At 71.4% G+C, this 113,197-nt stretch carries 100 protein-coding genes and 1 pseudogene (1 of these 101 cut by a window edge); 50 read left to right on the forward strand and 51 right to left on the reverse strand.

What is annotated here, in order from left to right; all coding sequences use genetic code 11:
• From K318_RS20990 to hutU, 5 genes are all read left to right on the forward strand, one after another.
• Positions 1-204 (forward strand): aldehyde dehydrogenase family protein (locus K318_RS20990; RefSeq protein WP_035281557.1); only part of this gene is annotated, 204 nt, incomplete at its 5' end.
• Positions 205-214: 10 nt separating this feature from the next.
• Positions 215-1,273, forward strand: coding sequence for an alcohol dehydrogenase (locus K318_RS0110360; protein ID WP_029089440.1), 1,059 nt, complete (start codon positions 215-217; stop codon positions 1,271-1,273).
• A 149-nt stretch (positions 1,274-1,422) separates the two neighbouring features.
• Positions 1,423-1,665, forward strand: a complete 243-nt coding sequence (locus tag K318_RS0110365; protein ID WP_029089441.1) for a hypothetical protein — start codon at positions 1,423-1,425, stop codon at positions 1,663-1,665.
• Between the two features lie 5 nt (positions 1,666-1,670).
• Positions 1,671-1,988 (forward strand): type II toxin-antitoxin system PemK/MazF family toxin, encoded by a 318-nt coding sequence (locus tag K318_RS0110370; RefSeq protein ID WP_211233322.1) that lies wholly within the window; start codon positions 1,671-1,673, stop codon positions 1,986-1,988.
• 178 nt (positions 1,989-2,166) lie between these two features.
• Positions 2,167-3,864: a urocanate hydratase gene (gene hutU / locus K318_RS0110375; RefSeq protein WP_029089443.1), complete on the forward strand. Its 1,698-nt coding sequence runs from the start codon at positions 2,167-2,169 to the stop codon at positions 3,862-3,864.
• Between the two features lie 141 nt (positions 3,865-4,005).
• On the opposite strand, the gene K318_RS20995 is transcribed toward hutU, so the two are convergent.
• From K318_RS20995 to K318_RS21005, 4 genes are read right to left on the reverse strand one after another with little or no spacing between them, the layout of a single operon-like run.
• Positions 4,006-4,848: a fumarylacetoacetate hydrolase family protein gene (locus tag K318_RS20995; RefSeq protein ID WP_051297846.1), complete on the reverse strand. Its 843-nt coding sequence runs from the start codon at positions 4,846-4,848 to the stop codon at positions 4,006-4,008.
• An 11-nt stretch (positions 4,849-4,859) separates the two neighbouring features.
• Positions 4,860-5,708 carry an ABC transporter permease gene (locus tag K318_RS21000; protein WP_035281560.1) on the reverse strand — a complete coding sequence of 283 codons (849 nt, stop codon included), beginning with the start codon at positions 5,706-5,708 and terminating at the stop codon, positions 4,860-4,862.
• Positions 5,709-5,724: 16 nt separating this feature from the next.
• Positions 5,725-6,498 carry an ABC transporter ATP-binding protein gene (locus tag K318_RS0110390; RefSeq protein WP_245579856.1) on the reverse strand — a complete coding sequence of 258 codons (774 nt, stop codon included), beginning with the start codon at positions 6,496-6,498 and terminating at the stop codon, positions 5,725-5,727.
• Between the two features lie 19 nt (positions 6,499-6,517).
• Positions 6,518-7,540, reverse strand: a complete 1,023-nt coding sequence (locus tag K318_RS21005) for an ABC transporter substrate-binding protein (RefSeq protein ID WP_051297847.1) — start codon at positions 7,538-7,540, stop codon at positions 6,518-6,520.
• A gap of 130 nt (positions 7,541-7,670) precedes the next feature.
• Here K318_RS21005 and K318_RS0110400 point away from each other — a divergent pair, with 130 nt between their 5' ends.
• On the forward strand, positions 7,671-8,366 hold the full coding sequence (locus tag K318_RS0110400) for a FadR/GntR family transcriptional regulator (RefSeq protein ID WP_029089445.1): 696 nt from the start codon (positions 7,671-7,673) through the stop codon (positions 8,364-8,366).
• 82 nt (positions 8,367-8,448) lie between these two features.
• Here K318_RS0110400 and K318_RS0110405 read toward each other — a convergent pair whose 3' ends face one another.
• Complete coding sequence (locus K318_RS0110405) at positions 8,449-8,697, reverse strand: hypothetical protein (protein ID WP_029089446.1); 249 nt, start codon at positions 8,695-8,697, stop codon at positions 8,449-8,451.
• 56 nt (positions 8,698-8,753) lie between these two features.
• Positions 8,754-10,646 carry an immunoglobulin-like domain-containing protein gene (locus tag K318_RS23735; protein ID WP_051297849.1) on the reverse strand — a complete coding sequence of 631 codons (1,893 nt, stop codon included), beginning with the start codon at positions 10,644-10,646 and terminating at the stop codon, positions 8,754-8,756.
• 231 nt (positions 10,647-10,877) lie between these two features.
• Here K318_RS23735 and K318_RS0110415 point away from each other — a divergent pair, with 231 nt between their 5' ends.
• The 11 genes from K318_RS0110415 (at position 10,878) to K318_RS21040 (ending at position 23,727) form a co-directional block, all read left to right on the forward strand.
• On the forward strand, positions 10,878-11,108 hold the full coding sequence (locus K318_RS0110415) for a ribbon-helix-helix domain-containing protein (protein ID WP_029089447.1): 231 nt from the start codon (positions 10,878-10,880) through the stop codon (positions 11,106-11,108).
• 5 nt (positions 11,109-11,113) lie between these two features.
• Positions 11,114-11,518, forward strand: coding sequence for a PIN domain-containing protein (locus K318_RS0110420; protein ID WP_211233323.1), 405 nt, complete (start codon positions 11,114-11,116; stop codon positions 11,516-11,518).
• A gap of 211 nt (positions 11,519-11,729) precedes the next feature.
• On the forward strand, positions 11,730-12,917 hold the full coding sequence (hutI, locus tag K318_RS0110425) for an imidazolonepropionase (RefSeq protein ID WP_029089449.1): 1,188 nt from the start codon (positions 11,730-11,732) through the stop codon (positions 12,915-12,917).
• The gene (locus K318_RS21015; RefSeq protein ID WP_245579858.1) at positions 12,914-14,392 is read left to right on the forward strand and encodes a YjiH family protein; all 1,479 of its coding nucleotides are present in this window, start codon (positions 12,914-12,916) and stop codon (positions 14,390-14,392) included. The genes hutI and K318_RS21015 overlap by 4 nt, the downstream gene beginning before the upstream one ends.
• Before the next feature lie 100 nt (positions 14,393-14,492).
• Positions 14,493-16,100, forward strand: a complete 1,608-nt coding sequence (hutH, locus tag K318_RS21020; protein WP_051297850.1) for a histidine ammonia-lyase — start codon at positions 14,493-14,495, stop codon at positions 16,098-16,100.
• 84 nt (positions 16,101-16,184) lie between these two features.
• Complete coding sequence (locus K318_RS0110440; RefSeq protein WP_029089450.1) at positions 16,185-17,411, forward strand: allantoate amidohydrolase; 1,227 nt, start codon at positions 16,185-16,187, stop codon at positions 17,409-17,411.
• Positions 17,408-18,919 carry an amidohydrolase family protein gene (locus K318_RS21025; protein WP_245579859.1) on the forward strand — a complete coding sequence of 504 codons (1,512 nt, stop codon included), beginning with the start codon at positions 17,408-17,410 and terminating at the stop codon, positions 18,917-18,919. Before K318_RS0110440 ends, K318_RS21025 begins: the two co-directional genes overlap by 4 nt.
• A gap of 194 nt (positions 18,920-19,113) precedes the next feature.
• Positions 19,114-19,959, forward strand: a complete 846-nt coding sequence (locus K318_RS21030; protein WP_051297851.1) for an IclR family transcriptional regulator — start codon at positions 19,114-19,116, stop codon at positions 19,957-19,959.
• Between the two features lie 422 nt (positions 19,960-20,381).
• Complete coding sequence (locus K318_RS0110455) at positions 20,382-21,653, forward strand: acyl-CoA dehydrogenase family protein (RefSeq protein ID WP_029089451.1); 1,272 nt, start codon at positions 20,382-20,384, stop codon at positions 21,651-21,653.
• Complete coding sequence (locus K318_RS21035) at positions 21,653-22,840, forward strand: phosphotransferase family protein (RefSeq protein ID WP_051297852.1); 1,188 nt, start codon at positions 21,653-21,655, stop codon at positions 22,838-22,840. Before K318_RS0110455 ends, K318_RS21035 begins: the two co-directional genes overlap by 1 nt.
• Positions 22,837-23,727, forward strand: a complete 891-nt coding sequence (locus tag K318_RS21040; RefSeq protein WP_051297853.1) for an SDR family NAD(P)-dependent oxidoreductase — start codon at positions 22,837-22,839, stop codon at positions 23,725-23,727. Before K318_RS21035 ends, K318_RS21040 begins: the two co-directional genes overlap by 4 nt.
• Positions 23,728-23,902: 175 nt before the next feature.
• Here K318_RS21040 and K318_RS0110470 read toward each other — a convergent pair whose 3' ends face one another.
• The 3 genes from K318_RS0110470 to K318_RS25740 form a co-directional block, all read right to left on the reverse strand.
• A complete protein-coding gene (locus tag K318_RS0110470; protein WP_029089452.1) occupies positions 23,903-24,478 on the reverse strand; it encodes an HdeD family acid-resistance protein in 576 nt (191 codons plus the stop codon).
• A 169-nt stretch (positions 24,479-24,647) separates the two neighbouring features.
• Positions 24,648-25,466, reverse strand: a complete 819-nt coding sequence (locus tag K318_RS0110475; RefSeq protein WP_029089453.1) for a DUF308 domain-containing protein — start codon at positions 25,464-25,466, stop codon at positions 24,648-24,650.
• A 34-nt stretch (positions 25,467-25,500) separates the two neighbouring features.
• Positions 25,501-27,258, reverse strand: a complete 1,758-nt coding sequence (locus tag K318_RS25740) for an aspartate/glutamate racemase family protein (protein WP_281170691.1) — start codon at positions 27,256-27,258, stop codon at positions 25,501-25,503.
• A gap of 69 nt (positions 27,259-27,327) precedes the next feature.
• On the opposite strand from K318_RS25740, the gene K318_RS0110490 reads away from it, so the two are divergent.
• The gene (locus K318_RS0110490) at positions 27,328-28,788 is read left to right on the forward strand and encodes an amidase (protein ID WP_029089454.1); all 1,461 of its coding nucleotides are present in this window, start codon (positions 27,328-27,330) and stop codon (positions 28,786-28,788) included.
• A 121-nt stretch (positions 28,789-28,909) separates the two neighbouring features.
• Here K318_RS0110490 and K318_RS21055 read toward each other — a convergent pair whose 3' ends face one another.
• Positions 28,910-29,344, reverse strand: coding sequence for an acyl-CoA thioesterase (locus K318_RS21055; protein WP_051297854.1), 435 nt, complete (start codon positions 29,342-29,344; stop codon positions 28,910-28,912).
• A gap of 193 nt (positions 29,345-29,537) precedes the next feature.
• Here K318_RS21055 and K318_RS21060 point away from each other — a divergent pair, with 193 nt between their 5' ends.
• Positions 29,538-30,947 carry a CaiB/BaiF CoA transferase family protein gene (locus K318_RS21060; RefSeq protein WP_051297855.1) on the forward strand — a complete coding sequence of 470 codons (1,410 nt, stop codon included), beginning with the start codon at positions 29,538-29,540 and terminating at the stop codon, positions 30,945-30,947.
• A 149-nt stretch (positions 30,948-31,096) separates the two neighbouring features.
• Here the strand turns inward: K318_RS21060 and K318_RS0110505 are convergent, their stop codons facing one another.
• Both K318_RS0110505 and K318_RS0110510 read right to left on the reverse strand, forming a co-directional pair.
• Positions 31,097-31,666, reverse strand: coding sequence for an isochorismatase family protein (locus K318_RS0110505; protein ID WP_029089455.1), 570 nt, complete (start codon positions 31,664-31,666; stop codon positions 31,097-31,099).
• Positions 31,667-31,823: 157 nt separating this feature from the next.
• The gene (locus K318_RS0110510; protein ID WP_051297856.1) at positions 31,824-32,615 is read right to left on the reverse strand and encodes a GH25 family lysozyme; all 792 of its coding nucleotides are present in this window, start codon (positions 32,613-32,615) and stop codon (positions 31,824-31,826) included.
• A 395-nt stretch (positions 32,616-33,010) separates the two neighbouring features.
• Between K318_RS0110510 and K318_RS21065 the strand changes: the two genes are divergently transcribed.
• Complete coding sequence (locus K318_RS21065; RefSeq protein WP_051297857.1) at positions 33,011-34,579, forward strand: AMP-binding protein; 1,569 nt, start codon at positions 33,011-33,013, stop codon at positions 34,577-34,579.
• Positions 34,580-34,604: 25 nt separating this feature from the next.
• On the opposite strand, the gene K318_RS0110520 is transcribed toward K318_RS21065, so the two are convergent.
• From K318_RS0110520 to K318_RS0110545, 6 genes are all read right to left on the reverse strand, one after another.
• Entirely contained in the window at positions 34,605-35,312 is a 708-nt protein-coding gene (locus K318_RS0110520) for a response regulator (protein WP_029089457.1), read from the reverse strand.
• A gap of 41 nt (positions 35,313-35,353) precedes the next feature.
• On the reverse strand, positions 35,354-37,768 hold the full coding sequence (locus K318_RS25590) for a sensor histidine kinase (RefSeq protein ID WP_051297858.1): 2,415 nt from the start codon (positions 37,766-37,768) through the stop codon (positions 35,354-35,356).
• 100 nt (positions 37,769-37,868) lie between these two features.
• Positions 37,869-38,588: a hypothetical protein gene (locus tag K318_RS21075; RefSeq protein ID WP_051297859.1), complete on the reverse strand. Its 720-nt coding sequence runs from the start codon at positions 38,586-38,588 to the stop codon at positions 37,869-37,871.
• A gap of 212 nt (positions 38,589-38,800) precedes the next feature.
• Entirely contained in the window at positions 38,801-39,634 is an 834-nt protein-coding gene (panC, locus tag K318_RS0110535; RefSeq protein WP_029089458.1) for a pantoate--beta-alanine ligase, read from the reverse strand.
• A complete protein-coding gene (panB, locus tag K318_RS0110540) occupies positions 39,634-40,581 on the reverse strand; it encodes a 3-methyl-2-oxobutanoate hydroxymethyltransferase (RefSeq protein WP_029089459.1) in 948 nt (315 codons plus the stop codon). Before panB ends, panC begins: the two co-directional genes overlap by 1 nt.
• A 141-nt stretch (positions 40,582-40,722) precedes the next feature.
• Positions 40,723-41,745: a zinc-dependent alcohol dehydrogenase family protein gene (locus K318_RS0110545; RefSeq protein ID WP_035281562.1), complete on the reverse strand. Its 1,023-nt coding sequence runs from the start codon at positions 41,743-41,745 to the stop codon at positions 40,723-40,725.
• Between the two features lie 145 nt (positions 41,746-41,890).
• Between K318_RS0110545 and K318_RS0110550 the strand changes: the two genes are divergently transcribed.
• The gene (locus K318_RS0110550) at positions 41,891-42,796 is read left to right on the forward strand and encodes a helix-turn-helix transcriptional regulator (RefSeq protein ID WP_029089461.1); all 906 of its coding nucleotides are present in this window, start codon (positions 41,891-41,893) and stop codon (positions 42,794-42,796) included.
• Positions 42,797-42,944: 148 nt separating this feature from the next.
• On the opposite strand, the gene K318_RS21080 is transcribed toward K318_RS0110550, so the two are convergent.
• Positions 42,945-44,162, reverse strand: coding sequence for an MFS transporter (locus K318_RS21080; RefSeq protein WP_245579860.1), 1,218 nt, complete (start codon positions 44,160-44,162; stop codon positions 42,945-42,947).
• 187 nt (positions 44,163-44,349) lie between these two features.
• Here K318_RS21080 and K318_RS21085 point away from each other — a divergent pair, with 187 nt between their 5' ends.
• From K318_RS21085 to K318_RS21090, 3 genes and pseudogenes are all read left to right on the forward strand, one after another.
• On the forward strand, positions 44,350-45,537 hold the full coding sequence (locus K318_RS21085; RefSeq protein WP_051297861.1) for a PQQ-dependent sugar dehydrogenase: 1,188 nt from the start codon (positions 44,350-44,352) through the stop codon (positions 45,535-45,537).
• Positions 45,538-45,623: 86 nt separating this feature from the next.
• Positions 45,624-45,818 carry a hypothetical protein gene (locus K318_RS0110565; protein WP_029089462.1) on the forward strand — a complete coding sequence of 65 codons (195 nt, stop codon included), beginning with the start codon at positions 45,624-45,626 and terminating at the stop codon, positions 45,816-45,818.
• Positions 45,815-46,764, forward strand: a pseudogene (locus K318_RS21090) (aldo/keto reductase). Before K318_RS0110565 ends, K318_RS21090 begins: the two are co-directional and overlap by 4 nt.
• Before the next feature lie 180 nt (positions 46,765-46,944).
• On the opposite strand, the gene K318_RS0110575 reads toward K318_RS21090, so the two are convergent.
• The 3 genes from K318_RS0110575 to K318_RS0110585 form a co-directional block, all read right to left on the reverse strand.
• A complete protein-coding gene (locus tag K318_RS0110575) occupies positions 46,945-48,405 on the reverse strand; it encodes an APC family permease (protein ID WP_035281564.1) in 1,461 nt (486 codons plus the stop codon).
• Positions 48,406-48,547: 142 nt separating this feature from the next.
• Complete coding sequence (locus tag K318_RS21095) at positions 48,548-49,924, reverse strand: site-specific DNA-methyltransferase (protein WP_169721461.1); 1,377 nt, start codon at positions 49,922-49,924, stop codon at positions 48,548-48,550.
• An 87-nt stretch (positions 49,925-50,011) separates the two neighbouring features.
• A complete protein-coding gene (locus K318_RS0110585) occupies positions 50,012-50,443 on the reverse strand; it encodes a hypothetical protein (RefSeq protein WP_029089464.1) in 432 nt (143 codons plus the stop codon).
• A gap of 239 nt (positions 50,444-50,682) precedes the next feature.
• Between K318_RS0110585 and lhgO the strand changes: the two genes are divergently transcribed.
• Positions 50,683-51,936, forward strand: a complete 1,254-nt coding sequence (gene lhgO / locus K318_RS0110590) for an L-2-hydroxyglutarate oxidase (RefSeq protein WP_029089465.1) — start codon at positions 50,683-50,685, stop codon at positions 51,934-51,936.
• Positions 51,937-52,034: 98 nt separating this feature from the next.
• On the opposite strand, the gene K318_RS0110595 is transcribed toward lhgO, so the two are convergent.
• On the reverse strand, positions 52,035-53,081 hold the full coding sequence (locus K318_RS0110595) for a FecCD family ABC transporter permease (protein ID WP_029089466.1): 1,047 nt from the start codon (positions 53,079-53,081) through the stop codon (positions 52,035-52,037).
• Positions 53,078-54,205, reverse strand: coding sequence for a FecCD family ABC transporter permease (locus K318_RS21100; protein ID WP_084500041.1), 1,128 nt, complete (start codon positions 54,203-54,205; stop codon positions 53,078-53,080). Before K318_RS21100 ends, K318_RS0110595 begins: the two co-directional genes overlap by 4 nt.
• Before the next feature lie 66 nt (positions 54,206-54,271).
• On the opposite strand from K318_RS21100, the gene K318_RS0110605 reads away from it, so the two are divergent.
• On the forward strand, positions 54,272-55,234 hold the full coding sequence (locus K318_RS0110605; protein WP_245579862.1) for an ABC transporter substrate-binding protein: 963 nt from the start codon (positions 54,272-54,274) through the stop codon (positions 55,232-55,234).
• Positions 55,235-55,336: 102 nt separating this feature from the next.
• Here K318_RS0110605 and K318_RS25005 read toward each other — a convergent pair whose 3' ends face one another.
• Positions 55,337-56,164 carry a GAP family protein gene (locus K318_RS25005; protein WP_051297863.1) on the reverse strand — a complete coding sequence of 276 codons (828 nt, stop codon included), beginning with the start codon at positions 56,162-56,164 and terminating at the stop codon, positions 55,337-55,339.
• 126 nt (positions 56,165-56,290) lie between these two features.
• Here K318_RS25005 and K318_RS24710 point away from each other — a divergent pair, with 126 nt between their 5' ends.
• Together K318_RS24710 and K318_RS0110620 are read left to right on the forward strand one after the other, a co-directional pair.
• Positions 56,291-57,673 (forward strand): sensor histidine kinase, encoded by a 1,383-nt coding sequence (locus K318_RS24710; RefSeq protein ID WP_035281567.1) that lies wholly within the window; start codon positions 56,291-56,293, stop codon positions 57,671-57,673.
• On the forward strand, positions 57,666-58,574 hold the full coding sequence (locus tag K318_RS0110620) for a response regulator transcription factor (RefSeq protein WP_084500045.1): 909 nt from the start codon (positions 57,666-57,668) through the stop codon (positions 58,572-58,574). The genes K318_RS24710 and K318_RS0110620 overlap by 8 nt, the downstream gene beginning before the upstream one ends.
• An 88-nt stretch (positions 58,575-58,662) precedes the next feature.
• Here the strand turns inward: K318_RS0110620 and K318_RS0110625 are convergent, their stop codons facing one another.
• Entirely contained in the window at positions 58,663-59,265 is a 603-nt protein-coding gene (locus tag K318_RS0110625; RefSeq protein ID WP_029089471.1) for a TetR/AcrR family transcriptional regulator, read from the reverse strand.
• Between the two features lie 316 nt (positions 59,266-59,581).
• Here K318_RS0110625 and K318_RS21105 point away from each other — a divergent pair, with 316 nt between their 5' ends.
• Positions 59,582-60,109: a fatty acid desaturase gene (locus tag K318_RS21105; RefSeq protein WP_084500083.1), complete on the forward strand. Its 528-nt coding sequence runs from the start codon at positions 59,582-59,584 to the stop codon at positions 60,107-60,109.
• Positions 60,110-60,354: 245 nt separating this feature from the next.
• The gene (locus K318_RS0110635; RefSeq protein WP_029089472.1) at positions 60,355-61,875 is read left to right on the forward strand and encodes an MFS transporter; all 1,521 of its coding nucleotides are present in this window, start codon (positions 60,355-60,357) and stop codon (positions 61,873-61,875) included.
• Positions 61,876-61,971: 96 nt separating this feature from the next.
• Here the strand turns inward: K318_RS0110635 and K318_RS0110640 are convergent, their stop codons facing one another.
• Both K318_RS0110640 and K318_RS0110645 read right to left on the reverse strand, forming a co-directional pair.
• A complete protein-coding gene (locus tag K318_RS0110640; protein WP_029089473.1) occupies positions 61,972-62,925 on the reverse strand; it encodes a nucleotidyl transferase AbiEii/AbiGii toxin family protein in 954 nt (317 codons plus the stop codon).
• Positions 62,915-63,484 (reverse strand): type IV toxin-antitoxin system AbiEi family antitoxin domain-containing protein, encoded by a 570-nt coding sequence (locus K318_RS0110645; protein ID WP_029089474.1) that lies wholly within the window; start codon positions 63,482-63,484, stop codon positions 62,915-62,917. Before K318_RS0110645 ends, K318_RS0110640 begins: the two co-directional genes overlap by 11 nt.
• 180 nt (positions 63,485-63,664) lie before the next feature.
• On the opposite strand from K318_RS0110645, the gene K318_RS0110650 reads away from it, so the two are divergent.
• Positions 63,665-64,204, forward strand: a complete 540-nt coding sequence (locus K318_RS0110650; protein WP_029089475.1) for a DinB family protein — start codon at positions 63,665-63,667, stop codon at positions 64,202-64,204.
• Between the two features lie 60 nt (positions 64,205-64,264).
• Here the strand turns inward: K318_RS0110650 and K318_RS0110655 are convergent, their stop codons facing one another.
• Entirely contained in the window at positions 64,265-64,801 is a 537-nt protein-coding gene (locus K318_RS0110655) for a VOC family protein (protein ID WP_029089476.1), read from the reverse strand.
• A gap of 160 nt (positions 64,802-64,961) precedes the next feature.
• Between K318_RS0110655 and K318_RS0110660 the strand changes: the two genes are divergently transcribed.
• A complete protein-coding gene (locus tag K318_RS0110660) occupies positions 64,962-65,912 on the forward strand; it encodes a helix-turn-helix domain-containing protein (RefSeq protein WP_051297866.1) in 951 nt (316 codons plus the stop codon).
• A gap of 95 nt (positions 65,913-66,007) precedes the next feature.
• A complete protein-coding gene (locus K318_RS0110665) occupies positions 66,008-66,637 on the forward strand; it encodes an SRPBCC domain-containing protein (RefSeq protein WP_029089478.1) in 630 nt (209 codons plus the stop codon).
• A 22-nt stretch (positions 66,638-66,659) separates the two neighbouring features.
• Here the strand turns inward: K318_RS0110665 and K318_RS21110 are convergent, their stop codons facing one another.
• The 3 genes from K318_RS21110 to K318_RS0110680 all read right to left on the reverse strand — a co-directional run bounded on the left by K318_RS21110 (position 66,660) and on the right by K318_RS0110680 (position 68,067).
• Positions 66,660-67,082: a hypothetical protein gene (locus K318_RS21110; RefSeq protein ID WP_035281570.1), complete on the reverse strand. Its 423-nt coding sequence runs from the start codon at positions 67,080-67,082 to the stop codon at positions 66,660-66,662.
• Between the two features lie 76 nt (positions 67,083-67,158).
• The gene (locus K318_RS0110675) at positions 67,159-67,581 is read right to left on the reverse strand and encodes a VOC family protein (RefSeq protein WP_029089479.1); all 423 of its coding nucleotides are present in this window, start codon (positions 67,579-67,581) and stop codon (positions 67,159-67,161) included.
• Positions 67,582-67,629: 48 nt separating this feature from the next.
• Positions 67,630-68,067, reverse strand: a complete 438-nt coding sequence (locus tag K318_RS0110680) for a helix-turn-helix transcriptional regulator (protein WP_029089480.1) — start codon at positions 68,065-68,067, stop codon at positions 67,630-67,632.
• Between the two features lie 293 nt (positions 68,068-68,360).
• Here K318_RS0110680 and K318_RS0110685 point away from each other — a divergent pair, with 293 nt between their 5' ends.
• On the forward strand, positions 68,361-70,280 hold the full coding sequence (locus K318_RS0110685; RefSeq protein WP_035281572.1) for an ABC-ATPase domain-containing protein: 1,920 nt from the start codon (positions 68,361-68,363) through the stop codon (positions 70,278-70,280).
• Positions 70,281-70,334: 54 nt separating this feature from the next.
• Here the strand turns inward: K318_RS0110685 and K318_RS0110690 are convergent, their stop codons facing one another.
• The 3 genes from K318_RS0110690 to K318_RS0110700 all read right to left on the reverse strand — a co-directional run bounded on the left by K318_RS0110690 (position 70,335) and on the right by K318_RS0110700 (position 72,581).
• The gene (locus K318_RS0110690; RefSeq protein ID WP_029089482.1) at positions 70,335-70,892 is read right to left on the reverse strand and encodes a hypothetical protein; all 558 of its coding nucleotides are present in this window, start codon (positions 70,890-70,892) and stop codon (positions 70,335-70,337) included.
• 153 nt (positions 70,893-71,045) lie between these two features.
• On the reverse strand, positions 71,046-71,981 hold the full coding sequence (locus tag K318_RS0110695) for a siderophore-interacting protein (protein WP_029089483.1): 936 nt from the start codon (positions 71,979-71,981) through the stop codon (positions 71,046-71,048).
• A gap of 87 nt (positions 71,982-72,068) precedes the next feature.
• Positions 72,069-72,581, reverse strand: a complete 513-nt coding sequence (locus K318_RS0110700; protein WP_029089484.1) for a mycothiol transferase — start codon at positions 72,579-72,581, stop codon at positions 72,069-72,071.
• Between the two features lie 201 nt (positions 72,582-72,782).
• Between K318_RS0110700 and K318_RS0110705 the strand changes: the two genes are divergently transcribed.
• From K318_RS0110705 to K318_RS0110725, 5 genes are all read left to right on the forward strand, one after another.
• Positions 72,783-73,622 (forward strand): ABC transporter ATP-binding protein, encoded by an 840-nt coding sequence (locus K318_RS0110705; protein ID WP_029089485.1) that lies wholly within the window; start codon positions 72,783-72,785, stop codon positions 73,620-73,622.
• 4 nt (positions 73,623-73,626) lie between these two features.
• Complete coding sequence (locus K318_RS0110710; protein WP_029089486.1) at positions 73,627-74,277, forward strand: ABC transporter permease; 651 nt, start codon at positions 73,627-73,629, stop codon at positions 74,275-74,277.
• The gene (locus K318_RS0110715) at positions 74,274-74,936 is read left to right on the forward strand and encodes an ABC transporter permease (RefSeq protein WP_029089487.1); all 663 of its coding nucleotides are present in this window, start codon (positions 74,274-74,276) and stop codon (positions 74,934-74,936) included. Before K318_RS0110710 ends, K318_RS0110715 begins: the two co-directional genes overlap by 4 nt.
• Before the next feature lie 60 nt (positions 74,937-74,996).
• Positions 74,997-75,950, forward strand: a complete 954-nt coding sequence (locus tag K318_RS0110720) for an ABC transporter substrate-binding protein (protein WP_084500048.1) — start codon at positions 74,997-74,999, stop codon at positions 75,948-75,950.
• Between the two features lie 170 nt (positions 75,951-76,120).
• Positions 76,121-77,551, forward strand: coding sequence for an MFS transporter (locus K318_RS0110725; RefSeq protein ID WP_029089489.1), 1,431 nt, complete (start codon positions 76,121-76,123; stop codon positions 77,549-77,551).
• Positions 77,552-77,694: 143 nt separating this feature from the next.
• On the opposite strand, the gene K318_RS0110730 is transcribed toward K318_RS0110725, so the two are convergent.
• Genes K318_RS0110730 through K318_RS0110755 form a run of 6 tightly spaced genes read right to left on the reverse strand, consistent with a single transcriptional unit; the run spans position 77,695 to position 83,713 of the window.
• Complete coding sequence (locus tag K318_RS0110730; RefSeq protein ID WP_029089490.1) at positions 77,695-78,633, reverse strand: endonuclease/exonuclease/phosphatase family protein; 939 nt, start codon at positions 78,631-78,633, stop codon at positions 77,695-77,697.
• Between the two features lie 11 nt (positions 78,634-78,644).
• The gene (locus tag K318_RS23745) at positions 78,645-79,559 is read right to left on the reverse strand and encodes an HAD family hydrolase (RefSeq protein ID WP_051297868.1); all 915 of its coding nucleotides are present in this window, start codon (positions 79,557-79,559) and stop codon (positions 78,645-78,647) included.
• Positions 79,556-80,662, reverse strand: coding sequence for an ABC transporter ATP-binding protein (locus K318_RS0110740; RefSeq protein WP_029089491.1), 1,107 nt, complete (start codon positions 80,660-80,662; stop codon positions 79,556-79,558). The genes K318_RS23745 and K318_RS0110740 overlap by 4 nt, the downstream gene beginning before the upstream one ends.
• A complete protein-coding gene (locus K318_RS21120) occupies positions 80,659-81,654 on the reverse strand; it encodes an ABC transporter permease (RefSeq protein WP_051297869.1) in 996 nt (331 codons plus the stop codon). Before K318_RS21120 ends, K318_RS0110740 begins: the two co-directional genes overlap by 4 nt.
• Complete coding sequence (locus K318_RS0110750; RefSeq protein ID WP_029089492.1) at positions 81,639-82,577, reverse strand: ABC transporter permease; 939 nt, start codon at positions 82,575-82,577, stop codon at positions 81,639-81,641. Before K318_RS0110750 ends, K318_RS21120 begins: the two co-directional genes overlap by 16 nt.
• A complete protein-coding gene (locus K318_RS0110755) occupies positions 82,574-83,713 on the reverse strand; it encodes an extracellular solute-binding protein (RefSeq protein WP_029089493.1) in 1,140 nt (379 codons plus the stop codon). Before K318_RS0110755 ends, K318_RS0110750 begins: the two co-directional genes overlap by 4 nt.
• A 560-nt stretch (positions 83,714-84,273) precedes the next feature.
• On the opposite strand from K318_RS0110755, the gene K318_RS21125 reads away from it, so the two are divergent.
• On the forward strand, positions 84,274-85,092 hold the full coding sequence (locus K318_RS21125) for a GntR family transcriptional regulator (protein ID WP_051297870.1): 819 nt from the start codon (positions 84,274-84,276) through the stop codon (positions 85,090-85,092).
• Positions 85,093-85,310: 218 nt separating this feature from the next.
• On the opposite strand, the gene K318_RS21130 is transcribed toward K318_RS21125, so the two are convergent.
• On the reverse strand, positions 85,311-86,840 hold the full coding sequence (locus tag K318_RS21130; RefSeq protein WP_084500049.1) for an XRE family transcriptional regulator: 1,530 nt from the start codon (positions 86,838-86,840) through the stop codon (positions 85,311-85,313).
• A gap of 223 nt (positions 86,841-87,063) precedes the next feature.
• Here K318_RS21130 and aceA point away from each other — a divergent pair, with 223 nt between their 5' ends.
• The 3 genes from aceA (at position 87,064) to K318_RS0110780 (ending at position 91,317) form a co-directional block, all read left to right on the forward strand.
• Entirely contained in the window at positions 87,064-88,347 is a 1,284-nt protein-coding gene (aceA, locus tag K318_RS0110770; RefSeq protein ID WP_029089494.1) for an isocitrate lyase, read from the forward strand.
• 480 nt (positions 88,348-88,827) lie between these two features.
• Positions 88,828-90,576 (forward strand): malate synthase, encoded by a 1,749-nt coding sequence (locus K318_RS21135; RefSeq protein ID WP_051297872.1) that lies wholly within the window; start codon positions 88,828-88,830, stop codon positions 90,574-90,576.
• 255 nt (positions 90,577-90,831) lie between these two features.
• Positions 90,832-91,317, forward strand: coding sequence for a cupin domain-containing protein (locus K318_RS0110780; protein ID WP_029089495.1), 486 nt, complete (start codon positions 90,832-90,834; stop codon positions 91,315-91,317).
• Between the two features lie 27 nt (positions 91,318-91,344).
• Here K318_RS0110780 and K318_RS0110785 read toward each other — a convergent pair whose 3' ends face one another.
• Positions 91,345-92,946: an acetolactate synthase large subunit gene (locus tag K318_RS0110785; RefSeq protein ID WP_245579863.1), complete on the reverse strand. Its 1,602-nt coding sequence runs from the start codon at positions 92,944-92,946 to the stop codon at positions 91,345-91,347.
• An 85-nt stretch (positions 92,947-93,031) separates the two neighbouring features.
• Between K318_RS0110785 and K318_RS0110790 the strand changes: the two genes are divergently transcribed.
• From K318_RS0110790 to K318_RS21145, 3 genes are all read left to right on the forward strand, one after another.
• Entirely contained in the window at positions 93,032-93,733 is a 702-nt protein-coding gene (locus K318_RS0110790; RefSeq protein ID WP_245579864.1) for an MOSC domain-containing protein, read from the forward strand.
• Positions 93,734-94,058: 325 nt separating this feature from the next.
• Positions 94,059-94,373: a hypothetical protein gene (locus K318_RS21140; protein ID WP_156913929.1), complete on the forward strand. Its 315-nt coding sequence runs from the start codon at positions 94,059-94,061 to the stop codon at positions 94,371-94,373.
• Positions 94,374-94,660: 287 nt separating this feature from the next.
• A complete protein-coding gene (locus tag K318_RS21145; protein WP_051297873.1) occupies positions 94,661-95,896 on the forward strand; it encodes an inositol monophosphatase family protein in 1,236 nt (411 codons plus the stop codon).
• 120 nt (positions 95,897-96,016) lie between these two features.
• Here the strand turns inward: K318_RS21145 and K318_RS0110805 are convergent, their stop codons facing one another.
• From K318_RS0110805 to K318_RS0110820, 4 genes are all read right to left on the reverse strand, one after another.
• A complete protein-coding gene (locus K318_RS0110805) occupies positions 96,017-96,772 on the reverse strand; it encodes an iron ABC transporter ATP-binding protein (RefSeq protein WP_029089498.1) in 756 nt (251 codons plus the stop codon).
• Entirely contained in the window at positions 96,769-98,061 is a 1,293-nt protein-coding gene (locus K318_RS0110810; protein ID WP_425393441.1) for an iron chelate uptake ABC transporter family permease subunit, read from the reverse strand. Before K318_RS0110810 ends, K318_RS0110805 begins: the two co-directional genes overlap by 4 nt.
• A complete protein-coding gene (locus tag K318_RS0110815) occupies positions 98,062-99,066 on the reverse strand; it encodes an ABC transporter permease (protein ID WP_084500051.1) in 1,005 nt (334 codons plus the stop codon).
• A gap of 138 nt (positions 99,067-99,204) precedes the next feature.
• Complete coding sequence (locus K318_RS0110820; RefSeq protein ID WP_029089501.1) at positions 99,205-100,212, reverse strand: siderophore ABC transporter substrate-binding protein; 1,008 nt, start codon at positions 100,210-100,212, stop codon at positions 99,205-99,207.
• Between the two features lie 220 nt (positions 100,213-100,432).
• On the opposite strand from K318_RS0110820, the gene K318_RS0110825 reads away from it, so the two are divergent.
• Complete coding sequence (locus K318_RS0110825; RefSeq protein WP_029089502.1) at positions 100,433-102,223, forward strand: amidohydrolase; 1,791 nt, start codon at positions 100,433-100,435, stop codon at positions 102,221-102,223.
• Positions 102,224-102,443: 220 nt separating this feature from the next.
• A complete protein-coding gene (locus K318_RS0110830; RefSeq protein WP_084500052.1) occupies positions 102,444-103,316 on the forward strand; it encodes an SDR family NAD(P)-dependent oxidoreductase in 873 nt (290 codons plus the stop codon).
• Between the two features lie 120 nt (positions 103,317-103,436).
• Here the strand turns inward: K318_RS0110830 and K318_RS0110835 are convergent, their stop codons facing one another.
• From K318_RS0110835 to K318_RS0110850, 4 genes are all read right to left on the reverse strand, one after another.
• A complete protein-coding gene (locus K318_RS0110835) occupies positions 103,437-104,411 on the reverse strand; it encodes a glycine betaine ABC transporter substrate-binding protein (protein ID WP_245579865.1) in 975 nt (324 codons plus the stop codon).
• A 165-nt stretch (positions 104,412-104,576) separates the two neighbouring features.
• Positions 104,577-105,986 (reverse strand): short-chain fatty acid transporter, encoded by a 1,410-nt coding sequence (locus K318_RS0110840; protein WP_029089505.1) that lies wholly within the window; start codon positions 105,984-105,986, stop codon positions 104,577-104,579.
• Positions 105,983-107,761 carry a helix-turn-helix domain-containing protein gene (locus K318_RS0110845; protein WP_029089506.1) on the reverse strand — a complete coding sequence of 593 codons (1,779 nt, stop codon included), beginning with the start codon at positions 107,759-107,761 and terminating at the stop codon, positions 105,983-105,985. The genes K318_RS0110840 and K318_RS0110845 overlap by 4 nt, the downstream gene beginning before the upstream one ends.
• Positions 107,758-109,320, reverse strand: a complete 1,563-nt coding sequence (locus K318_RS0110850; protein ID WP_051297874.1) for a class I adenylate-forming enzyme family protein — start codon at positions 109,318-109,320, stop codon at positions 107,758-107,760. Before K318_RS0110850 ends, K318_RS0110845 begins: the two co-directional genes overlap by 4 nt.
• A 421-nt stretch (positions 109,321-109,741) precedes the next feature.
• Here K318_RS0110850 and K318_RS23750 point away from each other — a divergent pair, with 421 nt between their 5' ends.
• Both K318_RS23750 and K318_RS21150 read left to right on the forward strand, forming a co-directional pair.
• The gene (locus K318_RS23750) at positions 109,742-112,390 is read left to right on the forward strand and encodes a helix-turn-helix transcriptional regulator (protein ID WP_156913931.1); all 2,649 of its coding nucleotides are present in this window, start codon (positions 109,742-109,744) and stop codon (positions 112,388-112,390) included.
• Positions 112,387-113,197 carry the 5' end (the start) of a LuxR C-terminal-related transcriptional regulator gene (locus tag K318_RS21150; RefSeq protein WP_051297876.1) on the forward strand. 2,204 nt of this gene lie beyond the right edge of the window, so only the first 811 of its 3,015 coding nucleotides appear in the window; it begins with the start codon at positions 112,387-112,389; its stop codon lies off the right edge, out of view. The genes K318_RS23750 and K318_RS21150 overlap by 4 nt, the downstream gene beginning before the upstream one ends.

The raw sequence follows: 113,197 nt of genomic DNA on the forward strand, positions 1-113,197 counted from the left end.
TCGGCGGTGTTCTCGGAGGATGTGGAGCGGGCCGAGCGTGTGGGTTCCCGGATCGATGCGGGGATGGTGTTTCTGAATACTCCGGAGGGGTCGCGGGAGTTCCTGCCCTTCGGTGGGGTGAAGCGTTCGGGTGTGGGTCGGGAGCTGGGCCCGCTGGCGATGGACGAGTTCGTGAACAAGCAGCTCGTCTACAAGAAGGGCTGAGGGCGCGCAGATGAGGGCATTCGCAGTCGCCGGCCCCGGTGAGCCCGTGCGGGAGACGGAGGTGGCCAGCCCCGTTCCGCACGGACGCCAGGTGCTGCTGAGGGTCACGCACGTGGGCGTGTGCCACACGGACGTCCACACTCAGGAGGGCGGATACGATCTGGGCCGCCAGGGGCATCTGTCCATCGCGGATCGCGGGCTCGAATACCCGGCCGTGTTCGGGCACGAGATCGTGGGCGAGGTGATCGCGGTGGGCGAGGACGCCGAGGGGGTTCGCCTCGGCGAACGGCGCCTCGTCCACCCCTGGATCGGGTGCGGCGAATGCGCACTCTGCCGCGGCGGGGACTCCCATGTGTGCCGGTCGAGCCGGGCGCTGGGGGTCTTCCGCTGGGGCGGGTTCGCGAGCGAGGTCCTCGTCCCGGACTCCGAGCACCTCGTCGACATCGGCGAGCTCGATCCGGCCTGGGCCGCGACTCTCGCATGCAGCGGCCTGACCGCCTACTCCGCGGTGCAGCGGGCACTGCCGCTCGGGGCGAGTGATCGGGTGATGGTGATCGGCACCGGTGGGGTGGGGCTCGCCGCCGTCGCGTTCCTCGCACGGCTCACGGAGTCCGAGGTGATCGCCGTGGACGTCTCGGAGGCGAACCTCGCCTCCGCCGCACGGCTGGGAGCGGCCCGGACCGTGAACTCCCGTGCGCTCGACGGGGCCGCGGTGGCCTCGGTCCTGGAGGCGCCGGTGCAGGCGGTCATCGACTTCGTCAACACCGGTGCCACGTTCCAGACGGCCTTCGAATGCCTGGACAAGGCCGGTGTGCTCGTTCCCGTGGGGCTGTTCGGCGGGGAGGCCGTGGTGCCCACCGCGCTGCTGCCGCTCAAGAGCCTCCGCATCCAGGGCAGCTATGTGGGCAGCCTCGACGACCTCCGGGACCTCGTCGGCATGGCGCAGGACGCGGACCTGCCCGGGGTGCCCGTCACGGAGCGGCCGCTCGACGCGGAGACGCTGCGGGACTCGCTCGCCGCCGTCGCGGAGGGAACGGTCGCCGGCCGGACGGTGCTCGTCGCGTCCTGAGACGGCGGTGTACGGCTGCTCCGCGCGGTCGCGGAGGAGGCCTGTGCCCGCTCATCCATGCAGCAACCCGCAAGCGGGTCGCCCCGACGGGGGTGATCCGCATGCGGGATGGGCTGGTGGCAGTGGCATGATCATGGCATGATTGTGGCATGAAGACGCGGGAGAGGATCAGCACGACTGTGGACCGGGCTCTTCTCGCGCAGGTGCGTGCACTGCATCCGCACGAGACGATGGCGTCAGTGGTGGAGGCCGCGCTGGCTGCGCTGCTGCGTGAGCACAGGGCGGCGCAGATCGACGCGGACTACGCCGCGGCCTATGCGGAGCAGCCGATGGACACTCCCGATGAGTGGGGCGACCTCGCCGCCTTCGTCGATGCTGCGGCGCGCTCATGAGGCGGATGCCGCTGCGCGGGGAGGTGTGGTGGGCGGATTTGCGTGAGGCCGGCACGCGGCCGGTGGTGGTCATCGCCCGGCAGATCGCGATCGAGTCCCGTGGGCGGACCATGATTGCGCCGTGCAGCACGGTGATCCGCGGTCTGGTGAGCGAGGTGGTGCTGGACCCGGAGGACGGCGACCCTCTCGGTCGGCGCTGTGCGGTGCAGCTCGATGCGGTGGTCGATGTGGACGTCCGCGTGCTGACGGAGCGGGCCGGGAGGCTGAGTGCCGGGCGGATGAGGGAGGTCTGTGAGTCCCTGACGGCGGCGACGGGGTGCTGACGCCGAGGCGCCGGCGGGCCCGTGCCTGCCACCGCCTCGGCCGCGCGTGACCCTGTCCGAGATATCGGACGCAAAGTGGCCTGGCTCGCTCCGGCCGGGGACCGCCTCGGCGCATGATGGAGGAAAGCCCTTCACCGCTGTGCCCCATCACGCGCAGCCCGCGACCGAGGAGGACCCCATGGCCCAGACCCACACGACGCACGATCCCTCGCGTGTCATCCGCGCCCCCCGCGGTGCGGAGATCACCGCGAAGTCCTGGCAGACCGAGGCGCCGAAGCGCATGCTCATGAACAACCTCGACCCCGAGGTCGCCGAGCGCCCCGAGGACCTCGTGGTCTACGGCGGCACCGGCCGCGCGGCCCGCTCCTGGGAGGCGTACGACGCGATCGTCCGCACGCTCGACGAGCTCGAGTCCGATGAGACCCTGCTCGTGCAGTCGGGCAAGCCGGTGGGCGTGCTCCGCACCCACGAATGGGCGCCGCGCGTGCTCATCGCGAACTCCAACCTCGTGGGCGACTGGGCGAACTGGGAGCACTTCCGCAAGCTCGAGGCCGAAGGCCTCATGATGTACGGCCAGATGACGGCGGGCTCGTGGATCTACATCGCCACGCAGGGCATCCTCCAGGGCACCTACGAGACCTTCGCCGCCGTGGCGAAGAAGCGGTTCGGCGGCACCCTGGCGGGCACGCTCACCGTCACCGCCGGCTGCGGCGGCATGGGCGGGGCGCAGCCGCTGTCCGTCACGCTCAACGGCGGCGCGTGCCTCATCATCGACGTGGATGAGACGCGCCTGAAGCGCCGTCAGGCGAAGCGCTACCTCGACGAGGTGGAGACGGACCTCGACGCCGCTCTCGCCAAGGTCATCGCTGCCAAGCAGGAGAAGCGCGCGCTCTCGGTGGGCCTCGTCGGCAATGCCGCGGAGATCCTGCCGCTGCTGCTCGACCGGCCCGAGGCCGCCGAGGTCGACATCGTCACCGACCAGACCTCCGCGCACGACCCGCTGTCCTACCTGCCGCTGGGCGTCTCCCTCGACGACTGGCACGACGAGGCCGAGGAGGACCCGGAGAAATTCACGCTGCGTGCACAGGAGTCCATGGCCGCACACGTGAAGGCGATGGTCGAGTTCCAGGACCGCGGCGCTGAGGTGTTCGACTACGGCAACTCGATCCGCGACGAGGCGCGCAAGGCCGGCTACGACCGCGCCTTCGAGTTCCCCGGCTTCGTCCCCGCCTACATCCGGCCCCTGTTCTGCGAGGGCCTCGGGCCGTTCCGCTGGGTGGCGCTCTCCGGCGACCCGCAGGACATCGCGGTGACGGACGCGGCGCTCAAGGAGCTCTTCCCGGAGAACGAGCACCTGCACACCTGGCTGGACGCCGCGAACGAGTACGTCGAGTTCGAGGGTCTGCCCGCGCGCATCTGCTGGCTGGGCTACAAGGAGCGGCACCAGGCCGGCCTCCTCTTCAACCGCCTCGTGGCCGAGGGCAAGGTGTCCGCGCCCATCGTGATCGGCCGCGACCACCTGGACTCCGGCTCCGTCGCCTCGCCCTACCGCGAGACCGAGGGCATGGCCGACGGCACGGACGCGGTGGCGGACTGGCCGCTGCTCAACGCGCTCGTCAACACCTCCTCCGGTGCCACCTGGGTCTCGCTGCACCACGGCGGCGGCGTGGGCATGGGCCGCTCCATCCACGCCGGGCAGGTCTCCGTGGCCGACGGGACCGAGCTCGCGGCCCAGAAGCTCGAGCGCCTGCTCACGAACGATCCGGGCATGGGCGTGCTGCGCCACGTGGACGCCGGCTACGACCGTGCGCACGAGGTCGCGAAGGAGCGCGGCATCTGGGTGCCCACCGACGAGGAGCTCGACCACCGCGCCTGAGGCGCGGCGGGGGCGCGAGGAGAACGCGCGTGCGCACCACGTGAAGCGCAGAGCACCACCGCAGGGAGCGTCCCTGCGGTGGTGCTCTGCGCATGTGCTGGTGCATGGCGGCGTCTGGCGGAGTGCGCCGCGTCTCCTGCCTCAGCGGATGACGACGGTGTTCCGCAGCTCTCCGAGGCCCTCGATCTCGCAGCGCACGACATCGCCGTCCGAGAGGAACGCCGGCTGCTCCATGCCGAGGGCGACGCCTGCGGGCGTGCCGGTCCAGATGAGGTCTCCGGGCCTGAGCGTGATGACCCGGGAGAGGTGTTCGATGAGCACGTCGATGGGGAAGATCATGAGGCTCGTGCTCGCGCTCTGCCGCGTCTCGCCGTTGACGGAGCTGGAGATCGCGAGGTCCGTGACGTCGGGGATCTCATCCGTCGAGGTGATCCACGGTCCGATGGGCCCGAACGTGTCCATGCCCTTCGCGTAGTCGAACTGCCCGTCTCGGCGCTGGCAGTCGCGGGCGGAGACGTCGTTGCCCACGGTGTAGCCGGCGATCACGCTCGCGGCGTCCTCCCTGCTGATGCCCTTCGCCTCCCGTCCGATCACGACGACGAGCTCGACCTCGTAGTCGACGGTGGACGTCACGCCGGAGTCCACCACGATGTCGCCCGCCGCGCCCACGAAGGAGCTCGGGTACTTGGAGAAGGCGACGGGGTGGCTGGGGATGTCGCTGCCCGTCTCCTCGACGTGGGCGACGTAGTTCTTGCCGATCGCGATCGACTTCTCCAGGGCGCCCACGGGCGGCAGGAGCTCCGCCGGGGCGACCTCGGGTGCGGTGAGCAGGTCCTCCGGAGAGATCCCGGCGGTGAGGCGCCCGATGAGAGCGGTGTAGTCCGTCTCCCCGCCGAGCGCATCGGCGGCTCTCACCCAGCGCTCTCCGTCCTCGCTGAGGATGAAGGCGGGAGCCGAGTCGATGAGTGTGCGAGCCAGTTTCATGGGGTTTCCTTTCAGCGGTCCTTCTTGAGATCCCAGAACGCGAACCTGCGCTGGGCGAGTGAGACGAGTCCGAACAGTGCGAGGCCCAGCATGCTGAGCACGAGGATGAGGGCGAAGACGCGGTCGAGGGCGATGCGGGAGGCGGCCACCCGGACCTGCTCGCCGAAGCCCACGCCGCCGCCGATGAACTCCGCGGCCACGGCGCCCGTCACCGCGGAGACGATGGCGATCTTGAGGCCGGCGAAGATGAACGGCAGCGCCCGGGGGAACTTGAGCTTCCAGAAGATCTCCCAGGAGCTGGCGCGCATCGAGCGGAAGAGCCGGATCTCCTCTGCCCCCGCGGCGTTCATGCCGGCGGCGGTGTTGATGATGACGGGGAAGATCGACATGAACGCCGCCATGAGGAACTTGGAGCTGATCCCGAAGCCGAACCAGGCGATGAAGACCGGGGTGAAGGCGATCTTGGGGCTCGCCTCGACGACGACGAAGAGCGGCATGACCGCCTTCCTCCCGAACTCCGTCTGCCCGATCCACAGGCCGATCAGGAACCCCGCGAGCGAGGCGATGAGGAAGCCGAGCACGATCTCCTGCACCGTGATCCAGAGCTGTCCGAGGAGGAAGTCCCCCATCACCAGCTGCCGGACGACCTCGACGATCTGCTCTCCGACGCTCAGGGGCGAGGGCAGGATGATCTCCGAGACCCCGCCGAACGAGACGAGCGCCTGCCAGAGGCCGAGGACGACCACGACGACGAGTGAGACCGCCACCGGCTGCGGGAGCCTGTCCATCCAGGCCGAGGCCGCGGCGAATCGCGTCGTGCGCGCCCGGGCGGGCGCGGCGGCATCGGATCTGCGGTTCATGGCTGCCTTCCTCTCCTCATGCCGCGGCGTCATGGCCGCGGTCGAGCGCATCGCGGACGCGGGCGGTGTAGCGGGCGAAGGCCGGTTCGGCCATGACGTCGAGGCCGCGGGGACGCGGCAGGTCGATGTCGATCCGTTCGCTGATCCGTCCGGGCCGCGCGGACATCGCGTACACCGTGTCCGACAGGAGGACGGCCTCGGGGATGGAGTGCGTGACGACCACGACCGTCGCCTCCTGGGCGGCGGCGATCCGCTGGATCTCCAGGTCCATCTTCTCCCTCGTCATCTCGTCGAGGGCGCCGAACGGCTCGTCCAGGAGGAGCACCCGGGGCTCCGTGATGAGCATGCGGCAGATCGCCGCACGCTGGGCCATCCCGCCCGAGAGCTCGTCGGGATAGCGATCCTCGAAGCCGGAGAGCCCCACCATCTCGAGCAGTGCGGCAGCGCGAGCACGCGCAGCTCTCGCAGCCTTCCGCCCGCCCTGGATCTCGATGGGCAGCAGGATGTTCTCGACGACGGAGCGCCAGGGGAGCAGCGTCGCCCGCTGGAACATGATCCCCACCTCGTGCGGCGGCCCGTCGACCGGCGTGCCGAACAGCTCTACCGTCCCGGACGACTGCGCGAGCAGGCCTGCCATGATGCTGAGCAGCGTGGACTTGCCGCAGCCGCTGGGCCCGATGAGCGAGATGATCGAGCCGCGCGGCACGTCCAGGGAGACGTCCTCCAGTGCGACGACCCCTGCCCGGTCGAAGGTCTTGTGCAGACCGCGGATGCTGTAGCTCGTGTTCACTGCGTGTGGTCCTTCCGGATCACTCGTTGAGTTCGGCCACGAGGTCATTGGTGTAGGCGCCCTCGAGGCTGAGCGAGTCGTCGGTGACCGTGCCCGCCTCGACGGCATCGGCGAGGATCGCCTCCCAGTGCTCCGGGTGCATGTGCCCGAACTCGTCATCGGGGCTGACCGGCTGACGGGACTCCGCGAGGAGCTCGAGGATCGACAGTGCGTACTCCTCGTCCTCGACCTCCTGCGGCTGGTAGTCGGCGCAGATCTCGATGACCTTCTGAGGATCCTCGGCACCGAGCTGGGAGGCCCGGTGCCATGCGCGTCCGAAGCCCACGAGTGCCTCGCGCTGCTCCTCGATGAGCGCGGCGGGTGCGGCATAGCCGTTGCCGAACATGTAGTCGACCGAGTCGGTGGTGATGTCCTCGAGCGGGATGCCGGCGTGCTCGATGGTGGCATAGCCGTCCGCGGATGCCGCATAGGCGTCGATCTCCCCGCGCTCGAAGGCCGCCACCGCGGTGCCGCCCTCGCCGACGGTGATCTTCTCGTAGCCGTCCGCCTCGACGCCGTCGTTCGACATGATCGCATCGACGAAGCCGACCTCGTTGCCGTCCGCGGTTGCGACGCCGATCCGCTTCCCCTCGAGCTCGGCCGCGGAGCCGATGCCGGAATCCGAGGGGGTGACGAGCCAGAAGGAGCCGCCCGGGCTCGAGTTGAGGAAGTACTTCACGTCCTCCCCGCGCTCCAGCGCCGCGAGGACGGGAGTGGCCCCGGGGCCGCCGAAGTCCGCCTGACCGGCGGCGATCGCCTGCAGCACTCCTGCGGAGCCGTTCACCGCCTCGATCGCGATGTCGACGCCCTCGTCGGCGAAGAAGCCCTCGGACTCCGCGACGTAGTTCTCGAACGAGACGAGGCAGCTGGTGGTCGGCAGGGCGACGGTGAGGGCGGTCGCATCTCCCTCCGCGCCGCCGGACTCCGCCTGCTCGGCGGCCGGTCCGCCGCAGGCTGCGAGGAGGAGGGGTGCGGCCGCCAGCGCCCAGATCTTCTTGTGCATGTCGACTCCTTCGTCGAGATCCTCGGCCTCACCGATCTCCCAAATGGTGATAACCGTTAGGTGGAACGTAGTGTGACCCATGACATAAGTCAATGGGGTGTTCCGCGCGCAGTTTGAGTACGGTGCAGTCATGCAGAACTTGGGCGTCTTCGGCGATCGCCGCACCCGCGGTGACCTGCTCGCGGAGCGCATCGACGCGCTCATCGAGGAGCGCGGGCTCAGGCCGGGCGAGCTCATCGGCACCAAGGACGAGCTGCGGGTGTGGTCCGGCAATGCGCGTGCAACCGTGAACGAGGCCGTGCGGATCCTCAGCGACCGGGGCCGGGTGGTGGCCCGCCCCGGACCGGGCGGCGGGCTGTTCGTGGCGCAGGGGAGCTCTCTCGTCGCCCTGGGGCGCTCGCTGCTGGACGTGGGCGGCAAGGCCGGGTACATCCGGGACGTCATGGCTGTGCGCGACCATCTGGAGGAGCTGGTGATCCGCGAGGCCGTCCGCCATCGCACCGCGGCGGACATCACCGAGCTCCGGCGCATCGTGGGGGCGCTCGAGGAGCTGTCCGACCGGCCGGCGGAGTTCATCGCGCAGATCTGGGAGCTGCACGCGCGCATCGCGGAGATCACGCCGAACGCAGTGCTCTCGGACCTCTACGGATGGCTGCTGGGCAGCATGCGCTCCACCGTCATGGGGGTCAGGCGCCCGGCAGACCAGACGGAGGAATACCTGCAGGTGCGGATCCGGGCGCACACCACGCTGGTCGATGTGATCGAGTCCGGGGACGAGGAGCGGGTGCCCGAGGCGCTGCGGATCCACTCACTCGCACACAGGTGAGGCCGGGCCGGATGCCGCTGAGGGCGTCCCTTGGCCCCGGAGTCGACGAGGGCGCGGACCCAGACGCCTGCGTCGAGGACGATCACGGAAACTCGCCGCGGTCGATCTCGAATCCGCCCTCGCGTCCCTCGCGGATGATCTTCTCCGGCAGGGCTTCGTCCGGCAGCTCGACGCGGAACGTCGCGACACCGGTGTTCCCGATCATGCGCGCTTCCCGGGTGACCAGCCCCAGCAGGTATGCCTGAAGGGTCTGGCCGTTCCTCGAGGCCGCTTCCGCGAGCGCCTCGCGAACATCCTCGGGGACGTCATGGATCTGCAGTGCAACTCCCATGCATGCATTGTGCGCGCAGGGGAGTTGCACTGCGCCTAGCACGGGCCGGACAGTGCTCAGCCCCGGCGGCGACGTGCGGCGAGGAGGAGGGCGGCTCCGCCTCCGACGAGCGCCAGCGCAGCCGCGATCGCACCGGTCATGGTCGCACCCGTGCGCGGCAGGGTGCCGCGGTCGTCGTCCGAGCCGGGACCGACCTCGGCGGGATCGTCGCTCGGATCGGGGGAGGGAGCTTCCGTGGGGCCCTGGGTCGGTTCGCCGCTCGGCTTGTCCGTCGGTCCATCAGTCGGCTCGCCGCTCGGGCCTTCCGTGGGCTCCTCGGAAGGCGACTGCGAGGGCTCCGGCGAGGCGGCCTCGGCGACGGTGACGGTGCGCTCTGCGGTCCCCGTGTTGCCCGCGGAGTCCTCGACGCTGTAGCTGAGCGCGTACTCCCCGGGAACCGCCGTGTCGACGGAGCCGGAGACCCGCACGTCCTCCAGCGCGACCTCACCGCAGGAGTCGGAGACCTCCACGCCGTCCAGCGGATCGAACTCGCCGCCCACCTCGACGGACGCATCGCCGGGCGTGGTGATCTCCGGGGCGATGCGGTCGCGGACCAGTTCGACCCGGTCGACCTCCTCGCCGCCGTCGACCTTCTTCGTCGTGGTGGTCAGCGAGCACTCGGTGACCACGACGTTCGCGACCGTGATCGCGTTCTGCTGGTCGCGGACCGCGGCCCACGGTGTGAGCTCCTCCGGTGCCAGCGGGTAGTACTTGCTGCCCGAGGAGGAGTTGGCAGTGATGTAGAGGACTTCGTCCTCGCCGGGGAACAGCTGATCGTGCCCCTCCGGTGCGGTGACCGTCTCCTCGCTCGCGACCTCCGTGCCGTTCATGAGGTGCGAGCGCGTGTAGGAGTGATCGTGCCCGGCGAGCACCATGTCGATGTCCAGTTCGCTGATGAGGGGAGCGAGGCCCTCGCGGATGGCCCGAGTGGTGCCCGACTGCGAATGCGTGGCGCCCGAGCTGTAGATGGAGCGGTGGAAGGTGAGGATCGTCCACATCGCCTCATCGCCGCGCTCCTCGATGACCTGCGTGAGGAACTGCCGGTGGGACTCGTAGTCGCGGTTCTCCGTCGAGATGTTGAGGTGCAGCACCCCGTTCTGCTCGAACCAGTACGTGCCGCCCGTGGGGTCGCCCTCCCACTGGTTGGGCAGGACGAAGTGCTGGCCGAACAGCGGCTGCGGCGCGCTGCGGCTGTAGTCGTGGTTCCCCAGAGTCTGCGCGAATGCTTGGGTGCGCAGCTGCTCGGGCGCAAGATAGGCGCGGTACTCCTCCGGATCGCCGGCATAGGCATTCACCTGGTCGCCGGCGGAGAGCACGAAGTGGGAGTCGGGGAAGAAGCCGTCGGCGGCGTCGAGGGCGCTCTGCCAGCCCGCACCGTCCGCGGCGATGTCGCCGGAGGAGCCGATCTGCGGATCGCCCACGAAGGTGAACGAATGCTCCAGCTCCTCGTCGTGCGTACGGAAGCGCTGCACCTCGGACCAGCCGCTCTCCTCGCTGCCCACGCGGTAGGAGTACGCGGTCTCCGGCTCCAGGCCCGTCACCGTCGCATGTACGTAGTCGCTGGTGCCTTCCGCGGACCCCCCGCGGGCGAAGGACTCGACGGTCCGGGCGCCCGCGGGCATGGCGTCGTGCTCGCCCGCGGCGATCTGCACGACTTCGTCCGCCTCGCCGTCCGTGAACCACGAGAGGCTGCGCTCGCTCGCGTTCGCGCCCACGCCGAGGAGGAGGGAGGCGGGGCCGGCTGGCTCCGGGCCGGGTCCGGGCGTCGCCGTGGGCTCCGGGCTCTCCTCGGACGCGGCTCCGAGGGGCGCGTCTGCGCCGTGCGGGGCGGGTGCGGCATGGGCCGCCACCGCGGGTGACAGGAGGACCAGCGCCGCCGAGGCGGCCAGCAGTCGTGACAGGCGGGTCATGGAGAGTGCCCTTCAGGTTCGCGGAAACGTCACCGCGAACCTAGAGCTGAGAAATGGCTGAAAAGAAGCTCCGAAGTGAACGAGCAGTAACGTGAGGCGGTGGCGCACGCGCATCACGAGGGGTGCGTGGTTTGCGTGCGGCACTCGGTGAGAATGCTGCCGTTTCGGTCCGGCGTCGGCTCGGTGCTGTGAACCCTTGTGATGCAGGGGTGATGCGCCTACGATGCGGATATGAGGACCACCGTGAATCTGCCCGATGACGTCGATGCCCGGGTGCGGGCGCTCGCGGCCGAGCGCGGCCAGTCGGTCTCCGCTGTGCTCGTGGATCTCGCAGTGCGGGGGCTCGATCAGCTGTCCAAGCCCATCGAGATCCGATACAGCGAGGTGTCCGGCACCCCGTGCATGGATCTCGGCCGGAGGTTCACCTCGGAAGAGGTTGCCGAACTCATCGAGGAGGACTGATCGCAGTGGCGATTTCGCCGCTCCTCCTCGATGCGAATGTGCTCATTGCGCTGACCCAGGTCGGCCATATCCACCACCGGGCAGCGGATCTGTGGAGCGCGGAGCGACGTTCCCTCGCGGTCTCCCCGGTGACGGAAGGCGCCCTGATGCGTTTCGTGGTGCGGTCCGGCGGCAGTGCGGCGGCGGTGCAGTCCCTGCTCGATTCTCTGTACCGGCAGGAGCGCTATGTCTTCTGGCCGGACTCCCTCTCCTATGCGGATGCCGCCCTGGACAGTGTGCGCGGGTACAAGCAGGTGACGGACTCCTACCTCGTCTCGCTGGCGGCCTCGCGGGGGACGGTGCTCGCCACCTTCGATCACGCGCTCAGCCACAGGTACCCCGGGCACACGGAGCTCGTGCCGAGAGGCTGAGGGCGCCCGACACTCGCGCTCAGTCCGAGATTTCGGACGGATTCACGGGCGAGGCGTGTGCCGTGTCCGTGACGCTGGCCATACTGGAGGGGAACCTGTGCGGAGCCCTGCGGCAGCGGCCCCGCACCCACCGTCCCACCCGCCCCGACCGGGCGCGCAGACAGCGCACCCCGTGCCGGCCGGCGATCTCAGCGCGAGGAGGCCACCGCCCATGAAGACTCTCGTCACCGGCATCGGGGAGCTGGTCACCAACGACCCGGCACAGGCGCACCACGCGGACCCGGGCGACCGCCTCGGCGTCCTCCGCGATGCCGCGCTCCTCGTGGAGGACGGGCGCATCGCATGGGCGGGGTCCGGGTCCGAGGCCCCCGCGGCGGACGCGGAGACCGAGGTCGTCGACGCCGGCGGCCGGGCGGTCATCCCGGGCTTCGTCGACAGCCACAACCATCTCGTGTTCGCAGGCGACCGCACCGAGGAGTTCGCCGCGCGCATGTCCGGTCAGGCCTATTCCGCAGGCGGCATCCGCACCACCATGAACGCCACCCGCGCGGCCTCGGAGGCCGAGCTCGAGGCCAACCTCGTCATGCTCGTCGACCAGGCCCGCCGCCAGGGCACCACGACCGTCGAGATCAAGACCGGCTACGGTCTCACGAAGGAGGACGAGCTCCGCGCGCTGGACATCATCGCCCGTCACACGGATGAGGTCACCCTGCTCGCCGCCCACGTGGTGCCGCCGGAGTACGCCGGGGACCCGGACGCCTATGTGGACCTCGTCATCAACGAGATCATCCCCGCCGCGGGCCAGGCGAAGTGGATCGACGTGTTCTGCGACCGCGGGGCCTTCACCCCGGAGCAGACCGAGCGCATCCTGGCCGCAGGCAAGGCGGCCGGTCTCCTGCCGCGCCTGCACGCCAATCAGCTGCAGCACGGCGAGGGCATGGCGCTTGCCGCCCGCACCGGCTGCTACTCCGCCGACCACGCCACCCACGCAACGGACGAGGACCTCGCGGCGCTCGCGGCCTCGGGCACTGTCGCGACCCTGCTGCCGGGAGCCGAGTTCTCCACCCGCGCCGTCTACCCGGACGCCCGCCGCTTCGTGGCCGCCGGTGTGGAGCTGGCGCTCGCCACCGACTGCAACCCCGGCTCCAGCTTCACCAACTCCATGCCGTTCTGCCTCGCCGTGGCCGTCCGGGACATGCACTTCACCCCCGCACAGGCCCTCCACGCCGCGACCGCGGGCGGCGCCCGGGCGCTGGGACGCACCGATGTGGGGCATCTGAGCGCCGGTGCGCGCGCGGACTTCGCGATCCTCGCCGCACCCTCCTACGTCCAGCTCATGTACCGCCCCGGCGTGCCGCTCGTGGATCGCGTGTTCCGCGGCGGCGAGGAGGTGCGGTGACGGCGGGGGACCGCTCCGGTCGGCACGATCCGGCGGGTGCTGCGGGGGCCTCGGCCGCAGGTGCCTCCGCCGCCGAGGCCCCAGTCGAGGCGAGCGCGGCTCCCGCCACGGTGGGCACGCCCAGCGCCCCGGGGGACCAGGGGCCCGGAGACCAGAGCCCCAGGGGCCAGCGCGCCCGCGGCGCCCTCCGGGACGCCCTCACCCTCGTCCTCTGCTCGGCGGTCGGCGTCTTCATGTTCTTCGTCCCCGTGACGATGGACGGGAAGAGCTCGATCCCGCTCGACCACCTCGTCACCCTCGTCCGCACGGGCCTGGGGCCTGCGGTGTCGTACGTGCTGCTCGCGATCATCCTGTTCGGCACCATCCGCCCCTTCGCGATCGGCACCTGGCGGGCCTCGCCCACGCGCACGGTGTTCTCCTTCCTCAACATCGCGGGCCTGGCCGCGGCGTCCGCACTCGTGTTCATGCCGACGCCTCCGGGCTGGCTCGCGGCCGAGGACATCGGTCCCTTCCTGTGGGACTCACTGGTCACGCCGGTGGGCCTGCTCATCCCGATCGGCGGCATCTTCCTCGCCTTCCTCGTGAGCTTCGGCCTCATGGAGTTCGTGGGCGTCTTCGTCCGCCCCGTCATGCGGCCGGTGTGGAAGACGCCGGGGCGGTCGGCCATCGACGCGGTCGCGAGCTTCGTGGGCTCCTACTCGCTGGGCCTGCTCATCACCAACCGCGTGTACCGGAGCGGCGGCTACACCGCCAAGGAGTCCGCGATCATCGCGGTGGGCTTCTCCACCGTCTCCGTCACCTTCATGATCGTGGTCGCGAACGCCACGGGGATCATGGACCGCTGGCTCACCTACTTCTTCGTCTCACTGCTCGTGACCTTCCTCGTCACCGCGATCTCCGTCCGCATCCCGCCCCTGTCGCGGATCCCGGACGAGTACTTCCCCGGCGCCACGCCCAATCCGGAGGAGGAGGTGCGGGGCAGCCGCTTCGCCGCGGCCTGGACACAGGCCAGGGGGACCCTCGCCGGCCTCCCCGGTATCCCCGTGGTGGTCTGGCAGGGCCTGCGCGACGGCGTCGTGATGGTCTCCTCCGTGCTGCCCTCGATCATGTCCGTGGGCCTGGGCGGCCTGCTGCTGGCCAAGCACACGCCGCTCTTCGACTGGGCTGCCTGGCTCTTCTACCCGGTCACGTGGCTCACCCGCCTCGAGGACCCGCTCGCGGCGGGCAAGGCGCTGTCGCTCGGTCTCGTCGAGATGTTCCTGCCGGCGGCGGAGATCGGCGCCGAAGGGGATCTCGTCACCCGCTTCACGGTGGCGGTGGTCTGCGTCTCCGCGATCATCTTCTTCTCCGCCATGGTCCCCTCCGTCCTCGCCACGGACATCCCGATCAAGCTGTGGCACATGATCGTGATCTGGTTCGAACGCGTCGTGCTCAGCGTCCTCATCACGGCCCCGCTCGCCCACCTGATCCTCTAGCTGCTCCACCGAGTCCGGCCGAGGCCTCAGGCGCCCGCCGCAAGCCGGCCCCGCAGAGCCCCGCACTCACCTCCGTCCACGAACCCCCAAGGAGTCCCACATGACCGCAGCACAGCAGACCGTCGCCCTCGACCCGGAGGCGCTCAGCTTCGCCGATGTCGTCGCCGTGGCCCGCCACGGCGCCCGGCTCACCGTTCCGGAGCACGTCGCCGCCGCCGTCGCGGCCTCACGCGAGGCCGTCGATGCGCTCGCCAACGCGGAGAAGCCCGTCTACGGCGTGTCCACCGGCTTCGGCGCGCTCGCCCAGCGGCACATCCCGCACGATCTGCGCGCCCAGCTGCAGAAGTCGCTCATCCGCTCGCACGCCGCGGGCGTGGGCGAGCCCGTCGAGCGCGAAGTCGTCCGCGCCCTCATGCTCCTGCGCGCCCGCACGCTGGCCACCGGCCGCACGGGCGTGCGCCCCGAGACCTTCGAGACCTATGTGGCGCTGCTCAACGCGGGCATCACCCCCGTGGTCCGCGAGTACGGCTCGCTGGGCTGCTCCGGCGATCTCGCGCCGCTGAGCGCCTGCGCCCTCGTGCTCATGGGCGAGGGCGAGGTCCACGGCCCCGTATCCGCCGACGGCACCCCCTCCGCGCCCGTCCCGGCCGCCCAGGCGCTCGAGGCGGCAGGCATCGCCCCCGTCGAGCTCCGGGAGAAGGAGGGCCTGGCCCTCGTCAACGGCACCGACGGCATGCTCGGCATGCTCATCCTCGCCCTCCACGACATCGACGTGCTCCTCACGACCGCGGACCTCTCCGCCGCCATGAGCGTCGAGGGGCAGCTGGGCACGGACCGCGTCTTCCAGCCGGACCTGCACCACCCGCTCCGCCCGCACCCGGGCCAGGCCGAGGCCGCGGCGAACATGCTTTCCGCCCTCGCGGACTCCGCGATCGTCGCGAGCCACCGCGATTCCACCCACCTCGTCCAGGACGCCTATTCGCTGCGCTGCGCCCCGCAGGTCAATGGCGCGGCGCGCGATGCCGTGTCCTTCGCCGCGCAGACCGCCTCCCGCGAACTGCGTGCGGCGATCGACAACCCCGTCGTCCTGCCCGACGGCACCGTCTCCTCGAACGGCAACTTCCACGGCGCGCCGCTGGCGCACGCGCTGGACTTCCTCGCGATCGTGCTCGCGGACGTCGCCTCGATGGCCGAGCGCCGCACCGACCGCTTCCTCGACAGGGCGCGCAACCAGGACCTGCCGCCCTTCCTCGCCGACGACGCGGGTGTGGACTCCGGCCTCATGATCGCCCACTACACGCAGGCCGGCCTCGTCTCCGAGATGAAGCGCCTGGCCGCTCCCTCGAGCGTCGACTCGATCCCCTCCTCGGCCATGCAGGAGGACCACGTCTCGATGGGCTGGGGCGCTGCCCGCAAGCTGCGGACGGCCGTGGAGAACTTCGGCCGGGTCGTCGCGATCGAGCTCTACACCGCGGCCCGCGGCATCGACCTCCGCGAGGACGCGCCCGCTCCCGTCACCGGCGCGGTCATCGCCCGGCTCCGGCAGACGGTGCCCGGCCCCGGCCCGGACCGCTTCCTCACCCCCGAGCTGGAGGAGACGATCGGCCTCGTGTCCTCGGGCACCGTGCTCGCGGCCGCCGAGGCCGTGAGCCATCTCGTGCGCGTCCTGCCGGAGTTCTCCGGGGAGCAGTCCGCCGCCGAGGCCTGATCCGCCGCGGCCTGATCCCCGCCCATTCCTACCACCCCGCCCCGCGGTCCCCGACCGCGGCCCGCTCCGGAAAGGACGCACCCCATGAGCGATGTCGTCTCCCTCCTCGGCCAGATCGAGGACATCGGCCGCGACCCCCGCGGCCCCGGCTACCTCCGCCCCGGCTTCTCCGCGGAGGAGCGCACCCTCCGCGAGTGGTTCCTCGCGGAGGCGGACGCCCGCGGACTCGACACCGAGGTGGACGGCAACGGCATCACCTGGGCGTGGGTGACGGAACCGGGTGAGAACGCCGTCGTCACGGGCTCCCACCTGGACTCGGTGCCCGGCGGCGGTGCCTTCGACGGTCCGCTGGGGGTCGCCTCGGCGCTCGCGGCGGTGGACGAGCTGCGCTCCAGCGGCCGGCTCGACGCGACCGGGCGCCCGCTCGCGCTCGCGGTGTTCCCGGAGGAGGAGGGCTCGCGGTTCGGGCTCGCCTGCCTGGGTTCGCGCCTCCTCACCGGTGCGGTCGCCGCGGAGAAGGCGCTCGCGCTCACGGACGCCGAGGGCACCACGCTCGCGGACGCGCTCACCGCCTACGGCCTCGACCCCGCGCGAGCGGGCCGGGATGAGGAGCGGCTGGGCCGCATCGGCTCCTTCCTCGAACTGCACGTGGAGCAGGGCGTGGGGCTTGCGGGCACGGAGCACGCGGTCGCGATCGGCTCCTCGATCATCGGCCACGGCCGCTGGCACTTCCGGTTCACCGGCCAGGGCAACCACGCCGGCACCACCCCGCTCACGCACCGTGCGGACCCGGTGGTGGCGGCCTCGCGCCTCATCGGGGACATCCCGGACATCGCTGCAGCCCACGCCGGTGCGGTCGCGACGGTGGGGCGCACCCTCATCCACCCCGGAGGGACCAATGTCATCGCCTCGGCGATGGACTTCTGGCTCGACATCCGCCACCCGGACGACGATGTGGTGGCCGCCGTGCTCGCGGACATCACCCGGCGAGCGCACGAGCGTGCCGCCGAGGCCGGGTACGCCGGGCGCGAGGTCGCCGCCACCGTCGACCAGGAGTCCTACTCCGCCACGACCGAGTTCCACTCGGCGCTCAACGGGCGGCTGTCCGGGCTGCTGCCGGGCGCGCCGCTGCTGCCCTCGGGTGCGGGCCACGACGCCGGCATCCTCGCTGCGCACGTGCCCTCGGCCATGCTCTACGTCCGCAATCCCACGGGCGTCTCGCATGCGCCGGAGGAGGCCTGCGAGGACGAGGACGCCCGCGCGGGCGTGAAGGCGCTCGCGGATGCGCTCGCGATGGAGCTCGCACGATGAGCGCCCGGACGTCCGGCATGGCGGGGGAAGCGGGCGGCACCGCGGAGGCGGGCGCTTCCGCAGCGTCCGTCTTCTGGTGCGAGCGCGCCTGGGTCGATGGGGCGGTGCGCGAGGGGGTGCTCCTGCGCGCGGATGCCGCGGGCGTGCTCACGGAGGTGCGTGCGGGGGTGCCCGCCGCCGAGGCGTCCGCCGGTGCCCAGCACCTGCCCGGCCTCGTGCTCCCCGGCGGCGTGAACGCGCACTCCCATGCCTTCCACCGCCTGCTGCGCGGGCGCACGCACGGCGATGGCGGCACCTTCTGGACGTGGCGCGAGGTGATGTACCGGATCGCGGGCCGTCTCACGCCGGAGAACTACCGGATCGCGGCCCGCGCCGTCTTCGCGGAGATGCTGCTGGGCGGCTGGACCAGCGTGGGCGAGTTCCACTACGTCCACCATGCTCCCGGCGGTGCGCCGTACGGCACGGAGCAGGCGGCGGGCGCCGAGGACGGGTCCGGAGGCGGCCTCGGCGACGCCCATGCCATGGAGCTCGCGCTCGCGGCCGCGGCCGAGGACGCGGGCATCCGCATGCGCCTGCTCGACACCTGCTATCTGACCGGGAGCATCGGCGAGCCGCTGAGCGAGGAGCAGGTGCGGTTCGGCGACGGCGACATCGACGGCTACCTGCGCCGTCACGCGGACCTCGCGCGCGTGCTGGCCGGCGGTCCCTTCGCCGGCGACGCGGAGGGCGCTGCCGTTGCTGCCTCCTCCGAGGGCATCGCCGCCTCCTCGGCCGCCGGCCTCGTGACGCTGGGAGCTGCGATCCACTCCGTGCGCGCCGTGCCCGCCTCCGACATCCCCCGTTTCGCGGAGCTCGACGGCCCGGTGCACGTGCACCTCTCCGAGCAGCCCGCCGAGAACGCCGCGAGCCTGGCCGCCTACGGCCGCACGCCCACGGGGGTGCTCGCGGATGCAGGGATCCTCGCGGCGAACCTCTCGCCCGTGCACGCCACGCACCTCACGCGCGAGGACATCGAGCGGCTGGGCGCGGCGCGGACCAGCATCGTCATGTGCCCGTGCACGGAGGCGGACCTCGCCGACGGGATCGGTCCCGCCAACGAGCTCGCCGAGGCCGGTGCGACCATCGCCCTGGGCTCCGACCAGCACGTGGTCCTCGACGCCCTGCGCGAACTGCAGGCGCTCGAGGCCGGGGAGCGCCTGCGCTCGGGTGAGCGCGGCCGGTTCTCGCCGGAGCAGCTGCTGGAGGCGATGACCGCGGGAGGGGCTCGCAGCCTCGGGCTCCCGGCCGGTGCGTTCGCGGTGGGGCGCGTGTGCGACCTCATCGAGGTGGACCCGCGCTCGCCCCGGACGTACGGTTCGGTGGACGAGCAGATCGTGCTGACCGGCACCTCGGCGGACATACGGACGGTCGTGACTGCGGGACAGGTGCGCGTGCGCGACGGTGTGCACGCACAGCTGGGGGACATCGGCGAGCTGTACCGCGAGGCATATGCGGCGCTGGGGCTCTGAGCCGCAACTCCCTCCGGCCGGGTGCGCGCCGTCCGTGCGGGAGCTCGTGAGCGCGCCATCTCTGCACGTGAGTGGCAGCGTGCGGCCCGGGGGCGTGAGTTCCACCGGTGCGCACGTGCGGCGGAGTGCGGACCACAGCGCGGGTGCGGAGAATGGGGCAGACGGTGTGACGACGACGGGAAGGGGCGGAGCGGATGGCTGAGGTGCCGGCGCTGCGGCGCGGGGTGGCGATACTCCGCCATCTCTCCGGCTCGAACCGGCCGGTGAGCGCGGGTGCGCTCGTGCGGACCCTGGGTCTGCCGCGCTCCACCGTGTACGACCTGCTCGGGGTCCTCGAGGAGCTGGGCATGGTCTACCACGCGGATTCCGGGTACGTGCTGGGCGCGGGCGTGCAGGAGCTCAGCGCCTCCTACCTGCGGACCAACCCGCTGCAGCGGCTGGCCGCGCCCCTCGTGCGCTCGCTCGCGGAGCAGACGGGGGCCACCGCCCAGCTCGCGGTGCTGCGCGGCTGGGAGACGGTGTACCTGCTCAAGGAGCAGGCGGTGGAATCGGTGGCCGTCATCACCGCCTCGGGCATCACGATGCCGGGCTACCTCACCGCGACGGGCAGGGCGATCATGGCGCACCTGCCCAAGCGCGACCTGCTCGCGATCCTGCAGGGGGAGACGACGTTCGTGAACAGGACGGGGCTCGGCCCGCGCACGTACTCGCAGCTGAGCGCCGAGCTCTCCCTCACGCGCAGGAGGGGCTGGGCGGAGGAGACCGGCGAGATCACGCCGGGCGTGCGGACGGTCGCCGCTCCCGTCCTCGACGTGATGGAACGCCCCATCGCCGCTCTCGGCGTGAGCATGCCGACCGGTGAGGCGGGCGGTGCAGGCGGCGCGGGCTGCGGCGCGGACATTGCCGAGGGCGCTGGAGAAGACGCTCCGGCCGCCGGTCCCGGAATCGAGGCCGCTCCCGAGGTCGGTTCCGCCGGGGCGTCGCAGATCGCCGCTGCCGTCCGCCGGGCGGCGGAGAAGCTCAGCGCTCAGCTGGCATAGGCAGGCGTACCCACGCAGCAGCGTGCTGATCCGGGGGCGTGCGCGAAGCTGTCGGCAGGCCTGCCGGTGCCTCCGTGTTCGCACCTCGCCTCCGCGCTGCGGGTCCGGCTCCGCTTCGCCGCATCGAATCTCCGCCTTGCGGCGCTGAAGCGTGATGTTCCGGAGGCGCGCGCGAAGCTGTCGGCAGGCAGGCCCCATCCGCGGCGCGCAGGCCCTGCCGGTGGCGCACCGGGGGAGCGCGGCGGCTTCCTCCTGCGCTCACCTGCGTGCTACCGTCGAACGAACGATTGCTCAAGTGGTGTCGCTCACACATTGCGAGGTGCATCCGCCGTGGAGGGCACCCTGCACAGCTGCCGATTCCGCCCGTATGCACGCGGCAGGACGGCACGTGCGAGCGCACCTGATTCTCGAAGGGGAGAACGATGGCCTGGGACTTCAGCACGGAACCGGATTTCGAGGCGAAGCTGCAGTGGATGCGCGATTTCGTCCGCGAGGAGATCCTGCCGCTGGAGGTGGCGGACCTCGATCCCGAGACCTTCGCCGCCGTCACCTCAGGGCTCAAGGAGCGGGTGAAGGAGCAGGGGCTGTGGGCCGCGCACCTCCCGCCCGAGCTGGGCGGCGGGGGCTTCGGCCAGCTGAAGCTGGGCCTCATGCACGAGATCCTCGGCCGTTCCCGCCTCGCCCCGCCGATCTTCGGGAACAACGCCCCGGACTCCGGCAACGCCGAGCTGCTGGCGATCGGCGGGAACGACTTCCAGCAGGAGCGCTGGATGAAGCCCCTGCTCGCGGGCGAGCTGCGCAGCTGCTTCTCCATGACGGAGCCGGGTGCGGGCGCGGATCCCACGCGGCTCACGACCCGGGCTGTGCGCGAGGGCGATGAGTACGTCATCAACGGCCACAAGTGGTTCTCCTCGAACGGCTCGCACGCGGACTTCTTCATCGTCATGGTCGTCACCGACCCCGAGGCGGAGCCGCACAGGCGGGCGTCCATGATCCTCGTCGACCGGGACACGCCCGGGGTGAACGTGCTCCGCGACATCCCGGTCATGGGCGGGGCGCACTCGGCGGGGGACAAGGGACACGCGGAGATCCTGTACGAGGACGTGCGCGTGCCGGCAAGCCACCTCATCGGGGCCGAGGGCGATGGGTTCCTGCTCGCACAGCAGCGCCTCGGGCCCGGCCGCATCCACCACGCGATGCGGTGGCTGGGTCAGGCACAGCGGGCCTTCGACATCATGTGCGAGCGCGTGGTCTCCCGCCACGTGAAGGACGGTGTGCTCGCGGACAAGCAGATGATGCAGGACCTCGTCGCCACCTCGAAGGCGGAGATGGAGGCCGCGCGCCTCCTCACGCTGCAGGCGGCCTGGAAGATGGACCAGGGCGGGACGAAGGCGGCGCTCACGGACATCGCGCTCATCAAGTTCTGGGGCGCCCAGGTGCTCTACAACGTCATCGACCGCGCGATCCAGGTGCACGGCTCGCTCGGGATCACCGGCGACCTTCCGCTCGAGGAGATGTACCGGGATGCCCGCGCCGCACGTATCTACGACGGTCCTGACGAGGTCCACAAGGTCACGGTCGCCCGCCGCACGCTGCGCGACTACACGCCGGTCGAGGTGCCCACCGAGCACATCCCCACCCGCCGAGAGGCCGCAGCTCGCAAGTTCGCCTCCCTCCTCGAGGCCGCCTCCTGATGGGTGCGGGCGAGACCGCAGCGACGGGGCGCGGGACCGGTGAGGCGGTGGCCGCAGCAGACGGTGACGCCGAGGCGACTGCGGGAGGAAGCGCCGGCCCGACCGCCGCTGATGCCCGCGGCGCGCAGACAGCCGGCGACGCCGAGGCCGCGGCGGCACACGCCCGTGCCGCGGGGCTCGACACCGCGGCGCTCGAGGGCTGGCTGCGCGGACGCCTCGGCGACGGAGCGATTCGCGACCCGCAGTTCCTCACAGGCGGGACGCAGAACGTGCTGCTCGGCTTCACCTGGGAGCCGGCGGCGGCTCCCGGCAGGCGCCTCATCTACCGCGGCCCGCCCGTGAACAAGCGGGAGAACTCGGACGCCGTGATGCTGCGCGAGGCGCGGGTGCTCGCCGCACTCGCCGGTTCCGACGTGCCGCACCCCGCCTTCGTCGCGGCGTGCGAGGACCTCGATGTGCTCGGCAATGCGTTCTTCGTCATGGAGGCCGTCGACGGGTTCAACGGCGTCTCGGAGGTGCCGGCTTCGGTGGCCCAGGACGAGGCCTGGCAGCACGCGATGGGTCTCTCTCACGCGCGTGCGGTCGCTGCGCTCGGCAATGTGGACCCGTTCGCGGTGGGCCTCGAGGGCTTCGGGAAGCCCGCGGGATGGCTCGCACGGCAGCCCGGGCGCTGGACCGGCCAGCTCGAGAGCTACCGCTCCTTCGAGTCCTGGCCGGGTCTCGACCACCCGGGGACGGAGACGATCCCCCGGTGGCTCGCGGAGCGCCTGCCGGAGACCGAGCGAGCGGGCATCATCCACGGCGACTGCCATGCGGGCAATGTGCTGTTCTCCCGGGAGGAACCGGCCGTCGCCGCGCTCGTGGATTGGGAGCTGAGCACGCTCGGGGACCCGCTGCTGGACCTCGGCCACCTGCTCGCCTCACGCGACGGGCTCACACTGCCCGGCGCGCCCACGAACGCCGAGGTGGTCGAGGCCTATGCCGGCGCCAGCCGCCACGACACGGGCGATGTCGACTACTTCCACGTGCTCGCGTGCTTCCGGTTCGGGGCGATCCTCGAGGGTTCGCAGGCGCGCGCCAGTGCGGGGCTCGTCCCGGAGTCGGTGGGCAGGCGCCTGCACGAGCGGACGGTGTCGCTGTTCGACCAGGCGATGCGCGTCATCGACGGCGAGGGCGTGGGCGGATGAGCGGCGCGGCGGGATCCGGTGTCGACGCGGCGGACCCGGGCCAGGCCTGGGCGTTCGACTTCTCCGGCCGCACGGTCGTGGTCACGGGCGGCTCCCGCGGCCTCGGCCACCGGATGGCGCGTGCGTTCTCCACGCTGGGAGCGCGGGTCGTGATCGCCTCGCGGAAGCTCGACGCCTGTGAGGCGACCGCAGCGGCCATCACCGCGGAGACCGGGGGCGAGGTGCATGCGCGCGCTCTGCAGGTCGCGGACTGGGATGCGTGCACGGCCTTCGCGCATGAGGTGTGGGAGACGTTCGGGGGCATCGACGTCCTCGTGAACAACGCGGGCTCCTCACCGCCGTACGGGAGGCTCAGCGAGATCTCAGAGGCGCTCTACGACAGGGTGATCGGCCTCAACCTCAAGGGTCCGTTCCGGCTCGCCGCGATCCTGGGCGAGCGCATGTGGGAGCGGGCCGAGGCGGCAGCCGGAGGCGCGGTGAGTGCCGGGACCGCGGCCGGTGGGCCGGGCGCCTCCGGCACAGTGCCGGAACCAGCCTCCCGGCGCGGAGGTGCGATCCTCAACATCTCCTCGACCGCCGCGGTCCACCCGCGTCCGCACACCGTTCCCTACGGCGCGGCGAAGGCGGGGCTCAACGCGACCACGCAGGCGCTCGCCGCGGCCTACGGTCCGCACGTGCGGGTCAATGCGATCGTCCCGGGGACGTTCCTCACGGACGTCTCGGCGCACTGGGACGCGGAGGAGTTCGCGCGCAGGGCGCAGACGTTCGCCGCGCGGCGGGGCGGGGACCCGGAGGAGATCGTGGGTGCGGCCCTCTACCTCTGCTCCGATATGGCCGGCTACACGACGGGCTCGCTGCTCACCGTCGACGGCGGCGCGCCTGCGTGAACACGGCTCCTGCGTGAGGAGCGTTCCCGCCTGAGCGGTGCCTTTCCGCGAGGCTGCGCCCGCGTGTGAGCCGGTGGCCTTCCGCCTGCTCGTCAGCCCCCCGTTGTGCCGCTGGACGCCCTGATAGAGCAGGGCGTCCAGCGGCACAACGGGGGGCTGTTCGAAGGACGCGCCCTCAGGCCCGGTTCTTCCTCATGCGCACGCCGAGCACGATCTCCGTGATCCCGTCGACGATCGCATAGGCACCGATCACCCAGACCACGACGAGGACCGCCGCGCCCGGATTCATGAGCATGATGACGCCGAGGACCACCGCAAGGATGCCGGTGATGAGGGCGGCCCACCATCCGGCGGCTCCGAGGCGCCGGAGCTCGAACGAGTTCACGGCGTACAGCGCGCCCAGGGCGATCGCCCAGAAGGCCATGATGTACACGGTGGCGACAGCGGCGGTTCCCGGCAGGACCAGGACGAGGATGCCCGCGATGACGGAGAGGATCGCAGAGACGAGGGCCCAGCCGCTGCGGTGCTCGCGGTCCCTGGCGATCCAGCCGATGATCGACATGACGCCGATGGTCAGGATCCAGGCGCCGAACACGACGCCGAGGACCCAGATCGAGGCGAAGGGCAGGAAGAGGAAGACGAGCCCCATCAGCAGGCTCAGCACACCCTGGACGATCAGGGCGATTCGCGCGCCCTTCCGCAGGCGGTCCCAGTCGAGGCGCGGTGCTGCGGGATTCTCAGTGGATGACATATTCACTCCTCGGTGGCGGCGGGAGCACGGTGATCCGGTTGCGGGATGCTCCCGCTCTCAGGTTACTCCTCCGTCACGACCCGCATATTCCTTTCGACATCACACCGTGGCGGGGCGTCAGAACGAATATGCGGGCCCTGGCGGGAATGTGCGGGCCCTGGTGGGCCGGCTACGCTTCCTCGCCGGGGATGACGTCGTCGTCATCGCCGCGGCGCTGGTCCCGATGCGGGCGCTCGCCTCCGCCGGTGGTGCCGCCGCCCGCGCCTCGACCGCCTGCCTCTCCGCGGGGGAATCCCTCTCCGCCGAAGCCCCGGCCGGGAGCTCCGAAGCCGCCCGGGCCGAAGCCCGCGCCCGGCGGGCCCGCGCCGAACGCGGTGGACCGCACCTTGAGCTTCCCGACCTTCCAGCCCAGCACCAGGAGTGCGGCGCCGATCACCACGAGGACGAGGCCGAGCACCCACAGGAGCCCGGTGAGCCCGGCCGTGGGGTTGAGCAGCAGCAGGAAGCCGTACACGGCCGCGGCGGCACCGGCGAGCAGTCCTGCCCACCACGCGGAGACCCCGGCCCGGCGCAGGCCGAACGACGCCGCGATCGAGGTGCTGCCCACCAGGAGCGCGAGGAACGCGAAGACGAACACCGCGACGGCGCCGGCCGCCTCGGGTACGAGCAGGAGGGCCAGGCCCAGCAGCGCAGGGAGCAGCGTGCCGGCGAGGCCCCCGCGCCTGCGCTTGACCGCGAGCACCGCCGAGACCGCGGCGCTGAGCAGCAGCCACGCCGCGAACACGCGGATGAGCATGACGGCGCTGTCGATGGGCCACAGGAGGAACAGCAGACCCGCGAGGACCGCGAGCGCGCCCTGGACCATGAGGCCCGTCCGCATGCGGGAACGCAGGACCTCGAAGGGGTTGGGCACGACGTGCGCGTCATCGCCGGTGGACCCGCCGTGGTCATCAGGGCCGGAGGGGCGGTGAGCGGGCGTGGAGTTCATGCCCCCATTCTCCCGCACTCGGCTGATCGCCGTCTCAGCCGGGTGCGCCGGCGCGGACGTCCTCCGCCGGCAGCTCCCGCTCCAGCAGGCGGCGTCCGGCAGGATAGGTCGCGAGCACGCCGGGGAGGCGGCCTCGGCGTCCCGAGAGGTACGTGGCGAGGATGCGCCCGCCGCCCCGTGCCTGCGTGTCTGCCCCGGCCTCGGGCGCCTCGGCCTCGATCGCCCCTGCCTCGGCAGCCCGGGTCTCGGCCGCCCCGCGCCTGTGCGCCGCGACCCGTCTCAGCGTCTGCGCAGCGACGGCGTGCGGGGAGTCGAAGAGCCTGATCTCGCGGCCCAGCGCCTCGTGCAGCGCCTGCTCGATGCGGGGAGCCACGAGCCCGTAGTGCGTGCACCCGAGGACCACCGAGGCGGCCTCGTCCGGTGTCTGCGCGGCGGCCTCGGCGACGGCGGCGGTGATCCGCTCCTGGTCACCTGACTCGATCGCCCGGGCCAGGCCGACGGCCGCGACCTGCGCGACTTCCAGTCCGCCGGCGAAGGCCTCGATGAGGCGGCGCTGGTACTCGCTGCCGGTGGTCGCGGTGGTGGCCCACACCGCGAAAGGCGCGTCGAGCGCCGCGGCGGTCTTGATCGCGGGGACCGTGCCGATGACGGGGATCGCGGGTTCGAAGACGCTGCGGAGGTGGTCGAGGGCGTGGACGCTCGCGGTGTTGCAGGCGACGACGAGGGCATCGGGCTCCCAGTCGGCCAGCCGGCGCGCCGAGGTCTCCGTCACCTCCCGCAGCCGGGCCGAGTCCAGTCTGCCGTAGGGCATGTTGTCCGGGTCCATCGCGAGGACGAGCTCGGCCTCGGGCGCCTGTGCGAGGAGGGCGTCCGCGAACCCCACGAGGCCGAGACCGGAGTCGAGCAGGCCGATGCGCGGGGGCGGCTGGTCCTTGGACGTCTGCTCCCCGGGCGACTGGTCCGCGAGGGGCCGGTCCTCGCGGAGGGAGACGCCGGGCGCGCGCAGGTCCGGCCGAGGCACGGTGCGGGCGGCGGGGGATGTGGGGACAGCCCCGGAGAGTTCCGAACCGGAGGCACTCGCGCCGGAGGGGGCTGAGCCGGGCGGCGCTGAGCCAGCGGGCTCCGGGAGGCGGGAGGCCTCGGCGGTCTGAGGGGCAGTCTCGGCGGTCCGGGGCGAGGCTTCGGCGGTGGTGGGCGTGTCGGTGAGCAGTGCGGTCCTGCCTTTGCGTCGGCGGCGCTCGGCGCGCCGCAGGGGTGAGAGGAAGCGCCGGATGGCCTTGAGATGGGAGCCGGTGAGCCCGTGCGAGAACGCCGGGGCGACCATGAGGAGGCGGTCCGGGTAGTGCTCCGCGAAGTGGGCGTGGGTCCGAGGTGAGGCGAGGTCGTCGTCGACCCACACCGCCCGGCGCCGCGGATCGCCGTCGAGCCACGCGGAGACGTGGAGGGCCTTCCACCACACGTGGGGGTCGCCGGCGTAGCGGTTGTAGGAATCGTCGGGCATGGGTACGACAGCGTGGGTCTCGCGGAACCCCAGCGCGGGTTCGAGCTCCTCGGTGCAGCGGTGCGACCACGTGGAGAGCCAGACGAGATCGGCGGCGTGCGTGCGGAGGAGGCGCTCGAGCGCGCGGACGACGGCCGGCCGATAGTGGAGGCGGAACCGCCAGGCGCGCGCGGTGCGGCGCCGCTCCCGGTAGTAGCGCAGGCCCCGGACAGGGTATGAGTTGAGGACGCCGTCCACGTCGAGGAACACCGTCGCGTGGCGGTCGAGCTCCCTGTCCTCTGCCTCGTCCACGCCTCCAGAGTAGCGATCCCGTCTCGGGGAGGGCTCAACAAGACCGTGCGAACGTGACAGACTGACCGCATGAGTGACCTGACTCACCTCTCCGCCCTCGACGCCCTCTCCGCCTACCGCGCGTGCGAGCTCTCGCCCGTCGATCACCTCGACGCGCTGCTTGCGCGAATCGAGGCGGCTGATTCCGCCGAGGAGGGAGCCGGGCCCATCAACGCGATGGTCGACGTGTTCGCCGATGAGGCGCGGCACGCGGCCGCGGAGGCCGAGCGCGCCTATGCGCGCGCCGACGGGGACGCGGATTCGCTCGCGGAGCTCCCGGCGGCCCTCGGCCTGCCGGTCCTCGTGAAGGAGCAGCACGATGTGCGGGGGAGGTCGGCCACGCGCGGCTCCCGGGCGCTGGCGGGCAGCTCCGCCGGTGCGGACCATCCCATCGTCGCCCGGCTGCGGGCGGCCGGAGCCGTGCTCTTCGGCAGGACCACCACGCCGGAGCTGTCCTGTGCCACTTTCACCCAGACGGCGACCTGGGGCGTGACGCGCAATCCCTTCAACCGGGCCTTCACCCCGGGCGGGTCCTCAGGAGGTTCGGCCGCTGCCGTGGCGGCGGGCTACGCGCCGCTGGCCACAGCCTCGGACATCGCCGGATCCACGCGCATCCCCGCCGCATTCTGCGGCCTCGTCGGCTTCAAGACCCCCTACGGGCGCACGCCCGCGGTGCCCCCGCTCAACCTCGACTCCTACCGCGGCGACCACATGCTGGCCCGCACCGTGGGCGATTCCGCGTTCGCGACCGCCCTCATCGCCGGCCTCCACCCGGCCGATCATGCCACCGTCCCGCTCGATGCGGGCGAATCCCCCGTGCCGTCGAGCCTGCCGGGAGCGGACGGCGTGCACGGGCTCACGGTGGGCATCAGCCGGGATCTGGGCTGCTATGACGTGGACCCCGATGTGCTCGCAGGGTTCGATGCCGTGGTGTCCGCGCTCGCCTCGGCGGGCGCAGAGATCGTGGAGGTCGATCCGGGACTCAGCCTCGACGACATCGACAACGCGGCGATGGTGCACTTCGGCCACCTGCTCGCGGGCAATATGCGCAGGCTGGCCGGCGGTGACCTGGGTGCGCTGGAGCCGTACGCGCAGCGGTTCGTCGAGCGCGCCGAGGAGTACGCGCGGCGGTACACGGCGGTGGACGGGCTCATGTTCGAGAACGCTGTCCAGCGGGCGCTCGCCCACGCGATGACGGGGGTGGACGTCATGCTCACGCCGACCTCGGCCGCGGCCGCGCTCGAGGCGGACAACATGTACCTCGAGGGGATCGACCGTCCGGCAGGTCGTCAGGAGCTCTACTGGCGCGCGCACATGACGCTGCCGTTCAACATCGCCAACCGCCTGCCGGTGCTCGCGGTGCCCTCCGGGGTGGGGGAGTCCGGTGTGCCCGTGGGCGTGCAGATCGTGGGCCACCCCTATGCCGATGCGAGCGTGTTCCGGGTGGGCTCCGCGCTCGAGGAGCTGCTGCCGTTCCCCTCGCTGCTCTGAGGTCGGCGGTCGGCGGTGCACGTATGCAGTCTGTGCGCTTTGGGGCGCGACTGGGCGCAGATTCCACATACGTGAGGCCGGGAGCTTTCTGCTGAGCGGGCGTGTCAGCAGCGGTGCACACTCACCCGATGCCGGCGGCGGGGTTCTCGGGGTCGAAGGAGCCGAAGCCTGAGAGGAACTCCCTGTCGGCCTCGGAGATGGGACCGGGCTTCCCGGTCTCCCGGTCGAGCACCACGAGCACATTGAGGCCGTCGAACATGAGTTCGCCGTCCTGGATGCCGCGGTTGGTGATGGTGAAGGACGTGCGGCCCACATGGCCGATGCCGAGTTCGATCGTGAGCTCCGGGCCGTGCATGACGGGCGCGCGGTAGTTGAGTTCCACGCGGGCCACGAGCTTGGGGCGGTTGATGGCGTCGCGCTCGCGCATCGTGTTGAGCCAGTCGATGCGCGCCTGCTCGACGAGGGTGACGATCCGGGCATTGTTCACGTGCCCGAGGATGTCCTGGTCGGACCAGCGGATCTGCGGGTGGGCGACGTATGCGGGGAACACGCTCATGGGGCCTCCTGAGCCGGTGGACGGCAGCGGGTGTGCGGACATAGGGTCAAACTTAGCAATCGTTCAGCAAGCGTGGAGCGCCGGTGCCTGCCGACGCGTGAGGCACGGGATCCACCGCCGGGCAGCACCGCCGTGAGCAGCGCTGCGCTGGACGGCAGCAGTATGAATGGCCAGGCCGGACGAAGGAGTCGAGGTGTCCTCAGCGCACGCAGCAGATGTTCCACGGGAAACGGCGGCAGGGTCTGCGCGCCCCGCGGCCACACCGCCGAGGCCCCTCGAGGGCGTTCGCATCCTCGACCTCGGCGGGATCGGCCCCGGTCCCTTCGCGGGCATGGTGCTGGCGGACCTCGGAGCCGAGCTGATCCGCGTGCACCGGCCGCAGGAGGCGCAGGCCGCCGCCAGGGCGCAGGCGGCAGGCCAGACGGCAGCCGCGATCGGCACGGTGAGCCCCGTGCTGGACCGCGGCAAGCGCTCCCTCGTCCTCGATCTCAAGAGCGAGGCGGGCCGGGAGGTCGTCCTGCGGCTCCTGCCCTCGCTGGACGCCGTCATCGAGGGCTTCCGCCCCGGCGTGGCCGAGCGCATGGGCCTGGGACCCGCAGACCTGCTGGCGGCGCGACCGGAGCTGGTCTACGGGCGCATCACCGGCTGGGGCCAGACGGGGCCGGATGCCTCCAAGGCCGGACACGACATGAACTACATCGCCGGTTCCGGTCTGCTCGCTCAGCTCGGCCGGGCGGGTCAGGCTCCCCAGTTCCCGGCCAATCTTGCCGGGGACTTCGGCGGCGGCGGTATGCAGCTGGCCCTCGGCATCGTCTCCGCGCTGCTGCGCGCTCGGATCAGCGGCAGGGGCTCCGTCGTGGACGCGACGATGGGCGACGGCGCGAACCTCCTCTGGGCCATGCAGTTCGGGTTCGAGGCGCAGGGCGTCTGGCAGGAGGGCAGGGGGCAGAACATGCTGGACTCCGGTGCCCCGTTCTACGACGTCTACACCACCGCGGACGGCGGGCATGTGAGCGTGGGCTGCATCGAACCGCAGTTCTTCGCGGAGTTCGTGGAGAAGCTGGGCATTGCGGATCGACTCCCGGCGATGGCCCGCAACGAGCACCGCCACCCCAAGCACTGGGCCGCTCAGCGGGCCGTCTTCACGGAGGCGCTGGGCTCGCGGACCCGCGCCGAGCTCGCAGAGCTGTTCGCGGGCTCCGATGCCTGCACCGTGGAGATCCGCTCCTGGGCCGAGGCCGAGGCCGATCCCCACAACCGCGCCCGCGATCTCTTCTACCGCGATGAGGCGGGGGTGCGGCATCCGGCGCCGGCGCCGCGCTTCGCGGACCTGGGCGGTGCCGCGTGGGCGGGTGGAGCATCCGCGGCCAAGGGCGCCTCGGGCGCAGATGCTCCCGGTGCGGAGGCTTCGGGAACTGCGGTGACCGACGCTTCCGGTGCTGCATCTGCGGAGACCTCCGCCGAGGTGCTGGGCGGCGATGAGCCCTACGTTCGGCCCCAGCGCGCACCGGAGGTGGGCGAGCACACGGAGCAGGTGCTGACCTCGGCGGGATTCTCCGCTGAGCAGATCGCCCAGCTGCGGGAGGTCGGCGCGCTGGGGTGAGTGAGGCTGCCTCGGACTCATCCACCCTTTGTGCCGTTGGACGCCCCGATACGGCGGGGCGTCCAACGGCACAAAGGGTGGGAGCGGTTCCGTTCACCGGTGTCGGGCGCGAAGCGGGCGTCGCCCCGGGGGGCGTCAGGAGCGAGCTCTCAGGCCAGCGTGCCGCCCTTGGCCGCGATCTCCTCGAGCGCTGCCTGCGAGGAGGCCGGTGCGACGCCGGCCACGAGTTCTGTGAGCACCCGGACCTCCGCCACCTGGTCGAGGGCGTCGAGCGCGGAGGCGCGGACGCAGTGGTCGGTGGCGATGCCGACGATGTCGAGACGGGTGATGTCGTGGCCGGTGAGGAGCTGGGCGAGGGAGCTGCCGTCATCGGCGACGCCCTCGAACGCCGAATAGCCGTGGGCGCCCTGCCCCTTGCGGATGTGGTGGGTCACGGCGGTGGTGTCGAATTCGGGGTCGTAGTCCGCACCGGGCGTGCCCGCGACGCAGTGGACCGGCCAGTTGTCCGTGTAATCGGGTTCCCCCGCCGCGAAGTGGCCGCCGTTGTCGCTGTTCGGGTCGTGCCAATCGCGGGAGGCGATGACGAGCGCGTAGTCCTGCGCGTGAGCTGCCAGGTGAAGTGAGATCGCGGCGGCCGTGGCGTCGCCGCCGTCCACGCCCAGGGCTCCGCCCTCGGTGAAGTCGTTCTGCACGTCGACGATGAGCAGTGCTGCAGTCATGCTTCGAGTGTAGTGGGCGGGGGAACAGCCGAGGCGGGAGTGAAGCGCCGGGGGAGGCGGAGGCCGGTGCGGGTGCGCAGAGCTGAGGGAGCGCCTCGTCGTGGGTGGGGGCGCCTTCCAGGTGTGAAGGCGGGCGTTGCTGGGGAGGGCGCGCGGATCAGTCCCCGAGGGTGAGCGCCGCCAGGAGCTCGGCGCCGCCGTGGAGCACGTTGAGGTCGATGTAGCGCTCCCGGCCGTCGTAGCCGTCGAGTCGGTCGCGGTGCGAGTACTGCCAGAGGGTCCAGTTGCGTCCGTCGGAGAGGCGGGGAGGGAGGGTGATGGAGCGGAACCAGATGGGGTGATCCGGGTAGAGGTCCGCGATGTAGAGGTCGTAGGCCTCGCGTGTGAGGTAGAGCAGGGGCGGGGCGCCGTAGTGCTCCTCGAGACGGCTGAGGAGGGGGTCGAGAATGCCGTGGACCTCCTCGGCGGTGGGCGGGTCGTCGAAGTGGTCCCCGTAGAACTCGAGGTCCACCGTGGGCACGAGGGTGCCGGGCTCTGCCGGGACCGTGTCGATGACGTTCTGCGCCTGGGTCTCACCGGGGCTCTCGAAGCTCATGAAGTGATAGGCGCCCACCGCGATGTCCTGGGAGCGGGCGCCGGCCCAGTTCGCCGCGAACTGGGCATCGACGTGAGAGGAGCCCTCGGTCGCCTTGAGGAAGGCGAAGGCGATCGTGTCATCGCGGCCCTGGACGGGTGTGCGCGTGAGCACGTCCCAGTCGATGCGCCCCTGGTGGGCAGAGACGTCCACGCCCACGGCGGAATCCTGGGGCACGAACCAGCGATTGGGCCAGACGACGCCCGTGAACACGAGCGCACCCAGGACGCACAGCAGCGTGAGCGCGGCGGTGGCACCCGCACCCGTGCGGATCAGGCGGGCGCGCAGGGGGCGGCGCGAGGGAGTTCCGGTCATGGGCGGGCCCTTCCATCTCGTCCTCCGGCGCTCCGGAGGAAGTTCCATCTTCGCGAGAGAGCCTGAGTGTGTCCTGGGCCGGGCCGGGATTGGGGCTGGACCGGACGCGGATGCGGTTCACCGCGCAGTGTGCGTGACGCCAGTGCCGACGGTGCGCTGAGTGGTGTCTGCGGCGTTCGATGGTGAATGGCGGTGCATGCATGGTCAGCGGCGGCATCCGGTGGTGGGCGCCCGGGCATCGCGGAGAGTCCGCCCGCCTTGCTCCTTATCGAACGATCACCGTAGCCTGGGGCACAGCGCCGCGGCGCGAACAGCTCCTCTGCCGTCAGCCACCACGGCGATGCGTGGCAGGGGAGGTCAGGAGTGCCGCAGAGAGGCGGCGGAAGGGCGGAGACGTGAACGAGGACGCGAGGGCGAACGCGGCGGGTGCGCAGCGCACGGGAGTGCGGGTGAGCGCCGCAGAGGCCCCGGCGGTCACCGCCTCGGCGCCCGGTCCGGCAGCCGCTCCCACCGGCTTCCCCCTCGCGGAGACCTTCAGCGAGCAGTTCGCCTTCCTCGCCGGGCACTGCGGCGAGCGCGCTGCCGTCATCGCGAGCGACGGCACGCTCACCTTCGCGGAGCTCGACGCGCGCACCACCAGGGCCGCCCGCCTCTTCGAGCAGCGGGGCGTGGCGCACGGCGACTTCGTGCTCATCTCCACCCCGCACTGCGCCCTCATGGTCGAGGCGAGCATCGCGGCCCTCAAGCTCGGCGCGATCCCCATGCCCGTCTCCGACCGCCTCACACAGGCGGAGCTCGACGGGCTCATCGCGCTCGCCTCGCCCGTACTGGCCGTCGACACGACCGCGCGGGAGGTGAGCACGCCTCGCCTGCGGAGCCTGGATGAGGCGGACAGTCTGCCCGCAGACGCCCTGCCCGCGGTGGTCGGCCCCTCGCTCAAGGCGCCCACCTCCGGGGGCTCCACGGGCACGCCCAAGATCATCGTCTCCACCGCACCGGGCGCTCCGGAGGGGTACTGCCTGCTGGGTGCGGCGATGCGCGTGCCGGCCGAGGGCGTCTGCCTCGTCACCGCCGCGCTCTACCACAACGCCTCCTTCAGCAATGCGCTCGCCGCGCTCGTCCAGGGCAGCACGGCGGTGCTCATGGACCGCTTCGACGCCGAGGAAGCGCTGCGCCTCATCGAGGCCCGCCGCGCCACCTGGATCTACATGGTGCCCACCATGATGCTGCGCGTGTGGAAGCTCCCGCCCGAGGTCCGCACCGGCTTCGACCTCTCCAGTCTCGAGACCGTCCTTCACCTGGCCGCGCCCTGCCCCGCATGGCTCAAACGGGAATGGATCGACTGGCTGGGTCCGGACGTGGTCTACGAGGTGTTCGGCACCACGGAGGGGCAGGCCGCGACCGCGATCTCGGGCCGCGACTGGCTGGAGCGGCCGGGTTCCGTGGGCCGCGTCATCTCCGGGGAGCTGGTGATCCGGGACGAGACCGGGGCCGAGGCCGCTCCCGGGACCGTCGGCGAGGTCTGGGTGCGCAGGGGTGCGGAGGAGCCGGTGCCCTACCGGTACCTGGGTGCGGAGGCGGAAGTCGACGCCGCCGGCTGGGAGACCGTGGGCGATATGGGATGGAAGGACGAGGACGGCTTCGTCTTCCTCTCCGACCGCCGCTCCGACATGATCCTCGTGGGCGGGGTCAACGTCTATCCCGCCGAGGTCGAGGCGGCGGCGGAGGCACATCCGCAGGTGCTCTCGGCCGGCTGTGTGGGCCTCGACGACGAGGAGCTGGGCAAGCGTCCGGCGCTCGTCGTGCAGACGGCCTCGGGCGAGGTGCCGCCGGATCTTGAGGACCGTCTCGCCGAGGCGCTGGCCCGGGTGAAGAGACCCGTGCGGGTGCTCGCCGCGACGGAGCCCCTACGCGATGCGGCGGGCAAGGTGCGGCGGAGGGCGCTGCTCGCGCGCTTCGCCTGACAGGCGTGCGGTGCGCGGCGGCGGTTCATGCGGAGCCGTCCGAGCCCAGGCCCTCCTCGCGGGCGCGGACGATCGCGGCGGCCCGGTCGCGCAGTGAGAGCTTGGCGAGCACGGTGGCGACGGTGTTCCGCACGGTCTTGGGGCTGAGCGAGAGGCGGCGGGCGATGGCGGTGTTGTCGAGGCCGTGGGCCACGAGGTCCAGCACCTCCCGCTCCCGAGGCGTGAGCTGGGGGAACGGGACGTGCACGGCGCGGTGCCCGCCCATGAGGTAGCCCATCGCCCTTTCCGCGACGGCGGGGGAGAGGATCATCTCACCGGCGGACACCGCACGCAGCGCCCGCTCCACGGCCTCCGGCGGCGCCGATTTCACGAGGAATCCGCGCGCTCCGGCGCGGATGGAGGCGAGCACGGCCTCGTCGTCCTCGTGCATCGAGACCACGAGCACCCGGAGACCGGGGTGCGCGTCCACGAGTTCGCGGGTGAGGTCGATCCCGGAGCCGTCGCCCAGATCGAGGTCCATGAGGACGATGTCCGCGACTCCGTCCCTGCTCTCCGATGTGGAGCGGTCTCCTCGCGCCTCCTCGCCGCGACCGGAGAACAGGGTCCGAGCGGCGCTCGCACTCTCCGCCTGTGCGATCACGGAGACGCCGTCGAGGGAGTCGAGCAGCGCCGCCATTCCGATACGGAAGACGGGGTGGTCATCCACCAGCACCACCCTGATCTGCGCATCCATGCCGTCTCCCCCTGCGTGTTCAGATCGCGGCCTCTGCGGGTTCATGTCGCGGCCTCCGCGGGCGCGAGCGGGATCGTCGCCGTCACGAGGGTTCCCGGTCGGTCTGCATCCGCTCCATCCGGTGCCGGCCCCACGGAGAACGCGCCGCCGAGCTCCTGTACACGCTCCCGCATGGAGATGGTGCCCACGCCGTCCGGAGCGTCCGCGGGGCGGCCCCGGCCCGCATCGCGGCAGACCACCCGGAGGAAGCCGAGGCCCTCGCCCGGTTCCAGGGTCACCTCGACCGTGCACAGGTCCGCCCTCGAGTGCCTCGCCGCATTGAGTGCGGACTCCGCGATCACGGCGTAGGCCGCCGCGGCGACGCGTGGGTCGAGGTCCCGGAGCGCGTCGGCCTCTGCACCTGCCGGAGCCCCAGTGCCTTCCGTCTCGAGACGCACCTCCAGGGTGAAGCCGGAGCGGGCATGGTGCGCCGCGAGCTCCTCGAGTGCGGCTCCGAGACCGCGCGCCTCGAGCACGGGCGGCAGGAGGCTGCGGGAGAGGAGGCGCACGTCCTGCACGCGGTGCGCGGCCTCCTCCTGCAGGGCGGCGAGCACGGCATCGGCACCGGCGGGGTCCGCGGCGAGGACGTTGCGTGCGCCCTGCAGGCCCAGCCGGAGACCGGACAGCCACGGACCGATCCCGTCGTGCAGCTCCCGGCGGATGCGCTTCCGCTCCGCGAGGCGCGCGCTCTCGGCGGCCTCGCGGGCGCGGTCGGCGGCCTCGCGGGCGCGGTCGGCGGTCTCCCGGGCGCGATCCGCGGCGTCCCGCGCGCGAGCCACGTCCTCGGCCGCCCGGACCAGGTCGAGACCGGCGGCGAGGATGGGCCGGAGCCCGTCCAGTGCGGCGAGGGTGCGCCGGTCCAGCTGCTCACCGGGTCGTGGCGTCACGAACAGGCGTCCGGCGAGGCTCCCCGCGGTGAGCGCCGTGCTCCCGGTCCCGGGCGTGGGACCGGTGACGGCCGCAGGCACGGCACCTTTCCCGCCTCCGGACACGGTTCGGGTCACGTTCCCGTCCCCGGCACGGTTCCCGTTCCCGACACCGTTCCCGGCCTCGGCCGCGGTGTGCCGGCGGACGGCGACCTCCAGCGCGGGACCGGTCGCCGCACCCCAGCGCCCGACCGCGGCACCGCCGCTGCCCACCGGGGCAGTCCCCTCCGGGCCACCCATCGGAGCGGGGGCCCCGCCCTCCACCGGTTCCAGCCGCTGCGGTGCACGCGCCGACGGCGCGGCCGCACCCGTGTGCATCGCGGACGCCCTTCTCCGCGCGTCGGGTACGGTCGCCTGCGAGACGAGATCGCCCGCCTGCACTCCCTCTGCGAGCAGCACCACGGATTCGAGCCGCAGTGTCTCGCCGACGGCGGCGGCCAGGCGGTCGAGCAGCTCCGTCGCGTCCTCCCCCGAGGAGAGTGAGGCCCCGATCCTCAGCGCCGCGCGTCCGGGTGAGGCCGCCTCGCCCCACACCATGCGCCGCACCCGCGCCCCGAGCCAGGTCCGCACGGGCTGGACTGCGAGCACCACGCCCACTGCAGCGATGACCTGCGCCGCACCCGAGCTGCCCACCACCGCGGAGGCCGCCCAGACGAGCGCCGCGTAGATGAGCACCATGCCGAGGGTGAGGAGCCCGGCGAGGACGGCGCGGCTGACGGCGAGGTCGATGCCCCACAGCCGATTGCGCAGCATCGTCACGAGCAGCGCCCCGGGGAAGAGCGCCTGGCAGGCCAGGTGCAGGAGCGGCACGAGCAGCATGAGCGCCGGCGAGGTGTGCGGGGCGAGGAGGAGCGGGAGGAAGGACAGCGCCATCACCGCGGTTCCGAGGGCCAGGAGGCCCAGGCCTGCGCGCTCGCCGAGGGGGCCTCGGCGGTGGCGGTGCAGCACTGCGGCCGCGGTGACGAGCCCCATCGCGACGATGAGGAGCAGCAGCGCCGTGTTGTCCCACATGGGCAGGAGCACCCGCTGCGCGGTGAAGGCCAGCACGGTCACCGCACCCGCCGCGGCTCCCAGCCGGGCCGCCGCGGAGAGCGGGGTCTCGCGCACCAGCCACGGCAGCACAAGGAACAGCGACAGGGTGCCGGGCACCCAGGCGGAGCCGAACAGGCGGATCGCGGCATCGGCCGCCGGTGCGGAGTGCGAGGAGGCGAACGAGGCCCAGCCCCCGCCGAGCGCGGCGAGGCCCCCGCCCACCGCGGCGAGGGCGATGAGCCACACCGCGGGATGGCTGCGGCGGGAGAGGACGACGGCGGCGACGGTGCCGTACACGAGCCCCACCATCGCATCGACGGCGAGGAAGAGCGCATCGGGGGAGAGCGGGACGCGGCTTGCAGCCTGCAGAACCGCTCCGCCGAGGGCCGGGAGCGCTGCGGCCAGCAGGACGGCGAGGGCCGCACGGGGACGGCCGGGGTACCGTGACGGCGCTGTCATGGCTGAACAGTACAGCGCGGGAGGACGTGGCGGAACACCCCGGAGCCCTGGGGCTTCGGGGTGTTCCGCCGCGTGCTGCGACGGGCACGGGTCCCGGATCTCAGCGCCGGTCTCCCAGTGCGAAGCCCAGCGCGGTGACGAGGACCCACACCGGGCCGACGAAGCCGGCGAGGTACTGGAACGGCGAGACTCCCATGAGCACGATGAGGACGCCCAGCACCAGGGAGACGACGCCGGTCCAGCGGGGCGCGGCACCGTGGCGGAGCGCCGAGGCGGAGACCGCGAGCGCGGACAGTCCGGCTCCCACCCACACCCAGGGGATGGTCGCGACCCAGTCCGTGTAGAAGGCCGCCGATTCCGGCACGAAGGCCTCCGGATCGGAGAAGCCGAGAGCGAACTGCGTGTCGAGGCCGCTGCCCAGGAGCAGGGCGACGGAGGTGAGCACGAGGCCGATCAGGGCGAGTTGCCCGTGCAGCGCGCCGGCCGGCCCCTGCTGGTCGAGGCGGCGCTTGAGGCCGGCGGCGAAGACCGGCAGCAGGAGGCAGGTGAGCACCGCGAGCACGTGGAAGGCGAGGAACGCGGCCTGGTTGCCGGCGGCGTCGGCGAGCATGGCCTCGGCGTCGCCCGCGGTGAGCTCCCAGTCCACCGAAGTGGCCATGGACGCCTGGATGGCCGCGATGCCGAGGACGCCGGCGGCCACACCGGTCCATGCCCACGCGCGGCTGGGCGGGTGCTGCCGACGGGCCGGGCGGGTGGGCGCCGCCTGGCGGGGATGTGGCCGCTCGGCGTCCGTGAGCGGTGAGTCGGGGTGCGCGGTCATGGTCTCTCCTCGTGCCGGGCCCGCCGGGCGGCGGGCTGCTGAGGACCACGATCCGCCTGTGCGCGTCCCGGGCACCAGGGCGCTGAGCCCGGGACACCGGGCTCTCATGCGCTTCGTCCCTCAGCGCCCACTTCTTTCGCAGACACCCAGGTTTATCGCGGAACTGCTGGGTGTCTCAGCGAAAAGTGGGTGCCATGTCCGCTGTGTCCGCCTCAGAACTCCACGGGCCGGTTGTCGATGAGACGCGTTCCGCCCACCGTCGCGGAGAGGAGCAGCAGGGCCGAGCCCCGGAAGTCCGCCGGACAGGCGCGGAAGGTCGCCGCATCGACGAGGCTGAGGTAGTCGAGCTCGAAGCGGTCCGAGCCCGCCGCCGTGAGGACCTCGCGGGAGGCGGTGACGACGGCGGCAGGCCCCGCCTCTGCGTGTGCGGCTCCGGCCTCGAGCGCGCGGGGCAGCGCGAGCGCGGCCTCTCTGTCCGCGGCGCTCAGGTACTGGTTCCGGCTCGACATCGCCAGGCCGTCGGCATCCCTCACCACGGGGAGCCCGATGAGTTCGATCCCCATGTCGAGGTCCGCGATCATGCGCTTCACGAGTGAGAACTGCTGGATGTCCTTGAGGCCGAACACTGCCTTGTGGGGGCGCGCGAGGGCGAAGAGCTTCGCCACGACGGTGAGCACCCCGTCGAAGTGACCCGGCCGCGCCGCACCCTCGAAGACCCGCCCCATCCGCCCGGAGGAGACCGTCACCTCGGGCTCGGAGGGGTACATCTCCTCCAGCGCGGGCGCGAACGCGAAGTCGACGCCGGCGCTCTCGCACAGCCGCAGATCGTCCTGGAGCGGGCGGGGGTAGCGGTCGAAGTCCTCGTCCGGCCCGAACTGCAGCGGATTGACGAAGACGCTCGTCACCACCGCATCAGCGGACTCCCGCGCCCGGTCCATGAGGGCGCGGTGACCCGAGTGCAGCGCGCCCATCGTCGGCACCAGCGCGACGGTGCCTGTCTGGGCCGCGCGCCACTCCCTGAGCGCGGCGATTCCGCCGGACTCCATCACTCGAAGCTCCGCTCGGGTTCGGGGAAGACGCCGTCGCGCACCTCGCTGACGTACTCGCGCACGGCTGCGGAGAGGACGCCGTGCAGGTCCGCGTACCGCTTGACGAAACGCGGTGCCCTCCCCGGGCGCAGCCCCGCCAAGTCCTGCCACACGAGGATCTGCGCATCGCAGTCGGCACCCGCTCCGATGCCCACCGTGGGGATGTCCAGGTCCGCGGTCACCTGTCCCGCCAGCCCCGCCGGCACCATCTCCATGACGACGGAGAACGCTCCGGCCTCGGCGACGGCGCGCGCGTCCGCGAGCAGGGCCTCGGCCGCCTCTCCCCGTCCCTGCACCCGGTAGCCGCCGAGGCTGTGCTCGGCCTGCGGGGTGAAGCCGATGTGCGCCATGACGGGGATGCCGGCCGCGGTGATCGCCCGGATGCGGGAGGCCATCGCGGCGCCGCCCTCGAGCTTGACGGCGTGCACCTCGGCCTCCTTCATGAACCGCACCGCCGAGGCGACGGCCTGCTCATCGGAGATCTCGTAGCTGCCGAACGGGAGGTCGGCGACGACGAGCGCGCGCGAAGTCGCCCGGACGACGGCCTTCGCGAGCGGGATGAGCTCATCGACGGTGACCGGGATCGTCGTCGTGTGCCCGTAGACGTTGTTGGCCGCGGAGTCGCCCACGAGCAGGGCCTCGATCCCGGACTGCTCGAAGAGGGCGGCGGTGTACTGGTCGTAGCTCGTGAGCATCGCCCATCTGCGCCCCTCGGCCTTCGCCCGGAGGAGGTCGAGGGTTCTCACCCGGCGCGGAGGCTGCTGCGGGACCCGCTGTCCGGGCGAGTCCGGATCCGCGGTGGCCGGGGCTCCGGCGCTGTGCGAACCGGATTCATCAGTGCCCTGAGCACCGGGGCCGTAGGGCGGAGTCTCTTCGGAGGTGTTCGTGGGAGGGACGGCAGGCATGGCTTCCTCTTCGTCGACAGAACCGAGCCTCCATTATCTCCGTGATCGAGCGCACGTTAAGTCCGGTCTCGGTGGCGGAGACGGGAGAGGCGGCGCGGAGACATTCGGCCCGGCCGGGCCGAGAGTCAGGGCGAGCTCGCCTCAGAGGGTGAGCAGGACCTTCGTCGCGGTGCGCTGATCCATCGCGCGGTAGCCCTCGGCCGCCTGCTCGAGCGGCAGCGTGAGGTCGAAGACCCTGCCCGGGTTGATCCTCCGGTCCCAGATGCGCTGGATGAGGTCCGGGAGGAAACGGCGCACGGGGGCGGGTCCGCCGAGGACCTGCACCTGCGAGAAGAACAGCTCCCCGCCGGGGATCTCCACGCCGTGCTGCACGCCCACGAAGCCCATGTTCCCGCCGGGACGGGTGGAGCGCAGCGCCTGCATCATGGACTCCTGCGTGCCGACGGCCTCGATCGTGCTGTGCGCGCCCAGGCCGTCCGTGAGCTCCCTGACCTTCTCCGCCGCGGCGTCCCCGCGCTCGGTGATGATGTCCGTCGCGCCGAACTCGCGGGCGAGGGCCTGGCGGTCGGCGTGGCGCGAGGAGATGACGATACGCTCCGCCCCCAGCTGCTGCGCGGCGAGCACGCCCATGAGACCCACGGCCCCGTCGCCCACGACGGCGACGGTCTTCCCGGGGCCGGCCTCGGCGGCGACGGCGGCGTACCAGCCGGTGCCGAGCACATCGGAGGCCGCGAGCAGGGAGGGGATGAGGTCCTCCTCCGGCTGACCGGGCGTCGCGACCAGGGTGCCGTCTGCGTAGGGGATCCGGGCCCTCTCCGCCTGGGTGCCGATGCCGCCGTGCACGAACTCGGCGTGCACGCAGCGGGAGGGGAAGCCCGCGGTGCAGATCTCGCACTCGCCGCAGGAGATGACGAAGGAGCCCACGACGAAGTCGCCGGGCTTCACCGTCCGCACCGCCGCGCCCACCTCCTCGACGATGCCCACGTACTCGTGGCCCATGAGCAGGTGGTCGGCCTCCTCCGCGCCGCGGTAGGGCCAGAGGTCCGAGCCGCAGATGCACGCTGCGGTGACCCGGATGACGGCGTCGGTGGGTTCGATGATCTGCGGGTCCTCGCGGTCTGCGACTGTGACCTGCCTGGGGGCGTCCATGATTACTGCGCGCATTGTCCTGCTCCTCATATGCATGTGTGCATCTCTGCGAATGGGTCGACATCCATGACATCACTGTCGCGGCCGCTGTGGGAGGCCGTGATGATGGAGGTACTCCCAGGGCCTCCCTGACGGGTGGCCGCTGACTTAGCGTGGTGCTATGGACAACAGAGCAGAGGTCCGTGAGTTCCTCACCACGCGGCGGGAGAAGATCACGCCCGAGGACGTGGGTCTTCCGGCGGGAGCCAAGAGGCGCGTGAAGGGGCTGCGCCGCAGCGAGGTCGCCACCCTGGCCGGGGTGAGCGTCGAGTACTACACGCGCCTCGAGCGCGGCGCGATCAGCGGCGCCTCCCCGGAGGTGCTCGATGCGCTGGCGCGGGCGCTGCGCCTCGACGATGCGGAGCGGGCCCACCTCTTCGACCTCGCCCACGCCGCCAGTCCCGTCGCCCGGCCGCCGCGCAGGCGGCCGCCCCGGTCGTGGAAGCCGCACCCCAGCCTGCAGTGGACGCTCGACGCCGTCACCGCCGGCCCGGCCTTCGTCCGCAACGGGAGGATGGATCTGCTCGCGGTGAATCCGCTGGCCCGGGCCTTCTACGCCGAGCTCTACGAGATGCCGGGGCAGCCGCCCAACATCGCCCGGCACACCTTCCTCGACGAGCGCGCGCAGGTCTTCTACCCGGACTGGGACATGTTCGCGGAGGTCACGGTGGCGATCCTGCGGACGGAGGCCGCGCGCGATCCGCACAACAAGGAGCTCCACGATCTCATCGGCGAGCTCTCCACGCGCAGCGAGGACTTTCGCCGGCTGTGGGGCGCGCACGACGTCCGGCATCACGGGACCGGTTTCAAGACCTTCCACCACCCTGTGGTCGGGGAGGTGACTCTGGCCTATGAGGGCATGGCGATGGAGGCCGAGCCGGGTCTCACCCTCACGATCTATGCCGCGGAGCCGCGCACCCGTTCGGCCGAGCGGGTGCAGCTGCTCGCCTCGTGGGCGGCGAGTGAGGGCACGGGGGCCGAGGCAGGGGAGCCGGGCCGGGACGAGGCCGAGGTGCCGGGCGGCTGAGCGGGGGCTGCCCGGCCGCGCGCCCGCAGCCCTTCAGCCGGGGGCATCCTGCCCGTGGCCCTCAGCCCTCAGTCCGCAGATCCGCAGTCTGCGGCCGGCAGCTGCAGTCCGCTGACCTGCGGCGTCGGCACGAGCAGGCCCCGGTTCCTCATACCGGCACGACTTCGCGTCCCGGGCCCGCGGCGCCCTGTGAGCCCGGCTTCTCCCTGAGCGTGAGCACCGCCAGCGGCAGGAAGTACAGCGCGGCGATGATGCCGCCCACGAGTACGGGACCGCTCGCGCCCAGGGCGGACTCGAGCGCGATGCCCGCGATCCACGAGCCGATCGCGGTGCCGAAGTTGAACGCTGCCGTCGTCAGTGCCGAGGCGAGCGTGGGCGCCCTGTCCGCGAACCGCACGGCCATGCCGATGAGGATCGGGTTGGTGGACATGCCGAACAGGCCGAGGAGCCCCACGAGCACGATCGTCACCGCTGCACTGCGGGAGAAGGCGAACAGGGCCGCGAGGACCAGGAACGTGGCCGCCGCTGCGGTCCACAGAACCGTGTAGGGGCGCTTGGCACCGAGGCCGCCGCCCAGGTTCGAGCCGATGAAGGCGCCCACCCCGTAGGCCACGAGCACGAGCGGGACGGCGGAGGCATCCAGCCCGCTGTTCTCCGTCAGCAGCGGGGCGATGAAGCTGTACACGGCGAGCGAGGAGCCGCAGACGATCGCTGCACCTGCGAACACGAGCCACACCCGGCCGTCCTTCAGACTGGCGATCTCCGCACGGACGGAGGGCACCGGCCCGCTGTCGTCCTCTGCCGGGACCTGCCGGAACACCACGACCATCGCGACGAGCGCGATGACGGCCAGGGCCCAGAACGGTCCGCGCCAGCCCACCGACTGACCGGCGAAGGAGCCCAGGGGGACCCCGACCACATTGGCGAGCATGCCGCCGCCCAGCACGATGCCCAGCGCCTTCGAGGCCAGCCGCGGTCCTGCCGCCTTGGCGGCGACCACCGCGGCCACCGCCCAGAATGCGCCCGTGGCCAGTGCGGTGAGGAAGCGCATGATGAGGATCGTGGGGAGATCGCCGCTCAGAGCGACCACGATGTGGCCGAGCGAGAAGACGAACAGGGCGAGGCTCAGCGTCACGCGCTTGGGCAGCTTGAGAGTGAGGATCGCCATGGTGGGCGTGCCGACGATCATCCCGATCGCGAACACCGTGATGGTCAGCCCGGCGTTCGCCACGCTGATCCCCAGGTCTGCGGCGATCTCGGGCAGGATGCCGGCCACGATGAATTCGGTGGTGCCCATGAGGAACACCCCGGCCGCGAGGACATAGGTGAGCAGGGGCAGGCGGTGAGGTTCTCTGTCAGATGTCACCAGGGCATCCGATCACGCCTCGCCCCGCCGGGGGAGACCCGCTCGATGGAGGTACTGGTAGGGACTCCCACACAGCCCCGACCGCCCCTAGCGTGGATCATGACGCGGGCTGCACATGTGCGCGTCAGGCCGCGTGCATCCGCGCAGCATTCCACCCGCACCCGCTCAGCGAAACGGAAGAGGTCCCATGATCGCGCGACGCCGAGCCCTCACAGCCACGCGCACGTACGGTGACGGTCCCGCCGCCCGCGGCTCCCGTGCCGCCGCGGTTTCCGCCGCAGCCGTCCTCGCCCTCTCCGCCTGCTCCCCCGAGGGCGGCGCTCCTGAGCGCGCTGCGGAGGGGGAGAGCGCCTCGGCGACCGCAGAAGCCTCTCCGGGCGAGGCCAGCGAGGAAACCGCCGAAGGGCCCGGCGGCCTCGGGGAGCCGGAGGTCATCGCCACCGGACTCGAGGCGCCCTGGTCGCTGGCCTTCCACGAGGGCGCTCCGCTGGTGAGCGAGCGCGACAGCGCCCGGATCAGCGAGCTCGACGAGGCGGGTGAGCCCAGGGAGGTCGCGGTCATCGAGGGAGTCTCGCCCGCGGGTGAGGGCGGTCTGCTCGGCATCGCCGTGGAGGCCGGCCACCTGTACGCCTACTTCACCGCGAGCGGGGAGAGCCGGATCGAGCGATTCGCCCTCACGGGGGAGCCCGGCGCGCTGGCTTTGGGGGAGCCCGAGCCGGTCCTCGACGGGATCCCGGCGGCGAGCTACCACAACGGCGGCCGGATCGCCTTCGGCCCCGACGGCATGCTCTATGCCACGGCGGGGGATGCCGGCGACACGGGCAGCGCGCAGGACACCGGCTCCCTGGCAGGGAAGATCCTGCGGCTGAACCCGGACGGCTCGGTGCCGCAGGACAATCCCTTCGACGGCTCCCCGGTCTGCAGCTACGGCCATCGCAATCCGCAGGGCATCGCCTGGTCCGATGACGGCACCATGTACTCCAGCGAGTTCGGCCAGAACACCTGGGACGAGCTCAATGTGATCGAACCCGGCGGCAACTACGGCTGGCCGGAGGCCGAGGGCATCGCGGAGCGGGACGGGCTCATCGACCCCGTCCAGCAGTGGGAGCCCGCCGAGGCCAGCCCCAGCGGGATCGCCGTCTCCGGCGATGACGTCTGGATCGCGAATCTGCGCGGGGCACGCCTGCACCAGGTGCCGCTCGCCGATCCCATGACTTCCACGACGCACCTGGTGGGCGAGCACGGACGTCTGCGCGATGTCGCCGAGGCGCCCGACGGCTCGCTCTGGGTGCTCACCAACAACACCGACGGCCGCGGCGATCCCGGGCCGGACGACGACAGGATCCTGCGCCTCGACCTGACCGGCTCCGGCTGATCCGGTCTGCCGGAGACTGATCTGTCCGGCGCCGTACGCCCCGCTGTCCATGCACCGCCGACCGCCCTCTGCGGAAGAAGGAATCCATGTCCCGCATCCTCGTCACCGGCTCCACCACTGGCATCGGACACTCCGATCAGACGCTCCGCTTGGGCACCTACGATGCGACCGAGGCGGAGCTCGCCCGGTTCGAGGGCCGGGAGACCACGGTGGAGGTCGTGGAGCGGACACGCTCCGCCCCACCGGACCGCATACACCGCATTCGCGAAGGAGAACCATGAAGACAGTTCCGTTCGGAACCGCCGGCACGCAGGTGCCCAACATCGTCGCCGGCATGATGCGCATCGCCGGAGACTCCGATGAGCAGATCCGCGAGCTGTACACCGCGGCACGGGAGGCCGGGATCGACTTCTTCGACCATGCCGACCTCTACGGGTTCAACCACCCGGGCGGCGGAACGCATCTGTGCGAGCGCCGGTTCGCCGAGGCGCTGCGGCTGAGCCCGTCCGAGCGCGAGCAGATCACCCTGCAGACCAAGACCGGCATCGTCGACGAACCGTGGTGCTACGACCAGTCGTACGAGCACATCGTGTCCTCCGCCGAGGAGTCGCTGCGGGCGCTGGACACCGACTATCTGGACGTGCTCCTGCTGCACCGTCCCGATGCGCTCGTGGAGCCGAGGAGGTCGCCCGCGCCTTCGACCACTTGGAATCGTCCGGCAAGGTCCGTGCGTTCGGGGTCTCCAACCACACGCCCCGGCAGATCGACCTGCTCCGGACGGCGGTGACCCAGCCGATGGCTGCGAACCAGGTGCAGCTCTCGCTCACCCACTCGACGGTCATCGCCCAGGGCCTGTCCTCGAACATGGCCGGTGAGGAGGATTCGCTCACACGCGACGGCGGCGGCATCGTCGACTACGCCCGCATCAACGGCATCACCCTGCAGGCGTGGTCCCCGTTCCAGAAGGGGTTCCAGGACGGTGTGTTCATCGATTCGCCCGATCACCCCGAGCTGAACGCCGAGCTGGGGCGGCTCGCCGCGAAGTACGGCGTCACCCCGACCGCGATCGCGGTCGCGTGGATCACCCGCCACCCTGCGGGCATCCAGGTGGTGCTCGGCACGACGAAGCCGCAGCGCGTGGCCGATGCCGCTGCGGGCTCGGACATTCCGCTGACCCGCGGCGAGTGGTACGGCCTCATCCAGGCCGCCGGGCACAGCGTGCCCTGAGGGTGGGGCTGGCGGTGATCGCTCAGGGACGCACCCCGTACGCCACTGTGGTCTGCCGCGCGAACGCGGTTTCGGTGATTTCGCGTTCGCACGGCAGACCACAGTGTGGGGAGGGGGGCGAGGGTGATCGCGGGGCGCTCGGCACCCGGCGGGGCGCTCGGCGGCACCCGGCGCAGCCGTTCACTCGCCGCGGCGTCTGCGCACCGCGGCGATGAGCTCCTCCTCCGCCCCCGCCCCGGCGCGGATGCCGCGCGGCAGGCGGACCATGAACCAGATGCCGATGAGCATCCAGGCTCCGAACATCACCCAGGCCGGCCAGCCCAGATCCGTGGACCACGGCGTGAGCGGCAGGTACAGGGCGAACATGCACGCGGTGAGGACCACGGAGAGCACACCGATGACCGTGCCTCCTGCCGAGCCGCTGCCGCCCACCCGCATGGGCCGGTCCATGCGCGGCTCCCGGCGGCGCAGCACCAGGAAGACCACGGAGACCAGGAAATAGGCGATGATGATGGCCGGTGATCCCGCGTTCACGATCCAGTCGATCATCCCGGAGCCCAGGAACGGGGCGATGGCCGCGAGCGCGCTGATGAAGATCACGGCATTCGACGGCGTGCGGTACCTCGGGTGCAGCTTGCCGAACCAGAGCGGGATCATGCGCGCCCGCGCCATGGAGAACATGAGGCGCGAGGCGCCGATGAGGAAGGCGTTCCACGAGGTGAGGATGCCGGCGATGCCGCCCGCGATCACCACGGTCCCCCAGATCTCGTGGCCCAGGAGGACGGAGAGGGCATCCGCGGTGACCAGATCGTGGTTGGGGAGATCGGCGGCGGGGATCGCCATCGACGAGGTGAAGATGATGAGCAGGTACCAGGCGATCGCCATGAGCACGGAGAACACGACGAGCTTGCCGATCTTCCGCGGCGGCACCTTCACCTCCTCCGCGGACTGCGGGATGACGTCGAAGCCCACGAATAGGAACGGCACCGCGACCATCACCGCGATGATTCCGGGAGCCCCGCCGGTGAACAGCGGTTCGGCATTGGCCGGCTCGCTGCCCACGAACACGCCGATGATGAGGAACAGCCCCACCAGGAGCAGGAAGCACACGATGAAGGTCTGCACGAGCGAGGCGGTGCGGATGCCGCGCACGTTGATCCAGCCCATGATCACCGCCGTGACGGTGCCCGTCAGCGCCCAGGTGAGATGGACGTCCGAACCGGCGACGCTCCACAGGAAGACCTGCTCCAGATCCGGTACCAGGTAGAGGACCGTCTCGGGGATGACCACGGCCTCGAACATGACGACGGAGATGTAGCCGCCGGTGATCGCCCAGGAGCCGAACACCGCCGTCCTGGGCCCCATCCCGCGCAGCAGGTAGTTGTGCTCACCGCCGGCCAGCGGCATCGCGGAGACCAGCTCCGAGTACACCAGGCCCACGAAGATCATGACCACGCCGCCTGCGGCGAAGGCGAGCATGGCGCCTGCGGTCCCGGCGGACTGGATCCAGCCGCTGGTCAGCACGATCCAGCCGAAGCCGATCATCGCTCCGAAGCCCACGAACAGCACGTCGAGGCTGCCCAGGGCCTTCACGAGGCCGGATTCGCTCACGGTGTGCGCACGGGCGGGTTCGGGGGTCATGGTCGCTCCTCGATCGCAGCGGCGGAGAGGGGCGCCTGCGGCATCGGCGGTGCGGCGATGCACGGGTGCCCTGCTCGTGACACTGCCGAGCCTAATCGTCCGCCGCCCGCAGGGGAATGGCCGCTGCGAGGAGTTCGCGAGGTCAGACCGGCCGGAGGTCTCCGGTGCTCGCGTCGACGGCGAAGATCCCGATCCGTCCCGTGTGCTCGTGGCGCACTGCCGCCCGCCGGACCCGTTCGACGCAGAACTCGCTGATGGTGGAGAAGGCGGGCGCGGCCGCGCGCGTACTCGGGGCCTCGACGCTGCCCGCAGCCTCCTCGTCGGCCCCAGGGCGGGCGCGGCCGCGCCCCGTGTCCGTGCCGCGACCAGCGCGCAGGCGGGAAGCGACGGGTTCCGGCTTCTGCACCAGCACGAAGCTGCGCGAACCGCCGTCGCGGGCATTGGCCTCCATGACGGCCTGGGCCGTGGTGCCGGAGCCAGCGAAGAAGTCCAGGACCACGGCCTCGCGGTCGTGCCAGGTGACGGCCTCGACGAGTGTGCGCACGAGCTCCACCGGCTTCGGGTAGGAGAAGACCCCGCCGAGACCGAGCTCCTCGAGGTCCGTCCGCCCCTCCGAGCCCATCACCCGGATGATCGAGTACAGCTTCGAGGTCGCCTCCTCCGCGGGTGTGAGGCGGACGACGGCATGACGATGCTCGCCCGTGACGGGATCGGGATCGCCCCAAGGGCGGAGCGTGAGCTCACCGGCATCGATCCGCCGGTCGACCTCTGCGAGCTTGGCCGGCCCGCGCACGGCCTCGATGTCCTCGTACATGAGCCGCCGCTCCTGCCCGCGCACATACGTCCCGAAGCTCACCCGCAGCACATCGTCTTCGATCAGCATCCTCCTGCCGCCGATCACCTCGTACCTGGCCGGCGGCTTCTTCTCGGTGACGAGGGGCCCTGCCGCTTCGATGTCCCTGGCCCAGACGTGGATGTAGTCGTGCCCGCGCACGAAGAACCGGGCCTGCCCGCCGCCCTTGGCCCGCTGGTGGATGAGCGTGCCCAGGAAGTTCGCCTCGCCGAACGCCTCGTGGCCCAGCAGCTGGGCGTAGGCCTGCTCGCGGTCGTCGATGTGGAGGAAGAGGACGCCGTCGTCCCGCATGAGTTCGCGGGCTAGAGCCAGGCGCGGACGCATGAAGTCCAGCCATGCGGAGTGCGAGCTGCGGGTGAGCAGGCGCTCCTCCGCCGAGGCCTTGGGGGCCGCCGAGCCATCGCCGGCGGACGCGGCCGTGGGGGCCTCGGGCGCAACCGCCTGGCTCTGCGGCGAGGAGCCCGTCGCCGCGTGCGCAGCCGCGAACGCTCCAGGAGCCCGGAACGAGTCCCGGTACGTGTGCGCATTGCCCGTATTGTAGGGCGGATCGATGTAGACCACCCGGACGGAGCCGCGGTGGGTGGGCAGCAGCGCGCGGAGCACGTCGAGGTTGTCGCCCTCGATCACGAGGCTCTCATGCGGGAGCCGGGCGGCTGATCTGCTCACATCCGCCAAGGCTAGCGGACGCGAAGAGCACGCGGAGGCGGATCTGCCCCGCGCGAGTCAGGGGAGGCCGCCCGCCTCCCACCGTCGCTACTCGGACTCCTGCGGCAGCCCGTCGATGACGTCCACTCCGCGCACCCCGTCGTCGGCGAGGGCGTCGACGTCGAGGTCGTCACCGTCGAGTTCGGCCACCTCGGCGTCGTCGTCGCCCTCGGAGACCATCTCGTCGCCGAACCTGTTGCCCTGTTCGGCCGCCGCCGTCTCCTCCGAGGTGAACTCGTCGATGGCGCGGAGCGAGTCGCTGGGCGCATCGGCGTCCTCGGTGTCCGCGAGCAGCGCATCGTCCGCGCCCTCGACGCCCGTGCCCTCCGGCCCCTCGCTGCCGGGCTCCACGGATCCGAACGCCGGATCGCCCAGCTCCGCGTCGACGGCCTCGGCCTCCGCCGCCTCCGCGGCCGCGTCGCGGACTTCGTCGGGTGTGGGGTCGGTGTCGTCGAAAGCCGTGCCGTCGGTCTCGGTCATGATCGTTCCCGTCCTTCGGATCGCTCTGCGGTTCGGGTGATGCTGATCCCGAGTCTACGCACCGCACGCCTGCTGTCGACCCCCTTCCGACAAGCCGTGGGAGAGTGCTCGGCGACATGCTCCCTTGCGTTCACGAGAGTCCTCTCCCGGTGCACTGCGTTCTCAGGGGAGGTTGAGGGTATGCGGTGTCTGGTCCGCAGACGGGTGAAGCCCGGACGGAAAACGTGCAGACTTGAGACATGAGAGCACAGCCACAGCGCATCGCCGTCGTGGGCGGCGGCATCATCGGCACCGCCGTCGCACGCGAGCTCGCCCTGCGCTTCGACGATGCGACCGTCACCCTGTTCGAGAAGGAGTCACACCTCGCGCAGCACCAGACAGGCCACAACTCCGGAGTGGTGCATGCGGGCCTCTACTACGAGCCGGGCTCGCTCAAGGCGCGCCTGTGCCGCCGGGGCGTGGAGCGGATCATCCGCTACTCCGCGGAGAACGGGATTCCCTATGAGGAGTGCGGGAAGCTCGTCGTCGCGCAGGACACGGACGAGGCGGACCGGCTCGAGCGCATCTTCGAACGGGCGAAGGCCAACGGCGTGCCCCATGTGAAGCTGCTCGACCGGCGGGAGATGCGCGAGGTCGAGCCCGGCGTGCGCGGCGTCCTCGCCCTCCACTCGCCCCACACCGCGATCATCGACTTCGTGCGGCTCACGGAGTCCCTGGGCCGCGACCTGGAGTCCGCCGGGGGCGTCATCCGGTACGACTCCGAGGTCGCCCGCCTGGACACGCTCTCGAGCGAGGTCCGCGTGCGTCTCGCCCTGCCGGGTGCCAAGGGCTCCTCCGTCACCGAGGACGCCGGCGTCTTCGACCTCGCCGTGACCTGCGCGGGCCTCCAGTCCGACAGGCTCGCCGTGGCGAGCGGCCTCGACCCGGACCCGCGGATCGTGCCCTTCTACGGTGACTACTTCGTGGCGAGGGGCGAGGCCGCCGAGGCCGTCCGCGGTCTCATCTACCCCGTCCCGGACCCGGCCTACCCCTTCCTCGGCGTGCACCTCACCCGCAGCATCGACGGCTCTCTTCTGCTGGGGCCCAACGCCTTCCTGTCCCTCGGCCGGGAGAAGTACGAGCGGAAGATGGGGCCCATCGGCGGACTGGACCTCTCCGATCTGGGGAGCACCCTGGGCTACCGGGGCTTCTGGAAGTTCGCGTCCCAGAACATGAGGGCGGCGGCGCGCGAGGCGCGGACCGCGCTCAGCCCGCAGGCGTTCATCGCCGAGGCGCAGAAGTTCGTGCCCGGCCTCGACGCCTCCGCCGTGCATCCGGGTCCGCGCGGGGTGCGCGCCCAGGCGATGAACCCGGACGGCTCGCTCGTGGACGATTTCGTCATCACCAGCCGCGGCCGGCTCACACAGGTGCGCAACGCCCCCTCTCCGGGGGCCACGAGTGCGCTCGCGATCGCCGAGCACGTGGTGGACCGCGCGGTGGAGTCGATGCGCTGAGGCGCTGACTGGCCTGCGGCACGTATGTGCAGCCCGCGTGCTGACGGCGGTATCAGCGCGCAGACTGCATACGCGCAGAAGAGCCCGGCCGCGTCCCCTTATCTCCGCCGCCCCTGCCGGAGCAGCAGCGAGAGGAAGAACGCGCCGCCGAGCACGATCGTCACGACGCCCACCGGCACCGGCACGGGGAGTGCGAACTGGGCGAGGAGGTCCGCGGTCAGGAGAAGGATCCCGCCCGTGAGCGCGGCCGGGAGGAGGGCTCGCGAGCCCGCGACCGCGCGCGAGATGTGCGGGGCCGCGAGGGCGATGAACGAGATGGGCCCGGCAGCGGCGACGGCGAATGCGACGAGCACCACCCCGCAGGCGAGGAACAGCGCGCGCTCCCTGCCTCCGGCCGCGCCCAGGGAGGTGGTGGTGGCGGGATCGAACTCGAGGATCGCAAGGACCCGCTCGCGCCACAACAGCACGGGCAGCACGACCGCCGAGACGAGCAGCAGGGGCAGCAGCTCCGTCCAGCCCCTGCCCTGCAGGCTGCCCACGAGCCAGGTCTGCGCCGTCACCGCGGCACCCACGAAGACCCGGGTGAGGAGATAGCCCGTCGTCGCGCTCGCGAGAGCGGCGAAGGCGAGTCCGGCCAGGATGATCCGCCCCGAGGTCATTCCACCGCGCAGGGCGAAGGCGCCTATCGTCAGGGCCGCGACCGCGGCCCCGGCGAGCGCGCCCAGCGAGACCTGCGCCGGTGACCCGTGCAGGAGCAGGATGACCGTGCAGGCCCCCGCCGCGGCACCCGAGGAGATGCCGAGGAGGTCCGGACTCGCGAGCGGATTGCGCGTGACCCGCTGGAACAGCGCGCCTCCGCATGCGAGCGCCGCTCCGATGCACAGCGCGACCAGGGCGCGCGGCAGGCGCCGGTGCAGGACGAAGAACTCCATGCGGGGATCGGGCGGTTCTCCGGCGAGCGTCTGCAGCAGGGCGACCGGGGAGATGCGGAACTCGCCGATCATGAGCGCCGCCGCACAGAGGAAGCTCGCAAGACCGGCGAGGACCACGGTCGCCACGAGAGGGCGGCGCTCCACGCGCAGGGACAGCCGCTCCCCGGGCGTGCGCAGCACGAGCAGGCGGTCGGCTCCGGCAGCGGCGCTCATGCGCGCACCTGCCCTGCGCCGTCGGTCTGCCGGCCCGAGGCCCGCCAGGGGCCGGGACTCAGCCGCGCACTGGGATCTCCCCGTACGCCGGAGCTCCGCCGCTTCCTGGGTCTTCGCCCGCCGCCGGCGCCGCGAAGGAGCAACGCCATGAGCGCCGGGGCGCCCAGGAAGGCCGCGACGATGCCCACGGGGATCTCGGCTCCTCCGCCGATGAGCCTGCCGAGCACGTCCGAGGCGAGGACGAGGCAGGGGCCCAGCAGCAGGGCCAGCGGCAGGACCACGCGCAGATCGGGGCCCGCGAGGAGCCTGGCGAGGTGCGCCGACACCAGCCCGATGAACGCGATGGGTCCCGCGATCGCGACGGCAGCCGCGCACAGAACGGTGACGAGGCCGAAGCCCACCGTCCGCACGAGCACCGGGGAGACCCCGAGCGAGGAGGCGGTGTCCTCGCCGAGCGCCAGGACGTTGAGATGCGGACCGAGCAGCAGCGCGACCGCAGCCGCGATGCCGATGAGCAGAAGGAGCGGCCCCGTCTCCGCGGCGCTCCGCATGGCGAGCGAACCCACCTGCCAGAAGCGGAAGGAGTCGAGGATCCGCTCGCTCGTGAGCACGAGGAGCTGGGTGACGCCGCTGAGGACCCCGCCGAAGGCCACCCCGGCGAGCACGAGTCGCACGGGCGAGCCGCTCACGAGGGAGGAGCCCGCGGTGAGCACGATCGCCGCGCTCGCGGCACCGGCACCCAGCAGCGCGAACCAGAGCACCTGACCCGAGCCGGCGGAGCCCAGCACGGCGATGCCGATGACGACCCCCAGCGCGGCTCCCACGTTCACGCCCAGCAAGCCGGGGTCTGCGAGGGGGTTGCGAGTGAGTGCCTGCATGAGGACCCCTGCCAGACCGAGCGCGATGCCGCACGCGAGGCCGGCGACCGTGCGGTCGAAGCGCAGGTCGCCGACGATGACGACGGTGCCGTGGTCGCCGATGCCGAGCAGGGCGGCGGCCACCTCCGCCGGCGGCAGCGCACGCGCTCCCAGGGCGAAGCTCAGCACCACCGCGAGGAACAGGCCCAGCGCCGCACAGGCGAACACTGCCGCTGCGGTCCAGCCCCGCCGTCGTCGTTCCGCCATCGCGGCCCCCGATTCTTCGATAAATAAGGATTGCCTTACCAAACAATTGAGGATAGCGTTCGGCCTGTGAAAAATTCCACTCAGCCGCGGAGCCGTGCTCTGCGCAGCATCGTCGCCCTTGCCGCCTCTCTCGCATGCCTCACCGTCTCCGCCTGCGGCTCGTCCGCCTCGGCGGGCAGCGGGGACGGGCAGCCGGGAGGAGGGGAGTCCCGCACCGTTGCGCATGCGATGGGCGAAACCGTCGTCGAGGGCGAGCCGAGCACCATCGTCGTCCTCGACTCGCCCTTCATGGACGCGCTCGTGTCCCTGGGCATCACGCCGGCCGGCGGCACCGTGGCCGATCAGGGGGAGGGCTTCCCCGGGTACCTCGGCGAGGCCACGGACGGGGTCGAGACCGTGGGCCTCATCGCGGAGCCGGACGTCGACGCCGTGGCGAACCTCGCTCCGGATCTCATCATCGGCACGAAGATCAGGCACGAGGCGATCTACGACGAGCTCTCGGCCATCGCCCCCACCGTCTACTCCGAGACCTCGGGGACCAACTGGGAGGACCAGGCGCGGCTCGCGGCCGAGGCCGTGGGGAAGTCCGGGGAGATGGACGCGCTCATCGGGGAGGTCGAAGCGAGGGCCCAGGAGCTCGGCGAGGAGGTGGGCGCGGAGGGGACGACCGTGAGCATGGTGCGCTTCCTCGAGGACAACTTCCGGCTCTACGGCCCGGAGACCTTCTCCGGCTCGATCCTCACCGATATGGGCTATGAGCTGGGTGACCGGAGCTGGAACGAGTATTCGATGCTGGAGCTCAGCCCGGAGAACTACGACCAGATCGACGGTGACGTGATCTTCTACACGAGCCCGGGCGGCGATCCTGCGGCCTCCACACTGGGCACCGTCACGGACCTGTGGAAGGACCAGCCTGGCGTGGCCGCCGGACAGGCGTTCGAGGTCCCGGAGGGCACGTGGATGACGGGGATCGGCGTGACCGGCGCCCACCAGATCCTCGACGAGATCGAGGAGCGGCTCGGCTCCTGAGCCCTGCCTCGGAGGGCTTCGACATCGGGAGGTTTCTACGGTGCGGGCACCCTGCATAGTGTCCGCACCGTAGAAACCTCCCTGAGGATGAGGCGGCTGCCCTCACAGACCGGCGAGATCGGCGAGGCCGAAGAGCGCTCCCGCACCCAGCCACAGCCCCAGCAGGAAGAGGATGAGGGCGATGGTGCCGTTCGCGTGCCTGCTGAGGAACGCTTCGAGCCTGCGGAGCGGGCCCGCAGCGAACCGCTCGGCCGTCACCCGGATCACGAGCAGCAGGAGCGCCGGCAGGATCATCACGAGGCAGTAGAAGAGGCCCATCGCCGGCGCCGTGGGCAGACCCGGATCCGCGGCCGCGATCATCCCGAGGCCGGCGAGGTAGGGCAGCAGTGTGGTGATCTCCAGGCCCACCGCGGCGAGCGCGAGCCCGAGCAGCGGCCCGAGGCCGGCCTCGGCGCCCTCGCCCACCGCCCGGCTGCGGAACCGGGCGAGTCTGTCCGGAGTGCCGCGTGCGGCCTCCCGCGCGCGCTTGCGCTCCCTGCCCCGTGCGGTGAAGGGGTCGAGGCGGCAGCTGAACCAGATGAGTCCGGCGGCCAGCGCGGCCTGCCCCAGTAGGAAGGGTGCGCTCTGCTGGGCGGCTTCGAGGCAGTCGAGGAGCGATTCGCCCACGATCAGCAGGCCGGCGAGCACGAGCAGGCCGATGAGGGCATAGGCCCCGGCGACCACGGCCAGGTAGACCAGCACTCTGCCCGCGCGCAGCCGGCCGGGGGCCATGAGGAACCATACGGGGATGAGGAGGGTGCCGAAGCTCGTCGAGTCGAGGAGGGCGAGAGCCGCGAGGACGCCCCACAGGGCGGGGACGGCTGTGCCGCCGTCCAGGAGGGCTGTCGGAGCGGCGCTCATGGCGGTGGCGGTCAGCGGTCCCGTGGTCATGCGGTCAGCCTGCCGCGGGAGCAGGCCCGGCGCATCGGCCGAAGGATCGAGGTTCCCGCTCCGCCCGCCGCGGTTCTCGCTCCTCCGGATGAGGCAGCAGAGTCGGCGGTGTGGTCGAATACGAGTGTGACGACGCTGAGATCCGGTGTGCGGCGTGCGGCCGGGACGATGCGGGTGCAGGTGCCGCAGTTCCTCACCCTCGGCCTCGCCCTGCTCCTCGTCGCCCTGGGGTGGGCGCCCGTCTGGGACCACGCGCCCTGGTGGGACCTGCTCGACGTGAGGCCGCGGGCGTGGTGGCATCTGGTCCCGCTCGCGCTCATGGCGGCGGCGGTCCCGCTGCGGGTGAGGCATCCGCTGGCGGCCGTGCTCGCCGGGTCCGCCTGCGTGCTCCTCGATCTGGCGGTGGGGCTGAATCTGGGTCTCCTCTTCTGCCTCTCCGAGCTCATCACCAGCCTGGGCCTGCGGGCGGAGCGGCGCACCGTGCGCACGGTCGAGGCGGGTGCGCTGGCGGTCGCGGCACTCAGCATCGCAGCCGCCTTCGCCGCAGGGGCCGAGCCCTGGGGCGCGTTCAACATCGGCCTGGCCGTGGGCGCTGTGGCGGTCCTGCCGCTGTGGTGGGCACGGGAGGTGCGGAAGGGCTACCCGCTGTGGAACGAGCGCGATGTGCGCCGGCAGCTCGAGGCCGAACGCCATGCGGCCCTCCTGCGGCGCCAGGAGGACGAGCGCCGCCTGGCCGTCGCGGAGGAGCGGCGGCACATGGCGCGGGAGCTGCACGACGTGGTCTCCTCGCAGGTCTCGGCCATAGCGCTCACCGCCGGCGCCGTGCTCAACGCCGAGGCCAGCGAGGAGCGCGACCGCAGAGCGCTCGGGAACATCCGCACCACGAGCGTCGAGGCGCTGGGCCGGCTGCGGGAGATGGTGCAGCTGCTGAGCGGAGCGGGCCCGGAGGCCGCGGGCGCCGCGGGCGGACAGGAGACCTGGGAGGGTGTGCTGAGCCGGGCTGAGCGTCAGGGCATCGACGTGCACGTGGACGGCAGGCTGCCGGAGGAGCTGCCTCCCGCCGTGCGGCAGGTGGCGCTGCGCGTCATGCAGGAGTCGCTGCTGAATGCTCTCAAACACGGTGATGCGCGCGCTCGGGTGGAGCTCGTGCGCCGACGCAGATGTCTGCGGCTGCGCATCACCTCGGGCCTTCGCGAACAGGGCACGGAGGCGGGCGTCGCGGAGGAGCGGAGGAGGGCTGCACCTGATGCCGTCTCATCGGCAGCCGGCGCCGGTCCGCCTGATGCCGCCGGCCCGTCGGGTGCAGGTGCTGCCTCATTGGGCGCCGGCACCGGTCTCGCCGCGATGCGGGAGAGGGTGCGGCTGAGCGGAGGGCGGTTCAGGGCAGGCCCATCGGGCCGCTCCCCAGCGTCGGGCTCGGGGCGGCAGAAGGGCGGCGCGGGAGAGCGCGCCCACGGCGAATGGACGGTGGAGGCGGAGCTTCCCCTGAAGGTGAGGACACATGGCTGACGGCAGTTACGCTGATGGCGACCCCGCAGCCGGCGGCAGTGTCGATGACGACCCCGCGGGCGCAGGTTCCGCATCGGATCCCGGGGCCGGGGCTTCCGGGCCGGTCCGTGTGCTGCTGGCGGACGACCATGCTGCGGTGCGTGCAGGACTGCGCCTGCTGCTGGAGGTGGACAGCGGGATCGAGGTGGTGGGCGAGGCTGCGGACGGTGCCGTCGCCGTGCGGCAGGTGCGGGCGCTGGGCCCGGACATCGTGCTCATGGACGCCCGGATGCCGGGCACGGACGGGATCGAGGCGACCCGGCAGATCGTCGCGGAGACCGGGACCGAGGTGCTCATGCTCACCACCTTCGACCTCGACGAGGTGGTGTTCGGGGCGCTGCGGGCAGGGGCGGCGGGGTTCCTGCTGAAGTCCGTGGAGCCTCCGCAGCTCATCGAGGCGATCAGGCGCATCGCACAGGGGGAGGGCGTTGTGGCGCCCGAGGTGACGCGCAGGCTGCTCGACGCCTTCGCTGCGAGGCCCGGGGGCGGAGCTGCGGGACCCGGTGTCTCCGGCCCTGCCGGCGCGGGGCCTGTTCCCGGTCCCGCGGGTACGGGGCCCTCGGCGCGAGCTGGGGCAGCTGGGCGCGAGCCTGCTGGGATGTATGGCACCGGGTCGGGCAGCACTGGAGCCGGCCCCGGGGGACTGCAGACGGCGGTTGCCCAGGGCCTCGGCGCACTCACGCCCAGGGAGCTCGATGTGCTCGCGGCACTGGGGCGCGGTCTGTCCAATGCGGAGATCGCACAGACGCTCGTGATCAGTCGGGCGACGGTGAAATCCCATGTGTCGAGCCTGCTCAGCAAGCTGCATCTGCGTTCGCGCATGCAGGCGGCGATCCGTGCGCGCGAGGCCGGCCTCGCCTGAGCGCCGGCGCGGCCTGTCCCCTTCAGCCCTCGATCCACCGGGTGAGCGGTTCCTGTCGGTGCCAGCGTGATGATCCGACAGGAAGTGCTCACTCCGTGGGGCTGCCGGGCGCATCCTCAGCGAGCAGGTCCAGGGCGGCCCGCATCTGCGCGGGGCTCGGCACACTGTCCGGGTCGATGAGGAACTGCGTGATCAGGCCTGCGATGAGGGCGAAGGCGAGCGAGCCCAGTGCGGCCTCGGCCTCCGTCTTCCCCGCGCTCGCCTCCGGAGCACTCCCGGACCGGCCTGTCATCAGCGCCGTGACCTCCTCGCGCCCGTTGGCCGAGCCCGCCGCCACCTCCGCGTGCAGGCTCTCGTCGAACTGGGCCTGGGCGAAGGCCTGCAGGCTGGCCGACTGAACGGCGCGCGTCTGCGGGAGGGAGTCGCTGATCGCAGCGAGGAGGGCGCCGAGGCGCGCACGGGGAGTCTCCCCCTGCGCCTCCGTCGTGAGGGCCGTGAGGAGGTCGCCCCATTCGCTGCTCAGCTCCATCGCGGCGCGATTCATGAGACGGTCCTTGGAACCGTAGTGGTAGCCGATGGACCCCAGATGGGCGCCCGAGGCCTCGGCGATGTCGCGGGCGGTGGTGCGGCCATAGCCCTTCTCGACCAGGCACTTCTTGGCTCCTGCGAGGAGTGCTTCCTTCTGGTTCATGGGACTGAGTCTAGGGGCCCGCAGAACGTACGTCCTGCACGTATGTCCGTTTCACCCGTCCGGGCGGGGCATTCCCGAGCTCGCCCCTACTGCGGTAGGGGGTGCGAACGGTTCCGCGGGGTGACGCGCGGGAGGCGGGTGGCTTCCTACGGTCGGGCCATGACATCGCATCCCCACCTCGCGGACGGCGCGAGCAGAACGGAGGCGCGCGGCGCTGCGGTCACCGAGGCCCCCGGCCCCCGGCCCCCGGACTCCGCGGAACCGCCCGGCCGACGACTACTTCGAGCTGAGCAGGAGGGTGAAGGAGGCCGGCCTCATGGGCAGGCGGACGGGCAGCTGCATGCTGCGCTTCGCACTGCTGCTCCTGGCGCTCGCGGGAGCCTTCGTCCTGCTGTTCGCGCTGGGGCACAGCATGTGGCAGCTGGGCGCGGCCGTTCTGTTCGGCGTGCTGTTCACGCAGCTGGCGGTGTTCGGCGTGTACATGGGTGCGAGCTTCGCCCCCAAACACAAGGGGATGCCGCTGCTGCCTGCGGATGCGGAGGTCGACTTCCTCCGCCGCCAGGTCCTCACCTCCCGGAGCATCCGCGGCGGGCTGCTGGTGGACTGGGCGATGGGAGGGCTCAACCATCAGATCGAGCATCATCTCTTCCCCCGGATGCCGAGCATGAACCTGCGCAGGGTGCGGCCCATCGTCCGCGAGTTCTGCGTGGAACGGGGAATCCCCTACACGGAGACGGGGCTCGTGCGGGCCTACGGCAGCGTCATCCGCTACCTCAATGACGTGGGGCTGGGGCGCTCCGATCCGCTGGAGTGCCCGGTCGTCGCGCAGTTCCGCCCGCGCTGAGGAGAGCGGACGCCGAGGCGCGGGCCGAGTGGCGGCCCGCGCCTCGGCGAGTGCGTGCGGAACGGCCCGCGCAGTGATTTGTACGTACGTACTTGCGGAAGGGGGTGCGAGCGTCCTACGCTGACATCATGAACGTACGTACAAATAACCCTCAGTCCCATTCCCGTCGTCCCGGCCAGCAGGCGTCTGAGCGGAAGCCTGCAGACGCCTCGTCCGCAGGTGCCCCGCTCGGGGGCGTCCGGCCCATGAGCGCTCCGAAGCAGATCGCGGCGCTCATCGTCCTCCTGCTCCCGGCCCTGCTGGTCTCGATGGACATCTCGATCCTCTTCGTCGCGAATCCGGCGATCGCGCGGGACCTGGCGCCCACCGCCTCGGCGTGGCTCTGGATGATGGACAGCTACAGCCTCGTGGTCGCGGCCCTCCTCGTGACGATGGGCAGCCTCGCCGACCGGATCGGCAGGCGCAGGCTCCTCCTCATCGGCGCGGTGGCATTCGGGCTCGCGTCCCTCGTGCTGGCACTGGCCTCCACCCCGGCGCTGTTCATCCTGGGCCGGGTGCTGCTGGGGATCGGCGCGGCCACCCTCGCACCCTCCACCCTCGCGATCATCCGCAGCGTGTTCACGGACCTCACCGCCCGGCGCCGGGCGGTCTCCGCCTGGACCATCGCCTACACGGGCGGGGCAGTGGCGGGTCCGATCCTGGGCGGATTCCTGCTCTCGATGTTCGACTGGCCCGCGGTGTTCCTCATCAACCTTCCCGTCATGGCGCTCCTGCTCGTGGCCGGTCCGTTCCTGCTCCCGGAATCGCGTGACCCGGAGGGCGCGCACTTCGACCTGCCGGGTGCGGTGCTCTCCCTCTTCGCGCTGTTCGGGATCGTGTACTCGGTGAAGAGCTTCACGGATCAGGGCATGGGGCCGGTGGCCTGGGGCGTGCTGGTGCTCGGCCTCGGCCTGCTGGCGGCGTTCGTCGTGCGGCAGCGCAGGGCCCAGCATCCGCTCATCGACCTCTCCCTCTTCGCCCGCGGGGCGTTCACGGGTGCGGTCGTCGCCAATGTCCTCGCGGCCCTCGGCATGGTGGGGATCGGCGCCCTGGCGTTCACGTACCTGCAGTCCGTGCACGGACTGAGTGCGCTGCAGGCGGCGCTGTACACCCTGCCCACGTTCCTCGGGACGGCGGTGGGCGCCACGCTGGCCTCGGAGCTCGCCAAGCGCGTCCGTCCGGCGTTCCTCGTGGCGGCGGGCATGGCGCTGACGGCGGGCGGGCTGGTGTTCATCGGCGCGGTCGCCGCCGACCGCTCACCGGTGTGGTTCATCGGCGGGTACATCTTCCTGACCCTGGGCGCAGGCGCCGTGAGTGCGCTCGCCAATTCGCTCGTGCTCGCCACCGCTGCGTCCGGTCGCACGGGTGCGGCGGCGAGCATCTCCGAGACCGGCGTGCAGCTGGGCGGCGCGCTGGGCATCGCCGGCTTCGGGCTCGTGTCCACGGCCTTCTACCGGGCGGAGATGGCGGAGGCGCCGGGCACGGTGCCGCCCGCGGTGAGTGAGTCGATGGCCGGTGCCGAGGCTGCGGCCGCGGGCCTTCCCGCTCACCAGGCCGCGCCCCTCCTCGAGGCGGCAGCGCAGGCCTTCGCCTCGTCGATGGGTTCCGTCGCCTTCGTCATCGCCGGAGTCATGGGGCTCGCGGCGGTGCTCACCGGGGTACTGCTGCGCAGCGTGCCGGCCGGCACGGAGGCGGAGGAGGGCGCTGAGGAGGGGGAGGGGCAGTGAGGACATCCGGGGCCGCGCGAGTCGCGCATCGGCAGGCTTCCCGGGTGCAGCTTGACCAGGGGGGCGTCGGAGTGGCATCTGAGTGGTTTTGCCAGGTCACCTGCTGGCGTCGATCTCTGCGATCCATGCATTCAGATCTGTGACTGCGTCGCTGAGCGGGAGGGTGACGCTGCTGCCTGCTGCGGCCTGAGCGAAGTCGCTGTCCCAGTGGCTGAGCGCTGTGACGGTCGGCGGCCATTTCCTCGCCGTTCGACCGAGCTCGGAGGCTTCTGCGGCTCGGGCTTCGAAGACTGCCATGGATGCATCTCGCACCTCGGGGAGTGCTGGGCTCCCGGTGGTGGCGATGAGGTCGCGCAGCAGGAGCAGATCGATGACGTCCCGAGCGCGGTCGTTGACCGCATATGGAGGAGTGTGAGGGTCGGAGACTGCATGGAGCTTCTGCGCGATCTGATACCGCAAGGTGATCCCCGTGAGGACGTCGGGGTCGGGCAGCCCGAACCCGCTGAGCGGTGGTGGCTCGATGCTCTCGTGCTCCTCTCCTATTCCCGCCTCATCGGGTGAGACCTCGAACTGGACTCGCCGCCAAGTCACTCCGCGGATCTCGAGGAGGATGTCGAACCTGCGAGGTGTGGTGGTTCTGGAGGGCACGGCAATATCCTCGACTTCGCCGCGACGCAGTGTCAGAGGACCCCACGGCTCGTCCAGCACGTCCTCGAGCTTTCGCAGGAAATTGTCCATGTCACCGCGGATCACGCCGTCGACATCCTTCGTGGCGCGAGCAGTTGCATTGAGGCGGTGCTGGAGCAGGGTTCCGCCTTTGAGGAGGAACAGCTGGCGCCCGTCTGCGTCGAGGGCGCGTTGGACTGCCGCGGTTGCCACTGATGGTGCGACCAGCCAGCCGAGGCGCCCTCCCCGCGCCTCGTCGCCGAGCAGGCCCTCGGCTTGAACGATCCAGGTGTTGAGGACTCGAGCTGAAGCCGGGCGCTTCGATTTCGGCTTCAAGCTCTTCAGCAGTGATGCCAGTCTGGAGCGGGAGGGTTCACTGCTCATGGCGGGCCTCCAGGCGCTTGGCGAGCACATTGCTTTCTGTGGTCTTCAGGAGCCCCCGGGCGCGGCCGCGTTCGATCGCCTGCCGCAGCAGATGGGTCTGTGTTCCATAGGCAAGGCACTGTGCGATCGCTGTCGCGGGAGTCACGGTCGGGATCTCCTCCCACCAGCCGATCTGCTGAGGAGCCAAGTCTTCGTGGTGGATGGCGTAGTCCCCGCCGTCTGCGCGACGGAAGCGGCGTCGTCTGCTGACGGTGACATGGATGAGGTTGGGGTTGACGTCGCTGATGCTGTAGACGTTGAGCGCAGTCTCGTGCGAAAGGGCCGCCTCCGGCACTCGCGTCCAGAGCACCGCGAGCATGAGCGCGTCGTGCTCTCCTGCCGGGTACTGCGGGAAGCGATAGACGCCGCGTGCGGCTCGTTCGAGCGTGTTCCGGTGTACGAGCATCTGCACTGCGTGCTTGCCGATGCCCGTTTCTGCGGCTTGCTGGGCGGTGACGAAGCCGTGCTGGGCAATTGCGATGTCCCACAGCTCGTCACGTGCCAGCGGTTTCGTCATCATGGCATAAGTATAACGATTTCGTGATACTTGTGCCATCATGACATAGGCTGATCTGTCAGCCGGCCCGCTCATCGCGACCGGCCTGTCCGGGTGGGTGAGGCCTCTGCGGACACGATCTGTCCGCAGGCGCCGTTAGCGTGGGAAGCGCTCATCATCACGACGGCGAAGAGGGTGGAGACCATGGGCACCGAGACGAACACGGCAGCTTCCGATCGCGAGCGCGAGGACCTCATCGCGATGCTCGACCACGCGCGCTTCTACCTGCGCCACACCACGCGTGAGCTCACGGACGAGCAGGCGCGTGCGCACACCACGCCCAGCGCGTTCTGCCTCGGCGATCTGATCAGGCATGTGACCCAGGTGGAGAGGAGCTGGTGCGATTTCCTGCTGCATGGCAGGGACGTCCGCGAGAAGGAGTTCATCGACTGGACGGAGGAGGACTACGCGGAGCACGACAGGGCGTTCCGGATGGGCGCCGATGAGCACCTGGGCGATCTCCTCGACGAGTACGCGCAGGTGGCCGAGCGGACGAACGCCGCGATCCGCACGGTGCCCTCGCTCGACGCCCTCCGCGAGCTGCCGAGGTCGCCGTGGAGCGACGAGGAGGCGTGGTCTGTCCGCCGTGCGGTCCTGCACATCGCGGCGGAGACCGCGCAGCATGCCGGTCATGCCGACATCATCCGGGAGGCGCTGGACGGCGTGCGGTCCATGGCGGCGTGAGGGTTCGGCCCCCTTGCGTGCCCAGGTGCACTCCTGTGCGTGGGAGCGGTCCTCGGCTGTTCAGTCCGCACCGTCCGATGCGGGCCCGGTGCCCTCCTGTGCAGCGGCCCATTCCGCCACCCGGCGGGCGCTCTCCTCCTCGGAGAGGTCCTCCACCCGGCTCATGACGGACCAGCGGATGCCGAAGGGATCGCGGATCGAGGCGAAGCGGTCTCCTGAGACGAAGTCGCTCACGGGTTCGCGGATCGTCGCCCCCGCCGCCACAGCGCGCTCGACCACGGCGTCCACATCCGCGCAGTAGTAGCCCAGGGAGCAGCAGTCCGCATCTCCTTCGGGCGGCGGCACCAGTCCGAAGGCGGGATTGGGCTCGCCCAGCTGCAGGTGGCCGCTGCCCATGTCGAGATCCGCATGGACCACCACCCCGCCCATCTCCGTGACATCGACGACGCGTGCCCCGAACACCTCCCGGTAGAACTCGACGGCCTCGCTCGCCCGGGGCACGGCGAGGAACGGGGTGAGGCTCGTGGAGCCATGGGGGATTCCGTCTGTCGTGTGTGCGCCGGTCGCACCTCTGCGCGGCGTGCTTGAATCGTTCATGCACCGAGAGTACGGCGGCGCCGAACCGGCGGGCTTGGATATTCGCGACGGATTCCTCTCGCCTTCCAGGCAGGGAATCGGCGATGAGGGGACAGCGCGGAGCCGGAGGTGCGCTGGGCAGCGGCGCCGAGCGAGGCGCGGAGAGCCGGAGGCAGGAGAGATGGCGGACGGATCAGAGCGCAGGACCGCGGCGAGCGGTTTCGACGCGCGCGGAATCCTCTATCCGGCCCGTCTGCCCACCTTCGTCCGTCTGCCCGCACCGGAGAGCCTTACCGGCCTCGTGTGCTGGTTCTGGATTCCGGAGTGGGACCTGGCGCCGGGCCGCGTCTCGCGGCAGAGCGTGCTCCCCTTCCCGGCCTCGAACCTGGTGGTCGAGTGCGTGCGCGAACACCGCGCTTCTGTCAGCCTCTCCGTCGCCCTCAACGGCCCCGCCACCCGCGTGTCCCATCGGGACCTCAGGAGCTCCGGATGGGCGGTGGGTGCGCTGCTCCGACCCGCGGCGGTCGCCGCGCTGGGCATCGATCCCACGGCGATCCGGGATGCGGAGGTGCGGCTCTGGGGGAGCGGAAGGGGCACTGCGTCGGCCTCGGCGGCATCGGAGTGTGCGCAGGCGGCCGAGGTCGAGGTCGTGCCGGCGGCGAGACTGCGCGCGGAAACCCTCGGACGCACCGTCGCGGAGGCGATGGCGGCGGGAGAGGACGCGCATGACACTGCCGCCGCCTCGGCCCACCGCGCCGCCGCCGAGGCGTTCGCGAGCTGGTTCGCCGCGCACATTCCGGCACCGGACGAAGGAGGTCGGCTCGCCAATGAGATGGAGGACCTCATCGCCGGGGACCGGAGCATCGTGCACATCGAGCAGGCGGCCGAGCGACTGGGCATCTCCGTGCGCGGAGTGCAGCGGCTGGCCCGGAGGTACGTGGGCGTGCCGCCGCTCGCGATCATCCGCCGGTACCGCCTGCAGGAGGCGGCCCAGCGGCTGCGGGAGGATCCGGACGTGACGATCGCGCAGGTCGCGGCGGACCTCGGCTATGCCGACCATGCGCATCTCACGCGGGACTTCCGGGCGGTCCTGGACCTCACTCCTGCGGGATACCGGCGGGGCCGAGTCTGACTGCGGACCCGCACTTGCCGTTCAGTGAGGGCGCGTGCGATGCGCGTATCGTCGGTGGTGCATCCGGACGGATGGCGCGAAGAGGGGAGACGGGCATGGAAGCGGAGCTGGACCTGCAGGCGGAGGCGGGCGCGGTCGTGCGCACGGTGGTCCTGGGCGAGGGGACGCACACGGTCGAGGTGAGCCGGGTCTTCCCGGCGGACCGTGACGAGGTGTGGGAGGCGTGCACCCGCCCTGAGAGGCTGCGGCAGTGGTTCGACACCGCAGACGGCGAGCTGCGCCCGGGCGGCCGATACGCCCTCGCGGACAGCGGGACCGTCGGCACGATCGAGGTGTGTGAACGCCCCTCCCGGCTCCGGCTCACCTGGGAGTACGAGGACGATGCGAGCACGGTGGAGATCGTGCTGGCTGCCACCGGGGAAGGGCGGACCTCACTTGCACTCCGGCACATCGTCACAGCGAATGCGCACTGGGACGAGTTCGGCCCCGCGGCGACGGGCATCGGCTGGGAGGGGGCGCTGCTGGCGCTGGCCCTCCACCTCGATGGGGACTCCCGTTCCGCTCCGGATGCCATGACGGAGCTGTTCGCCTCTCCTCCGGGGCTCGAGTACATCTCGCGAGCGGCAGAGGGGTGGGGAGAGGCGCACAGCGCCGCGGGCGCAGAGCCCGCTGCCGCCGAGGCCGCCTCCCGGAAGACCGCTGCCTTCTACCGCGGCGAGGGGTAGGGCGAGGGCGGCGCCGCTCCGCTCACCCGTGAGCCCCGAGCAGGCTCTGCCTGCGCTCCCAGGCGGCGAGGGCTTCGTCCTGGGCGGCGCGATGGCGTTCCAGGATCCCGTCGATCTCCGAGCGATGGTCGGCCCAGTAGCCGAGGGCCGCCTCGACCGCCTCCTGGCTGAGCTCGAGAGTCGCGGCCACGTTCGCGGAGGTGCGATCCTCGTGGTCCAGCCATGACTGTGCGACCGCCCACACCTCCGGGCCGTCGGCGAGGGCGGCCCGGCGCTCTCCGGTCTCCGCAGTCCTGAACCTTATGCTGACGTGCTCCTGCATCGCCAGCCACTCGTACACCGCAGTGCTGATGACTGCGGACTTGGTGTGCCCGGTCCGCCGGATGTGGCGGGCAAGGGCCTCCTCGATCGATTCTGCGAAGCGGACATTCGTGGGAGTCGCCATGCGCTACAGTGTAGTGCGCTGTAGCGCACTGTGGAAGGGCCGCCTCGACCGCCTCTGCGGCGGAGGGACCGGGTGCTCAGCGCGCCTCGGCGACGCGGATGAGCGAGCCTGCGGGATCGCGGAGGGCGCAGTCGCGAGCGCCCCACTCCTGCTCCATGGGCTCCTGGACGATATCGGCTCCTGCCGCCTCGACCCGTTCGAAGAAGCCGTCGAGATCGTCCGTCTGCAGCTGGATCCCGGCATAGCTGCCCTTCGCGATGAGCTGGAGGATGGTCTGCCTCTCCTCGTCCGTGAGGGTCGGGTCGGTCGCCGGGGGTTCGAGCACGAGGTGGGCGAAGGGCGCATCGGGATCCACACCGGCGGGCTTCAGCGTGATCCAGCGCATATCCCCGTAGCTCACGTCGTTGGCGACCTCGAAGCCGAGGACGTCACGGTAGAAGGCGAGCGAGGCCTCGGGATCCGTGTGGGGGAGGAAAGCGGTCTGGACGTGCAGGCTCATGGTTCTGGTTTCCTTTCGGTGAGTGGTGGTGTGACTGCGAACTGCGGGTCAGGGCTGCGCCGGTCCTGCCCGCGCCGGTCTGATCCGGACGGGTCGTGTGGCCTGCTGGACCAGGCAGGAGGGCGCCCCCGCCGTGGCATTGCGTTCGCTCTGCCGGTAGGCGCTGGGCGGCACGCCCACCAGCTCGGTGAACCGCGTGCTGAACGTGCCCGGCGAATTGAATCCCACTGCGAAGCAGACCTCCGTGACGCTCATATCGCCCCTGCGCAGGAGCGTCATCGCGCGCTCGATCCTCCTCGTCATGAGGTATGCATAGGGCGATTCCCCGTAGGCCTGGCGGAAGCGGCGGCTGAGATGTCCGGCGGACATGTGGACGCCTCGGGCGAGGGCCTCGACGTCCAGCGGCGAGGCGTACTCGCGGTCGATCCGGTCGCGCACCCGCCGCAGCAGTGCGAGCTCTGCGAGCAGGTCCTCGGGTGTGCGCATGCGCCCACAGTACGCAGGCCCTCTGCGTGCGGCTTCTCGATTCCTGATCGATGGGGGGGCGAGGCTGGCGCATCCCGCTCCTACTGCGCCGGTTGCACCGCGCCCGCCGGACCTGCCTCGCCCGCTCTGCGCAAGTTCACCGTCCTGGCAGACGCCTTGGAGAGTGTGGGTGTGGAAACGGTCGAGGACACCGACGCGCCAGGCGGATTGGACTGAACTATCGCAGCGTCTGCGACGATTGGCGCGACTGCCGGCCCATGAGCGATGTCCGCCCCGTCTGATTGACTGGTGCCATGCAGGACACGCACGGATCGGACAGGCGCCCACAGGACCTCGCACGGACGCTCATCGGCATGGACGGCCGCAGCTACTCCTCCTACAAGCAGCTGGTCGGCACCCACGACCTCGGCGACTGCGGGCTGGCGGTGGACCACGTGCAGTCCGATCCTTACGCCCCGCCCTCGCGGATGTGCGTGCTCGTAGACGCGGAGGACGCGGACCTGCCCCAGGACCTCCTCGAGACCGCGGGAGACCGGATCGCGGTGGGCGATTTCCTCACCCGCCGCTTCGCCGCAGAGCTGCGGGCGGCGGGCGCGGAACGGGACATCCGCATCGACGCGCCCGGCCAGCAGGTTCTCGAACGCAGCAGCGTCCTCCTCACCCCGGACCGCGCGGAGGTCCGCCTCGAGGTCGCCCTCCCCGCCGCCGGACGCCGCATCAAGGGCCGTGCCGCCGCGCGCATCCTCACGGAGGTCCTCCCGCAGGTCGCCCGCGCCGCGCTCCTCCACCGCGGCTTCGACGCCCGCACCCGGGAGGCGCTGCGTGCGCACGTCGTCCTGCTCCGGGACCAGGAGCATCTGCGCGCCTCCCTGCGGGACCGGGGCCTCATCGCCTTCGTGGGCGAGGGCGCGATCCTGCCGCGGCGCTCCGGCGACTCCGATCTGCCCCTGGAGTCCCGCCTCGGCGCGGTGCCCTTCACCAGCCCGGACTCGCTGCGCACGGAGTTCGCCCTGCCCAGCGGGGGCAGCGTCAGCGGCATGGGGGTGCCCGAGGGCGTCACCGTGATCGTGGGCGGCGGCTACCACGGCAAATCGACCGTCCTCCGGGCGCTGGAGCGCGGCGTGTACCCGCACATCGCAGGCGACGGCCGCGAATGGGTGGTCACGCGTGCCGACGCCGTCGCCATTCGGGCGGAGGACGGGCGCGCCGTCACCGGCGTGGACATCTCTCCGTTCATCAGCAACCTCCCCACCGGCACGGACACCTGCTCGTTCTCCACCACGAACGCGAGCGGGTCCACCTCCCAGGCGGCCAATCTCGCCGAGGCGGTGGAGGCCGGCGCGAGCGCGCTCCTCATCGACGAGGACACCTCGGCGACGAACTTCATGATCCGCGACGACCGGATGCGCCGGCTCATCCCCGCCGAGCGCGAGCCCATCACCCCCTTCGTGGAGCGCATCCGCCCGCTGTACGAGGAGCGCGGGGTCTCGACCGTGCTCGTGGCCGGGGGATCGGGGGCCTTCTTCGAGGTGGCCGACCACGTCATCGCCCTGCACGAGTACGTCCCGGCCGATGTCACCGCGCAGGCGCACGCGATCGCGGAGGAGAGTCTGGCCGCACGCGGCGAGGGCAGCGCGCGAGGCGAGGGCGGCGAGCCCTCGGCCGAGACGGCGGTCGGGGGTGCGGCGGCCGGTGCAGAGGCGAATGCCGGTGCCCGGACCGGCACCGAGACCGGATCCCAGGCGGGTGCGCGTGTGTTCGCCGAGGCCGTCTCCCGGGTGCCCGCTGCCGGCGGGTTGGGCCGTGCCGAGGATGAGGGCGGCCCGGAGCGCGGCGGCGGACGTGGCGGCCAGGGCGGTCGAGGCAAGGGCGGCCGAGGCGGGTCCGGCGGCCGCGGGCCCAAGCCTGCCCGTGCGCGCGGACTCGGCGAGATCCAGTACGGAGCGGAGACGATCGAGCTCAGCGCCGTCACGCAGCTGGTCGACCGGTCCCAGACCGAGGCGATCGCCCGGGCGCTCGATGTGCTTGCCCGGGAGCTCGACGGGCGGACGAGCATCGCCGAGGCGCTCGACGCCCTCGAACGCCGGCTCGACGAGGAGGGACTCGACTGGCTGTCCCCGCATCGGGGACACCCGGGCCGCCTCGCACGTCCCCGGCGCCACGAACTCCTCGCGGCGGTGGGCCGCTTCCGGGGTCTGCACCTGGTCGGGTGAGCGGCGGCCGGCCGGAGACGGCGCCTTCGGCGCGGACTCCGGCAGCGGCGCACGTCAGAAGTCGATGCCGGCGAACTCGAGTTCGTACTGGACCTGCTGTCCTGAGACCGAGACCACCTTCGCCACCCCGTAGTAGTCCCTGCCGCCCGCGGTGACGGTGCAGGACGCGGAGCCTGTCTCGTTCCACACGGACATGTCGTTCGAGCATTCGACCGCTTCGATCACGGTGCCCTGCTTCTGGTATGCGGCGCGGATGTCCTCTTCGAGCACCTCTGCGGGAATCGTGCCGGTCCCGTTCTCGTCGAGTGAGAAGCCGCCCTCGCCGCTGCCCGCGGCGGAGCCTCCGTCCGCAGGCTCCGCCGGTGTGCCGCCGGCACCCTCCTGGTCCTGCGGAGCGGCGGACTCGGACTGTGCGTCCGCGGCCGGACCGCCCGCGTCTGGCTCGGCCTCCGGATCCTCCTGAGAGCCCTCCTCGACCGGCTCCGCGGTCTGCTCGCCCCCGCTGCCGTCCTCCTCCCCGTCGAAGGAGATCGTCAGGCCGCAGGCCGAGAGGGACAGTACGAGGGCGGTGCCTCCGAGGATGCTGAGGGTCGTGGTGCGGATGGTGCGCATGGCTGTGCCTCCTGGAACCGAGCGGGAGCGGTGCGCTGCACCGCGATCATGGTTCCAGCCTGGCAGGGGCGCCTGCCGGCAGAGGCGGTTCCGCGTGCGCGATCGGCCACGGCTGTGGCAGGCCGGGAACACGGGGCGCTCCGTCGCCTTTCGTCACTCGCCTTCGCGGGAGCCCGGCTTCCAGTAGCCCATGAAGGAGCAGGACTTCCTGTCAAAGCCCCGCTCGCGGACCAGGCCGCGCCGCAGCGTCCGCACCGTGAGCGCATCCGCCGCCGCCCAGATCCTCAGGCCGCTGCTGTCCGTGCCCTCCTCCCAGAGGAGACCGGCCTCCGTGGTCGTCTCCTCCTCCGCTGCTGCCGGAGAGGGGCTCGGATGGTGCGCCGGATGCCCCGCACCGGAGGCAGCGGCGCCGGCACCCTGAGCCCAGGCATCCGCCCAGCCGAAGACCGCCTCGGCGAGCAGCTCTCCGCGGGCGGAGCCCTCGGTGCGGGGGAGGTAGGAGACCGTCACGCGGGACGGGGACTCGGTCGCGAGCGCATCGGCGGGGGAGGGGACCTCGACGAAGGCGGCTCCCGTGACGTGGGCGGGCAGACTGCGCAGGATGTTCGCGATCGCAGGCTGCGCGGTCTCGTCGCCTGCGAGGAGGACCTGGGCCGCGCCGTCCGTGCGCCATGTGACGCCCTGGACGTCCGCCTCGGGGTGCTCGGCGTCCGCACCCACGAGGAGGGCGGCCTCGCCCACCCGGGCGGTGAGGGCGAAGCGGCTGGCCGGCCCCTCCGTCCCGTGCGCCACGAAGTCCACATCGACCTCCCGGTCCTCCCTCCTCACGCGGCGGGAGGTGTACGTGCGCATGATCGGACGGGTCTCATCGGGCTGTGCGCGCCACCAGTCGAGCCATGAGTCCGCGGCTGCCGCCTGTGCCAGCACCTCGGGCGGCCCGAGCACCAGTTTGATGCGCTGGTCCAGGCAGGTGTCTGCGAACCGGTGCAGGTCCGGGCCGGAGAAGGTGAGCCGGTGGAAGCTCGCGCTGAGCTGCCGGCGGGCGGAGACGGTCACGGAGAAGGGACGGTAGGCGGAGCGCGGGGGCATGATGAGCGGGTACTCCTCGTCGTGCGGCGGTCGGCCGCTCCAGCGGCGGAGGGCCCACACTATGGTAAGCCTAACCTGAGCGTGCGGTCACGCGCCCGGATCGGGTGCCCCCGCCGCGTAGGCGGCCTGCCCCACATGCTGGACCGCGTCGTCGATCATGCTCACGAGGCGCACGCCGCGGGTCACGGGAGGATCCCAGCTCTCGTCGATCACGGTGTCGAGGTCCGCCTCGCGCAGCGTCCGCACGTAGGCGCACAGCTCCTCCGTCACCGCGGTGAGGTAGTCGAGGAGGACATCGGGGTCGTCCACCGCAATGGCGCGAGCCTGCTCTCCTGTGTGTCCGAGGCCGATGCTCTCGCCCAGTGCGCCCAGTCCGGAGCGCTCGGAGAAGGCCCTGCCGGTCCACACCTCGGAGGCTCCCGTGAGTTCGGAGAGCTGGGAGTCCAGCTCCCGGCCCGAATGCCACAGGAGCCAGGCGGGGGAGTTGGGGTGGTTCGCCGGATGGACGTTGAGCGCTCCCCGCGCGAGGCTGCCGCGCAGGGCGCGGGCGGCCTCCGCAGGCCTGCCGGCGGCCTCGATGAGGACGTCGCGAGCATCCATGGTCTCCTGCTCCTCTCCCGGGCTCCGCTTTCGGCCTTCCGCTCTCCTGCCCGATCCTCCCAGCTGCCGTCCGCGACGGCAAGGGAGCTTATGCCGTGGATGTGGCCCTCCGCAGGTGCTCTCGGCCGCAGATCTGTATACGCTGGTGGGCAGTTCGCAGTCGGCTCAGCTCCGGCGCTCCAGCGGCAGGAGGCACGATCCATGGGCATCGAGTTCGACCACGTCGGCAAGACCTATCCGGACGGCACGCAGGCGGTCCGGGGCTTCAGCCTCAGCATTCCCTCGCACAGCACCACGGTGCTCCTGGGCTCCTCGGGCTGCGGGAAGACCACGCTGCTGAGGATGGTCAACAGGATGGTGGATCCGACCGAGGGCCGTGTCCTCGTGGACGGCGAGGATCTGGCGGATGCCGCACCGGTGGCCCTGCGCAGGCGGATCGGCTACGTCATGCAGAACTCGGGCCTCCTGCCGCACCGCAGGGTCATCGACAACATCGCCACGGTGCCGAGGCTGAACGGCGTCGGCAGACGGGAGGCGCGCGAGCGGGCGTTCGAGCTCCTCTCCGTCGTGGGGCTCGGCGAATCGCTCGCCCGCCGCTTTCCGGGACAGCTCTCCGGCGGCCAGCAGCAGCGGGTGGGGGTGGCACGGGCGCTCGCCGGGGATCCCAACATCCTGCTGATGGACGAGCCGTTCGGCGCGGTGGATCCCCTCGTCCGGATGGAGCTCCAGGCGGAGATGAGACGGATCCAGACGGAGCTGCGCAAGACCGTCCTCTTCGTCACCCACGATGTGGACGAGGCGCTGGCCCTGGGCGACCAGATCGTGGTCCTCAGGGCCGGCGGGGTGGTCGCCCAGGCGGGCACGCCCCGCGAGATCGTGGAGAGTCCGGCCGACGAGTTCGTCGAGCGGTTCTTCGGAGCGGGTGCGGAGCGCCGCACCCTTCGTGCCCGGCCGCGTCCGGAGGGCGGCTGGTCCGTGAGCGACGGCGCCGGTCGTCCCGTGGGCGTGCTGGACTCCCCGCCTCCGGCTGAGAGCGCGTGAGCGCATGGACTGGGTCTTCGAGAACCGTGCGCACATCGCCTCCCTCACCCTCGCCCACCTGGGCCTGAGCCTGCCGGCCATCCTCCTCGCCTTCGTGCTCTCGCTCCCGGTCGCCATCGCTGCCAACCGGGTCCGTCCTCTGCGCGAGGTCATCGTCTCCGGCACCGGCCTGCTCTACGCGGTGCCCTCGCTGCCGCTGTTCATCGTCCTCCCCGTCCTCCTGGGAACCGGGGTGCGCGACCGGGCCAACGTGATCGTCGCCCTCGTCCTCTTCGGCATGGCGCTCATGGTCCGCTCGGCGGCGGATGCATTCGATTCGGTGCCCGCCGAGGCGCGCCTGTCCGCGACCGCGCAGGGCTACTCCCGCTGGGGCCGGTTCTGGGCGGTGGACCTGCCGCTGGCGGCGGGTCCCCTGCTGGCGGGTCTGCGCGTGGTGAGCGTCAGCACGATCAGCCTGGTGACCGTGAGTGCCGTCCTGGGCGTGCAGTCGCTGGGCTCGCTGTTCACCGACGGCTTCCAGCGCGGCATCGTCCCCTCCATCGTCAGCGGCGTGGTGATCACCGCGCTCCTCGCCCTGGTCCTGGACCTGCTGCTCAGCGCCCTCGGCCGGTTCGCGATGCCGTGGCTGCGCACGGGTGAGAGGAGCCCGCGATGAGCTATCCCGCCGAGGCCCTCGACCTCCTGCTCGACCCCGCCGTCTGGGGCGGCGCGGACGGACTGGGGGCCCGTACGCTCGAGCACCTCGGCTACTCCCTGCTCGCCGTGGGCCTGTCCGCTGCGATCGCCCTTCCCCTCGGCTTCGCCGTCGGCCACTTCGGCCGGGGCCGGAACGTGGTCGTCGCCTCCTCCGGCGTCGTGCGGGCGCTGCCCACGCTCGGCCTGCTCACCCTCGTCGCCCTCTTCACCGGACTCGGCCTCCTCGCTCCCATGGTCGCCCTCGTGGTGCTCGCAGTGCCCTCGGTGCTCGCCGGAGCCTACGCCGGCATCGAGTCGGTCGATCCGCGCACCGTCGACGCGGCGCGCGCCCAGGGCATGAGCCGGTGGCAGGTGCTCACCACGGTGCAGATCCCGCTGGGCCTGCCGCTCATCGTCGGCGGCATCCGGCTGGCGACCCTGCAGGTGGTGGGGACCGCGATCCTGGCGGCCTATGTGGGCGCCGGCGGCCTCGGCGCTCCCCTGTTCCTGGGGCTGCGCACCTACGACTATCCGCTGCTGCTGGCGGCCTCGGCCGTGGTCATCCTGCTCGCCCTCGTCCTCGACCTCGCCTTCGAGATCGCACAGCGCCTCCTCCGGCGGCTGCCGGGACTGCGGTGACGTCCGTGGGCGCGGCGAGACGCCCTGCACCCCGACCCCTCCCCTGCGAAAGGAAGTTCCATGAAGCCCCCTCCTGAGAACCGCCGCACCGCGCGCCGCCTCCGTGCGCGGATGCGCCTCGTCCCCGGCCTCGCCGCCGTCGGCGCCCTCGCGCTGATCTCCTCCGCGTGCGGCGCCGACTCCGATCCGTTCGAGAGCGGAGGAGGGGAGACCGGCACCGTCGTCATCGGCTCGCAGCAGTACTACTCGAACACCCTCATCGCCGAGGTCTATGCGCAGGTGCTCGAGGACGCGGGCCTCACGGTCCAGCGCGACTTCGAGATCGGCCAGCGCGAGGTCTACGCCGCGGAGCTGGAGAACGGGAACATCGACGTGTTCCCCGAGTACGCCGGCAGCCTCCTGCAGTACTTCGATCCGGAGTCCCAGGCACGGACCGCCGAGGAGATCCGCGACGGGCTCGAGCAGGCTCTGCCCGAGGGCCTCGCCGCGCTGCGGGAATCGGAGGCCACGGACCAGAACGCGATGGTGGTGACGGCCGAGTTCGCACAGGAGCACGGACTCACGTCGATCGGGGACCTGGCGGACCTGGACGACCTCGTGGTCGGCTCCACCCCGGAGTTCGAGACGCGCCCCTACGGTCCTGAAGGCCTCCGCGAGGTCTACGGCGTGGAGGTGCAGCTGCAGACGATCGACGATTCGGGCGGGCCGCTCACCGTCAAGGCGCTCGAGGACGGTGACATCGACGTCGCGGCGAACATCTTCACCGCCAGCCCCGCCATCGCCGCCGAGGACCTCGTGGTGCTCGAGGACCCGGAGTCGCTCGTGCCGCCGGAGAACGTGGTGCCGATCGTCTCCGAGGCCCTCGACGCGGACGCCCGCGCGGCGCTGGAGGAGGTCTCGGCCGCGCTCACGCAGGAGGAGCTGCTGGAGCTCAACACCCGCAGCGTCGACGAGCAGGCCGCTCCCGAGGTCATCGCCGGCGAGTGGGTCGAGGAGCAGGGTCTCGTGGGCTGAGTCGGGCGCGCGGTCAGGGCGGTCGAAGATTCCCGGCGACGGCAGGCTCCGCCCCCTCCGTGAGGGAGGTGTCCGCGCGGAATTGACCGGACGTGACGTTCTGTGACGTTTCGGGTCGTGTCATGACCTCTGAGGTACGCGCGCGGACGCCGTGCCGCGATCCTCGTGCTATGAATCCCGGACCCGCGAGCCCTCGTGCCGCCACCGCCTCGGCCGCTCCCGAGGCCGCCTCGACCGCGTCCAGCCGCGCCGTGCAGCGGCGCTCCATGTTCGCCAGCATCTGCGGCCAGCTGCTGGAGTGGTACGAGTGGAGCGCCTATGCCGTCTTCGCCCCGTTCATCGCGGTCGCGCTCTTCAACTCCCAGAACCAGGTGTCCGCGCTGCTGGCGACCTTCGGCGTCTTCGCGATCGGCTTCCTGTTCCGCCCGCTGGGCGGGATCGTGTTCGGCCGGATCGCGGACCGGCGCGGCCGCCGGTTCGTCCTCGTGACGACCATGCTCATGATGGCCGCGGCCTCGGTGATGATCGGCCTGCTGCCCACGTACGAGACGATCGGGATCGGCGCATCGATCCTGGTGCTGCTCGCCCGCGTCGTCCAGGGATTCGCACACGGAGGCGAATCCGCCACCGCCAACTCCTACATCGCGGAGATCGCACCCGCCCGGAAGCGGGGCCTGTGGGGCTCCTTCGTCTTCATGACCATCTTCGGCGGCGCGTTCCTGGCCTTCGTGGTGGGCGGTCTCATCACCGGCGCGCTGCCGGAGGCCGATGTGCAGGCATGGGGCTGGCGGATCCCCTTCCTGCTGGGTGCCGTGCTGGCGGTCGTGGCCCTGTGGCTGCGGGTCGGCATGGTCGAGTCGCAGGTCTTCAAGGACGAAGGTGACGGCGCCCCTCGGGCAGGGGACGGGCAGGACGGCCCCGCCGCGGGCGCCTCGGATGCGGGCACCTCGAAGCCGATCCTCGCTCCCGACGGTCTGGGCGCCGGTGCGTTCTCCGCACAGGCGCTGAAGCCGCTGAGCACGCCGCTGTCGATCGTGCTCATCTTCTTCCTGGTCTCCGGTGTGGCCGCGAGCAACTACACGTGGACCTCGTACGTCTCCACATACGCGGTGACGCAGGAGGGGATGGACCCCTCGGGCGCGTACTGGTCCCTCGTCGCCGCTCTCCTCGTGGGGCTCGCAGCCCTGCCGTTCTGGGGAGCGGTGTCCGACCGGGTGGGCCGACGGCCGGTGCTGTTCGCGTTCGCCGGCGGCGTGATCGTCACCCAGTTCCCGCTCATGGCCTTCATCGACGAGCGGCCCTGGACGCTGTTCGCGGCCACCTCGATCGCACTGTTCGTGCTCGCCGCCGGCGCAGCCCTCCTCGCCTCCGTCATGGCGGAGACCTTCCCCACCGCCGCACGGACGGCGAACATCGGGCTCGCGTACTCGCTGGCGACGGCGGTGTTCGGCGGGACCACCCCGTACGTCAACCAGCTGGCGGTCGCGGTGGAGGCGCCGTGGGCCTCCAACCTGTTCATCGTGTTCGCCGCGGCGCTGGCGCTGTGGGCGGCCTGGCGACTGCCCGAGCGCAGGGGGATCGACCTCACCGTCGTGCGGTGAGACCCGTGCGGCGGCCCGCTGCGGCCGCCGCTCTCCGACCTATGACGCCCAGCTCTCGCTCAGACGCCCAGCTGTTCACGCAGATTTCCGGGTGTCTGCGTGAGAACTGGGCGTCATCGTACGAGGTTGGGGGCACCGCAGGGTCACCCGCGGAACGCGAGGCGTGCCTCCACCATCTGGTGGTCGGAGGGGAACCGGTTGCCTCGCTGCTCCGGGATGTGAGCGCAGCGACCGCCCACATCCGCGAAACCGGGTTCGGCCAGCCCCTCGGCAGTGCAGCCGCGCATGACGCTGTCCACGGTGTCGAGTCCTCGGACGAAGATGAAGTCGATGCGGTCACGCGGTTCCGCACCGCCGGCGCGGCCGGGCTCCGGGCTCTCCGCATGGCCGGCGCGGGTCAGCGGCTCGATGGGCGACCACGTGTCCGCGGGCGCTTCGACGGGGTCCGGGTGGACTGTGCGGAACGCGTCCGCGAACCCTGCTTCGAGGAGGGCGTCCGTGGCCCGCCAGCGGATGTCCGGACGGTCCGAGCGCGCGGCCCAGTCCAGACTGGACGGCGTGTTGAAGTCTCCGCAGACCACCACGGGCAGATCAGGATCGCCGTGCTCGGCGCAGATGCGCCCCGTCTCCGCGAGCACTTCCTCGATCTGCTCCCGCCGGGGCGCCTCCTCCTCATCGGCGACCCCCTGGCCCTCACCGGTGAGCGCTCGGTAGACGCCATAGGGATACGGCGCGAGGTGCACCGACCAGACCAGGACTCGCCGCACGCCCCCGGCGTCTGTGCCGCTGTCCCCGACCTCCACGATCGCCGCCTGCGCATAGGGGAGGGTGGAGGTGCGCAGCGGGACGAGCGCATGACGGCTGAGCACCGCCGTGTCCCAGCCGAACTGGGCGTTCGCGACACCCAGTTTGGGCGCGAGGTTCTCCGCCGCGGTGCCCCAGCACTCCTGCAGGGCGAGGACGTCCGCGGGGAACTGCGCGCAGATCGCGTACTGCTTCTCCTGTCCGTAGTCCACTTCCCGGCCGCCGTACCAGACGTTCCACGTCTGCAGGGTGAAGGTGGGCTGGTCCTGGTGTGTCACTGCGTCTCCGTTCATCGGGGTGTTCCGTGTGCTGTGTGCATTCGCCGACCGGCTCCCGGGGTGCGGGGTCGCCCGGCCCTGTCGGCAGTCTCCGCGGTGACCGCTGCCCGCGGCCTCTGTGCGGGGGCTGCATGCATCGTGCGGGTCTCCGCCTCGAAGACGATCTCCCGCATGCTGCTCAGCCGGACATCGGCGACGAGCGGGAGGGTGAGATCCTCATTCACGCCCACGACGGTGCATCCTGCGGCACGGGCGGCCTGTGAGCCCAGCACCGAGTCCTCGAAGGCGACGGTTCGGTGCGGGTCCACTCCCAGTCTCCGCGCGGCCAGCAGGTACGGGGCAGGATCCGGTTTGCCGTGCTCCACGTCCTCGACCGTCACGACGACGTCGAAGAGGTCCAGCACGCCCACGCGCTCCAGCAGCCCGTGCACGTCCTCCCGCCTGCCGTTGCTCGCGACCGCTACGGGCACCGTGCCCGCCAGTGCCCGCACCAGCTCCGGCGCCCCCGGCATGGGGGCCGCGAGGCCGGCCAGCGCTTCGCTGTAGGCGCGGTCGATCTCCTGGGGCTCAGGCGGGGCGGGGCGGGCCCCGCCCACGTGCGCTCGGCGCAGCGCCGCGGCGGCCTCGGCGCCGGTCATCCCGCGCATCGCCTCCGGGGGGAATCCGCTGATCCCCAGCGTACGCAGCCAGCGGGCCATGAGGTCCAGCCACGGCTGTTCGGAGTCGACGAGGATGCCGTCGCAGTCGAAGACCACGCCCGCGATGCCCGCCGCCACGAGGGCACGGTCGACCTCCGCGGCCTCTCCTGCCGCCCCCGCGTTCCCTGCGTCCCCGGCATCCCCACCGGTCGCTGTCCCCTCTCTCGCGGCGGCCTCGTCCGCGGCCGGCCCGTCCGTGTCCTCCGCTGTCCCGAACCTGTCGCTCATGCCCAGGCGCCTCCGGCCTCGGCGCGGGGCAGCCGCAGTGCGGGGTCCGCCGTGACGGTCGCGCTCACACGTGTGCCCGGCGGCACCGTTCCGGCCTGTGCGGAGGCCAGCGAAGCGGACCACGGTGCGTCCTCCTCGCCTGGCCGTCCCAGGCGGATCATGGTGCGCTCACCCGTGTACGTCTGTCCCTTGACCTGCAGGAACCCCTCCTCCTGCGGGGTGATGGCGAGATCCTCCGGCCGGATGAAGACGACCTCGGCGCCATCCGCCGCGATGGGCAGCGGAGCGCCGGGCGCCCACGCCGGGGACACCGCGAACTCGTTGATGGAGCCCACGAACCGGGCGGTGAAAGCGGTTCCCGGCCGGGCATAGACGCTGTGCGGGGCATCGTACTGCTCGATCCGCCCGCTGTTCATGACCGCGACCCTGTCCGCGATCGCCAGGGCCTCGCCCTGGTCGTGGGTGATGAACACGGTGGTGGTGCCCAGCGCCTGCTGCACTCGTCGGATCTCGTCCCGCAGTGAGGAGCGGACCGCGGCGTCCAGGGCGGACAGGGGCTCGTCGAGCAGGAGCACCGTGGGCTGCGTGGCGAGCGCGCGGGCCAGTGCCACGCGCTGCTGCTGACCGCCGGAGAGCTGATGCGGGTAGCGCGAACCCATCCCGGCCAGTCCGCACACCTCCAGCAGCTCCTCCGTGCGCCGGCGGCGGGCACCGGCGTCCACCTTCCGGATCCGGAGGCCGTACTCGATGTTGTCCGCGACGCTGAGGTTCGGGAAGAGGCTGTAGCTCTGGAACACCATGCCCATGTCGCGCCTGTGAGGCGGCAGGGAGAGGACGGACCGGCCGCCCACCAGGACGTCCCCGCCGTTCACCTCCTCGAACCCCGCGAGGATCCGCAGCGTCGTCGTCTTGCCGCAGCCGGAGGGGCCCAGGAGGCTCACCATGGAGCCGGCCTCGATGTCGATGCTGAAGTCCCTCAGCACCTCCGTGCTGTCGTAGGACTTGCGCACGTCCTGGAACCGGACGGACATGGGCTCGCGGTCCGACGCGGATGCCCGGTCGCCGCGCGGTGCGTGCGCACTCGTCTGTGCGGTGGTGCTCATGGTGTCTGGGCTTCCTTCCGGGGAGAATCTGGGGCTGCGGGCGCCGCCGAGGCAGGTGATGCGGCCCGTGCGGCCGTCTCAGCCGCGGGGGAGAGGCCTGCGGCGGAGGCGGCAGCGGGGTCCGTCTGTGCGTCCGGCTCGGCCTCGGGCGCTGACTCCGCCCTCTGCCCGAACTGGGAGGCGCTCAGCGTCGCGGCCGCCAGCAGCAGCCAGGTGGTGAGGTTGAGCAGCACCGACAGGGTGATGGAGCCGCGGAAGTTCGTGCTGGAGAGGGTGTTGAGGTACACCGGCAGAGTGTTGATCGACAGGGTCGCGGCCACGGTGTACTCCGCGATGGACAGGGCGAACGTGAAGAACGCGGAGAACATCACGGAGCCGCGGATGTTGGGGACGACCACGCGCCGCAGCGTGGTGCGCATCCCCGCGCCCAGCACGGAGGAGGACTCGTAGAGCGTGCGCAGCGGCAGCGTGGACAGAGCGGCGTCGATGGAGCGGTAGGTGAACGGCAGGCACAGGACCACATAGGTCCCCACGAGCACCAGCGGGAGGTCCTGCGACTGCAGGAGCGTGTTCACCTGCATCCCGAGGCTGCCCCTGCCCTGCGAGGCGAGGCCGCGCAGCACCGTGGTAAGCCCTGCGACGATCGCGATGGCGGGCACCACCAGCGGCAGTGTGCAGAGGATGCTCAGCAGCGGGCGCAGGCGCGGTGCCCACAGATGGACGGCCACCACGGCGGGCACGAGCGTCGCGATGAGGACGACCACCGTGAGGGAGGCGATGACGAGGCTGCGGAGGAGCGGGGCGACGATGGCCCCGGAATCTGCCAGCCCCGTGAGCCCCTCGGTCGTGAAGCTGCCGTCGCCGCGGAAGAAGGAGTAGGTGAGCGAGCTCAGCTGCGGGGTGAGGATGAAGATCGCCAGCGCGATCAGCGGCAGCCAGGCGAGCGTCTTCGCGGTGCGGCCGGAGCGCGCGGAGGTCACGTGTTCAGCCACTTGGCGCTCCTTCTCATGAGTGCGCTGAAGGCGAGGAGGACCACCACGGCGATGACGCCCGTGGTCACGCCGAGCGCCATGGCGACGCCCTCGCCGCCCGTGGCGGCGGAGCCGGCGAGCTGCCCGGCGATCTCCAGCGGGATGAGGGGGAATCCTCCCGTCCCGATCAGCACCGCGGCCGAGGCGTGGGTGCCGAAGGCGGAGCCGAACATCAGCAGCCAGGCGCCCAGCAGGGCGGGCATGATGACGGGGATCCCGACGCGGCGCCAGAAGGTGAGGCTCGTGCCTCCCAGGGAGGTGTTCGCCTCCCGCCACTGCTGTCGCAGCGCTGCGAAGCTCGGCAGCGTCAGCAGGATCATGGTGGGGATGAGGAAGTACTGGTACATGAGGACGAGGCCCTGCACGCTGTAGAGCGTGAAGGAGGGGTCCACGGCGGTGAGCAGGGTGACGAAGTAGCCGGTGTTGCCCACTGCGACGATGAATGAGAAGGCCAGCGGCACGCCGCCGTCATTGGCCAGCACGCTGGAGACGACGGCGGTGAGCGAGTCGACGAGCCTGGACTTCACCGTGGAGATGGCCCATGCGCAGATTCCGCCGAGCACGGCGGCGATCGTCGCCGCGGCCGCGGAGAGCACGAGGCTGTTCCGCAGGGCCATGGAGCGGGAGCCGGAGCCCAGCGCGGCGAAGTTCTCCAGGCTCAGGGTGCCGGCCTCGCCCCGCCCGCCGGGGAGCACGAGCGAAGTGGCGACCATGCCCACGAGGGGCACGGCGAAGAAGAGGAGGAGGACGATCGCCAGCGGCGCGAGCGCGGCCCAGGCCGGTGTGGGCCGCAGGCCGCGCCGGGCCCGTGCCGGGGCGGAGGCCGCCTCGGCACGGGGGTCCTCACCGGTGCTTCTGGCGGGGGAGGGAGGAGCGGACGTCATCCGACCGCCTTCGCCCAGTTCTCCGCGAGGACCGCCTGCTGGGACTCTCGCTGCTCCTGGGTGGGCTGCGGTGCGGTCTGCTCCACGGCCTCCTCGGGAAGTGCGGACAGTGCGTCCTCATCAACGGTGCCTGCTTCGACCATGGAGTCGAGACGGCCGGGCTGGACGTACCCCTCGAGCAGGAGGTTCTGGCCCTCGTCGCTGAAGACGAACTCCTGCCACAGGCGCGCGACCGCCGGGTGCGGTGCGTCGTCGTTGATGGAGGCCGCGTAGTAGGAGGAGACGGTTCCGTCGGAGGGGATCACCGTCTCGAACTCCACGCCGGCGTCCGCGACATCGTCTCCCCACTGCAGCAGCAGGTAGTCCCAGTTGAGCACGATGGGAGTCTCACCGGTCTCGACCGTGCCGGCCACCGCCTCGGTGGGGACGAGGTTTCCGGAGTCGGAGAGCTCTGCGAAGTAGTCGATGCCGGGCTGGATGTCGTCCAGGCTGCCGCCGTTGGCCAGAGCCGCGGCGAACACGATCATGAATCCCGACTCCCCTGTGGTGGGATCGCCGGGGAGCGCGACCTTGCCTCTGTACTGGGGATCGAGCAGGTCCTCGAAGCTCTCGGGGCACTCGCCGATCGCTGCCGCGTCACAGCCGATGCCCACCGTTCCACCGAGGTGGTTGTACCAGGTGCCGTCTGAGGACTTCATGTTCTCGGGGATGTCGCCCGCGGTCTCGGGGACGTACTCTGCGAGAAGGCCCTCCTCGGCTGCGGCGACCGCGAACGACTCGCCGGTGTCCAGGTAGTCCAGCGATGTGTCCTGGCCCTGGCGGTTCTTCACTGCGTTGATGAGGTCCTGGCTGGCACCGGTGGAGGTGTCGTTCTCGACCTCGATGCCGTACTTCTCGGAGAACGCGTCCAGGAGCCCGCCGTAGTTCGCCCAGTCAGGGTAGAGGCCCATGGTGTTGAGCGTGCCCTCCGCCTGCGCGGCCTCGATGAGGGCGTCCATGCCCCCGCCGTCCTCCACGGACGTCGCTGCGCGCCAGTTGGCCGATTCCTCGGATTCTCCGCCGGAACCGCAGGCCGAGAGCGCCGTGAGGGCGCCCAGGGAGACCGCCGCCGTGAGCAGCCGGGTGTGCTTGAGCATGGTCGTACTCGCCTTTCGTAAGGGTGCGTCCGGGGACGCCCTGAGGGTCGTGTGCGTGGCTCGAGTCACTTCCACCTTAGAGAAGTCTGAGCGGATTGCCAAGGTTCGTTACTAGTGAAGTGTGTAGAGGTAAGGAAAGTTCACCAGTGAGGATTGACTCAGAGATGGATGGGGAGGGTCTTCGGGGTGAACTCTGGGGGCGTGCTCGCGCCGCCTGGGGCGGGGCATTTCGTGCTGTTCGCAGGTGTGTGCCAGTTCAGCGTCCTGTGCGTCCGCGGTGCGTGGTCGACAGGCATCGCGTATGTCTGCGCGAGGCCTCGAACAGCTGGTCGGGAGCTGACTGCTGAGGGCTGCCGGTCGTGATCGCGGCGGCTGTGCCCGGCTGGCTCTGCGAGTGCGTGGGAGGAGGACCGGGTAGTTTAGTTCCGACTGCGGTGTCCGAGCTTCCGGAGCCTGTGCGAACAGCGGCTCCGGCGTGCGATGTCCGCCGCAGGAACTGGCTTTCGAAGCCCGCCGGCGCGAGGGATGCGGCCGGGGGGCACTGGTGAACAGGCGGTGGGATGGCGATGGAGTCCCGGCAGGACGCTCAGGAGCGGTCCGCACGTGCGATGGGCTCGGCGGGCACCGCCCGGTATGAGCGGATCGCCGAGCAGATCCGCGAGTCGATCAGGTCCGGCGAGCTCGCGGTGGGGGAGAGCCTCGGGTCCGAGGCGGCGCTCGCCGCGGAGTTCGAGGTGGCGCCCGGCACGGTGCGCGAGGCTCTGCGCCTGCTGGTCGCGGAGGGCGCGCTGAGCGGGCGCCGCGGGGCGCGCAAGTCGGTGCTGCGCAAGCCGCGGCCGGCCGCCACGCAGGAGGAGTTCCGCAGCTTCGCCCAGTGGGCCCTGGTGCGCGGGCGCAGGCCGGGCGGGCAGGTCGTGGAGCAGTCCTGGCAGATCGCCGGTGAGGAGGCCGGGCGGACCCTCAAGGTCGATCCGCGCAGCCGTGTCCTCCGCGTGCTGCGCGTGCGCACGCTCGACGGTGAGCGGGTCATGGTGGAGAGGACCCGGTACCCGGAGCGCATCGGGGAGATCGTCGAGGGCCTGCCGCCGGACCTCGAATCGGTGAGCCGCTTCCTGGCCGATGAGCACGGCATCGTCTTCGCCGGCGCGGACCACCTCTTCTCCGCGACCGTGTGCGGGCATCAGGACGCCACGCTCCTGGGCGTCTCACGCGGGCGCCCGCTGCTGCGGCACATGCGTGTGGGGCGCGATGCGAGCGGCCGGCCGCTCGAGGTCTCGGAGGACCGCTACCTCGCGAACATCCTCTCCGTGGCCATGTCCAACGGCCGCAATGTCAACCCCATCAGCTGGCTCCATGCCGATGAGGCCAACTGGCTCTGAGGACTCCCGCTGGTCCGCTGCCGGCGCTCCCGCTGGTCCGCCGCCGGCGTTCCCGCTGTCTGCGTCTTTCCGTCGTATGCGCACTCAACCTTCACGCTGCGGGTCTGGCGCCGCTTGGCTGCATCGTTCCTTCGCATTGCGGGGCTGCAGCGTGGTGAACCGAAGGCGCATGTCCGCGGAGGGGCGGCGGAGCCCGGCTCCCCGCCCCGCCAGGGCCCTCACTCCGGGGCGTGGCGGTCGAGAAAGGCGTACACCTCCGTCGTGTCCACACCGGGGAAGACCCCCGGCGGCACGGCGGCGAGCAGCGAGGCGTGCGTGCGCGCGGACGGCCAGCTCGCGCCCTCCCACTTCTCGGCGAGATCGACTGGCGGTGTGCGGCAGCAGTCCGGATCCGGGCACTCCGAACGCGAGCGCTTGGGCGTCTCCCGGCCCTCGAACCACCCCACGTGCGCGAACGGCACGCCCACGCTGATCGAGAAGTCCCCGCCCGGCAGCACGCGCGCGGTGCACCAGTACGTCCCGTTCGGCGTGTCCGTGTACTGGAAATAGGGGCTGAACCGGTCGGAGACGCGGTGGACGGTGCGCGAGGTGAACCGCTTGCACGCGTACTGCCCCTCGACCGCGCCCAGGGGGTCGGTGGGGAACGGCAGGCCGTCGTTCGAGTACGCCTTGTGGATGGTTCCGGAAGAATGCACTTTCATGAAGTGCACCGGGAGGCCCAGGTGCGCGGTCGCGAGGTTCGTGAACCGGTGCGCGGAGGTCTCGTATGACACCCCGAACATGTCACGCAGCTCCTCGATGGAAATCGAGCGGTTCTTCTTCGCCGACTGGAGCAGCGGGACGGCCGCCGATTCCGGCATGAGGAGCGCGGCGGCGAGATAGTTCGCCTCGACCCGCTGGGTGAGGAACTCCTCGTAGTCGGCGGGGGTCGAATGCCCCAGGATGTGCGAGGCCAGTGCCGTGAGCAGATGCGAGCGGGGGTCGTGCCCGGTCACGTCGTCGTGCGAGAGGTACAGCCGCCGGTGGGAGGTGTCCGCGACCGCCCGGGTGCTCGGCGGGAGATCGGAGACGTAGTGCAGTGAGTAGCCCATGTCGTCGGCGACGGCCGCGGTCTGACGCTGTGAGAGCGGTCCGCCGGAGTAGCCGATCCGGTCCAGCACCTCGGCCGCGACCCGCTCCAGCTCGGGGAAGTGGTTGCCCTGCCTGCGCATCCGCTCGCGCAGGTTGCGATTGACGCGGCGCGCCTCCTCAGGCGTGGCCGCCCTCCGGCGCACGGCCTCGGAGAGCTGGCGCTGCAGCCCGGCGATGGCGGTGAGGGCGTCCTGCGGCAGCGACTTCACCTTGACCCGGGGCAGGCGCAGCGAGGTGTAGAGCGGTGAGCGCTGGTTGCGCTCGACCTCGAGCTCGAGGGCCTGGCGGGCGTCCACCGGTGCGGGGTCGAGGAGGTCGTCGGCGCTCACTCCCAGGGCCTCGGCCAGATCGCGCAGCTGCGCCAGGCTGGGCTCGCGCTTGCCGTTCTCCATGACGGAGATCTGCGAGGCGGCGCGCCCGATCCGCTCGCCCAGCTGTTCCAGGGTCAGTCCAGCCTCCGTGCGGAAGTGCCGGACCCGCCGCCCGATGCTCAGGGCGTCCGCCGCCTCCACCGCGGGGCCGGACGATGGGTCCGAGGCTCCCGAGGCTCCCGAGGCTCCCGAGGCTCCCGATGCCGCCCGGCTCGTCCGCGGGGTCCGTGCTGTCCGTGTCGTCATGTGCTCACTGTGACACGGGGCACCCGGATTGCGAAAGGGCAGACGTTCTTCACTGAGATAGAAACCATCCATTTTTTCACCTCGAATCAGAGTGAGATCTGGTGGTGCAGGCGGAAGACTGGTGTCACATCGAAGACGCGGTCTCGGCGGAGCAGGACAGGACGCAGCAGCGGACTGGACGCGGAAGCCGGTCGGTCGCAGACACCCACCACAGGAGACGACGATGACGCAGCAGGACATCCACAACGAGCAGGCCCTCCAGAGCGACTGGGCGACCAACCCGCGCTGGGCCGGCATCGCCCGCGACTACAACGCGGCCGACGTCGTCCGGCTCCGCGGATCCGTCATCGAGGAGCACACGCTCGCCCGCCGGGGCGCCGAGCGCCTCTGGGACCTCATCCACACCGAGGACTTCGTCAACTCCCTCGGCGCGCTCACCGGCAACCAGGCGGTGCAGCAGGTGCGTGCGGGCCTCAAGGCCATCTACCTCTCCGGCTGGCAGGTCGCCGCGGACGCGAACCTCTCCGGCCAGACCTACCCGGACCAGTCCATCTACCCGGCGAACTCCGTGCCCGCCGTCGTCCGCCGCATCAACAACGCCCTCATGCGCGCCGACCAGATCGAGCGCAGCGAGGGCAGCGTCACCGTGGACGACTGGCTCGCCCCCATCGTCGCGGACGCGGAGGCCGGCTTCGGCGGCTCGATCAACGTCTACGAGCTCATGCGCGGCATGATCAGCGCCGGTGCCGCCGGCGTCCACTTCGAGGATCAGCTGGGCTCGGAGAAGAAGTGCGGCCACCTGGGCGGCAAGGTGCTCGTCCCCACGGGCCAGCACATCCGGACCCTCAACGCCGCGCGCCTCGCCGCGGACGTGGAGAACGTCCCCACGCTGGTGGTGGCCCGGACGGACGCCGAGTCCGCGAACATGATCACCTCGGACATCGACGAGCGCGACCAGCCCTACATCACGGGCGAGCGCACGGCCGAGGGCTTCTACAAGGTCACGGGCGGGATCGAGCCCTGCATCGCCCGCGCCAAGGCCTTCGCCCCGTACTCGGACCTCATCTGGATGGAGACCTCCACACCGGACCTCGAGGTCGCGAAGCAGTTCGCGGACGCCGTCCACGCGGAGTTCCCGGATCAGCTGCTCGCCTACAACTGCTCGCCCTCCTTCAACTGGAAGAAGCACCTGGACGACGCGACGATCGCCAAGTTCCAGCGCGAGCTGGGCGCGATGGGCTACAAGTTCCAGTTCATCACACTGGCCGGCTTCCACGCGCTCAACCACTCGATGTTCGACCTCGCCCACGGCTACGCCCGCGAGCAGATGAAGGCGTACGTCGAGCTCCAGGAGCGCGAGTTCAACGACGAGGCCCGCGGCTACACCGCCACGAGGCACCAGCGCGAGGTCGGCACCGGCTACTTCGACCTCGTCTCTACCGCCATCAACCCGGAGTCCTCGACGACCGCGCTCAAGGACTCCACCGAGGCCGCGCAGTTCAGCTGAGTCGGCCCGTGCCGCCCGGCGCATCGGGGGCTGCTGTCCGGGCCGCAGGCCTGGGTTCCGGCTTCCGAGGCCCACAGGGCTCCGCACGCGGAGCGGTCCGACCGCTCGGCTCGAACCGAGCTCACGCTGAGAACTGCACCACAGACTGAGGATCCGGCGCCTGCCGGACCTCCTCCCGCCTCCGGCTCCGCGCTCGCGCGAGGTCGGGGCGGGAACGCGGGGCGGCCGCTCCGGACAGGGTTTTCTGGGGTTTCCCTGTCCGGCGCGGTCGTCCCGCACCATTCCCTCCTGCGGCGGCCGCACGCGGCCCGTCACCGCCTCGGCCGCTGCAGTCGGCCCGTCACCGCCTCGGCCGCTGCAGTCGGCCCGTCACCGCCTCGGCCGCTGCAGTCGGCTCGCCGCGGTCCCCGGCCGCACCCGCTCAGCCACCCCCGCCTCCCACCCGCATCGCACTTCATCCCGCAGCACCAGGAGCCCGCCATGATGCTCACGACCCAGTCCCCTTCACCGCAGCAGGAGACTCCTCACCAGCAGGAGGCCTCGCCCGCAGCCGGACGGATGTACGTCACCGGCCCCCTCGAGAGCGGCTTCGACTCCGTGCTCACCCCGGAGGCCCTGGCCTTCCTGGCTGCCCTGCACACGCAGCTCCTCGATGAGCGCCGCACGCTGCTGACCGAACGCGAGTTCCGCTCCGCCGCCTTCCTCCGCGGCGAGTTCCCCGCCTACCCGGAGGAGACCCGGGCGATCCGCGAGGACACCTCCTGGCACGCGATCGGCCACCGCGGCGCCAAGGGCCTGTCCCGCCGCCGCGTGGAGATCACCGGCGCACCCGACGGCCGCACCGCTGCGAACGCGCTGAACTCCGACGCCGATTCCTGGCTCGCGGACTTCGAGGACGCGATGTCCCCCACGTGGGCCAATGTGGTCACGGGACAGGCCAACCTCATGGAGGCCGTGCGCGGCCGGCTGCGCCACGTCACGCGCGTGGGCAAGCTCTATGAGCAGCGCAATCCGAACCCGCCCACCATCGTGGTCCGGCCCCGGGGGCTGCACCTGCCCGAGGCGCACCTGCGCTACACCGACGCGCAGGGGGCGGAGACCCAGGCCTCGGCGTCCATCGTGGACTTCGGCCTGTACTTCTTCCACAATGCCCGCGCGCTCGCCGAGGCCGGAGGCGGCGCCTACTACTGCATCCCCAAGATGGAGAGCGCGGCCGAGGCCCGCTGGTGGAACCGCATGTTCGTCATCAGCCAGGGGCTCCTGGGCCTGCCGGTCGGCACGATCCGCGCCACCGCCCTCATCGAGACCCTGGGCGCGGCCATCGAGATGGAGGAGATCGTCTGGGAGCTGCGCGACCACTGCGCGGGCCTCCACGCCGGCCGCTGGGACTACATCTTCTCGATGATCAAGGCCTTCCGCCACGATCCGACGTTCCTCCTGCCGGACCGCAAGGTGCTCACGATGGACCTGCCCTTCCTGCGGGCCTACACCCAGCGGATCGTGGACGTCTGCCACCGGCGGAACATCCACGCGCTCGGCGGGATGGCGACGGCCTTCCCCGACCGCGAGGACCCGGAGAAGACCGCCGAGGCGCAGCTGCGGGTCCGCGAGGACAAGGAGCACGAGGCCGCGCAGGGCTTCGATGGCACGTGGGTCGCCCACCCCTCCCTCATCCCGGTGGCCCGCGCGGCCTTCGAGGAGGTGCTGGGCGACGACGACAGCCAGATCGACTGGGTGCCGCCCACCTCGGGTTCGGGGGAGAACGGGGCGATCACGGCCGCCGATCTGCTTTCGCGAGAGGGCCTGCCCACCACGGAGGATCTCAGCAAGCGCGTGAGCGAGGAGGGCGTCCGCACCAACATCCGCGCGGGCCTCGCCTACCTCAACGCGTGGCTCTCCGGGCAGGGCGCGCTCAAGGTGGACCACCTCGTCGAGGACGTCTCCAGCGTGGAGATCTCCCGGGCCCAGATCTGGCAGTGGATCCGCCGAGGCGTCCAGCTGGAAGGGGGCCGCGTGCTCACCGGCCTGCTGGTGGACCGGTGGCTCGCCGAGGAGCTCGCGATCACCGAGCGCAGCCCCATCGACCACTACACGGACGCCGCGGAGCTGTTCCGGGCGGGGGCGATGGGAGAGGAACTGCCGGAGAGCTTCACGGTGCACGCCTACGACAGGCACCTCGTCGACCGGCGGGCGCGGGCGTTCGGCTCGTACCCCGGCGCCGTGCGCTGAGACGGGTGCGGGCTGGAGCGCAGCTCCATCTTCTGTTCACTTCTCATAGCCGCTCGCACGCACCCGGCTGTGAGAAGTGAACAGAAGATCGGGGGGGAAGGTTGGGGGAGTGCGCGAGCGGACCGCGGTGCGGGAAGCCTGTGCTCACTGAGGTGAAGCAGGTCATCGTGGAATGCGCGGCGGAGAGGTTCTAGGCTCGGAGGCGGGAGGTGCGTGGGCAGCTCCCGCCTCCGAGCAGCTGAAGGACGGTGGATCATGGCATTCGAGGACATCGGGCCCGCACCCCAGGCATTCGACATCGAGCAGGCGACGCTGGACAACGGGGCGTACCGCACCGTGGCCTGGACCGGGCGCTTCCTCCAGGTGACGCTCATGTCCATCCCGGTGGGCGAATCCGTGGGGTTCGAGGTGCACCCGGACACGGACCAGTTCCTCCGGGTGGAGGGCGGCACCGGCAGGTGCATCATGGGACCCACGGCGGACGAGATCACCTTCGAGCAGGAGGTGAGCGACGGCTGGGCGATCGAAGTGCCGGCGGGCACATGGCACGACGTCGTCAACACCGGCGAGGAGCCGCTCAAGCTGTACTCGATCTACGCCCCGGTCCACCATGCTGCGGGGATCGTCCAGGAGACCGCTGCGCAGGCGGAGAGGGACGAGGCCGCGGGCACGGACGTCCCGCCGGCCTGGGCCGGAGTGAGGCCGGAGGGCTTCACGGTGGGCTCCCTGCGCGGGCGCTGAGCGCTCGCCCGCATGCCAGGGCTGTGACTACAGCACCACTTCGATGAGGGCGGGTCCTTCGGCGGCGAGCGCGCGGTCGAATGCGGCGGACAGCTCCTCCATCGTCTCCGCGCGCCAGGCGGGCACGCCGAACCCGCGCGAGACCGACACCCAGTCCACGACGGGGCGATCGAGGTCGAGGAGCTGACCCGCGCGCTCGCCCACGTCCTCCACGCCCACGTTCGCCATCTCGTTGCGGAGGATCTGGTACCTCCGGTTGGCGAAGACGAGGGAGACGACGTCGACTCCCTCGCGCGCCTGGGTCCACAGCGTCTGCGGCATGTACATGCCGGAGCCGTCGGATTCGAGGGCGATGACCTTCCGCTCGGGACAGGCGAGTGCCGCCCCCGTCGCGACGGGCAGCGCCCAGCCGATCGAGCCGCCGGTGGGATTGAACCACTCGTGCGGCCGGGCGCCCCGCGTCGCCGCGTCGAAGGCCCAGCCGGTCGTGATCGACTCGTCGGCGACGACCGCATTCTCCGGGATCGCCCGGCCCAGGAACGCGCCCAGCTTCTCGGGCGTGATCGAACCGGAGGGCATCTCAGGGAGCGAGAGCCGGGTGGCGGCCGGCGCCTCGGCGGCAGTCCTCGCAGATTCCGGCAGCGCCTCCCACACCGCCTGCAGCGGGAGGTCTGCGCGGGTGGTCTCCCCGCAGAGCTCGAGCAGCCGGGTGTCCGGCTGCGTGAGCCTGCTCCGCTTGGTGGGGTAGGCGAAGAACGCGACGGGCGGCCGCGCGCCCACCAGCACGAGGGTGTCGAAGCGCGCGAACAGCTCCTGGGCGGGACCGACGGCGTACGGCACCTTGCGTGCGGCATGCCGTCCGGCACCGCGCGAGACCCGGGGCGCGAACGTGTCGGTGAGCACCTCCGCCCCGGTCGCGGCGGCGATCCGGGCTGCGGCCTCGAGCGCCTCGGCCCGAGGCGTGCGTCCGCCCAGCAGGATCGCCCCGCGCGGGCCCGCCTCGTGCAGGCGACGGGCGGCGGCCTCGGCGGCGAGGGCGTCCACCTGCGGCAGCGGCGCGGGGAGCGCCGTGGGCGGTGTGCCGGGATCGGGCAGCTCGTTCCAGGCCGCGTCGGCGGGCAGGATGAGCGAGGCGATCTCGCCGCGGCGCGCCACCGTGACCGCATCGGCGACATCGGCGGACAGTGCGCGCTCGCCCGAGGAGGTGCGGACCCAGTGCGAGAACGGCCGCGCGGTCCCCTCGACATCGCTGGTGAGCGGGGCGTCGAGGGCGCGATGGTAGCTCGCGTGGTCGCCGATCACGTTCACCACGGGGGAGTGCGCGCGCCTGGCGTTGTGGAGGTTGGAGAGGCCGTTGGCCAGCCCCGGCCCCAGGTGCAGGAGGGTGGCGGCGGGCTCATCGGCCATCCGCGCGTAGCCGTCCGCGGCTCCGGTCACCGCGCCCTCGAACAGGCCGAGGACACCGCGGATGCGGGTGGCGCCGTCCAGCGCGGCGACGAAGTGCATCTCCGAGGTGCCGGGATTGGCGAAGCACGTGGTCACGCCGTTGTGCTCCAGGGCGGACAGCAGGGAATCGGCGCCGTTCACGGGGGCGGTCTCCTCTTCGTCGGGGATGTGGCTTCCGCCCATCGTCGCACAGGAGCGCACGGGTGCGCGGGCGAGGCGTGGCGTACCTTGAGAGGATGCGCGGGCCGCGCGGAACGGAGGATGCACTATGGACATGCCCGGACGGGGAGCGGAACCGCTCAGCGGCACGGTGGAGCGCGTGCGCACCGGCGCGGTGGCGGTGCGGCGGTGGTCGGGCAGGGAGATCGCGACCGGCGCGCACAAGCTCCCGCATGAGGGTCCCGTCCGCGTGGGGACGCTGGGGCTGGCCGGTGACGAGCAGGGCAACACGAAGGTCCACGGCGGACCGGACAAGGCGATCTGCTGCTACCCCGGTGAGCACTACGCCGCCTGGGCCGCAGAAGGACGCGAACTGGGCGCGGACGGCTTCTTCGAGAACCTCACGCTGTGCGGGCTCCGGGAGGAGGACGTGCACATGGGCGACGTCTTCGCGGTGGGCTCCGTGCGTGCGCAGGTGACTCAGCCCAGGCGTCCGTGCGCCACCGTCTCCGCGCGCTGGGGCGATCGCCTGCTGCCCTCGCTCATGCAGGAGACGGGCCGCTGCGGCTTCTACCTGCGGGTGCTGGAGCCGGGTGCGATCGCCGCGGGGGATGCGATGGTGCTGGATGCCCGGCTGCCCGGCTCAGCATCCGTCGCGGAGGTCAACCGGGTCATGAACGTCGACCGGCTCGACCGCGCCGGGATCGAACGGCTGCTCGCCTCCCCGGAGCTGCCTGCCCGCTGGCGACGCGATCTCGAACGGAGGCGGGACGGCAGGCTTGCGGACGAATCGCAGCGGCTGGGCGGCTGAGCGCGCGCCGCTGTCCGGTCGATGGGAGTCCATGGCGCGGACGGGCCATGGGCGGAACGCGGACAGCGCCTTTCCAATACGTGGACTTCGGTATGAGGGACGCTCGCGCGCGTATTATCATGGCAGTGCGTATCGGCGCGCTGAGTTCGTCACGGACGGGGAGATGACCTCGCCTGTGCCTCCCTGATTCACCGCGCTGTCGCTCAACGTTCATCCCATAGGGAGCAAAAGGGGTCATCTCATGGTGCGCAGGGCACGAGAGCTGAATGCAGACCAGAAGGTGCTGGTGTCTGCGGTGAAGCGCGTGGCGCGTCAGCGTGCACGCGTGAATGCCAACTACGTGAACACGATCCTGCAGGCCCGTGAGTCGGGGGTCACCTACGCCGCCATCGCCGCCGCTGTGGGAACGTCCTCGCAGGCCGTGCAGGAGATCGTGCGGAGGCACAGGGCCGCCGCCGCCGGTGAGGCCGCGAGAATCCGGGGGGATGCCGAGGTTCAGCCCGCGGACGAGGAGCTCTCGGCTCCCAGCGGCGCGGGCCCGGCAGGCGGGATCGCCGCGGTCTCCGGCACGGACACCGGAATGGTCGGTCTCAACGGCGACGTCACGACGGTGAGCGGCGGTACCACGGCGGCTCTCTGATCCCCCGCGCTCTTCCGCGACGATCTCTGCACGGCGCCCTGCACCTCTCGGAGGTGCAGGGCGCCGGCGTCGGAGCTGACAGTGGTCCGCAGAACGGCGGGGCCTCTCGACCGGCTGCGGGCAGTCCGGTCGCGTGCGGAGGCGGGGCGAAGCGCCTGCTGACGGAGGCGCGCGCGAGTTCTCCGGCGGCGCGCGAGGCGGGGACGGCGTCCGCTGTCCGGCCTGCGAGGTCTGTCGAATGCGGTTCCGGCAGCCGCAGGATCCCCTCGCGATGAGAGAATCGCGGCGTGAGCACATCTGACTTCCTCCCTTCGGGCCCGCTGTCCGCACGCACGCACTCCGCTGGGGGCGAGGCGGCCTCCCCCCTCGGCGAGATCTCCGGGGCCCTTCCGTGCGGAAGCGTTCTGCTGCGCACCGATCCGCTGCTGTCCGCCGCTCGCGAGGCCGCCGTCATCGCGGTGCACCGCATGGAGCACTGGGCGCATGCGCTCGGTGCCGGGAGCGTGGACTCCAAGGACGGCCGGAACAACCTCGTCACCGTCGCCGATGCAGAGATCGAAGCGCTGGTCAGGGGCCGTCTGCTGGACCTGCGACCCGGGGACGTCATGGTGGGGGAGGAGAACTCCGCCTCCCTGTCGCTCGACGAGCACGCTGCGGGGGCTGAGATCCGCGAACTCCTGCACGGCGGAGGTTCCGGGCCTGCGGACGACCTCGAGTCCTCCGGCCGGTTCGAATGGCATGTGGATCCCATCGACGGCACCGTGAACTTCGTCCGCGGGATCGAGCACTACTGCTTCTCGGTGGGCGTGCGCGTGCTGCCCGGGACGCACGAGAGCGGCGATGCGGACCGCGCAGGCAGCGCGGATGAGCCCGTGACCGCGGACGCCGATGCGGGCTGGACCGCCGGGCTCGTCGCGGCCCCCGCCCTCGGCCGCATCTGGTTCGCACGGGAGGGGCGTGCGTGGACTGCGCCGCTCGCGGCCCTCACCGACCCGGACGTCGAGGCTCGCCCGCTCACAGGAGCTTCGGCGCCCACGAGCGGTCGTGTGGTTGCGACGGGATTCGGCTACGCGCCCGAGCGGCGGGCTCAGCAGCTCGCCTCCCTGGCCCTGGTCATGGAGGAGTTCGACGACATCAGACGCTGCGGCTCCGCGGCGCTCGATCTCTGCATGGCAGCCGAGGGGCGCGTGAACGCCTACTACGAGCGGGGCCTGGGCGTCTACGACTTCGCGGGAGGCGCCTACATCGCGCAGAGCGCGGGCCGGTACGTGCGGCGCCGTCGGGACGCGTTCGCACCCGTGGTGCACACCGGTGCGCCCACCGCCTCGGCGGGAGAGGTCCCGATGGGCGCGGCCGCAGCAGCCGCACCGGACAGCGGTGCGGTGCACGTGGGAACGGGTGACAGCGGCGTCGGCGCGGCGCAGGCGGGCAGGACGACCGGCGTCGCGGACATCGGCGCGCCCGAACTCACGGTCGTCGCGGACACACGGGAGAGGTTCGAGTTCCTCCTCGCTCACGGCTGAGCAGAGTTGAGGACGCCTTCGTCTGCCGTGCGAACGCGGATTCGCGCGAATCGCGTTCGCACGGCAGACGAAAACCGTCGGGGTCGCGGAGCAGCGCCGCGGGGCCGCGACCCAGCAGCCTCAGTAGAAGCAGGCGAGCCTGCCCCGCGGGCCGTCCACCACGTCGATGGGCGTGTTGAAGATGTCCGTGAGGATCTCCGGGACCATGATCTCCTCCGGCGTGCCGAACCGCACGATCCGCCCGTCCTTGAGCGCGCAGATGCGGTCCGCGTAGTGGCTGGCGAAGTTGATGTCGTGCAGGACGATGACGATGGTCCGGCCCAGCTCCGCCGCCGCCTCGCTCAGGTGCTTCATCATCTGCACCGAGTGCTGCATGTCGAGATTGTTCATGGGCTCGTCCAGCAGCACGTACTCGGTGTCCTGCGCGAGGATCATCGCGACATAGGCGCGCTGGCGCTGGCCGCCGGAGAGCTCGTCGAGGTACCGCGACTCGAGCTCGGTGAGGTCGAGGAAGTCGATGGAGCGGCTGATGATCTCCTCGTCCGTCCGGGTGAGCCTGCCCTGCGAATAGGGGAACCGGCCGAAGCCCACGAGCTGGCGCACCGTGAGCCGGGCGACGAAGTGGTTCTCCTGCCGCAGGATGGACACGATCTTCGCGAGGTCCTTCGACGGCGTGGTGCTCACGTCCATCCCGGCGATCTCGATCCGTCCCTCGTCCATGCCCATGAGCCGCCCGATCATGGTCAGCAGCGTGGACTTGCCGGCGCCGTTGGGCCCCACCAGGGCCGTGATGCCGCCGGCAGGGATGTCGAGGTCGACGGGGCCGATGGCCACATCGGAGGCGTACCGCCTGGTGACGGTGCTCAGGGTGATCACAGACGTCCCTTTCTGAGGATGTAGAAGAGGAAGAACGAACCGCCGACGATCTCGATGATGATCCCGACCGCGCCCTCGGCGTAGAACAGGTGCTTGAGCACGAAGTGCGCGCCGGCCAGCACCACGAAGCCGGTCAGCCACGCCATCGGGAAGATGTAGCGGTGGTCGTAGGTGTCGGCGAGCTGGTAGGCGATCATCGCCACGAGGAAGCCCAGGAACGTCATGGGCCCGACGAGCGCGGTGGAGACCGCCATCAGGACGGCCACCAGCAGGAGGACCACGATGGTCTGTCTGCGGTGGTCGATCCCCAGGTTGATCGCGGTCTCCCGGCCCAGAGCCAGGACATTGAGCCGGCTGGAGCGGGCCCACAGGAGGCCGCCGGCCGCCGCTGCGAGCGGGATGGAGACCCACAGGTACTGCGTGTCGGCGTTCGCGATCGAGCCGATGAGCCGCGCTGTGAGGATGTCGAACTCGCTGGGGGTCAGGAGGCGCTGCATGAAGGTCGAGGCCGCTCCGAGCCCGCCGCCCATGACGATGCCCACCAGCAGGGTGACCTGCAGGTTCCCGCGCCGCCCGGTCAGCAGCCAGCCGTAGAGCGCGGCGGCGAAGCCCACCATGAGCCCGATCTGCAGCATGAACTGCCACAGCCCCGTGACGGCGACCACCCCGCCCATCCCGAGGAAGAACACCGCGGCCGTCTGCACCAGGGTGTAGAGCGACTCGAAGCCCATGATCGAGGGGGTGAGGATGCGGTTGTTCGTCACCGTCTGGAAGGCCACCGTCGCGATCGCCTGGCAGAACGCGACCACGAGCACCACCACGAGGTTGGTCGCCCGCATCTGGCCGATCAGCCAGAAGCCCCGTGAGCCCACCGGCATGGGGTTGCCGTACGCGATGCTGCCGAAGGCGAAGCCCAGCGCCGCGAGGATCAGCACACCGAGGATGATCCAGTACCGGCGGCGGGCGGGGGCCGAGGGCATGGGCCCGGACTGCCGTCCCGCCGGCCGCCAGGTCGAGGTGACCGGCGGGGTGCGGCGGCGGGCGGAGGGGCCGGGGGCGCTCATGTTCGCCGCCCGTGCCGAGGCCGCCCGCGCAGGCCCCGTCGCCGAGGCGCCTCCCGGTCTTCCGTCCACCGGCCGGTGGACGACGGCTTCCGGTACGTCCGTCGCCGAGGCGCCGGTCGCCCGCACCGTCCCGCTCGGGGCCGTCCCGGCAGGCGCCTCGGGTGACTGCGCCTCAGCCGCCCGCGCCTCGGCGGCTGTCCGTGCCGACTGCGTTTCCCGTTCCATTCAGCGCCTCCTGGCGATGAGGGCGATGAACACGATGGCGCCGACGACGCCGAGGATGAGCGAGACCGGCACCTCGAACGGCATGATGATGGTCCGCCCCAGCAGATCGCACACGGTGACGATGCAGATGCCGGTCATGGCGACCCACGGGAGGTTGGAGCGGAGGTCGTCGCCGCGGACCATCGAGACGATGTTGGGCACGATCAGTCCGAGGAACGGCAGCGCGCCCACCACCACCGTGACGATGCCGGTGGCGACCGCGATGAGGCCGTTGCCCAGCAGCACCACCTTCCGGTAGTCGAGGCCGATGTTGGTCGCGAACTCCTCGCCGAGGCCGGCGGCGGTGAACCGGTCGGCGGTGACGAAGACGGCGAGCACGACGAGGAGCACCACCCACATGGGCTCGTACTGGCCCTTGATGACGGAGGTGAAGGAGCCGGCGAACCAGATGCCGAGGCTCTGCAGCATGTCCGTCGAGAGCGCGATGAAGGTGGACACCGCGCCGACCACGGAGCCCAGCATGATGCCGACGATCGGCACGATCACGGAGGACTTCAGGGTGACCCGCTGCAGGAACGCGAAGAAGATCATGGTGCCGATGAACGCCGCGATGATGGCCGCGATCATCTTCGCGGCGATCCCGGCCTGAGGGAACAGGACCATGACGAGGAGCAGGCCCAGGCCCGCCCATTCGGTGGTGCCGGTGGTCGTGGGCTCCACGAAGCGGTTCTGGGTGATCATCTGCATGACGAGGCCGCACATCGCCATCGCCGCTCCTGCGAGCACGAGGGCCGCGGTGCGGGGGATGCGGGTGATGGCGAACATGGCGGCGCCGTCAGGAGCGCCGAACACGTCGTAGACGCCCACGAACAGCGAGGCGGTCACCAGTCCGAGGGTGACGAGCGCGCCGATCAGCATGGGCCAGGTGAACAGGCGGCGCGGGCGCACGCGTGCGGTGCTGCTCGGCGAGCCGCCGGGGGCGGGGGCGGTGGCTGGGATTCGCATGGGCTCAGAGACGCCGCGAGGCGGACCCCGCGCCGGTGCTGCTCAGGGCAGTAGGCACAGAGTCCGCTTCGCCTCCCCGGAGGGAGTCTGCTGCGGAGGAGGCGTCACCTGGACGGTCCCCCGCGGGGCAGGCGGAGATCAGCTGCTCGCCTCCATCGCGTCCGCGACGGAGTTGAAGAACTCGGTGTAGTTCTGGATGCCCTCGTCCACGTAGGTGAACTGGGGCATGTAGACGATGTGGTCCTCCTGGACCGCCGAGACGTTCTGCAGCGCGGCGGAGTCCGCGATGAGCTCGTTGGCCGGCGTGTACTCCTCGCCGTCCTCGCCGCCGTTCACGCCTGCGTCGCGGTCCATGACGAGGATCCAGTCGGGGTTCGAATCCGCGATGGCCTCGACGGAGATGTCGTCGCCCTGGTGGTCGGTGGAGGAGTCGTCGACCTCGAGTGAGGGGGTCAGCTCGAGCGCGTCGAAGACCGGCCCGAGGGTGCGGCCCACGCCGGGCGCCGAGTAGTTGATGTCGCCGCCGGAGGTGATGACGCCCATGACGGACTGCTCCGGATCGTAGGCGGCCTTCACGCGCTCCACCGACTCGTCGTAGTCGGCGACGATCTGCGCGGCCTCGTCCTCCTTGTCGAAGATCTCGCCCAGCACGGTGGCCTGGCGCTTGAGCTCCTCGGAGAAGTCCTCGCCGTCGCGCGCCGTGATGTCGATGTAGGCGGCATCCGGGGCCAGCGACTTGATGTCCCCCTCGTAGTCGCTGAAGCGGTAGCCGCCGATCACGAGGTCCGGCTCCGCCGCGACGATCTGCTCGAGGTCGGGCTCGCGGTGGCTGCCCACATCGGGGATGCCCGCGTCCTGGTAGGAGAGATCGTCCGGCATGAGGGAGACGGCGCCGGCGGAGAGCTCCACGCCCATGGTGTCGAGGAGGCGGAAGGTCGTGTTGTCCAGCGCCACGACGCTCTCCGGGGGAGTCGTGACCTCGACGGGGCCGCCGTTGGACTCGACGGTGACGGTGCTCGCGGTCTCGCCGGAGCCGGCGGCACTGTCCTCCTCGTCCGCAGAGGCGCTGCCGCAGGCGGTGAGGCCCAGGGTGAGAGCGGCGGCGGAGGCGAGGAAGACGGGGAGGCGGCGGTGCCGTCTGATCATGAGCGTGCTGCTCCTAGGACTCGTGAGGACGTGTGTCCTCGTGGGTTCGCTGGTGGGGCCCTGCTCCGCTGCGCGCCGCGGCCGCACCCGGGGGCGGACTGCACGGAGCTGCGAGTGAGCTAAGGCTCAGCTAAATGATTGCACAGGGTTTTCCAATAAGCAAAGTCTTCGTTGGCTAATTGGGAAAGGTGCGTGCGCGGGCGTGTGGTTGCATGAGTGCATGACCACTGACTCCCCGTCCCCGGACCAGCTGCGCCTCTTCTCGGGAGGGCGCGTCCACACCTTCGCCGAGGCCGCGGCCGGCGGGCGGGCGGCAGCCCACCCGCACCCCGCCTCGGGCGCGGACGCGATCCTCACCGCGGGCGGCACGGTCGTTGCGACCGGCACCCGCGATGAGCTCCGCGACATGGCCGGGGTGCGGCTGGCCGAGGAGGTGGACCTGGGCGGCCGCGTGATCCTGCCGGGCTTCACCGACGCGCACCTGCACGCGATCTCCACCGCCAACACCATCGCCGAGGTCGACCTGCGGCAGGTGCGCAGCCTCCGCGCCGCCGTGGACACGGTGGCGGCGCACGCCCGCACGCTGCCCGCGGGCCAGTGGGTGACCGGCGGCCGCTGGGACTCGAACACGTGGGACCTCGGCGGGGCGTACCAGCCGGACCGCAGGCTGCTGGACGAGGCGGTGCCGGAGCGGCCGGTGGCGCTGTGGTCGATCGACTACCACACGCTCTGGCTCAACGGCGCGGCGCTCGCGGCGGTGGGGATCGACGATGAGACCCCCGATCCCGTGGGCGGGGAGATCGTGCGGGACGGCTCCGGGCGGGCGACCGGCATCCTGCGCGAGGACGCCGCGACGATCGCCGAGCGGCGGATGCCCGCGCTGTCGCTCGACCAGCGGAGGCAGAACCTCCTCACCGCCCAGAACCGCTGGCTCGCGGAGGGGCTCACGGGACTGCACGACATCGACGGCGCGGCCTCGCAGGAGACGTGGGAGGCGCTGCGCGCGGAGGACCGGCAGCTCATGCGGGTGGTCAAGTACCTGCGGCTCGAGGAGCTGGACCATGCGCGGGAGAGCGGCTGGCGGACCGGTGACCAGCTGGGACGCTCGGGGGACCGCGTGCGGCAGCCGGGGGCGCCGGACGCGGACGGCTGGTTCGTGCGCGGCGGGCTCAAGCTGTTCTCCGACGGGGCGCTGGGCTCGCAGACCTCGCACATGACGGACCCCTTCCCCGCGCATCCGGGGGAGGACCACCTGCCCAACTACGGGCTGCCCATCGCGAGCGAGGACATGCTCGTGGAGCAGCTGGAGACCGCCGCGGCGGCAGGGATCAGCGCGGCGGTCCATGCGATCGGCGACCGTGCCAACCACCATGTGCTCGCCGCCTTCGCCCGGACCGAGGAGGCCTGGCGCGAGGCCCGGCTGCGGCACGGGCGGAGTCTGCGCCATCGGGTGGAGCACGCGCAGTTCGTGCGTCCGGAGGAGGTCGCGCGCTTCGCGGAGCTGGGGATCGTGGCCTCCATGCAGCCGCGGCACTGCATCTCCGATCTGCATCTGCTCGAGACGCTCAGGCCGGACCCGCGCCTGGCCGCGTACGCGTGGAAGGACCTGCTGGCCGCGGGTGTGCCGCTGGCCTTCGGCTCCGATGGTCCGGTGGAGCCCACCGATCCCTTCGCCGCGATCTACGCCGCGATGACGAGGGCGGACATCTCCGGCGACCCCGCGACGACGTTCCAGGCCGAGCGGCGCATCCCCGCCTGGGACGCCGTCGCCGCGCACACGAGCGGGGCGGCGTACGCGGCCGGGCTGGAGGGCCGCACGGGTGCGCTCGTGCCGGGGCAGGCCGCGGACTTCATCGCGGTGGACGTCGATCCGCTGCACGCGGACGGCGGCAGCGGGGTCACGGGCGAGTACGCCTCGGAGGCGGCGCTGTTCGAGCACGCGCTCGCGGTGCGTGACGCGCAGGTGCAGATGACGGTGGTGGCCGGCGAGGTGGCCTTCGCGCATATGTGACCCTCCTTTCGGCCCCCTTTCCTGCTGCCCTGGGGGAGCTTGCGCGTGCGGCTTCCGTTTCCGTCGTCCGGGAGGTTTTGACGCTCCGGACATCCTGCAGGGTGCCCGGAGCGTCAGAACCTCTCCGAGGCCGGCACTTGCACCGTGCGCATAGTGTGGGATCGTCGGACGAACGTGCGCGGGGCTGCGCACGCGGCGAGGCGAATGAGAGGGGCCGACGATGGCGGATGCACTGGGGCAGGATGCCGAGGCGCGGGGGCGTGAGCACTCCGGCCTCGGGCGGCTGACGGATCGAGTGGCGATCGTCACCGGGGCCGCGCGCGGGATCGGGCGGGCGATCGCACTCGGCTATGCGCGCGAGGGAGCGACGGTCGTGGTCGTCGATCTCAACGAGGAGGGCGCGAAGACGGTGGCCGATGAGATCGCCGCCGCGGGCGGCCGGGCGCTCGGACTGGGCGCCGATGTGGGCGATGCGGAGGCCGTGGACGCGGTGTTCGCACGTGTGCTCGAGGAGTTCGGCACGGTGGACGTGCTGGTCAACAACGCGGGCGTCACCTCCGGCGTGCGCCACTTCTTCGACGTGGACGACGACTGGTGGGACACCGTCATCCGCACGAACCTGCGCGGTCACTGGCTGTTCCTCTCCCGCGCCGCGCGGATCATGGCCAAGCGCGGCGGGGGTGCGGTCGTCAACTTCTCGAGCGGCGGCGCCACCCGGGCGCACCGGGGCATGGTGCCCTATGACGCCTCGAAGGGCGGCATCGAGGCGCTGACCCGGGCCGCGGCGATCGAGCTGGCGCCCTACGGCGTCAGGGTCAACACGATCGTGCCGGGCTTCATCGCCACCTCGCCCGACGAGACCCCGGAGTCGATCGCACTCCGCGATGCGACGGTTCCCCTGGGCCGCGGCGGGAAGGCGGAGGACCTCGTGGGAGCGGCGATCTTCCTCGCCTCCGACGAGGCCGAGTACATCACGGGCATCCGGGTGCCCGTGGACGGCGGCACGCTCGTGCAGCAGCGCAGTCCGCAGGTGGACACCTTCCCGCTCAGCGAGTATCCGGCTCTCGAGGACGTGGAGGACTTCCGCGGCTGAGGCGTCTCAATCTCCCCTCGTGTCTCAGCCCGCATCGCCGGGAGCCCTGGACGCCGATGCGGGCTGAGGCACGAGCGGGGGCCGCTGCCGTACGGCCCGAGCGCTCCGGGCCGAAACGGCTCAGCCGGTGAGCTCACCGGCCTTCCACTCCTCGAGGAAGTCAGGGTTCTGCCCGATCCACTCCGCGACGGCCTCCTCCGGGTTCTCGTTGTCGTACTCGTCCGGTGCGGCCATGAGGTGCATGAGGCTCGCGGTGCGCTCCTCGTCCATCGCCATGTTCGTCAGCACCTGGGCGACGAAGGGATGGGACTCGGCGAACTCGCTGTTGGTGAGCGGGAAGAGCTTCTCCGCCGGGCCGAAGGCGCCCTCCGGGTCCTCGAGATCGCGCAGCGGGAAGGACTCGTAGGCCCAGTGCGGGTGCCACATCGTGACGGCGATGTTCTCGCCGCTGTCCGCGGCCTGCTGCACGGCGGCGAGCATGGCGGGGGTGGAGGCCTCCGTGAGCTCCCAGTCGTCGAGGCCGTAGGCGGGCATGACGCTGTCCGCGGTCACACGCATGTGCCCGGCGCCGGGCTCGATGCCGACGATGGTGCTGTCGTACTCCTCGCTCATCTCCTGGAGGTCCGCCAGCGACTGTGCGGGAGAGTCCTCGGTGACGGCGATGGTGTTGGTCGCCTCTCCGTACCAGCAGCCCTGCACGTCGAGGCTGTCGCCGTACTCCGCGAGGTAGTCGGCGTGGGTGCTGGGCAGCTGGGAGCTCGCGATCCAGTCGATGTCGCCGGCGGCCGCGCCCGTGAAGCCGGGTGCGGGGTCATAGGCCTCGACCGTGACGCTGTAGCCGTACTCCTCCTCGAGCAGGTGCTCGGCGAGGTGGGCGGACACGAGCGTGTCGATCCAGCCGTTGAAGACGCCGACCGTCACGTCCCTGTCCTCGTCGGGCTCGAGGGTGGACAGATCGACGGAGTCCTGGCCGGGCTCGCAGTCGTACAGCGCCTCGTCGACCTCGACCTCGCCGCCGCTCAGGGCCTGTTGCCCGGCCTCGGTCTCGCCGCACGCGCTCAGCAGCAGCGCGGTGGCGGCGAGAGCGGCGGGCATCGTCGTCATTCTCGCAGGTGTCATTGAGTTCATGCGCCTCAGCTTTTCCTCCGCGCCCGCTGATCGCAAACGGAATCTCATTTACTGAGCTGTGAACCACCCGCCGGGCGACGTGGAAGCTGCTCGGAGGTCTGCCGCGAGTGACCTATCGAGGGCTCCGCGCTCTTACGCCCCCGAGCCGGCCAGCAGGATCCCTCCGCCGAAGGTGAAGAACGTGAGGAAGAGGACCATGATCGTGTATCCCATGATCTTGCGCACGTGGATCCCCGCGACGGCCAGCAGTGGGACGGCGAAGAAGGGCTGGGCCATGTTCGTCCACTGATCCCCGTAGGCCACGCCCATGACGACCCGGGAGGGGTCAACGCCCAGGTTCTTGGCCGCCTCCAGGAAGATCGGTCCCTGGATGGCCCACTGGCCGCCGCCCGAGGGCACGAACATGTTGAGGATGCCTGCAGAGATGAAGGCCCAGAAGCCGAGCGTCGCGGGGGTGGAGATCGTCGTGAACCAGTCGGAGACGATGGAGATGAAGCCGGTGCCGACCATCATACCCATGATGCCGGCGTAGAAGGGGTACTGGACGAGCAGCTGCCCGACGCTCTGCGAGGCGTTGGCGATGAGCTTCACGTACTCGAGGATCGAGCGGGAGAACAGCAGCCCGAGGCAGAGGAACGTCCAGTTGACGATGTCCAGGTTGAGAGCGAGGCCGTTGGCGGCGAAGTAGCTGATGAGGTAGACCGCCAGACCGCATCCGGGAATGAGCACGAGCAGCCGAGTCCCGTCGAGGCGCTGGGCGATCGTCGGACGTGCGGCGGCCTCGCCGGTGCCGGCCCCCAGCGGCCCGCCGCGGTTGTCGCGGAGCTCCTCCTTGAGTGCCTTCTGCGAGGAGACGTAGTCGTCGATCGCGTCCTGGCTGATCTCGACATTCTCGTCGCGCCCCTCCTTCGGCCGCATGAGGGGCATGAGCACGACGATGGCTGCCAGCGTCACGGCTGCGGTGATCATGTTCCACGGAGCGAAGATCGTCTCCGTCACCGGGATGAGGCCGCCGATGGTCTCCTGCATCGCGTTGCCCTCCGTGGCGACGAACAGCGGTGCGGAGCCGGAGTACCCCATGTGCCAGATGACGAACCCCGCGTAGGCGCTGGCGACGAGGAGCGGGTAGTGGACCGGGACGCCGCGGGTCTTCATCTCGATCGCGACCTGGCGTGCCAGCAGCGCCCCCACGACCAGGCCGAAGGCCCAGGCGAACAGACTCGCGACACCGGAGACCAGGACCACGAGGGAGTACGCCTGCCACTGCCGCCGGGGCAGGCCTCCCACGGCGCTCAGCGCCTTCCTGACAGGACCCGTGTGGGCGAGGGCGTGCGCGCACAGGACGGTGAGCGCGATCTGGGCCATGAACGACAACAGACCGGCCAGACCGTCGCCCCAGGCGGTGAGGGTCTCCAGCGGGCCCGCGTCCGTCATGCCGATGCACGCGAGGAACACCAGGACGGACAGCCCGATGGCGAAGACGAAGGACTCGGGGAAGAGCTTCTCCACGAGCACCACGAAGGGCTTGACGATGACATTCATGACTCCTCCTCGAGTCCGGACGCTTCGATGAGCTGATGCAGGTTGAGAGCGAGCAGGTGGACGGCGTCATCGCAGTCGCATGTCAGAAGGGCCTGCGCACGCTCCAGCCGCTGCCTCAGGGTGTTGAGATGGACGTTCATCGCTCCGGCCCCCGCGGCGTTCGAGCTGCTGCTCAGCCGTGTCCTCAGCGTCTCCACGAGGGCCGTTCCGCAGCGGCGGTCGTAGTCGATGACGGGGCCCAGATGGGCCCGGACGAACGCATGGATCTCGCCGGGAGGCAGGGAGCGCATGACCATCGGGAAGAGCGCGAGCTCGTCCGCGTCCGCCCAGCGCCGTCCCCAGCGCAGCGCGCGCATGGCCTGCAGAGCGCGGAGTGCGGTGTCCGTGCGGGCGGCGACGTCCGGCTCCGCGTGTGAGCGGCAGTGTTCGTCACCGCGGCTGAGGACGAATCGCCTCACCATTCGCGGCCGGTCGAGGCCGCGAACGAGGTCGTCGACAGGGGCCGATCCTGCCGCCAGGAGAACGACGCTCTCACCCGACGCCCCTGCCACGGCGGTGAGACCCTTCCGCCGCAGCCCATCGGCGAGGAGGGCAGCGGCGGTCCGGCGGTCCCCCGACGTGAGCTCGATGCAGAAGACCGTCGGAGGGCCTCCCTCTCCCGCCCCCAGGGCTGCGAGCACTGCGCTCTCCGCGTCCGTGTCCCCGCGGACCGCGGCGGTCACCTGGTCGAACTCGGCCGTCCGGCGATAGCGCCGGGAGCCGGCGTCGAGCGCGAGCCGGATCGCAAGGGTGGGGGCGAGCTCCCTGAGCATCCTCTGCTCCGAGCTTCCCGAGGGCACCGCGCATCGCAGTCGGCCCACCGACTCCTCGCGCACCCGGAGATCGACCGCTTCGGAGAGCGCGCCGGCCTGCGCCTCGGGAGCATGGTCCGGCCCCTGCGGCGCGCTCGTCCCCACGACGGTGCCCGCGGCGTCCTCCACGACGACCCGGCCGCCGATCCCCTGCGACAGCGTCTCCGCCATCTCGTCCGCGCCGGTGCCGTCGACGAGGTGCCCCAGCAGCTTCGACTGGAGCCTCACGATCGACTCGGCCTCGCGGATCCGGGCCGAGGCCGCGTTCTCATGGGCGAAGACCGTGGCATTTCGGCTGTGGACCACTGCGGCGTGGCCGGCGAGGCTCATGAGCAGGTCGAGATCACCCGCGGAATAGGTCCGGGGGTGGCGCTCGCCCGCCAGCAGCACTCCGATCACCTGCCCCTCGGCCATGACGGGCGCACCGGCCAATGCGCGGATCCCCTCCGAGCGTGCGGAGCGGTCCCCGTGATCCGTGTGCCGGTAGCGCTCGTCGGTGAGGAAATCGGACGTCCAGGTGGGCTGCCGTCGGTCCGCGATGTAACCGGAGATACCGAAGCCCGGAGCGATCACCTCCTGCGTGAACAAATCGCTCAGCAGGCCGTCGTAGACGTGCATGGTGAGGCCGCCGTCGACGCCGAGGGCGAGGAAGTACGCGAAGTCGGAACGCAGCAGCCTCCGGGCGCGGCTGACCACTGACCAGAGCAACGCCTCCGCATCTGTTGACGAGCTCACGTCGGTGAGCGTGGCGACCAGGGCCTGCAGAGATTCCCTCGCATCCTCGAGATCGCTGATGCGACGGAGCACGGAGAACGCCGAGTCGCGATCCGCCTGGTCCGCCTCGACCCCGCCCAGATCCGTCGAATCGGCGTGCCCCGCGAGAAGCCGCAGCAGTGCGGACGCTCCGCCGGACGGTTCGCTCATCGCTTCAGCTCGAAGCGCCGGATCTTTCCCACGCTGGTTCTCGGCAGGGAGTCCACCAGGGTCCATGCGCGCGGGCGTGCGGCCTTGGGCAGATGTGCAGACGCGTACTCGTCGAGGGCTTCCTGCGCGGGCGGCCGGGCAGGGTCCCGTGCGACGACGAAGGCATGCGGAACCACATCCCGCAGCGGATCCGGGACCGCGACGACCGCGACCTCGAGGACGCCGGGCGCCGCTGCGAGCGCGGCCTCGACCTCCGTGAGGCTCACGTTCTCCCCGGAGACCTTCACGACATCGTCCACCCGCCCCACGAACCGCAGCTGGCCGTCGTCCAGGCGGCGCACGAGGTCGCCGGTGGAGAACGCGTCCCTGCCGCCGCGCTCGGAGAAGACCCGTGCATTGATCTCCGGCGCGTCCAGGTACTCGAGGAAGAGATCGTGCCCGCGGCGGCCGAGCACGGTGAGCACACCGGGCCCGGGCTCGGTGTCCTCGCCCGTGTCCGGGTCGACGAGGACGAGCTCCCTGCCTGCGACCACCGAGCCGATCGTCTCGGGACCGGCCTGCTCCTGGCGCTGTGCAGTGACGACCGCCGTCGTCTCGGTCATGCCGTACAGCTGCCGCGGCTTCACGCCGCAGATCTGTGCGAACTCCGCATGCTGAGCCGCTGAGAGGTTCTGCGCGAACCAGACCAGGCTGAGCGAGAGCGGAGGTTCCGCAGGATCGCGGCGCGCCAGGATCATGCGGATCGGTGCGGCGAACAGACTCGCGTGGGTCGCTCCCAGCTCCCTCGCCTGCGCGGACCACCGGGAGGCGCTGAAACCGCTGACCAGGGCGACGGAGGCGCCGGCCGCGATCGCGGCCGCGAAGCAGTAGAACTGCGCGTTGCCGTGGAACAGCGGCAGGACGACGAGCCAGCGGTGCTCGCGCTGCAGCGCGGCCGCCTGCGACATGCGCAGAGCGGTGTATGCGTAGTTCGCCTGCGTGAGGACGACGCCTTTGGGCTGTGAGGTGGTGCCGGAGGTGAACATGACGGCCAGCCGGTCTCCGGGTTCGCACCGCGCACGTGAAGCTTCGTGCGGGGTCGAGCCGGCGAGGGCTGCGCCGGGGGCGAGATCGGAACCGTCGCCTGTCACCGCGATCACCGGATGGGCGGGCAGCGCTGCGCAGATCTCGGAGGACCGCAGGCGCGACGTCACGGTGACGGCGGCCGCGGTGCGTGCGATCTGCGTCCTGAGCTCCCCGAGGCCGGTAGTCGGATCCACGGGTGCGATCCAGGCTCCCAGCCGCGAAGCCGCCAGCCACACCGCGACGAAGGCCGGTGAGTTCTCCAGGCACAGGTGGATCGCAGAGCCCCGGCGCACACCCCGCTGCCGCAGCGCGCCGGCAGCGCCGTCGACGGCGGCATCGAACTCCGCGTAGGTCCAGCTCCGGTCTGTGCGCCCGTCTCCGCGGAACACGAGGAACACATCGTCCGGATGCGCCTGCACGGCGCGGTCCCACAGCGCGATGAACGTCTCCGCACCTTCAGCATCTGCCTTCTCGTCGCCCGGCTCCACTGTCATCGATCTGCTCCTGTGCGTTCGCCCCCGACCCCGCTGTCGGGAAGCCCCTCACACCGTACGTGAGGGACGCGGCTCCCTCTATGGCAGATGAGCACACTTGATGGTGGATGTGATGTGAGAATTGCACGTCTGCGTGCGAGAGCACCCGCGCAGCGAGTATCCGGCGCTCGAAGACGGGGAGGGCTTCCGCGGCTGAGGCGTCTCGTTCTCCGCTCGTGTCTCAATCCGCACCGTCGGGAGCTCCGAAAGCCGATGCAGACTGAGACACGAGCGAGGAACCGCAGCGCCGGCCTCCCTATCATGGGGACACGGGGGAGGATCGACGCGGATCCTCCGCTCCGTGCGGCGGAACGCGCGGAGGAGCCGGCGCTGGGAGACGCGCGCGGAGGAGCCCGTGCGAGGTGTGAGTCCGGAGGTGCGCATGGATGCGAGCGGCGGGACGGGAGGATCCTCCCCGAGCGCAGTCGTCGCACGCCTGGCCGCGCACTGCCGTGAGCACCGCGGCGCACTCGTGGCCATGACGGGGTTCGTCGGGGCCGGCCGGCGGCACCTCCTGCCGGCGCTGGCGCAGGCGCTCGGCGGGGCAGGAGCCCCGGTGCCCGTGCGGGAGTGCGTCTCGCGGCGGATCGGCCCGGATTCGCCCACCCGCCGCTTCGAGGTCCTGGACGAGCGTCCGGAGGTCTCGGCCGCCGCCGCCCTGCTGACGGTCCGGTCCGATTCCGACAGCCGCCCGCCACTCCTCTTCGCCTCGCACGCGGACCTCCTCGACGAGGATTCGCTCCGCGTCCTGGACGTGCTCGTCCGCAGCGGCACGCACACTGTCGTCCTCGCAGCCCTGGAGCCCCCGCAGCGCTACCGGGAGGAACTGGGCTCCCCCTCCGGTCTCGTCGAGCACCTGCGCGCGCTGACGGCTGCGGACGCGAGCGCGGTCGTGGAGCAGCGCACCGGCTTCCCGCCCACGCCGCATGCGCTCGCCTACCTCATGCAGAGGTCGGGCGGCCTGCTGGGGCTGCTCCACGCCGTCGTGCAGGTGGGGATGCGAGAGCAGTGGCTCTTCGGGATCGAGGGCCGCACCGTCATCGCGCGCCCGCCGCTCTGGCTGGACCGCAGATGGGCCGCCCGCTTCCGCCGCGGCTACGAGGACCTGGTGAGCGAGCAGGGACTGGCCCTGCTCGAGCGCGCCGCCCTGCTGGGACGGATCCCGCTGCGCGAGGCCATGGCGGATGCGCGCGCCCGCGCTGCCGTGGTGAGTCTGGAGCGGGCCGGGGTGTGCGAGATCGCAGGAGGGGCTCTGCGCATCCGCCAGCCCGTCGTCGCGGCCGCCTTCGAGCTGACGGGTGCGCCGCGGCAGACGGAGGAGTGGCGGCGTGCGGTCGCTGAGGACGTGCCGGACCGCTCGGCGCTCATGGCGCTGGCCTCGGGCGTCGCGGTGGAGCCCGAGGAACTCGGCCGCGGCGCGGTCCTCGACCATGCGCGGGGGAACCTGCACCGGGCCTATGCGCTGCTCGGGGCCGTCGCCGCGCCCGGACCGCGCACCCACTTCGCGCGGGCCACCATCGAGGCCAGCGCGGGTCGGCCCCGCCGCGCGCTGCGCACCCTCCGCGGGGCGGCCGAGCGCGCCGAGGCCGCCGGGGACGCGGTCGCCGCCGCCGAGGCCGAGGCGGTCGCCCAGTTCCTCGTCGCCACGGGCTTCCGACTCGAGGAGGTCGAGTTCGCGCCGCGGCCGCGCGTGGACGCCTCGCTCCTGGGGCCGGGCTCCCGCGGGCTGTACCGGGCGAGTCAGGTGATCCGCGATTTCGACTCCTTCCTGTGGGAGGTGCACCGGAGGGCGCTCGGCGAGGAGCCGGGAAACGAGGCACACGGCTCCGATGCGCGCGAACGGCCCGCGGGGAGCACTGCCGGAGAACCGCGCGAGCAGTCGCGGGACGGTGCGCCCGCGGCTCCGCCGACAGCGACCGGGGCGGTGCCCGTGACCTCGCCCGCCGTGCACCCCGTCAGCCTCGGCGACCGTATGATGGGTCGGCGCAGCAGCGAACTCGCCGAGGCCTGCGCGCGAGTGGCCGGTCTGTGCCGGGCGGCGCTGGAGGACCGGCGCGAGGAGGGTGCGGCGCTGCTCGCCGGTCTCGCGGAGGTGCGCTGGGGCGCTCTGCCGAGCCTGGGCGCGACCTGGTGCCTCGAGCGCCTCACCCTTGCGCGGCTGCTGCTGGACTTCGATGCGGACCCCGGCCCGGAGCACTGGCTCTCCGGGGAGTCCGTCGCCGTGCGCCTCCTGGTGGCCGTGCCGATGGCCGCGCACGAGACGATCAGTGCGCTGGTGCGCGGGGAGTCGCTGGCCGGGCTGCGCGAGCGGGTGGACGTGCTGCGGGCCAAGCACGGCACCGATCTTCCCAAGGGCTCCATCACGCTGGCCCTCGTCGAAGCGCTCGGCCGGGTGGCGGAGGATCCTGGGAGAGGCGGGCCGGCCGGATCGTCCGATTCGGAGAGGACGAGGTGGTCCCCGGTGGCGGACAGCGGGCTGGCGGAGCCCGCGGTCAGGCTCGTGACCGAACTCGTCCGGCTGCTCCACGGTCCCGTGGAGGAGCTCGGCCCGGACCGCTTCTTCACGGGCAACCCGTACGGCGTCCTCGTGCGTCGGCTGCTGGTGAGGACCGTGATCATCCGGCGCGCGGCAGCACTGCCGCAGGAGGCCGCCGCCGGACTCGCCGTGACCGGGGAGGAGGCCGGGGTCGAACCGGAGTGGCTCGCGCTCGCCCGGGCGGCCGCCGCCGGCGACGGGGCCGCCTACGAGCGGGCGCGCGCCGAGGTCCGCCGCTCCCATCCGCGGGTGGCTCCGGCGCCGTGGCGGAGCGGCCCGGACGACCGGGGCACGAGGTTCCGGAACGAGCGCATGGCCGTGCTCTCCCGGCGGGAGCAGGAGGTCGCGCGGAGGCTGAGCGAGGGTGCGGCGACGGCGGAGATCGCCGCGGAGCTGGGCGTGTCCGTGCGGACCGTCGGCACGCACATCCGCAACCTCTACCGCAAGCTCGATGTGCACAGCCGCACAGCGCTGCGTGCGGAGATCGTGCTGTGAGCGCCGGCAGCTGGGACTTCGGAGCGCCGGTGCCGGCGATGCTCGGCGAAGCGGCCGCCCGGACCCGTGCGCTCCTGTCCGAGGAGCAGGCCGCCGCACTCGTGCTCCCGGGGCTCTGGGGGCACGAGGGCGTGCGTGCTGCGACCGCGGCCCACAGCGGGGGAGCGGCTCTGACGCTGGAGGGCGGTCGGGGCGGCCCCGAGCCGTACTCCGATCTCGCGGCGGCCCTGACCGCGGCGGGTCGGCCCGCCGGCACCGTGGTGCGGGCGCTGCGCGAATGGGAGGAGCTGTGCGGGGAGGGCGCTCTAGTCCTCGTGCGCACGGCGACCTCCCTCGACGAGGCCACGGCCGCGCTCCTCGCCCGGGCGGTGCGCGTGACATCGCTGCGCGTGTTCGTCCTCATGGCCCATGAGCGCGACCTCTGCCCTCCGCTGCGCGCCCTCGTGCGTGCGGGCGTCCTCGCGCTGCAGCGGGTTTCACCGCTGGGGCCCCAGGCGTTCGCGGACAGGCTGCGCACCGGGGCGGGGCTCACCGGCCCCGGCGCGGTGCTCGACCGGGTGCACGATCTCACCGGCGGGCATCTGGAGCTCGCGGACCGGCTGCTCGCCTCGGCCGCGTCCGTCGGGATGCTGGAGGAGACCGCAGGCGGCTGGCTCTGGTCCTGGGACGAGGGACGGCTCAGGACCGCGCTGCGGCCCGTGTACCCGCAGCTACTCGCGCACTTCGACGGCGACCACCGATTCACAGTCCGGAGCACGGGCCTCGCCGGGGTGCTGCCCGAGGCGCCGGTGGAGGCCGCTGCCGGCT

The organism is Brevibacterium album DSM 18261 (genome assembly GCF_000426445.1).
In the GTDB taxonomy this organism is placed as follows: Bacteria; Actinomycetota; Actinomycetes; order Actinomycetales; family Brevibacteriaceae; genus Brevibacterium; species Brevibacterium album.

Excerpts from the sequence above, each read along its gene's own strand:
- K318_RS21055 (WP_051297854.1), bottom strand. The coding sequence starts at position 29,344 with ATGAGCGTGTTCCCCGCATACGTCGCCCACCCGCAGATCCGCTGGTCC.
- K318_RS0110585 (WP_029089464.1), bottom strand. The coding sequence starts at position 50,443 with ATGACCGAGACCGACGGCACGGCTTTCGACGACACCGACCCCACACCC.
- K318_RS0110850 (WP_051297874.1), bottom strand. The coding sequence starts at position 109,320 with ATGACAGTGGAGCCGGGCGACGAGAAGGCAGATGCTGAAGGTGCGGAG.
- K318_RS25590 (WP_051297858.1), bottom strand. The coding sequence starts at position 37,768 with ATGACAGCGCCGTCACGGTACCCCGGCCGTCCCCGTGCGGCCCTCGCC.
- K318_RS21000 (WP_035281560.1), bottom strand. The coding sequence starts at position 5,708 with ATGAACCGCAGATCCGATGCCGCCGCGCCCGCCCGGGCGCGCACGACG.
- K318_RS0110715 (WP_029089487.1), top strand. The coding sequence starts at position 74,274 with ATGAGCTATCCCGCCGAGGCCCTCGACCTCCTGCTCGACCCCGCCGTC.
- K318_RS0110400 (WP_029089445.1), top strand. The coding sequence starts at position 7,671 with ATGCAGAACTTGGGCGTCTTCGGCGATCGCCGCACCCGCGGTGACCTG.
- K318_RS21125 (WP_051297870.1), top strand. The coding sequence starts at position 84,274 with ATGGCGATGGAGTCCCGGCAGGACGCTCAGGAGCGGTCCGCACGTGCG.
- K318_RS0110365 (WP_029089441.1), top strand. The coding sequence starts at position 1,423 with ATGAAGACGCGGGAGAGGATCAGCACGACTGTGGACCGGGCTCTTCTC.
- K318_RS20995 (WP_051297846.1), bottom strand. The coding sequence starts at position 4,848 with ATGAAACTGGCTCGCACACTCATCGACTCGGCTCCCGCCTTCATCCTC.
- K318_RS0110490 (WP_029089454.1), top strand. The coding sequence starts at position 27,328 with ATGAGTGACCTGACTCACCTCTCCGCCCTCGACGCCCTCTCCGCCTAC.
- K318_RS21130 (WP_084500049.1), bottom strand. The coding sequence starts at position 86,840 with ATGACGACACGGACAGCACGGACCCCGCGGACGAGCCGGGCGGCATCG.
- K318_RS0110785 (WP_245579863.1), bottom strand. The coding sequence starts at position 92,946 with ATGGGCGGAAGCCACATCCCCGACGAAGAGGAGACCGCCCCCGTGAAC.
- K318_RS21135 (WP_051297872.1), top strand. The coding sequence starts at position 88,828 with ATGATGCTCACGACCCAGTCCCCTTCACCGCAGCAGGAGACTCCTCAC.
- K318_RS0110370 (WP_211233322.1), top strand. The coding sequence starts at position 1,671 with ATGCCGCTGCGCGGGGAGGTGTGGTGGGCGGATTTGCGTGAGGCCGGC.
- hutI (WP_029089449.1), top strand. The coding sequence starts at position 11,730 with ATGAAGACTCTCGTCACCGGCATCGGGGAGCTGGTCACCAACGACCCG.
- hutU (WP_029089443.1), top strand. The coding sequence starts at position 2,167 with ATGGCCCAGACCCACACGACGCACGATCCCTCGCGTGTCATCCGCGCC.
- K318_RS0110510 (WP_051297856.1), bottom strand. The coding sequence starts at position 32,615 with ATGACCGGAACTCCCTCGCGCCGCCCCCTGCGCGCCCGCCTGATCCGC.
- K318_RS0110690 (WP_029089482.1), bottom strand. The coding sequence starts at position 70,892 with ATGCGCACCATCCGCACCACGACCCTCAGCATCCTCGGAGGCACCGCC.
- K318_RS0110360 (WP_029089440.1), top strand. The coding sequence starts at position 215 with ATGAGGGCATTCGCAGTCGCCGGCCCCGGTGAGCCCGTGCGGGAGACG.
- K318_RS0110810 (WP_425393441.1), bottom strand. The coding sequence starts at position 98,061 with ATGGAACGGGAAACGCAGTCGGCACGGACAGCCGCCGAGGCGCGGGCG.
- K318_RS0110705 (WP_029089485.1), top strand. The coding sequence starts at position 72,783 with ATGGGCATCGAGTTCGACCACGTCGGCAAGACCTATCCGGACGGCACG.
- K318_RS0110575 (WP_035281564.1), bottom strand. The coding sequence starts at position 48,405 with ATGACCCCCGAACCCGCCCGTGCGCACACCGTGAGCGAATCCGGCCTC.
- K318_RS0110710 (WP_029089486.1), top strand. The coding sequence starts at position 73,627 with ATGGACTGGGTCTTCGAGAACCGTGCGCACATCGCCTCCCTCACCCTC.
- K318_RS0110820 (WP_029089501.1), bottom strand. The coding sequence starts at position 100,212 with ATGATCAGACGGCACCGCCGCCTCCCCGTCTTCCTCGCCTCCGCCGCC.
- K318_RS0110680 (WP_029089480.1), bottom strand. The coding sequence starts at position 68,067 with ATGCGCACACCCGAGGACCTGCTCGCAGAGCTCGCACTGCTGCGGCGG.
- K318_RS21005 (WP_051297847.1), bottom strand. The coding sequence starts at position 7,540 with ATGCACAAGAAGATCTGGGCGCTGGCGGCCGCACCCCTCCTCCTCGCA.
- K318_RS0110475 (WP_029089453.1), bottom strand. The coding sequence starts at position 25,466 with ATGAACTCCACGCCCGCTCACCGCCCCTCCGGCCCTGATGACCACGGC.
- K318_RS0110550 (WP_029089461.1), top strand. The coding sequence starts at position 41,891 with ATGGACAACAGAGCAGAGGTCCGTGAGTTCCTCACCACGCGGCGGGAG.
- K318_RS21105 (WP_084500083.1), top strand. The coding sequence starts at position 59,582 with ATGGGCAGGCGGACGGGCAGCTGCATGCTGCGCTTCGCACTGCTGCTC.
- K318_RS0110685 (WP_035281572.1), top strand. The coding sequence starts at position 68,361 with ATGCAGGACACGCACGGATCGGACAGGCGCCCACAGGACCTCGCACGG.
- lhgO (WP_029089465.1), top strand. The coding sequence starts at position 50,683 with ATGAGAGCACAGCCACAGCGCATCGCCGTCGTGGGCGGCGGCATCATC.
- K318_RS0110455 (WP_029089451.1), top strand. The coding sequence starts at position 20,382 with ATGGCCTGGGACTTCAGCACGGAACCGGATTTCGAGGCGAAGCTGCAG.
- K318_RS0110645 (WP_029089474.1), bottom strand. The coding sequence starts at position 63,484 with ATGATGACGAAACCGCTGGCACGTGACGAGCTGTGGGACATCGCAATT.
- panB (WP_029089459.1), bottom strand. The coding sequence starts at position 40,581 with ATGCCTGCCGTCCCTCCCACGAACACCTCCGAAGAGACTCCGCCCTAC.
- K318_RS0110675 (WP_029089479.1), bottom strand. The coding sequence starts at position 67,581 with ATGAGCCTGCACGTCCAGACCGCTTTCCTCCCCCACACGGATCCCGAG.
- K318_RS0110545 (WP_035281562.1), bottom strand. The coding sequence starts at position 41,745 with ATGCGCGCAGTAATCATGGACGCCCCCAGGCAGGTCACAGTCGCAGAC.
- K318_RS0110720 (WP_084500048.1), top strand. The coding sequence starts at position 74,997 with ATGAAGCCCCCTCCTGAGAACCGCCGCACCGCGCGCCGCCTCCGTGCG.
- K318_RS0110840 (WP_029089505.1), bottom strand. The coding sequence starts at position 105,986 with ATGAATGTCATCGTCAAGCCCTTCGTGGTGCTCGTGGAGAAGCTCTTC.
- K318_RS23750 (WP_156913931.1), top strand. The coding sequence starts at position 109,742 with ATGGATGCGAGCGGCGGGACGGGAGGATCCTCCCCGAGCGCAGTCGTC.
- K318_RS0110650 (WP_029089475.1), top strand. The coding sequence starts at position 63,665 with ATGGGCACCGAGACGAACACGGCAGCTTCCGATCGCGAGCGCGAGGAC.
- K318_RS0110825 (WP_029089502.1), top strand. The coding sequence starts at position 100,433 with ATGACCACTGACTCCCCGTCCCCGGACCAGCTGCGCCTCTTCTCGGGA.
- K318_RS23735 (WP_051297849.1), bottom strand. The coding sequence starts at position 10,646 with ATGACCCGCCTGTCACGACTGCTGGCCGCCTCGGCGGCGCTGGTCCTC.
- K318_RS0110660 (WP_051297866.1), top strand. The coding sequence starts at position 64,962 with ATGGCGGACGGATCAGAGCGCAGGACCGCGGCGAGCGGTTTCGACGCG.
- K318_RS0110780 (WP_029089495.1), top strand. The coding sequence starts at position 90,832 with ATGGCATTCGAGGACATCGGGCCCGCACCCCAGGCATTCGACATCGAG.
- K318_RS0110665 (WP_029089478.1), top strand. The coding sequence starts at position 66,008 with ATGGAAGCGGAGCTGGACCTGCAGGCGGAGGCGGGCGCGGTCGTGCGC.
- K318_RS0110635 (WP_029089472.1), top strand. The coding sequence starts at position 60,355 with ATGAGCGCTCCGAAGCAGATCGCGGCGCTCATCGTCCTCCTGCTCCCG.
- K318_RS0110565 (WP_029089462.1), top strand. The coding sequence starts at position 45,624 with ATGTCCCGCATCCTCGTCACCGGCTCCACCACTGGCATCGGACACTCC.
- K318_RS0110725 (WP_029089489.1), top strand. The coding sequence starts at position 76,121 with ATGAATCCCGGACCCGCGAGCCCTCGTGCCGCCACCGCCTCGGCCGCT.
- aceA (WP_029089494.1), top strand. The coding sequence starts at position 87,064 with ATGACGCAGCAGGACATCCACAACGAGCAGGCCCTCCAGAGCGACTGG.
- K318_RS0110740 (WP_029089491.1), bottom strand. The coding sequence starts at position 80,662 with ATGAGCACCACCGCACAGACGAGTGCGCACGCACCGCGCGGCGACCGG.
- K318_RS0110790 (WP_245579864.1), top strand. The coding sequence starts at position 93,032 with ATGGACATGCCCGGACGGGGAGCGGAACCGCTCAGCGGCACGGTGGAG.
- K318_RS0110815 (WP_084500051.1), bottom strand. The coding sequence starts at position 99,066 with ATGCGAATCCCAGCCACCGCCCCCGCCCCCGGCGGCTCGCCGAGCAGC.
- K318_RS0110595 (WP_029089466.1), bottom strand. The coding sequence starts at position 53,081 with ATGAGCGCCGCTGCCGGAGCCGACCGCCTGCTCGTGCTGCGCACGCCC.
- K318_RS0110625 (WP_029089471.1), bottom strand. The coding sequence starts at position 59,265 with ATGAACCAGAAGGAAGCACTCCTCGCAGGAGCCAAGAAGTGCCTGGTC.
- K318_RS21075 (WP_051297859.1), bottom strand. The coding sequence starts at position 38,588 with ATGACCGCGCACCCCGACTCACCGCTCACGGACGCCGAGCGGCCACAT.
- K318_RS0110655 (WP_029089476.1), bottom strand. The coding sequence starts at position 64,801 with ATGAACGATTCAAGCACGCCGCGCAGAGGTGCGACCGGCGCACACACG.
- K318_RS23745 (WP_051297868.1), bottom strand. The coding sequence starts at position 79,559 with ATGAGCGACAGGTTCGGGACAGCGGAGGACACGGACGGGCCGGCCGCG.
- hutH (WP_051297850.1), top strand. The coding sequence starts at position 14,493 with ATGACCGCAGCACAGCAGACCGTCGCCCTCGACCCGGAGGCGCTCAGC.
- K318_RS25005 (WP_051297863.1), bottom strand. The coding sequence starts at position 56,164 with ATGACCACGGGACCGCTGACCGCCACCGCCATGAGCGCCGCTCCGACA.
- K318_RS21025 (WP_245579859.1), top strand. The coding sequence starts at position 17,408 with ATGAGCGCCCGGACGTCCGGCATGGCGGGGGAAGCGGGCGGCACCGCG.
- K318_RS0110835 (WP_245579865.1), bottom strand. The coding sequence starts at position 104,411 with ATGCCCGCCGCTCTCGCCGCCACCGCGCTGCTGCTGAGCGCGTGCGGC.
- K318_RS0110695 (WP_029089483.1), bottom strand. The coding sequence starts at position 71,981 with ATGCCCCCGCGCTCCGCCTACCGTCCCTTCTCCGTGACCGTCTCCGCC.
- K318_RS0110505 (WP_029089455.1), bottom strand. The coding sequence starts at position 31,666 with ATGACTGCAGCACTGCTCATCGTCGACGTGCAGAACGACTTCACCGAG.
- K318_RS0110620 (WP_084500045.1), top strand. The coding sequence starts at position 57,666 with ATGGCTGACGGCAGTTACGCTGATGGCGACCCCGCAGCCGGCGGCAGT.
- K318_RS0110405 (WP_029089446.1), bottom strand. The coding sequence starts at position 8,697 with ATGGGAGTTGCACTGCAGATCCATGACGTCCCCGAGGATGTTCGCGAG.
- K318_RS0110700 (WP_029089484.1), bottom strand. The coding sequence starts at position 72,581 with ATGGATGCTCGCGACGTCCTCATCGAGGCCGCCGGCAGGCCTGCGGAG.
- K318_RS21110 (WP_035281570.1), bottom strand. The coding sequence starts at position 67,082 with ATGGCGACTCCCACGAATGTCCGCTTCGCAGAATCGATCGAGGAGGCC.
- K318_RS21040 (WP_051297853.1), top strand. The coding sequence starts at position 22,837 with ATGAGCGGCGCGGCGGGATCCGGTGTCGACGCGGCGGACCCGGGCCAG.
- K318_RS0110830 (WP_084500052.1), top strand. The coding sequence starts at position 102,444 with ATGGCGGATGCACTGGGGCAGGATGCCGAGGCGCGGGGGCGTGAGCAC.
- K318_RS21085 (WP_051297861.1), top strand. The coding sequence starts at position 44,350 with ATGATCGCGCGACGCCGAGCCCTCACAGCCACGCGCACGTACGGTGAC.
- K318_RS0110520 (WP_029089457.1), bottom strand. The coding sequence starts at position 35,312 with ATGGATGCGCAGATCAGGGTGGTGCTGGTGGATGACCACCCCGTCTTC.
- K318_RS0110470 (WP_029089452.1), bottom strand. The coding sequence starts at position 24,478 with ATGTCATCCACTGAGAATCCCGCAGCACCGCGCCTCGACTGGGACCGC.
- K318_RS0110440 (WP_029089450.1), top strand. The coding sequence starts at position 16,185 with ATGAGCGATGTCGTCTCCCTCCTCGGCCAGATCGAGGACATCGGCCGC.
- K318_RS0110755 (WP_029089493.1), bottom strand. The coding sequence starts at position 83,713 with ATGCTCAAGCACACCCGGCTGCTCACGGCGGCGGTCTCCCTGGGCGCC.
- K318_RS0110750 (WP_029089492.1), bottom strand. The coding sequence starts at position 82,577 with ATGACGTCCGCTCCTCCCTCCCCCGCCAGAAGCACCGGTGAGGACCCC.
- K318_RS21030 (WP_051297851.1), top strand. The coding sequence starts at position 19,114 with ATGGCTGAGGTGCCGGCGCTGCGGCGCGGGGTGGCGATACTCCGCCAT.
- K318_RS0110415 (WP_029089447.1), top strand. The coding sequence starts at position 10,878 with ATGAGGACCACCGTGAATCTGCCCGATGACGTCGATGCCCGGGTGCGG.
- K318_RS0110845 (WP_029089506.1), bottom strand. The coding sequence starts at position 107,761 with ATGAGCGAACCGTCCGGCGGAGCGTCCGCACTGCTGCGGCTTCTCGCG.
- K318_RS21035 (WP_051297852.1), top strand. The coding sequence starts at position 21,653 with ATGGGTGCGGGCGAGACCGCAGCGACGGGGCGCGGGACCGGTGAGGCG.
- K318_RS0110640 (WP_029089473.1), bottom strand. The coding sequence starts at position 62,925 with ATGAGCAGTGAACCCTCCCGCTCCAGACTGGCATCACTGCTGAAGAGC.
- K318_RS21100 (WP_084500041.1), bottom strand. The coding sequence starts at position 54,205 with ATGGCGGAACGACGACGGCGGGGCTGGACCGCAGCGGCAGTGTTCGCC.
- panC (WP_029089458.1), bottom strand. The coding sequence starts at position 39,634 with ATGGAGTCCGGCGGAATCGCCGCGCTCAGGGAGTGGCGCGCGGCCCAG.